We start from the raw sequence: 115,041 nt of genomic DNA, 5'->3' as shown, positions 1-115,041 counted from the left end.
TACCGTCCCCGAGACCACCGGGATCAGGCTCTGGCTTTCATCAAGCTGACCGCCCGTAATCAGGTGATAGATATCCCGCATCAACCGCTGACACATCAGCAGGAAGGCAAACAGCCCCAGCGTCATCACTGTCGGGAAGATCATCGCCTCGGCTATGTTGAAATACCCGATGGCCGACAGGATCGGTCCCACGACCCCAACCAGCATCGCCGCCTGACCGGCCATCCGCGCCAGCCGTGAAGGGAAGCTCAGATAGGCGCTCTCTTCCTGTGGCGCGTCCTCGGGCAGGTCGTGCGGCCCGGCGTGCCGCAGGATCTGACCAAGGCGGAACAGAACAAGCCCACAGAGCAGATGAATGACAAACCCCAGAACGGCCTGCGTCTCGACGGCCCATTCCCCGATCTCGACCAGATACGAGAACAGCTGGTTCAGCGCCAGCAACCAGGACAGGGAATTGACGTAGTAGCGCGCCTCGGTCCGCCGCTGCTGAGACAGCGCAATCGTGTTGATCTCATCATCCGTTGAAAAGGTCTCTGCCGCCAGCCAACGCGCGACCAGGACCACGAACAGGATCAGCGGCAGGACAAAGATGATCTCTGACCCGCGTGCGCCCAGCAGGCCGCCAAGATTGATGGCAACGACCAGAAGAATAAGACCGCCAACCGGGAGCATGAGGCGCAGAAGCGACAACAGCGTGCGCCAGACCCCGGTGCCGCGCCGTGTCTTGTTCCGCAACCACGCACCAAGACGGTCGATCAGCTTCGGCGCACGGAACAGAAGAAGAAATGCGAATCCAAACAGAAGCAGGATCAGCGGCAGCTGATCGGTCAGCGCCTTTCGCCGGACATCGCTGTTCCAGTTGGCAAGCGCTTCCGATGCAATCTCGGTGAACGGCTGCACGAGGCTGGTCAGCGCGGGCGCCCAGTGCTGCGGATTGAACGGCCCCGGTCCGCGCTGCAACAGCCGCTCGGTCTGGCGCGACCGAATGATCTCGTCGATCTCCGCAATCAGGCCGTCGGCCCGGTTATACGCCTCTTCAGCCCGCAGCAGAGGGGCCTGCAGTTCGTTGATCTGTCGTTGCAGTTCCGCACGGCGCGCGGTGATCTCGGGCGGCTCTGATCCGTCTTCCGGTGCCTGCCCCAAAGCCGCCAGTTGCGACTGCAACGTGGTCAGCCGCGGATCTCCCGCGTTCTGCTGTGTCAGCAGCCTGTCTCGGAAGATCGAGACCTCGGACCGCAACGCTTCCAGCGCCTCGGTCGAGGCGTCGGCATCGGCAACCGCCTCTTCGGCGCGCGTGGCAACCTCCTCCCAAACATCATAGCTGATCTGTTCGGGTTGGGCCCAGACCGCCGGAACGGCGAGAAGAAATAAAAGCGTTGCTGCGCGGAGTGCTGCGAACAGCCGTGTCATGCGTCCTCGAAGACCGTTGGAATATCCTGCGGTGCGCGATCAAGCCACTCTGGAACCGGGAGACCCTTTTCCCGCAGGAAGGTTGGATTGAACAGTTTCGACTGGTACCGCGTGCCGTAGTCGCACAGGATGGTCACAATGGTGTGTCCCGGCCCCAGTTCGCGGGCCAGACGGATCGCACCGGCAACATTGATGCCGGACGAGCCCCCAAGACACAAACCTTCTTCGGCAAGAAGATCGAATACAATCGGCAGCGCCTCCGCGTCCGGGATCTGGTAGGCATAGTCGGGTTTGAACCCTTCAAGGTTTGCCGTCACACGCCCCTGCCCGATGCCCTCGGTGATGGACCCGCCTTCGGATTTGAACTCACCGGTGGTGTAGTAGGAATAAAGCGCGGCCCCCATCGGATCGGCCAGACCGATCCTGACGCCTTTCGGCTGCAATGCTTCCGCGACACCCGCCAGAGTGCCGCCAGAGCCAACCGCGCAGATGAAGCCATCGACTTTGCCTCCGGTCTGCTCCCAGATCTCAGGGCCGGTGGTTTCGATATGAGCCTGGCGGTTGGCCACGTTGTCGAACTGGTTGGCCCAGATCACACCCTCATTGCTGCGCCGCGCCATTTCCTCGGCCAGACGACCGGAATAGCGCACGTAGTTGTTGGGGTTCTTGTAGGGTGCCGCCGGCACCTCGACCAATTCCGCTCCGGCAAGCCGCAGCATGTCTTTCTTTTCCTGGCTCTGCGTTTCCGGGATGACGATGATCGTCTTGAACCCCATCGAAGCGCCGACCAGCGCCAGCCCGATCCCCGTATTGCCAGCGGTGCCTTCGACAATCGTCCCACCCGGACGCAGCGTGCCTTTGGCGATGGCATCCTTGATGATGTAAAGCGCCGCACGGTCTTTGACCGACTGACCGGGGTTCAGAAACTCGGCCTTTCCCAGAATGGTACAGCCGGTTTCTTCGCTCGCTTTGCGCAGCTTGATCAAAGGAGTGTTGCCGACTGCCTCGGCCAGTTCGCCTGCAAAACGCATGGTGCCCCCGCTAGATGTCTTCAGACCGGGTGTAGGCGGGCTGCACCCGGAACTCAAGAAGCGGCGCGCAATCGGCCGCGTTCCGCCGCCAGCCAATACAGCATCATGATCAGTGGACCCGCATTGATCTCACCGGACTTCACCAGCGCCATTGCATCGTCAAATGACATCACGTGACTCCGGATATCCTCATGCTCAGAGTCCAGTCCACTTGCTGATGCAGTGAACTCAGAAAGGTCAGCAAGACCAAGAAAACAGTGAAAAAACTCTGTTGAATACCCCGGGGACGCATAGACGCGAACCATCGGCTCCAGCGGTCCGAGAATCAGACCGGCCTCCTCTTCGGCCTCGCGGCGCGCGGTATCTGCCGGGTCTTCGCCAGCATCGACAAGACCGGCAATCGGCTCGAACACCCAAGGGCAAGGATCGTCCCGCCACATCGGCCCAAAGCGCAGTTGCTCGATCAGCAAGATGTGATCGGTTTTCGGATCATATGGCAACACCAGAGCGGCATCGAACGCCAGAAACGCCTCACGCGTCACTCGCGGACTGCGGCCTCCGTCGAAGCGACGGTGGTCGAAATTGAACTCGGACAGTTCAAAAAAACCGCGATAGCCATCAAACCTGTCGTGAATCGTGACATCCCCGGCCCCGGGCGCATAGCGACGTGTGGCCGGTCCCGCATTCTGGCGCGCCATGATCCGCGCCCAATGCCGTGCCATCATGAAGGGCCGAAGCGCCGTTGCGGTCTCGGCGTCATACCGCGCCCGTCGCGCCATCACATCACGGGCCGCACCGACGGCCATTTCGCCCCAGACACGCTCCCAATCCCCAAGCACCCAATCGGCGCCAGCCTCCTGATCCGCCGACATCGGGTAGAAACAGAGCGCCGTTTCGCGTCCGTTGCCGGTATCGACCAGAACTTCACTCAGATGATAAGAAAACGCGCCTTCGTAATAATTTAGAAAGTCTTCTTCATCTTCCGTCACAGTATCAAGAAGGAGTCCTCGCGTATCATGCCCCTCCTCCTGCGCAATCATCGGGTACGCTTCGTTCCGAACCCAAGACACCCGATGACCCCGCAAAACCGCTGGCCGCAAACGTGCGTCCAAACCACCCGGCTCTGCATCGAGCACGGCCTCCAGAAGCGGCACATGGCACAGCGTTCCGTAAAAAAACAGAGAGCTCAAACCGGGTTATTTCCAGCTTCGCGCGGCATATTCCGAAAAATAGCCGGTCAACAAAGCACCAATCAGGAAGGTTGCGATCATCATCGGGTTGATCAGAATGGCCCCATACTCGATCCCGATCTCGAAAATCGCTGAAAACGCCTCGACCGGACCGTCAAAGCGGCGTTTCATCGACTGGTCGAACATTTCAAGACAGGCGTGAAAGAACACTGCCCAGAAGATCAGCGCCGCAACGCCTGTCAGCCCATTTGCGATGGCGTCCTTGGTCCCGCGACCCGCGCGCGTCCCGACGACAATCCAACCGACAACCGCTCCGACTGCTGCATTGAATTCAGAAAAACGGCCCCATTCCGAAATTCCGGGAAGCAGCGTTTTCACCAGTTCAGACGCCAAAAAGCCAAGCGCGGCCAGACACAAGGCAGCGACGGCTTTGGCGGCGGTGGGCATTTCAGGTTGGTCTCGTGATCGTAATCTGCGTTACGTCGCAGTTTCCGCTATGGAAGGTCGCCGCGCAAGAGGTCAGGTAAAAATTCCACATCCGGCGGAATCTTTCGTCGAAACCGAGCCTGGCCACCTGATCCCATTTTTCGTTGAACGTCTCGTGCCAGCGCCGCAGCGTCTGGCTGTAGCTCTCCCCGAATTCGATCGAGCGCGCCACATCAAGACCGGCCGCCTCGATCTCCTGCCGCAATACACCGGGGCTGGGAAGCATCCCCCCGGGAAAGATATATTTCTGAATAAAATCAACGCCCCGATTATAAATCTCCCAGCGCGATTCCTCGACGGTGATGATCTGCAGCGTCGCGTTCTTGCCCGGCTTCAGGCAATTCTTCACCGATTTGAAATAGGTCGGCCAATATTTCTGCCCCACCGCTTCGAACATCTCGATCGACGCGATGCCGTCATATTGGCCTTTTTCATCCCGGTAATCCTGCAACTTGAAAGTCACACGATCCGACAAACCGGCCTTCGCAATCCGGTCCACCGCGTATTTATACTGCTCTTCACTGATGGTGAGGCCCGTGACCTTGAGCCCCCGTTCCTTCGCCGCGTATTCGGCAAAACCGCCCCACCCACAGCCAATCTCCAGCACATGATCGCCAGGTTGCGCGCCCATCTGATCGACCATGCTTTTGTACTTGGCTGTCTGCGCCTTTTCCGTGCTCTCCTGCCCGGTCTCGAACAGGGCCGAAGAATAGGTCATCGTCTCGTCCAGCCACAGAGAATAGAAATCGTTGCCCAGATCGTAATGGTAGCTGATGTTCTTCTTCGCCTGACGCTTTGAGTTGGACTGCATCCAGAAGCGCAACTGTTCGTACCAGCGGACAAATTTCATGCCCGGAAAGCTGTCATAGACATCGTTGTTGTCGCCATGCACGAAATCCATGAACGCCTGCAGATCCGGTGAGCTCCACCACCCCTCGAGATAGGCGTCGCTGAAGCCCAGATCGCCGTCGCGGATCAATCGCGCGAACAGATCGGTGTTGTGCACATGCACCTCGGCCACCGGACCCGGCTCCTTGCCCTCGGCCCGAAAATGGCGACCGTCCGGCAGGATGAAATCAATCCGTCCCTTTTGCAGCCTGTCCGCTATCGCAAAAACCTGAGCGAAATAGCGCGGCAGATTGGATTGAGTTTCGGTCGATGTCAGGATCATGCAAGTCTTCCGCTGTCTAAGTCACGTGACACTAGCCATAGCCGGCCAAGGCAGGCAAGTGTTAACCCTAGGTAGTCCACCCCCGGCAAAGACAAGATATAACGGACGTTAAGTCACGGAATTTGTTCATCTTGCGATAATTTCCGCGCTGCGGTTCAAAGCGCCTCAGAAATCCCGGTTCTCGTAGGCAGCCAGCGCACGCTTCCGACCTTCCTCCGGTGAGACGATCGGGCTGGGATAGACGTCATCGGGCGTCATCTTCCAACGACGGGGAATGGCCTCGAAATACTTCAGCGCATCGTCATGCGGCCGCCTGTAGCCCTCGGCGATCCAGCGGCTCACATAACCCCGATCCTTGTCGAACTTGTCAAGCTGCGTCACCGGGTTGAACACCCGGAAATAGGGCGTGGCATCGGGGCCGGAACCCGCCGACCACTGCCATCCCATCGCGTTCGACGCCGGGTCCCAGTCGATCAGGCAATCCTCGAACCACCGAAGGCCGATCTTCCAGTGGCACATCAGGTGCTTGGTCAGGTAGCTGGCCACGATCATCCGCCCGCGATTGTGCATCCGCCCGGTGACATACATCTCGCGCATCGCCGCATCGACGAAACGGATGCCCGTGCGCCCCTGTTTCCACGCCTTGACCTCGGCTTTCCGCTCGTCCTCGTTCCACAGGAATGCCGCCCATTCCTCGCGCCAGTTGTCGGTCAGGATGCGCGGTGTGTGCCACATCAGGTGATAGGCAAACTCGCGCCAGACCAGCTCTTTCAGAAAGGTCTCCGCCCCGGCCTTACCCTCTTCCATGGCCCGCTGCCCGGCATGCCAGCACTGCGCCGGGCTGATTTCGCCCAGCGCGAGGTTTTCTGACAGGTTCGATGTCCCGTCAACCGCAGGCAAATCACGCGTCACGTCGTAGCGTGCGACCTTCGACGCCATGAACGCCCCCAGCCGCGCCTGCGCCGCCTGCTCGCCCAGTTGCACAAACGGGCGCACCACGTCCGCCCCCCGGTTCATCGCCGCGCCAAGCGCCCAATCCTCCAGCACCTCGCTGTCGGGCCAGGTGTCCGGCGCAGGCAAAGCCGACGGCGCCGCGATGGGTGCCTCAACCGACCGGTCGCGCACCGATTTCCAGAACGGCGTATAAACCTTGTAAAAGGTCCCCTGCCCGGTTTCCACAGTCCACGGCTCGAACATGAGATGCCCGGCAAAGCTCTTGGCCTCGATTCCCAAATCCTTGAGCGCCGCCTTCACATCCGTATCCCGCTCGACCGAAGCCGGGTCATAGGCCCGCTGCCAATAAACCGCCCCCGCTCCAAGCTCCTGCGCCAGCGCCGGGATCACCGCGCGCGCGTCGCCTGACCGCAGGATCAACCGGCTGCCTTTGCCCTCCAGCACCTCGGCAAAATGCCCAAGCCCAAGGCCGAGCCGCCATTTCGGCGCAGCGCCCAGCCCATCGACCAGGGCGTCGCGCAGAAACACCGGGATCACCGGACCGCCGCGCGCCACCGCCGCCGTCAGTGCCGCGTGATCGCTCAGCCGCAGGTCGCGCCGGATCCAGACCAGTGTCGGAGATGTCATCTGCTGCCCCTCGGAAATGCGTTTTCCGGCCACGTAGCCGCGCCGCGTCAAAGGTCAAACGCCTTTCAGGTCTTCTCTGTTTCCCAAATACCTCGGGGGAGTCCGCCGCAGGCGGACGGGGGCAGAGCCCCCTACAGCACCGCGTCCAGTGCCTCGATGGCCTTCGTCACCTCGGCCTCCGACGTGTAATGCACGAAACTGAGGCGCAGCACGCCCTTGTTCATATCCACACCCATCGCTTCGAGCGCACGCACCGCATAGAAATCGCCGCCCCCGCACATGACGCCGTGCTGCGCCAGCTCAGCCGCCACATCTTCGCCCGGGCGGTTCAGCGCCAGTGCCACTGTGGGCGCGCGCACAGAGGCATCCGACGGCCCGATCAGCCGCACGGAATTGCGGTCCTTCACAGCATCCAGCAACGGCTGCAAGAGAGCCACCTCATGCGCCCGCATGACATCATGCACCCCATGCGCGGACACCCCATGATGCGCCGCCAGCGCATCCATGTAATCCGCCATCCCCGCACAGGCCGCCACCTGCGCATGATCCGGACCCGCAGGCGTAAACCGTTTGTAAAGCGTGCCCGCGTTGAAATAGTGACCCTGGTTCGGCAGGAGCTGCCCCAACCCGCGCCGCATCACCATGATGCCCTGATGCGGGCCATAGGTCTTGTAGCTCGAGAACAGATAGATATCCGGGCCTAGATCCCCCACATTCACAAAGCCATGCGGCGCATAGCTCACCCCGTCCACACAGACGAATGCGCCCGCCGCGTGGCACATCGCAGTGATGTCCAGAACCGGGTTGATCTCACCCACGACGTTCGAGCAATGCGGAAAACAGACCAGCCGGACGTTCTCATCCAGCATGTTCTCCAGTTCATCCGTGTCCAGATGCCCGGTGTCCGGATCCACTTTCCATTCCCGAACCTCGATCCCCTCATCCGCCAGCCTCCGCCACGGCCCGGTATTGGCCTCGTGATCCTGATTGGTGACGATGATCGCCTCACCGGGTTTCAGGAACTGCCGGAACGCCTGCGCCAACACGTAGGTGTTCTGCGTGGTCGACGGACCAAAGCTCACCTCATCCGTTTCGACCCCGAGAAGCGTCGCCAGCCGTGACCGCGCCTCGTCCATCTCTTCCCCACCCAGACGCGATGCCTCGTACGGCGCATAGGGCTGCACCTTGCGCTCATGGTAGAACCGGGTCAGCCGGTCAATCACCTGACCACAGGTGTAAGAGCCGCCCGCGTTCTCGAAAAACGCCTGCCCCTGAAGCGAAGGCTCGGAAAAGGCCGGAAACTGTGCCCGGACGAAGTCGATATCAAGCATATGGATCTCCCTTGCGGGCAAGTGACCCCGCCGCGCGCGCAGGGTCAAGAGACCGAACACAGAAAACCCCGCCCCGGCACACGCCGGGACGGGGCGCGATGATCCGATACGATCAGCTCAGAGCGCGCGTCGCTCCGCAAGCAGACCTTTCCAGATCGCCCAGCACATGATGAGCAGCACGACCGTGAACGGCAGACCGGTGGAAATCACCATGGATTGCAGCGACTGCAAACCGCCCGCCGACAGCAGCAGAACGATGGCCACGGCGCCTTCGAAGATGCACCAGAACACCCGCTGCGGCACCGGCGCATCGACCTTGCCCCCTGCCGTGATCGTGTCGATCACCAGCGACCCCGAATCCGAGGAGGTCACAAAGAACACGATCACCAGAATGATGCCGATAAAGCTGGTGATCCCGGCCAATGGCAGTGCATCCAGCATCTTGAACAGCTTCAATTCAAGCGGAGCTTCCTGCGCCGCCGTGTATCCGTCCTGCACAACCTGCTGGATCGCCACGCCGCCAAAGACAGACATCCACAGCACGCAGACCAGCGACGGGATGAGCAGCACGCAGATGACAAACTCGCGCACCGTCCGGCCCCGGCTGACACGGGCGATGAACATGCCCACAAACGGCGACCAGCTGATCCACCAGGCCCAGTAGAACGAGGTCCAGCCCTGGCTGAAGTTGACATCCTCCCGACCCACCGGGTTCGACAGTGCCGGCAGGTATTGCAGATAGGCGGCAAGATAATCGACAAATCCGGTCAGGATGGCCAGCGTCGGCCCGGCAAACAGCACAAACAGCAGCAGAAGTGCTGCCAGCCCCATATTGATCTCCGACAGAACTTTCACCCCGCCATCCAGACCGCGCACAACCGAGATCAGCGCGACGGCCGTAATGGCCGAGATCAGGATCACCTCCGTGCTCGGACCAACCGGCACACCAAAAAGCTCGTTCAGACCGGCATTGGCCTGCGTGGCCCCGAACCCAAGCGATGTCGCCAGACCGAACAGCGTGGCAAAGACCGCCAGAATGTCGATCACGTGGCCCGGCCAGCCCCAGACCCGGTCCCCCAGCAGCGGATAGAACGCCGACCGGATCGTCAGCGGCAGACCCTTGTTGTAGGAAAACAGCGCCAGTGCCAGAGCCACAACCGCATAGATGGCCCATGGGTGCAGCCCCCAGTGGAAGATTGTCGCTGCAAAGGCCAGACGGATGGCAGCCTGCTCATCCCCGGCTGCCGCCCCCAAAGGCGCCCAGTCCGTGCGCACGCCTCCTTCCGCGGCCGTGCCCCCCATCGATGAGCCGAAGTGGCTCATCGGTTCGGACACACCGTAGAACATGAGCCCGATGCCCATACCCGCGGCAAACAGCATCGCGAACCAGCCCACATAGGTGTAATCCGGCGTCGCCTCCGCACCGCCAAGCCGCACCGATCCGACCGGCAACACGATCAGCAGCAGGCAGAACAGCACAAATATGTTCGCCGACCCGAGGAAGAACCAGTCAAATCCCTTGGTGACCGCGCTGAACATCCAGCTGAACGCGGCCCCGGCCTGTTCCGGAAGCGCCAGCGTATAAAAGACAAAGGCAATGATGCTGATCCCGGACACCAGAAAGACCGGGTTATGAATATCGAGCCCGAACGGCCCGATCTGCGTTTCGATATTGTCCTGACCGATCTCGTAGTCGGTCTCGATGATCTGGGACGTCCCCTCCGGTTCGGGTATCCCCTGACTTGCTGAAGTGTCGGCCATGAACAGGCCCCCCTGATTGAATTTTTCTCCGATTATGTCTCGTGACCTACGCCTGAAACCAGCTTCGGTTCCCCTCTGGCGCTAGCGCACCACCATGACGGACACCTTTGCCCGCCGCGCCACCGTCCCGCCGTTCGATGGCCAGACATAGTCCGACAGGTTTGGTATGTGGCTTGCCATGACCACCAGATCGGCTCCGGTATCCTCGATCGCCCTGAGCAGAGTCGGATCAAGGTCCACCGCAGGGTCATGGCTCGTCAGCGCCAGCCCTTCCGAGGGCACCCCGGTGGTCTCGGCCTGAGAAGCGGCAAAGCTCTCCATTTTTCGGGCGAATTCCTGCGGCGTGTGCGCCACCGATCCCGGCGTCGCCGCCGACACCCCGACATAGACAAGGCTCGCACCGTAACGCTGCGCCAGATCGGCGGCACAACGCAGCGCGCGGTCAAGCTTGTCTGCATGCGCCAGGTCGACGGGCACCATGATTTTCGTGAACACTCTCGTCCCTCCTGCGTGTCTTGCCAGCATGCCTGGCACACTGGACTTCGGGCTCAGAGGATGACGGGCGGCCCCCGTCTTTTCGGTGTGCCTGCTGGCCCCCGGTTGCGGTGCCGATGGGCTCCGCAATGGTCCAACCCTAAACGGAACCGCCGCCCCGATGCAAATCGGAGCGGCGATCCATGTCGTTTTTGCGACATTCGGCTCTCGCGAAATCCCCTTAATTCAAAGGGTGATTTCGGCGTATCTGTCTCGAAATGGTCGTTTTCAGACCACGCCTTGCGAAGACCTCCCGTCAGCCCGCAGCCACGTCGACCACAACGCGACCCTTGACCTGGCCCTTCAGAATATCCGCCCCGAGCTGCGGCAGATCGGCCAGTGTCGCCGGTGTCACCATCGCGTCCAGCTTGTCCATCGGCAGGTCCTTTGCGATCCGCTGCCACGCCCGCACGCGGTTGTCATAAGGCTGCATCACGCTGTCGATGCCCAAGAGGTTCACACCCCGCAGCAGGAACGGAATTACGGTCGCCGGAAGGTTCGCGCCACCCGCCAGACCGACAGCGGCCACGGACGCGCCGTATTCCATCTGACCCAGCACACGGGCCAGCATCGCGCCGCCCACGGCATCGACACAGCCACCCCAGGTCTCGGACTCCAGCGGCCGCTTCACCGTCTCATTGATCTCTTCCCGCGCCACGATCTGCGTCGCGCCCAGCGATTCCAGATAGGCCGCCTGCTCAGGCCGCCCGGTGACCGCCGCCACCTTGTGACCCAGATTGGCCAGGATCGCCGTCGCCACCGACCCGACACCGCCCGCAGCACCTGTCACCAGAACCGGACCCGGCTTGATGCCGTGATCCTCAAGCGCCATCACAGCCAGCATCGCCGTAAAGCCCGCCGTGCCCACCGCCATCGCCTGACGCGTGTCCAGACCTTCGGGCAGCGGCACCAGCCAATCGGCCTTCACACGCGCCTTCTGGGAATAACCGCCATAATGCGCCTCACCGACACGCCAGCCGGTCAGAACCACCTTGTCGCCCGGCTTGTAGCGATCATCGTCCGACGCCTCGACGGTCCCGGCAAAGTCGATCCCCGGCACATGCGGATACTTGCGCACAAGCCCGCCCCCCGGCCCGATGCAGAGCCCGTCCTTGTAGTTCACCGTCGAATACTCGACCGACACCGTCACCTCGGCCTGCGGCAGATCCTCGAGACCGATCTCTTCCACCGCCGCAGATGTCTTGCCGGTCTCTTCGTCCTTGCGAACCATCAATGCCTTGAACATGCCTTGCTCCTTTTCATCTTGCCAATAAACTCCGGGGAGCGTGAGGGGCTGGCCCCTCACTCCCACGATCTCCGCTCACTCAGACCCAGAAGGTCTCCCAGACCTGCGCCGCCCGCACGTCATCCGGAAGCACCACGTCCAGATCGGTGCCCTCATCCCAATGGGTCATCCGCACCATGCCGATGGCCACGTTGGTTCCAAAATCCGGCGACCACGCCGCGCTTGTCACCTGACCCACCTGTTTGTCACCCGCCATCAAGGGCCATGGCCTGTCGCACAGCGGCACCCGATCCCCGTGGATCTCGATCGCCCGGATCTGCCGGATCGGCCCCTCCTGCGCCACCCGCAGCAGCGCGTCGCGCCCCACACAGCCGATCGCGGTCTGCGTGTTGCAGAATTTGCCCAGCCCACATTCATGCGGCGTGTTGTTGTCGGTCATATCATTGCCATAGCTCAGCAGACCACCCTCGATCCGCTCGATCAGGTTGGGGCAGCCCGCATGGACATCCAGATCCTTGCCCGCCTCCATCAGCGCATTCCAGAGCGGCATCCCGATATCGCCGCCCTCGACATAGATCTCGAACCCGCCCTGACGCGAATAGCCAGACCGCGCGACCGCCAGCGACCGGCCCTGAAAATCGAGCATCTTGTAGCGGAAAAACCGGATGTCGCGCACCTGATCGCCAAACACCCGTGCCATCAGGTCGTCGGCTTTCGGCCCCTGCACCGCCAGTGGCGACACATCCGGTTCATCCACAAGCACGTCCAGCCGGAACCCATAGGCCAGCCCCTTCACCCAGTAAAGCAGATCGCTGTCGGCAATCGAGATCCACCACCGGTCCTCGGCCAGCTTCACCGCCACAGGGTCGTTCAGCATCCCGCCCGTCTCGTCGACGATGGGAACGTAATAGCACTGCCCCGGCAGCATCGACCGCAGATCGCGCGGGGTGAGCATCTGCATCAGCCGCCCGGCATCCGGACCGCGCAGCTCGACCTGCCGCTCGCAGGCCACGTCCCAGACCTGCACCGCTTCCTTCAGGTGGCGGTAATCCTCCTCAACAGACCGGAACACAGTCGGCAGAAGCATCCGGTTATAGACGGTATACGCCTTGACCCCGGCAGCCTCATTGCCATCCGAAAAAGGGGTCCGGCGCACCCGCCGGGACGGAGAAATCATAGCCATGCGCACACCTCATGCACAGAACTCGGGATGGTGGGTGGGGCGATGCGCCATGCGCGAGCGCCATCCAGCAGACCGAAAGGTTACAACCAGGGCCCGTCCTCGGGCATGAACAGGATATCGGTGACGGGCGCCTTGGCCCCCGCCGCCGTCAGCATCGCGTGGATCTGCCCGCGATGATGGGTCTGATGATTGAACAGATGCATGACGCACAGATCGAACGGATGCGAGAAATCCCGCTCCGCCATCACCGAACGCCAGTTCACATCTCCCTTGAGATCGACGGCATCGAGATGGTCTGCCCAATGCAGCAGCCGCGCGTCGGTCTTGTAGCGTTCCCCCGCCCAGACCGCCGGGGTTGGCGTCAGTGAAAGATGATCTCCCTCCGGAGCCTCTCCCAACCCGAGACGCGCCATCCACATGCGGTCGGCCCAAAGAATGTGGTTCGCCGTTTTGAAGATCGACCCGAAAAACGCTTTCCGCTCCTTGCGCAGCTCCGCATCGGACAGCGTCTCGAACGCTGCCCGCAACTGCGCGTTCTGCCACGCATTGTACCGCGCCATGGTCACGCAATACTCCGGGAAGATCCGCATCTTACTTGGGACCGTGCCAGTCGATCTGGCAAATCTCGGCGCTGCGTCCGTCGAAATCCCAGACCCGCCCATAGGCGCGCACCTTGCCCTTGGTCGCCGTGGCCACGGTGATATCCGGCCCCATCCAGTATTGGGTGTTGGTGATCACCAGATCCTTGTCCGGATCGGCCCCGCCCACCGGATGCACGATCCCCTGGATCTTGCGCCCCACGGTGATGTGCCGCGTGTTGCCTTCGGTCTCGTAGGTCACCGGCTGACGCTCGGCCCCAAGGAACTCACCCACCAGCACCTGGAACAGGCCCGTCGTACCCTTGGCCGCACCGCTGAACACCTTGACCAGTGCATCGAAGGTCGCATCGTCCGCACGCTCGTCGACGAACAGCGCGACTTTCCAGTTGCCGCGGCTCATCATGCCGGGGATCTCGATCAGCAGGCCGATATTCAGACCCGAGAAGTCGATATCCCCGTAATGACCGGAATCGATCCGCACCCCGCCCCAGGTCTGGCAATGCCCTTCGGTGGGCGGGTGCTTGCCCAGGCTCACAACGCAGGGACAGAACACCGTGCAGTTGCAGTTGAGGATCAGCTCCCCTTTGATGGCCCAGGGCTGAATCTCCGGCCCACGCCGTTCTGCCGCCGGGTGGCGGTTGTCCAGCTTTTGCGCCACATCGATACGATCACTCATCGCGTTTCTCCCTCAAGATCCAAAGAGCGCCACAGCAAGGCCCGACCCGATCAGGACCAGCCCCAGAGGCCGGGTGATCCAGGCCCCGGCGCGCAGTTTTTCCAAAGTCATGACCAGCGTGGCCAGACCCATAAAGCCCAGCGACATCACACCGCCGACAAAACCCAGCAGCATCAGCGCCCAGCAGCAGCCAAGGCACACCGCGCCCAACCGCAGCCCGTTGCGCAAGGCCCCCTCGTCCCAATGCGCCATGAAAAAGGTCAGTGGCATCCGGCACTTGGCCAGACACGCCTCCTTCAGCGCACTGAACTGATACGCTCCGGCCAGCACCAGCAATCCGCCCGACAGCACCGCCGACCGGCTGTCTCCGAACGCGCTCACCCAGCCTTGGCTGAACAGCGCAATCTGCAACCCGGCCGCACCTGCCGAGAATCCGAGCCAAACAGCGAGATATCCCACGAGAAGCGCGCCGAGATCGGTCTCGGTCGACTTCCCCAAATCGTCATAGGTGGCCAGCGCCGGCAGCGCCGTCGGCGCCATCATCGCGCCAGACATCAGACCCCACATGACCCAAAGCCGCAGGAACCCTGCCGCGTCGGGTGTTGTGGTGCAGAACGCCTCCCAGAAATCGCCACCGAAAACACGGGCCACGTCACGCAGATCGGCAGGCACCGCCATCAGGGCCAGCAGAAGCCAGCACAGCAGCACCCCTCCGTAAAGAGCCAGCCAGTGAGGCGCGCTCATCTGTCTGATCCGCTCGGCCAACATGCAAATTCCTCCCGCACCCTGCGACTCAGGGCTTGCCAAAATAATTGTCAGACAATTAAATGCCTGACAAATGAAAAATGCAGAACCCGAGAAAAGCCTGTCCGCCCAGATCGCGGACGCCATCCGCACCGCAATCGTCGATGGGCGGCTGCTGGTCGGAGACCGTCTGCCCTCCGAGGCGGAACTTGCGGAACAGCACGGCGTGTCCCGTGCGACGGTGCGTGAAGCGCTGAAACGGCTGGCCGCGCAATCGCTGATCCGCACCGAACGCGGCGCGTTTGGCGGGGCGTTTGTCAATCACCTGTCCTATGACGAGGCCCGCGCGCAGCAGGTCACGACCTCGACCCTTCTGCTCGGCATGAACGCGATCAGCTTTCAGGTCGCCTGCGAGGCCCGCTATGCGCTCGAACGCAGTTGCACGTCGCTGGCCGCCGAACGGCGCACGGACAGCCTGCTAGCCACGATGCGGAACGAGATCGAAACGCAGTCGGCACCCGATCTGTCGGACGAGGCGTTCTGCGCCTCCGACGTGGCCTTCCACCGCGCGCTGGTCGATTGTGCGGGCAACGAGGTGCTCAGCTATCACCTTGCCGGAAGTGTCGAGGCGATGCAGCCGCTGATGAACATGATCACCTTCACTGCGCGCAGCCGGGCCGAAATCATCGACCTGCACCGCGCGATTGTCAGCGGTCTGGAAGCGCGCGATGTGGCGTCGGTGGATCGCGCGCTCGCGGCTCTCGAGGCCTACACGATTACGCTCGGTCAATCGGTGCTCAGGGCCCGCGCCACCCGCTGAGCGGGTTACCCCAGAAGCGCCAGCCCCGGGAAGGTCTCCAACAGCCAGAAGGCAAACGAGGTGAACGCGCCCGTCACCAGCGCGATCCCGACGATTACCAGAAGCGCGCCCATCGCCAGTTCGATCTTGCGCATGTGCTTCTTGATGCGGTTCATCACGCCCATCGCACGGGTCAGGAACATCGCTGCCAACAGAAACGGTATCCCGAGACCCGCCGCATAGACGGCCAGCAAAAGCGTGCCGCGCGTCACCGACGCCTCGCTTGCGGCCATCGACAGGATCGCCCCCAGCTGCGGACCGATGCAGGGCGTCCATCCAAAGGCGAAAGCCAGCCCCAGAACATAGGCGCCAAAGGCCGAACCGCCCTGCTGACCCGCCTCAAGCCGGGCTTCCTGATCCAGAAACGGGATGCGGAAAACGCCCAGGAAATGCAGCCCGAACAGGATCACCACAACGCCCGACGCCTGCGCCAGCTGTGTCTGGTATTCCAGAAAAAACGCCCCGAATGCCGAGGCCGTGAACCCCAGCAGGATAAAGATCGTCGACAGTCCCAGCACAAAGAACAGCGCTGCGATCACTCCGCGCTTGCGCCCTTCGCCACCAGCCTCGATATCGGCCACGCTCACGCCCGACATGTAAGCCAGGTACGGCGGCACGATGGGCAGCACGCAGGGGCTCAGAAACGACAGCGCCCCGGCCAGCAGCGCGACGCTCATGGCCGGCAGAAGCGCTGCATCGATGATCTGAAATTCCAACATAGCTCCGACATATGCCAAGCCGTGCGCCCTGTCACGCGACGCGCGGTCACATGATTGTGCCACGACAGTGGACAGCGCCGCCTGCGCCGCCTAAATCCGGCGATATGAGCGAAGAACTTGATGCCACCGGGCTGCTGTGCCCCCTGCCCGTTCTCAAGGCGCGAAAGCGCCTGATGGGCCTTTCCTCAGGTGCGGAGCTGCATGTGCGCACCGACGATCCCGCCGCCATTGTCGACATGCCGCATTTCTGCAACGAGGCCGGGCACACCCTTGTCAGCAGCATCGCAGACGGCGATGCCATGCTCTGGGTGATCCGCAAAGCCTGAGCCGCAAAAGAAAACGCCCCCGAGGCAAACACGGGGGCGTTGTTCCTTAGGCATCGCTCGGGTCAGCGACCGAGCGACCACCAGCCTTTGCGCTTCTTCTTCGGTTCCTCATCAGCCGACACGTCCGCATCTGCCCCCACCGGCTCCGGTTCGGGCTGCGGCGCAGGGGCCGCCTGTTCCGGCTCGGGCGCGGGCGTCGGGGCTTCGGCAACAGGCTCGGGCTCCGGTGTGACAACTTCAGGAACCGGTGCGATCTCTTCCGTCGGAACCGGCGCGGCTTCGGGGGCGTCCTCTGCCTTGGCCGGCTTTTTCGCCCGGCTGCGCTTTGCCGGTTTCTTCGGCTCCTCGGCCACCTCGGCGCCGTCTTCGGCCGGCTCGGCCTTCTTGCGGGAGCGGGTACGCTTCTTCTTCGGCGCTTCTTCGGCTTCGGCCTCGGGCTGTGCCTCGGCGGTCTCGGCCACCTCTGCCTCTGCCGGAGCCGCGTCTGCTGCCTTGCTGCGCGAAGACGTCCGGCTGCGGGACTTCTTCGGTGCCGGTGCTGCCTCTTCCGCGTCTGCCTCTGCAGGGGTTTCTTCTGCAGGGGCGTCCGCATCCGCTACAGCCGCAACAGTCTCGTCCTTGTCCTTGGCCTTCCTCGACCGGGACCGGGTGCGCTTGGGTTTTGCCGGTGCCGCTTCTTCGACCGGCGCCTCGGTCACCTCTGCGGCGGCCTCCTGCGCCTCAGCCTCTACCGGCTCGGCCTCTGCAGGCGCATCCTGCTGTTCGTCTGCGTCGCCTGCGGCCTCCTGCGGGGTCTCGCCTTCGTCCTGACGATCCCGGTTGCGGTTGCGGCCACGCCCCCCCCGGCGCGACCGGCGGCGGCGTTTCTTGGGCTTGTTGGCGTCATCCTCTGCCGCATCGGTAGCGGCCTCGACCTGATCTTCCTCTTCCGCCGCGTCCTCATCGACCTGATCCATGATCGAGGTATCGACCGACACCACAGGCGCTGTCGCTTCGGGCACCGAACGCGTCGCGGTCTTGAACTTCTCCATGGTGAAGTCCGGGCTGACCATGTGGACGTCGCCCTCAATCCGCACGGACATGCCGTAGCGCGCTTCGATCTGGGCCACATGTTCGCGCTTCTGGTTCATAAGGAAGTTGGCGATGGACACCGGACAGCGGACCAGCACCTCGCGCGACCGACGCCGCACGCCCTCTTCCTCGATCTGTCGCAGCACCTGCAGCGCCATGTTGTCATCCGAACGGATCAAACCCGTGCCATGACAGGACGGGCACGGCTGTGTCGTCGCCTCGATCATGCCCGGGCGCAGGCGTTGACGGCTCATTTCCATCAGGCCAAAGCCCGAAATCCGACCCACCTGAATCCGGGCACGGTCGTTCTTGAGCTTGTCCTTGATGCGCTTCTCGACGGCGTTGTTGTTCTTGCGCTCGTCCATGTCGATGAAGTCGATCACGATCAGGCCCGCAAGGTCCCGCAGACGCAGCTGACGCGCCACCTCTTCGGCGGCCTCAAGGTTGGTCTTGAGCGCGGTTTCCTCGATCGAGCCTTCCTTGGTGGCCCGGCCCGAGTTCACGTCGATCGCCACAAGCGCTTCGGTCACGCCGATCACGATATAGCCGCCGGACTTGAGCTGCACCGTCGGGTTGAACATGCCCGACAGGTAGGATTCCACCTGATGCCGCGCGAACAGCGGCATCTGGTCAACGTAATGCTTCACGTTCTTGGCGTGGGACGGCATGATCATCTTCATGAAGTCCTTGGCGATGCGGTAGCCGCGTTCGCCCTCGACCAGAACCTCGTCGATATCCCGGTTGTAAAGATCGCGGATCGACCGTTTGATCAGGTCGCCCTCTTCGTAGATCTTCGCCGGCGCAATGGATTTCAGCGTCAGTTCGCGGATCTGCTCCCACAGGCGCTGGAGGTACTCGTAGTCGCGCTTGATCTCGGTCTTGGTGCGTTTCGCACCAGCGGTCCGGATGATCAGGCCCGCCCCTTTCGGAACGTCGATGGAATTGGCGATTTCCTTGAGCTTCTTGCGATCCGGTGCATTGGTGATCTTGCGGCTGATGCCACCACCGCGCGCGGTGTTCGGCATGAGCACACAGTACCGGCCCGCCAGCGACAGATAGGTGGTCAGCGCCGCACCCTTATTGCCGCGCTCTTCCTTGACGACCTGCACCAGAAGGATCTGGCGCACCTTGATCACTTCCTGGATCTTGTATCGCTTCGGGCGCGGCTTGCGCGCCGGGCGGATGTCTTCCTGCGTATCGTCATCGGCAACCGCTTCGATGGTCTCGTCGCGGTCCGCCGGCTGCGCCTTGTCGTCTTCGTCACCGTCTTCGGCGTCGTCGTCCTCTGCGACAGAGTCCTCAACCTCGAACCCGTCTGCATCTTCGGGTTCCTCAACCGGGGTCTCCGCCACGGTTTCCATGGGCGACAGACCTTCATCCTCGTCCCCGTCTTCGGACAGGTCGATGGTCTCCATCCCCGAGATTTCCTCGGAAATGTCCTTGGTCGCTACGGCATCGTCACTCTCGGACTTAGCCGCCCGCGAACGGTTGCGCCCGCGCCCGCGGCGCGATTTGGGCTTTTCGTCTTCATCGTCGCGGCGCGCCTGCGACTCGGCATAAGCCCGCTCTTCCTCAAGCAGCGCCTCGCGGTCCGCCACCGGGATCTGATAATAATCCGGGTGGATTTCGGAGAAGGCCAGGAACCCATGACGGTTGCCGCCATAATCCACGAACGCCGCCTGAAGCGACGGCTCGACCCGTGTTACTTTTGCGAGATAGATGTTGCCAGCGAGCTGGCGCTTGTTTTCGGACTCAAAGTCAAACTCCTCGACCTTGTTTCCATCGACCACCACAACGCGTGTCTCTTCCGCGTGGGTGGCATCGATAAGCATTTTCTTGGGCATAAATTCCGTGCGCACAACCGTCGCGGCCCGCCTCTGTATAAAGGTGGACCGGATCGGGTGTGTCTTGTCGTGGCGAGAGAGGGCGCAGCGGCTGGCCGGGGTGAAATGCCCCGTCGCTCAAGCCTCATGTTCTGCGCGCGTTTCATCGCGTTTCTTCTCCGACACATGCCGCGAAGCGACTGCGTCCGTTGCGAACCTGATGTTCGAAAAACCTCAGGTGTTTGTAGAAGGCCTTTCGGCCGTAACAGCGTGTCGGAAGCTCAGGACACTGTGCCGATGCTCACGACAGCGAAACTCTTGGCCCACGAGTCCGCAAAACGGATTGGGCTGTCGTCTACAATAAGGGCAGACAGGTCCATTGCACAATGGGCAATCTCACCTTTTCTGCAGCCGAACTACGGCATATGACACCGTGAACGTCAGGAAAGAGCGAAAGGCACCCCATGAGCAAGAGCCTCAAACGCGTCCGCGCCGCCCTCGAAGCTGCAGGTCTGCCTGCGGATATTCGCGACGTGGGTCAGGCCCGCACCGCGCAGGAGGCGGCCGACAGCGTGGGGTGTCACATCGACCAGATCGTGAAATCCATCATCTTCCGCGCCGAACGGAACGGCGATGCGGTTCTGTTCCTGACAGCCGGTGGCAACCGGGTCGATGGCGACAAGGCGTCCGCATGCGCGGGGGAACCGCTGGGCAAGGCGGATGCCGGACTGATCCGCACTCAGACAGGCTTTGCCATTGGCGGGGTCGCCCCCGTGGGACACCTGTCCCCGATCCGCGCATGGCTCGATCCCCGCCTGCTGGATTTCGACACGGTTTGGGCCGCCGCAGGCACCCCACGCCATGTTTTTCCACTGAATCCGGCGCTGCTTCCGGAAATTTTGTCCGCACAACTATCTGATTTTACTTCATAAAATAAGTGAATGTAAAAAACATTCACATCTTCCCTTGCAAACACCAACCTCAACCCCGATCTATTCAATGTGAAAGACATTCACATTACGCAAACAACGGAGTTGAAAATGAGTACGATCGCCGCCCCCGCTTCTCTTCCCGCCCGTTCGGGCTGGTTCTCCCGCGCCGAGGCGTGGCTGGACAACAAAGGTAAAGGCGCCTGGATCGCCGCAATGGTCCTTGGCTTTATCTTCTTCTGGCCGGTCGGCCTCGCCCTTCTCGCCTATATGATCTGGAGCAAACGCATGTTCAACAAATCCTGCAGCAGCCGCCGCATGTCCCCGAAATTCACCGCGATGCGTTCGTCCGGGAACACTGCCTTCGACGCTTACAAGAACGAAACCCTGCGTCGCCTCGAAGAAGAGCAGGAAAATTTCGAAGCCTTCCTCAAGCGTCTGCGCGATGCCAAGGACAAGGCCGAGTTCGACCAGTTCATGGACGAACGCGCCAAGGCCGCGAAGGAAAGCCGCGAAACCGAAGACGCCTGATCCTTGTACGCTCCTCCCGTGGCCCCATATCGGGGCCACACCCCTCTCTCAGTGAAAGAACGGTTTTCGACAATGTACGCCACCGACACCTATCCCAACCTGCCTGACCCGATGGTTCAGCCCGAGTTCTATGACAGCGTGACCATCAAGCGCGGTCTGGCCTGGCTGGTCGACGCGGTCCTGATCGCGGCCCTGCTGGTGCCCGTGGTGGTGATGACGGCGTTCATCGGGATCTTCTTCCTGCCGTTCCTGTTCTTCGTCACCGGCTTCATCTACCGCGTGGCGACGATCACCGGACGCTCCGCCACCTGGGGGATGCGCCTGATGTCGATCGAATTCCGCGACAGCCGGGGCGAGCATTTCGACTTCAGCCAGGCCTTCATGCACACGCTGGGCTACACCGTGTCGATGGCAGTCTTCCCGCTGCAACTGATCTCCATCGCGATGATGTTCCTCACCGAACGCGGCCAGGGTCTGACCGACATGCTGCTTGGCACTGTCGCCATCAACCGTCGTCTTTGATCCCTGCGGAGTGCCGCTTGAAGAGTCGGCACTCCAGTCAAGATGACCTCCCGCCGTCGCGCAGCGGCGGAGACGCGTCCGCCCGCCCCAAGGCGGGCGCTGGCTTTGCGTTCAGACGGCATGACATACCTTCAGGTACATGAAGGCACGCCCACCCCACCAAACCGATTGACAGACTCACTACCTTTCGCCATCCAACTCCCAGATGTGCCGACGATGGCGTCGTCGGAACAAGACCCACATCAAGCTTTCAATAGAAAGCGTATCGTCCTGAACGCCCGGATGTGATGCCGGGCGTTTTGCATGAGTCCCGGCGGATGCACGGAGACTTGACCATGTTCGATACCCCAAACCGTCCTCAGACCTTCACCTGCCAAAATGGCGACAAGGCCCCCCTTCCCTTTGCGCAGGCCGAGTACGATCAGCGCATCGCGGGCCTGCGCGCGATCATGGCCAGCCATGATCTGGACGCCGTTCTGCTCACCTCGATGCAGAACATCGCCTATTACTCGGGCTTTCTCTACTGCAGCTTCGGCCGCCCCTACGGCCTTGTCGTGACCCATGACAGCTGCACCACCGTCAGCGCCAATATCGACGGCGGCCAGCCGTGGCGACGCGCGCATTGCGACAACGTCATCTACACCGATTGGGAGCGCAACAACTACTGGCGTGCTGTTGCTGGACTGGTCGGCACAGGCCGCCGCATCGGTGTCGAGGGCGATCACCTGACCCTCGCCGCCCGCGCCACGCTCGATGCGTTCCTGAACAGCCCCGAGGTAATCGACATCGCCCCCGACACGATGCGCTCGCGCATGGTCAAGTCCCCCGCCGAAATCGCCCTCATCACCGAAGGCGCGCGCGTCGCGGATGTGGGCGGCTATGCCATCCGCGAGGCGATCAAGGCGGGTGCCCGCGAGATCGACATCGCCATGGCAGGCCGCGACGCGATGGAACTGGAAATCGCCCGCAGTTTCCCCGACAGCGAGATGCGCGACAGCTGGGTCTGGTTCCAGTCCGGCCTCAACACCGACGGCGCGCACAACCCGGTGACGATGCGGCAGCTTCAATACGGCGACATTCTCAGCCTCAATACCTTCCCGATGATCTCGGCCTATTACACGGCGCTGGAACGCACGCTGTTCCTTGGGGAACCCGATGCCGAGTCCCTGCGGATCTGGAAGGCCAACGTCGCCGCGCATGAACTGGGCCTGAGCCTGATCAGTCCGGGTATCTCCTGCGCCCAGATCTGCGACGAGATCAACCGTCTGTTTGCGCAGGAAAACCTGCTGCAATACCGCTCCTTCGGCTACGGTCACTCCTTCGGCATCCTCAGCCACTACTATGGCCGCGAAGCCGGTCTGGAACTGCGCGAGGATATCGACACGGTGCTGGAGCCGGGCATGGTGGTCTCCATCGAACCGATGCTCTGGATCCCCGAAGGCACAGCGGGTGCCGGTGGCTACCGCGAACACGACATTCTGGTCGTGACCGAGGATGGGGCGACCAACATCACCGGTTTTCCCTATGGGCCGGAGCACAATGTGATCGGCTAAGATTGCCAGTCATGAGACCCGCCGTCGCGCCAGCGGCGGCGGCGCGTCCGCCCGCCCCATGGCGGGCGGACGCTTGCACTAACGACTTTCCGCGCCCGACGATTGTGTTGGCACCTCTCCATCCCGATACCACGCCAGCACATAGACCCGGATCGCCGAAGCCAATCCGACCTCGATCTCCCGCTCTTCATCGATCTCTGCTGCCAGCGCATTGATCGGCATGTCCCGCGCCTCGGCAATGTCCCGGAATGCGCGCCAGAACGCATCTTCCAGCGACACGCTGGTGCGATGTCCCCGCAAAGTCAGCGACCGTTTCACGGGCCGTCCGCTCATGTGGTGGATTTGCCGTCCAGATCGCGCTTCGCCTTCTCGGCCTGCGCTTTCTCCAACGCCTTCTGCGCCTTGGTCCGACCGAACTTCACCGCATTCTCATCCGCCTTGGCGCGCTTCTCGGCCCGCGCCTTGGTCTTGCGGAACTGGTTGAGGTTGGTGACGTTGCTCATGCTCTCAGGATAAGCCCCCCGCAGAGCGAAGCAAGGCCCTTGAAAGGGCCTTGCCCACGCGATTTCAAAATCGCGTCCCAAGCCGTTTTGAAACGGCTTACCCCTTCGGACCGATCATGTCCTCTGGGCGGACCACGCGATCAAAGGTCTCTTCATCCACAAAGCCCAGCGCAATCGCCTCTTCCTTGAGGGTCGTGCCGTTCTTGTGCGCGGTTTTGGCAACCTTGGTGGCGTTGTCATAGCCGATGGTCGGCGCCAGCGCCGTCACCAGCATCAGGCTTTCCTTCATCAGCTTGTCGATGCGCGGCTCATTGGCCTCGATGCCCAAGAGCATCCGCTCGGTAAAGCTGTCCGCCGCGTCGCCCAGCAACTGCATGGACTGCAACAGGTTGTAGGCCATCATCGGGTTGTAGACGTTCAGCTCGAAATGCCCCTGAGAGCCGGCAAACTTGATCGCCGCGTCGTTGCCCATCACATGCGCCGCCACCTGCGTCAGCGCCTCGGCCTGCGTCGGGTTGACCTTGCCCGGCATGATCGACGAGCCCGGCTCGTTTTCCGGCAGGATCAATTCACCCAGACCCGAACGCGGGCCAGAGCCAAGAAGACGAATATCGTTGGCGATCTTGTAGCAGGACCCAGCAACAGTCGCCAAAGCGCCCGACATGAACACCATCGCGTCATGCGCGGCCAGTGCTTCAAACTTGTTCGGCGCGGTCACGAACGGCAGACCGGTGATCTCGGCCATGTTCGCCGCCACGGTCTCGCCCCAGCCCTTCTTGGTGTTAAGACCGGTGCCGACAGCCGTGCCGCCCTGCGCCAGCTCGTAGATGCCCGGCAGGCAGGCGTTAACCCGCGCGATGCCCTGGCGGATCTGATGCGCATAGCCCGAGAACTCCTGCCCCAATGTCAGCGGCGTGGCGTCCTGCGTATGGGTCCGGCCGATCTTGATGATGTCCTTGAATTCCTCGGACTTCTGCTCAAGCCCGGCCAGCAGCTTTTCCAGCCCCGGCAGCAGCACGTCGCGCACCGTCATCGCCGCGGCGATGTGCATCGCAGTCGGGAAGGTGTCGTTCGACGACTGGCCCATGTTGCAGTGATCGTTCGGGTGCACCGGGTCTTTCGATCCGATCACGCCACCGAGAATTTCAATTGCGCGGTTCGCAATGACCTCGTTGGCGTTCATATTCGACTGGGTGCCCGACCCGGTCTGCCAGACCACCAGCGGGAAGTTGTCGTCGAACTTGCCGTCGATGACCTCGCCCGCCGCCTGGATGATCGCATCGGCCAGCTTGGCATCCAGATCGCCGGACGCCTTGTTGGCCTGCGCACAGGCTTTCTTGATCACACCCAGAGCGCGGACAATCGCGACGGGCTGCTTTTCCCAGCCGATGGGAAAGTTCATGATCGACCGCTGCGTCTGCGCGCCCCAATACTTTTCGGACGGCACCTCAAGCGGGCCAAAACTGTCGGATTCGGTGCGGGTCTGAGCCATCTGGGCCTCCTCGGTATGCAGTTGCATGCCGTTTAGCCGCAAGCGCCCCGCAGAGCAATTGTCAAACTGGCGCAGGGGCTACTTGCGGAACGTGTCGAGACTGACGACCTCGGCATCCTTGCGCTCGGTCTTCGGGCTGTCCGCTTCAGGCGCTTTGCTGCGGGTCTTCGGCTCGGCCACCGGACGCGGAGCCGGAACCAGAGCACCGTCCTCAATCCCTTCACCCTCGGTACCTTCGAACCGCAGTCCGAATTCCACCGACGGGTCGACAAAGGTAAGAATCGCATCGAACGGGATATACAGCCGCTCCGGTGCGTCACCGAAGTTCAGCGTCACGGCAAAACCGTCCTCGGCCACCTCAAGATTGTCGAACCAGTGCTGCATGACCACGGTCATTTCACCGGGGTAGCGGTCCGACAGCCAATCCGCAATTTCAACGTCCGGGTGTCCCGTATCGAAGGTGATGAAAAAGTGGTGATCCCCCGGCAATCCATCCTTCTGGACGCCTTCGAGAACGGTGCGGATCAATCCGCGCATCGCCTGATGCATCAGGCTTCCATAATTGATGCCAGTCGTCATGCCGGAGGTCTCCCGAGTCTGTCTCGATCATATTGCATAAAATCCAAAACGAAAGGCCGCGCTTGCCGTAAAGTCATCAAACGCGCGGAATTCCGTCAGCCAAAGACCGAACTGATTTCACGTAGGATTTTGCGGCGGATCGCGCGGGCATAATCGCGGTGACCGCGCGCCGTTTCAACGAATCCATCCGCAGTGATGACATTGCGCAGATAGAAGTTGGTGATCGCCCGGCCCAGCCCCTCGATCGCCAGCCCATTCACCGTCACGCCCGAGCGTTCTGCATTCCGGCGCAGGCGACTCACCTCGCCCCCTGCGTTCGGAGTACCGTCACCCGACATATCGATAACCCGCCGCGCGCAGTCCGGTCCACGCTCAAAATGCTTGAGAGCGTGGCTCATCGCCTCGGCCGGGGCGGTGTTTGACATGACGAACGCGCGCGGCAGGCGCTGAACGGCATTCGCAAAAAGCTGCACATGACTGGGGCTGAGCATCTGGGTCCAATCAAGGCTGACTTCCTGCGCATCGACCCCCGACCACTGGATCACACTCAGCGCCACCTGATCGCGCACAAGGATTTCTGCAATCTCGGGATCGCGCAGAGCGGCAGCCAGCCCGTCGATCTGCAAACGGTACTCGCCCGGATCAACGGATTGCGACACGTCCATCGCCAGAATCAGCGCCGTCCGGCAGGCTTGGGCAGGCTGCGCAAGGCACAGACAAACAAGAAGACTTCGCCACATCATCGGCTCAAGTGACCCCGCCAAACCCCGCGAGGTCAAGGAAAAGACGCGTGATCGCCGGATCTTCCCGCGGGATTTTTTCTTTGATCTTCACGCGATGCCGAATTCATATGCGTCCCAAAGAGGGAGGAGACCACCATGCGCGCAGCCGTGATCCGGGCGTTCAACGAAGATCTGTCCATCGAAACCGTGGCCGATCCGGCCTGCCCCGAGAACGGCGTCGTTCTGGAAGTGGCGGCCTGCGGCGTCTGCCGCTCAGACTTCCACGGTTGGACGGGCGAACACCCCAAGGTGAAACCGGGCGACATTCTGGGCCATGAGTATTGCGGCACTGTGGTCGAGGCCGGACCTCTGGCGAAACACAAGGTGGGCGAGCGCGTCATCGCGCCCTTCATCCTGTCCTGCGGGTCCTGCCCGGCTTGCCACACCGGCGTGTCGAACACCTGCGCAAGCCAGATCGTGCCCGGCTTCGGCATACCGGGCGCCTATGCCGAACTGGTGGCCGTGCCGTTCGATCACAACCTCGTCCCCCTGCCCGAAAGCATGTCCCCCGCGCTGGCCGCCGGTCTGGGCTGCCGCGTCACAACCGCCTGGCACGCCCTGACCGACCGCGCCAATGTCCGCGCCGGGGAGTGGGTCGCGGTGCATGGCACCGGCGGCATCGGTCTTTCGGCAATGCTCTTGGCCAAGATGCTGGGCGCGCAGGTCGTGGTGGTCGACGTGGTGGATGAAAAGCTCGAACACGCGAAAAGCCTCGGCGCCGATGCGGCGGTGAACGCAACCAAGGAAGACGTCGCCAGCGCAATCCATGACATCACCGGCGGCGGTGCCCATGTGTCGATTGAAGCCCTCGGAATCGAGGTCACCACAAACGCCTCCATCGATTGCCTGCGCATCCTCGGGCGGCATGTTCAGGTCGGCATGCCCGCAGGCGAAACCGGCATGATGACCGTCAACATGCGCGGCATCTACGGCAAACAGCTGTCCTTTTTCGGGACGCGCGGGATGCCTGCCTGGAAATACCCGACGCTGTTCGACATGATCGAACGCGGACAGGTGGACATCCGCCCGATGGTGTCACGCGAAGTCACTCTGTCGGGGGCCAGCGCCGAACTCGCAGCGATGCGCGGACCGACTCCACCGGGAACCGCCGTCATCACGGACTTCACACGCTAAATGAAGATCGGATCATAATGAATTGAAAATGCAGGCTTCTGTTGCCAGGTGCCTGCGAACCCCGCCTGACGCGGCTAGGCGTCAGGGCTTAAAGATCGGTAGATCCGACTGCTTACGCAGCCATTGCCACCGGAGCATGGTTGTCATTTGCAACTATACTGTTTGAACCGATAACGGTGGTATCTAACCGGGACAAAGCTAACGTGTTTAGACGTTCGTCGATCCTGTTTCGGCCCCATGATCCTGCAAATGACAGGTTTTTGGTGGAGCCGCCGGGTACCGCCCCCGGGTCCGAGCCGCTTATTGAACGCGCGTTTATGTCCATAGTCCCCGAAGGAACATCCCGAATATCGGGGTTTCGCGGCGCGAATTCAAGGGGCATCTGGCGCAATCGCGCAAGCTGACGCATGATGCGATCAGCAGAAGGATCAAGCCGATGACCGACACACAGACCGTGTCCTTCACCCAGATGAAGGACGGCACCAAGGAAGACTACGAGCTTCTGGAAAAGCTGGAAAAACCCTATCTGGCCCTGACCCCCGATCGCGTCCTTGACGAACTTCGTCGGCAGGGCGAAACCACCCTCGAAGGCTACCGCATCACCCGTCTGCAACACGGCCTGCAATCCGCCACCCGCGCGGAAAACGACGGCGCGGATCTCGACTGGATCGTGGGTGCCCTGCTGCACGATGTGGGCGACGGGCTGGCCCCGCAGAACCACGACCGGTTCTCTGCCGAAGTCATCCGCCCCTTCGTCCGCTGGGAGGTCGCGTGGGTCGTCGAACATCACGGCATCTTCCAGATGCTGTATTATGGCCACCACTATGGCTGGGATCGCAACGCGCGGGACCGGTTCAAGGATCACCCCTGCTTCCAGTCCTGCGCCGATTTCTGCGAACGCTGGGACCAGTCGTCGTTTGACCCCGACTACCCGATGAAACCGCTCGAACACTTTGAACCGATGGTGCGCGAGGTCTTTGCCCGCAAGGCCTACGACCCCGCCGTGATCCGCGAAGGCGAGGTTGTCGGCCTGCCCTGACCCGGCTTAGCTCCGGACCGCCGTCACCAACATGGACACCAGCCGACCATCTGCGACGGCTGAAGTCGTGTTCCTCTGCCTCTCATCCATCCGGCTGCCCATGGCCGGAGTATCCTTTGGCGGTGGACCACTTGGCGGCGGCAGAGGCGGCACACTTTTGCTGTGGTCGGCGACATCCGAAAACCCGGCCTCGACCAGCGCACGCAGGAATGCATCGGGCGACAGGGCAAAGCTGGTCTCGGCCGTCATCGCCCAGGGCAACGGATAGTCGATCGGCGCGGTTCCGCTTTCGCCAAGATGGGTCACGACAATAACACCGCCCGGGCGCAGCACACGGAACGCCTCGGCGAACATGGCGGCTTTATCCGGCACATTCATCGTGACGTTCTGGCTCCAGACCAGATCGAAAACCCCGTCGTCATAAGGCAGGCTCGTGACTGATCCGACGCGATGTGAAATCCGGTCAGCCAACCCGACGAGAACATCGAGATCGGAGGCGGATTTTACGAACTCCTCACTTAAATCAATGGCTTCCACACCACACCTGAAGTGATGCGCGAGCCAGCGGGACGACCCGCCGATGCCGCTGCCTGCGTCCAGAACCGAAGCCCCCGGCTGCACCCTGGCAACCGCTGCCATGTTCTCGGTCAGCCGCACACCCCCGTGATGCAGCTGGTCTACCGGGAAAAGCGCCTCGACCGGAACCGTGCCCGGCGCGGCATCCGAAAGCCCGAGCTTATCAAGAAGACGGTTCGTCAGGTCCGAGGGGCCATAATGCGCCGCAACCTTGCTCTCGATTTCCTCGTGATCCATGGTGCTCTCCTTCGCAGCCAGAATTCCTGTCGCCATGTCCAGCCTGCGCTGCGACAGGCCGCAGATTCGGTTCGCGGCAACTGCACCCTAGCACAGAGCAGATGACACGGGCCGTCGCAAAACAGCATGTGAACACATGCTTAAAGCCGCACCGCCTCTTGCATCCGGGGCGCGGCTGGTGTGAGCTTTGCCGGTCGCAAAAAGAGGATTCCCGTGCCTCAGACCCGTCCCTTCTCGGCCAAACAGGGCCAGACCCTTTTCCAACCCGGGCAGGACTGCCCCGGCTTTCTTGACCTGACCAAAGGTTCGATCCGCGTCACGCTCACCGGCGCGTCGGGTCGCGAAGTGGTTCTCTACCGGGTGCGGCCCGGAGAGGTTTGCCTGCAGACGTTCTCCTGCCTTGTGGACGGGCACACCTATGGGGCCGAGGGCACGGTCGAGGCGGATATCGAAGGCACGCTGATCCCGGCCTCGCAGTTCCGACACCAGCTCGAGGTGGATCCGGATTTCCGGCAGAAAGTGCTGAGTTCGGTCGCCCTGCGCTTTTCCGAATACCAGCAACTGGTCGAAGACGTCGCTCTCACGGCATTTGATGCCCGGCTGGCCAAAGCTCTTCTGCGGCTCGCCGATCCGGATGGCACCGTCCATGCCACCCACTCTGCGCTGGCGGCCGAAACAGCCTCGGGCCGCGCCTATGTCACCCGGCGTCTGGCGGTGTTTGCGCAGAACGGCGTGGTCGAACAACTGCCCGACGGCATTGCAATCAAGGACAAACGCGCCTTGGAACAGATTGCCGCAGATACCCGGTGACTCTGTCACCGCGTCCGGGCACGACTCTTTGGTAATCTCCTCTCAATGGACATGAAAAGGAGACCCACCATGACCAAGAACGAAGGAACCATCGACCGAGTGCTGCGTGTGATTGTCGGTCTTGTCCTGCTCTCACTCGTCTTCATCGGACCGCAGACCATGTGGGGCCTGATCGGCATCGTTCCGCTGGCCACCGGCGTGATCGGCATCTGCCCGCTGTATTCAATCCTCGGGATCAGCACCTGCCCGATGAAGAGCTGACAGTTTTCTCAGAGCCGGTCTGAACGGCTCTGACCCTCACTGAAATCAGAACACAGAAAAGGCCCCGAAGCGTGCTCCGGGGCCGTTTCTTGTGCTGTCGAAGATCAAACGGCAATCACGCCGCCGTCTGCCTTCGTGACCACCACAACGGACGGGCGTGGCGGCATCGCGGGATCGAAATCAGGCCAGCGGGTCGCCGGGTCTTCAAAGGTCGAATTGCGTTCGAAGCCTTTGAAATCCTTGGTTCCATCCGTACCCGGATGCTGAACCGCCAGAAACAGCGTGCGGCTGTCATCGGCGAAATACGGTCCACAGAGTTCACCACCGACAGGGCAGCGGAAGAACAGCTTGGAATGACCACGCAGATCGCCCTCGGTCTCAAGCGCATACAGGCCGTCGGACTTGCCCGTCCGGCCCCAGCCGCCACCCTGATCGGTTGAGATCCACAGACGCCCCTCATTGTCGAAAGCACAATTGTCAGGGCTGCCGAACCAGCCGTTTTCACTGGTTTTCGGGTTCCACATCGCGCCGACCTCTTCGATCGCCGGATCGCCGCAGAGCACCACAATCGACCACGTTCCCTTGGTGGCCGAGTGGTTCTCACCGTCCTCCCGGATCTCGATGATGTGGCCGAAATTCGATTCGGGGCGCGGATTGGCGGCGTCCACCTGATCCGCCTTTCTGCGCGAATTGTTGGTGAGCATCATATACGCGGTGCCATTCGGACCGGGCTGCGCATCTTCCGGGCGGTCCATCGGCGTGGCGCCCAGCGCGTCGGCGGCCAGACGGGTGTCGATGGCGATATCTGCCTGGCTTTCAAATCCGTTTTCCGCCGTCAGCGGGCCTTCACCATGCACCAGCGGCAGCCAGTCAACGGTGCCGTCCTCGTTGAACCGCGCCACGTAGAGCGTGCCTTCGGACAGCAGAGGCGATCCGAAATAGCTGTTCTCTTCGGTGACGGGGTCTGCGGACACCCATTTGTATTGATAGTCGAAGCGGTTGTCGTCGCCGGAATAGATGACTAAACGACCATCGGACGCGATGGTTGTCTCGACCCCTTCGTGGCGGAACCGGCCCAGCGCGGTATGCTTGATCGGTGTCGCGTTCGGGTTCATCGGATCGACTTCGACGATATAGCCGAAGCGGTTCGGCTCATTCGGCTCTTTGTCGATGTTGAAGCGGTCGTAATATTTGCCCCACGCGTACCAGCGCCCCGGCACACCGTAGCGCTTCATCTGCGCAGCCTCGGCCTGCGCGGACAGGTCCGGATTGCCGTCGCCGTCCAGCGCATCGGTCCAGAAATAACCGTGGAAGTTTTCCTCGGCCATCAGGTAGGTGCCCCAGGGCGTCATGCCCCCGGCACAGTTGTTGATGGTCCCCAGAATGGTCATGCCGTTCGGGTCCGCATTGGTGCGCAGGCGCGGATGACCGGCGGCGGGGCCATCAAAGGTCATCGGGGTGTCTGCCGTGATACGGCGGTTGGCCGGGTTGTTGCGGTTCACCGACCATTTGCCGTTGTCGCCCTTCACGATCTCGAAAACGGACCCGCCATGCGCGGCCATCTCGATATCGACCAGATCTTTCGTCATGCCCGCGAAGTCCTGATTGTCCTGACGGCCCAGGCCGGGGAACATCACCTCTTCGTTGGTGTATTCGTGGTTCACGCAGAGCATGCCCCGCCCCGGTTCGATCTCGGCAAAGCCGACATAGTCGTTGTTGTAGCCGAACTGCTTGGCCTGCGCGGCGGCGGTCTGGTTCATCACGTCGAATTCGGGTGCGTCGGCAGTGATCGGATCCCCCAGCGCACCAGAATGTCGGCGTCGTATCCCTCTGCGATGTGGTGGCGTTCGTCGTTGCCCCATTGCAGTTCATCGAACCTGTAACGGCTGTCGGCAGCGGTCGCAGCCATCGCGGATTTCGGCGCGGTCAGCGCGCTGGAGCCGAACAGCGCGGTGGTGGCGGTCACCGCAAGCGAACCGCGCAGGAAATCGCGACGGCCATAGCGGCGGTTGATCACGTCACCGATGGTGTTGCCCAGATTGGGGTTGGTCGGAATGTCGTCAAAAGCCTCGAACGCCTCGGCGCGGTTGCCGTAGTCGGGGCTGGTGATGATGTCTTTACGCGACATGCGTATTCTCCTTGTGGCATAGACGAGCGGCTGAACTCAGAGCAGCAGCGTGTCCGGATACGGCTTGGGCACCGGATCACAGCCCGGGGGTTAGGCGGCGCGCATTACCGAAGTGTGAAGGATTTTCTGAACTTTTGTGACAACAGCCCAACCGTCGGTCAAAAACCGCACCTCGCGGCTGGCCTGCCGCGAATCCTGTCACCTGCATGGCCTCAAAACTTGTGATTGGACGCAGCGGCAAGGCTTGGGCATCCTCGCTTCATGAAACCGCTCTTTGCCCTTCTGGCCCTGCTGTGTCTCCTCTTGCCCCGCCCTGCCCAGACGCAGGCGGTCGAGGTGGAAGTCGATCTCGAACTGGTACTGATGGTGGACGTGTCCCGCTCCATGACCGAGCGCGAACTGGAAATCCAGAGACGCGGCTACGCCGAAGCGCTGCGCTCGGACGCGGTGTTCGCCGCGCTGCAATCGGGCCTGCTGCAAACCGTGGCGATGAGCTATGTCGAATGGGCCGGCACGCAGGAGGTGGTGATCGACTGGCGCGTGCTTCACTCTCGCGCCGACCTCGATGCGTTCGCCGAAATCCTGACCTCGCGCTTCGATCCGGCCCTTCGGCGCACCTCGATTTCCGAAGCCCTGATCTTTGGCGCGCGGATGATCGAAACCAACGCATTCCGCGGGCTGCGCCGCGTGATCGACATCTCGGGCGACGGTCCCAACAATCAGGGCCGCGCCGTCACCGTGGCCCGCGATGCCGTGTTGGCCAAAGGCATCACGATCAACGGCCTGCCGCTGCTGACGCAGGAGGGCATGGGCAGCGCGTGGCATCTGGACGGGCTCGACATCTACTACGAGACCTGCGTGATCGGCGGCCCCGGTGCCTTTGTCATTCCGGTTTTCGACTGGGATGATTTCGCCGAAGCCGTCCAGCGCAAACTGGTGCTCGAGATGGTGTCGCGCCCCGTGCCGCCCAGGATCATCCCCGCACAGGCGACACCGCGCGACCCGACCGATTGCCTGATTGGTGAGAAAATCTGGCAGGAGCGGCGCCGTTACTGGGACATGCCCTGAAGGCCGGCCTCTAAAGATTGGCGAGGATCAGCCACGCCGCCAGAGCCGCCTCGATTCCGAAATAAATCAATGCCTTGGGCATGGGCGGCCCATCAAGGACAAGCGACAGCCCCCGACCCGCAGCAGCGCCTGCATAGGCGATCCCCATCATGGCATAGGCCATCGGCGCACCGATCCAGAGGCACGTAAGCCCCAGCATCACGAACAGCCCGCCCACCGAAGCGCGCATTTCCGACAGACCCATCGTCGATCCCCTGGGCTCAAGGTCCAGCGCATCTGCCGTGAAACGGGGCGCCAGAAACCCAAAAGCTCCGAACGCGATGGTCAGCAGAGCGGCGAGGATGTTCAGAATGTCGATCATGGGGTCTCCATCGGGTGGTTCAGGCGAAAGCCCGTTCCTTTGGGACATAGCCCACCCAAGGACAAAACCACCAAACAATTGGCGCAACAGAGCTGTCTTGCTACAGTCCCGCAAAACCAGAGCAGTCCGCCATGTCCGCCCCGTCCAATCCAGTGCGTCGCCGCAAGGTGTTCTATATCCCCGGATACGACCCTTTCCCGGCGCGCCGGTACCGCGAACTGTACCGCACCGAGGGCGCGAGACAGGCTGGGATTTCCGACTATGCGCTGCATGTCGAAGCCGCCGACAGCGATGGCCCCTATGGCTGGCATGCCTCATCGCTCATCGACGACACGCGCGTGCAGGTCGATTTCGAGGTGCTTCTGTGGTCCGACATCGTGCGCGACAGCATGTCCGGCAGCATCCCGTCCACCTACTGGCAGCTCCTGCGCACGAGCTGGACCTATGTCGCATCCGGAACACTGCGGCGCCTTGCGGTTCTGCCGAAGGGACCGCTGATTGCGGCGCTTTATCCGATAGGGGTGCTGATCCTGCAACTGATCGCCGCGCTGCTTGTCGCGCATCTGACGGGGTGGGCACTCAGCACGCTCTTCTCGGCCGCAGCGCTCTGGGCATTCGGCGGCGGCGCAATTCTGACATGGGGGGCGTCGCTGCTTTATTGGACGCCGTTCTTTGCCATCGTCGTCCTGATCCTGCGCTGGTTCAAATCGCGGGACCGCAGAATCTATGCCTATTACCTGATGAACGACTATGCGTTTTCGGCCAGCCACAGGGGCGCAACGCCGTCTGCGCTGCAAACCCGGCTTGACGAATTCCGGGGCATCATCGCCACCGCCTTGCTGCAGGACTATGACGAGGTTCTGGTCGTCGGCCATTCCTCGGGCGCGCATCTGGCGGTCTCCATCCTCGCGGACATCCTGCGCGCGAACCCCCACCGTCCGGCCAGACCGGCCCTGTCCTTCCTGAGCCTCGGTCAGGTCATTCCGATGGTGTCCTTCCTGCCTGACGCGCACCAGCTTCGCGCAGATCTGCAATTCCTGTCCCAACGCGACGAGATCGTCTGGGTGGATGTGACCGCCCCCGGCGACAGCTGTTCCTTTGCCCTGTGCGACCCTGTGGGCGTGTCCGGTGTCGCCACACGCGACAAGCAGTGGCCACTGGTGTTCTCGGCACAGTTCTCGCGCTCGCTTTCACCCGAGCTGTGGCAGAGCCTGCGCAGGAAGTTCTTCCGCCTGCATTTCCAGTATCTCTGCGCCTTCGATCAGCCGCTCGACTACGACTATTTCCAGATCACCGCCGGGCCTTTGACACTGGGCCAGCGCTACGCCAACCGCCCCCCGTCGAAAAGCCGGATCGACGTGCCGGTGTCAAAATACACCTCTGTCACGCCGTGATCCCGCCCAAACCCAAATCCCGGCCCGATCGCGTCTCACTCTGGCGCTATATGAGGCTCTTCCGGCGGGACATCCTGTCGGCGCAGCCGGATCGGCTTTATGGCGCGTGGATGGCCGAGTTCCGCACGCCGTTCTTCCGCTCCTACCTCACCAATGAGCCCGAGCTGGTGCAGACGATCCTGAACGACCGCCCCCGCGATTTCCCGAAATCCGACCGCATTGGCGAAGGGCTGCAACCGCTTCTGGGGCAGTCGGTGTTTCTGACCAACGGTCCCGTCTGGGACCACCAGCGCCGCATCATCGACCCCGCCTTCGAGCGCGGCCGCCTTGCGCAGAGCCTGCCTGCCATGTGGGAGGCCGGTCATGCCATGGTGGCCCGCGTGCTCGACCGGATCGGGGACGGCGCAGACATCGAGATCGAGGAAGTCACCAGCCACGCGGCCGCCGATGTGATTTTCCGCACGCTGTTTTCAATCCCCATCGAAGACGCCATCGCATCGCAGGTGTTCCACGAATTCCGCGCCTACCAGCGCAGTCAGCCGATCCTGAACCTCGCAGCCTTCGTGCCCCTGCCCCGCTGGATGCCGCGCTTTCACCGCGCCGAGACCAAACGCGCCGCAAAACGCATCCGCGGCCTGATCACCCAACTCGTCGATCAGCGCAGGGCCGCCATCGAACGTGGCACCGCGCCCGACGATCTGGCGACACGGATCATGACCACCCCGGACCCGGAAACCGGGACGTGCTTTTCCCCCGAAGAGATGGTCGATCAGGTTGCCATCTTTTTCCTCGCCGGGCACGAAACCAGCGCCAGCGCGCTGGCCTGGGCGCTTTATCTGTGCGCCGCCGCGCCCGACTGGCAGAGTCGCGTGGCTGACGAGGCGACCGGTCTGGACAGCGCCAACGGCATCAAACACCTGACCACCAGCCGCGACGTGTTCCGCGAAACGCTGCGCCTCTACCCGCCTGTGCCGATGATGGTGCGGGAAACCACGAAGGCTGAAACCTTTCGCAAGCGCGCCATCCCCAAAGCGGCGCAACTGGTGCTCAGTCTGTGGCACCTGCACCGGCACACAAAACTCTGGCGCGATCCGGATGTGTTCGACCCGTCCCGCTGGCAGGCCGAGGACACCCGAACGTCATCGCGCGATGCCTATCTGCCGTTCAGCTCCGGACCCCGCGTCTGCCCCGGCGCAGGGTTTGCCATGGCCGAAGGACCGCTTCTGCTGTCGATGATGCTGCGCTCTGTCGAATTGATGCCTGTCGACGGGAAACCACCGCACCCGGTCGCCCACCTGACGGTGCGGGCGAAGGACGGGATATGGCTCAGGGCGCACCCCCGGCGCAGACTTGGGGAAAATAGCGCGACATAGCCGCATGGTTAGCGCTAACCTACTGGTAAGCCTCTATCTTTTTGACGACACCTGATCTAGGACGACCTCAACCGTTCCATTCCAGCTTGGGGATTCCACATGACCGACACCGCAATGGCAGACCGTATCGAAAACGGCGCAGGCTTCATTGCCGCGCTTGACCAGAGCGGCGGGTCCACCCCGAAAGCGCTGCGCCTCTACGGCATCGAGGAAGACGCCTATGACGGCGATGCCGAGATGTTCGCCCTGATCCACGACATGCGCTGCCGGATCATGACGGCGCCTGATTTCACCTCGGACAAGGTGCTGGGTGCGATCCTCTTTGAGCGCACCATGCGCGACACCGTCGAAGGGGTGCCAGTGCCCACGTACCTTTGGAAGAACCGTGGCGTGGTCCCGTTCCTCAAGATCGACAAGGGACTTGAGGACAAGGAAAACGGCGCGCAGGTGATGAAGCCGATGCCGGGCCTTGAGGCTCTGCTCGCCGATGCCAAGGCGATGGGTGTCTTCGGCACCAAGGAACGCTCGGTCATTCACGAAGCCAATGCCGCCGGCATCAAGGCTGTGGTCGATCAGCAGTTCGAGGTCGCAAAGACCGTCTGCGGTGCAGGCATGGTCCCGATCATCGAACCGGAAGTTGACATCAACAGTCCCACCAAGGCCGAAGCGGAAGCGATCCTGAAGCAGGAAATCCTGACCCATCTCAACGCGCTGGCTGAGGATGAGAAGGTCATGCTCAAACTGACGATCCCGACCGAGGACGGGCTTTATGTCGACCTGGCGGATCATCCCAACGTGCTGCGCGTCGTGGCGCTTTCGGGCGGCTACACCACCGACGATGCCTGTGAACGGCTCGCCCGGAACCCCAAGATGATCGCCAGCTTCTCCCGCGCCTTGGCCGAAGGGCTGTCGAAGCAGCAATCGGATGACGAATTCAACGCCGCCCTTGGCAGCAATATCGACAAGATTTTCGAAGCGTCGAAATAACCGGCCCCATCACGCGGGCGCGCCTAGTCGAAGCGCGCCCGTGTCCGGTTCGCGAAGGCCACCAGCGACAGCATCACCGGCACTTCGACCAGAACCCCGACAACCGTCGCCAGGGCTGCGCCCGAGTTCAGTCCGAACAGGCTGATGGCCACAGCGACCGCCAGTTCAAAGAAATTCGATGTGCCGATCAACGCGCACGGGGCCGCGATCCGGTGCGGAACGCGCAACACAAACGCCGCCGCATAGGCCAGCGCGAAGATGCCGTAGGACTGGATCAGGATGGGCACCGCGATCAGCGCGATGACCAGGGGCCGATCCAGAATGACCTGCCCCTGCAGGCCGAACAGGATCACCACCGTCGCAATCAACCCGAGGATCGACCACGGTTTCACCCTGTCCCGAAACGCATCAATCCTGTCATCGCTGCCCAGCCGCGCGCGCGTCCACAACCCGGCAGCCAATGGCAGAGCGACAAACAGGATCACCGACAAAACCAGCGTCTCCCAGGGCACCGCAATATCCGTCACACCCAGCAGGAAAGCGACGATGGGCGCAAAGGCAAACACCATCACCACGTCGTTCACCGAGACCTGCAAGAGGGTGTAACTCTCATCTCCGCGCGTGAGATGCGACCAGACAAATACCATAGCCGTACAGGGTGCAGCCCCAAGCAGGATCAAACCCGCAATGTATTGCTGCGCATCTTCGGGCGCGATCAGGTCCGCGAAGACGACCTCGAAGAACAGAACCCCAAGGGCTGCCATCGAAAACGGCTTGATCAGCCAATTGACCGCCAGGGTAATCATCAGGCCTTTGGGCTGTTTCGCCACGTCTTTCAGACTGCCCGGATCGACGCCGATCATCATCGGGTACACCATCGCCCAGATCAGAACCGCAACGACAAGGTTCACCCGCGCCACTTCTGCCGACGCCACGAGATTGACCAGCGCCGGAAAGGCCGAGCCGATGGCAATGCCCGCGACCATGGCCAGAGCCACCCAAAGCGACAGATATCGTTCGAACGTGGTCATGGTCCGGTTTTCTTGCAGAATATCTCGGATGGAGCCAAAGCTCTCAGCCGCGGCCCGGCAGCGCCTAGCCCGCTTTCTTCAACTCTTCCACAGTCGAGCCGTATCCGCCACCACTGACGTAATCCAGTTCATTCGCCGTGGAATGACGGCCCAGCGCGGTGTTGCGATACGGAAAACGGCCGAACTTGCGGATCACTTCGCGATGCGCCCGGGCATGCAGAAGATTGCTGGCTCCTTCCTGCGGCATCCGCTCCAGCATCAGGCGCACGCAGCGGTCCTGATCGCAGAGATTTTCGGAATGCATCAGCGGCAGATAGAAGAACTGCCGGGCAGGTTCGTCGATCTTCATGTCCCAGTTCTTGCCGATCGCCTGTTTCGCGGCCGCAAGTGCGAACCGGTCCGAGGCAAACGCCCTGCCCGTCCCACGGAACATGTTGCGCGGAAACTGGTCCATCAGGGTGATGTAGGCCAGGGTGCCGCTGGGATAGGTCAGCCACAGGGCGTGGCGGCCTTCCATCGCACCGTTCCATGCGTCTTCAAAGCGGTCGCGGATCTCCTGATCCAGCGCGTCCTCGGCCTTGTACCATCCACTCGGCCCGATCTCATCGAGCCAGAAACGCAAAACTTCTTCAGGCGTGACCATGACGTTCTCCCGATCTTAGGCGTGGCCTTCCAACAACTTACGGAGCGTAACCAAGAAACGATTCGGGAAACAGTCACTTTTCATGTCACTCCCGACACATGATGCACCGCGTCCACAATCGTTCCGGTCACGCGGCATTGGGTCCGCTCCCCGTGCGCTCGTCGGCCTGCGCTTCGGCCTCGGCCTCTGCCGCCTCTGCTGTCTCGACGGCCCATTCCGACGCATATTCGACCGTCACCGGTGAGGCGGTGGGCATCATGCCCTGATAGGCGCTGGTGTCCTCGGACGAGGGCGCGGGGCGCTGTGTCATCCGGTAAACCGCGTACCCGGTGAGCGCCAGCAGCACGACGGCAAGCAACACGAAATATCCCGGCGGCCCCATGACCTGCATCGCGTAACCGATGATCAGCGGCCCGGTGATCGCCCCTACCCCGTTCACGAACAGCAATCCGGCCGACGCGGCGGCCATGTCCTCGTGCTCGAGGAAGTCATTGGTATAGGCGATAAGCAGCGAATAGAGCGGGTTCGACAGCCCTCCGATCAGGAAGGCGGCCGCCACCAGAACGGAGAAATAGCTCCCGAGGATCATTCCCATCAGGGATGCCAGACCCGCGATCAGCGCCGAGAGTGCGATCAGCACGCGGCGGTCAAAGCGGTCCGACAGCCACCCCACCGGATACTGGAACAGCAGCGCCCCCACATAGAACGCCGCGGTGAAGATCGGGATCTGCCCGATGCTCAGCCCGGCTTCGGTCGCATAGACCGCCGCCATACCGAACTGCGCGGCAAAGACGCTGCCCATGAGGAACATGCCCACACAGCCCAGCGGCGATACGTTGAACAGTTCGACCAGCGTCATCCGCTTGGTGCTTTCGAACGCAGGTGTGGGCGAGATGGACAGCAGGATCGGGGCAAAGGCGATGGAGACCAGCACCGACGGGATCACAAACAGCAGGTATCCCGACGGATCCGGCACCACGAGCAAGCCCTGCGCAATGATGATCCCCAGCATCTGCACGATCATGTAGGCCGACAGCGCCTGCCCGCGCGTTTCATTGGTGGCCGAGTTGTTGAGCCAGCTTTCCGCAGTCACGTAGACCCCGCAGAAACAGAACCCGATCACCACACGTCCGATGATCCATGCAATCGGGTCCTGAATGGTCGGGAACAAAAGCAGCGCAGCCGAAACGAAAGACCCCAGCGCCGCAAAGACCCGCACATGGCCGACCCGCCGGATCATGTTCGGCGTCACCCGCGAGGCAAACAGGAAACCCGCGAAATAGGCCGACATGACGAGCGACATTTCGACGGACGAAAACCCGATCATCGAACCGCGCACACCGAGAAGCGAGCCCTGCAAGCCGTTGCCCAGCATCAGCAGCAGCATCCCCAGCAGCAGCGGCCAGGAGGTTCGGATCACAGTCAGCATGTCATATCCTCTGGCTCATGACAGTCCGGCCCGTGTGCCACGGGTTTCTCCCCCGCTAGATCAGCGCAGCGACACCCGCAACCACATGCGCGACTTTTTTCCCGCTTCGCATGGGGCCGGATCGGTGCGGGCGCGGAGAAATCGGCTGCGTCGGCGGGATATCGCCCGAATTCCAAAGCCATATTAACGACATATTGATATTCCATTTTTAGAATGTTTAATCCACGACACACCTACACGAGCAGTAGACTCCGATGAAATACGCTTTCTTGATTGCAGCCGCCGTCAGCTTTGTCAGTGCGTCCGCGATGGCCGACCACGCAAACCCGTGGGCCACCGAAGACGACACCGTTCTCAGCCAGTATCACGACGAAAACCAAAGCCGCAGCGCCGATACGCCGGGCGAGGACGAAATGCGCGGCGCCATGGTACGGAACGCACGCGGCAAGCTTGACGAGGGCGCAGGCTCCGGTCAGGCGGGCAAGGGTCGTGGCGGCAAATCCTCGGGTAAGCGCTGACGACACCTCAAAGGCGACAGGCGGGTTGGTCTCAGGGGATCAACAGTGAACTGTCGCCATAGGAAAAGAACCGGTAGCGGTGCTCGATGGCATGGGCGTAGATCTCCTTGATCCGCGTCTGCCCCATGAGCGCCGAGACCAGCATCATAAGGGTCGATTTCGGCAGGTGGAAATTGGTCATCAGACCGTCGGCCACCCGGAATTCAAACCCCGGATAGATGAAGATGTCCGTGTCGCCCTCCCAAGGACGTATCGACCCGCCGCGCGCTGCGCTTTCGATCAGCCGCAGCGCGGTGGTCCCCACCGGGATCACGCGCCCGCCGGACGCCTTGGTTGCAGCAATCTCGGCAGCTGCGGCTTCGGACACGTGCCCCCATTCCGCATGCATCCTATGGGTTGTCACGTCCTCGACCTTCACCGGCAGGAAGGTGCCCGCTCCGACATGCAGCGTGACAAAACTCATTCCGACACCGCGCGCGCGTAAAGCGGCCACCAGCGGTTCATCGAAATGCAGCGACGCGGTGGGGGCCGCTACCGCTCCGGCATTGCGCGCCCAGATCGTCTGGTAGTCCTCCTTGTCCTTCTCGTCCGCAGGCCGCTTGGCGGCGATATAGGGCGGCAGAGGCATTGCCCCGGCCTGCGCCAGCGCTTCGTCGAAATCCTGCCCTGCCAGGTTGAACCGCAGAAGCGCCTGCCCCTCGCTGCGCCCTTCGAGGGTCGCTGAAAGGTCCCGAGAAAACACAACCTCTTCGCCGTCTCTCAGCTTCTTCAACGGCTTGACCAGCGCGGCCCAAAGACCGCTCGCCTGCGGTTCGAGCAAGGTGACCTCGATCTTCGCTTCGGTGGCCCCTGCCGCGCCGTGCCGGTGCCGAACACCGAACAGCCGCGCCGGGATCACCTTGGTGTCATTCAGCACGAGCCGATCGGTCGGGCGCAGAATATCGGGCAACTGATTCACGATCCTGTCGGCAATCCCACCTGCTTCTGCATGCAGCAGCCGGGCAGACGAGCGTGGCGACGCCGGACGCGTGGCGATCAGGTCTTCGGGCAGGTCAAAATCGAAATCGCTGAGTTTCATGGGGTCGATCCGCTGATCCTGTTTGAATATAGCCCATACCGGACTCTGACACGCAACAAAAGCGGGAGGACGTGCCAACGGCCCGTGCGCGACCCGTATCAGAAGACTGCGTCAAGCATCCCACAGCCCTCCACCTACTCCCCCTGCACCGGCGCGGGCCTACGGAAAATCTCGCGGAACATCCCCGGTGTCAGTGCCGACAGCGGGTTCACACTGACATTGGGCTGGCTGGCCGGACCCGTCAGATTGAAATTGAACCCGATCAGCCCTTCGCCCTTGCGGGTGAAGATACTGCCGATCCCGTTGAGGAAGAAAATCGGTGACAGCACGCCCTGCAAATCCAGCGTAGCGGAGCCAAGATCATAGGTTCCATCCATCGAAATACCCATAGACGGACCCGTGGCGCTCGACCGGGTCAGGTACAGCCGGTCGGGGGTCAGCCGGAACCGCGCCTCGACCTCGGAGAACAGAATCCCCGGCCCTTCCAGCTGATCCAGAAGGCCGACGATACTGATTGCATCCAGCAAAGACGCGATTCCGGGCGCTTCGCGCAGCCGCGTGTTCGCGACATCGAGCGCACCGTCATAGCTGCCTGGCTGACCTGGCACCGGGGCCAGTGCCAATGTCATGTCACCACCCGCCACGGTCTTGAGGATACCGGCCTCGCGGATCACCTTGCCCGCATCGTTCGAACGGATCCGGAAGGCCGTCCCGCCACCCTGCGCCAGCGCCTCACCCGAGATCGGGGCGGCCCCGTTGACGCTTGCGGTGAAGCTGCCTGTCAGGCCGCCGCCTGACTGCAAATCGCCCCGAAACCCGGTGAGGCGGATGCTGTTCGACACCTGCAGACTGTCCAGCGCCAGCGTCAATGGCACCGGGGCGCCGCCCGCACCGCCGCCGCGCCCGCGTTCGAACGGCGCGTTCCGCAGATCGACAGAGCCACCGTTGATCCGCACCGCAGGAGGTACGCCTGCGCCGCGCCCGGTCAGCGTGACCGGCGCATCCAGCCACCCGCCCACGCGGACACGGTCCAGTTCGATGGCAGCAAGCGTGCCGTTGTCGTTAAGCCGCACGTCGCCGCGCGCCTCCAGCCCCGGCCCTTCCAGAACCAGCCGGTCGATGCGGGCCGGACGGTCCAGAATACCGGCGACCTCGAGTGTGCCTTCCGTCCCGCGCGGCAGGCTCCACCCCACCGGGGGAAGCGACAGACCGATCCCGCCAAGGCGCGAGGTCAGTTCGAATTCCGGAGGCGCCCCGCGGCGCAGATCGACCTTCAGACGGGCCGGGCCCGCACCGCTGATCGTCCCGTCGGGCAGCGCCACGCCAAAGGCTCGCGCTGCGGCTTCCGACAGGATAACCGTTCCATCGACCGTGCTGCCGGTGGCGGGCGTGCCCGGCTCGGGGATGGGCAGCGTCCACGATCCCTCGAACGGAACGCCGGACAGCTCTGCCTGTCCGGAGACACGCAGCTGCTCGTTTGTCACCGAGACATCCAGCGCCCGTGCCGTCAGCGCGCGATTGGGCACGATCTGATCGCTGGCGACCTGTGTTGCGCGACCCCGCAGACTCAGCGCCATGTCCGGCAGGCGCAGCCCCCGGCGCAGCGGCAGGTTCAGAGTGCCATCGAACCGCACACGCCCCTCCAACAGGTCCACCGGACGACGGGCTTTCTGCATGATTTCGATCCGGGGGCTGTCTAGGAATGACAGAACCGCCTCGATACGACCCTCCCCGGCAAGCGTGATCTGCCCGTCCGCAGGTCGTTGCCGCGTGTCGGGAATCACAAATGTGCTGCCGGCGATATCGATCGCGCCGCCCTGAGGCGGCGTGATCCGACCCTCGGTCACACGCACGGCAAACCGGTTGGCATTGAGCGTCAGCGTCCCCCGACCGTCCTGCACAACCGGCAGGGTGCGGGCATAGCGCAGCCGCGCCTGTTCGAAGGCCGCGTTCAGATAAACGATGGGGCGTGGCCCGTCCTGCGAGCGCAGCGCGAACTGACCACCGGTGAGAACGCCGTCCTGTATGTTCTCGACAACCCATTTACGGGTACGCTGGGCCATACGCTCGGGCCAGATATGGAGCAGCGCCTCGGGCGTCAGCGCGCCGAAACTGCCGTCAAGCGCATAGGTCCATGCATCATCTTCGGTTCCCAACCGGCCCGTCATGCGCAAAGGCACTTGCGGGTCGTCGATCCAGACGCGGCCCAGATCGACCTCGAACGGATCGAGCCGCAGCCGGAAATCCGCTTCGGCGCGGTCGAGCGACAGCGGTCCGTCGAACAAGGTGTCCGGCGCAGCCTCGAGCCGCGAGAACCGCACCTGCCCCAGCATCTGAGAGGGGATGCCGTCGCGCAGGTCGGTCAGGGTCGCGCGACCCTCGGCCACCGCCCGGACGAGATCGCTGTCTACCGACAATTCGCTGAAGCTGATCTGCGAGCGGTCCGGATCATAGGTAAAATAGCTCCGCGCCGCGTTGAACGGGACCGGCGGCGTGTCGGGCGTGGGCTGCAGAACGCCTTCGTCGATCTGCAGCGTCGCGTTGAGCTGACCCAGCGTGCCGTCGGCCCGCAGGTTCGCACGCAGCGCGCCCGAAATCGGCGCCCGCAAAGCCCCCAACCAGGCCAGAGCCGGACCCTGCGTGGCGATGTCCTGTGATGGCATGTCATCGAGCGACACCCCGAAGGCAACGTCGGTTTCTCCGATCTGCGACGACGCATTGAGCTGCAGCCGCGTGGCCGTAGCCCCGCCCCCCAAAAGGGCGAAATCCCCCGAGAGCCGCAGCAGATCGTTTTCCCGCTCGAGCAGCAGACGCCCGCCATCCACGGTCCAGCCGCGCCGCGCGCGGGCGTCTTCGAACCGGAGGGTCAGGGCGTTGGCCTCGACGCTCTGAAGCCGCGACAGACGGTCATCCATCAGCAGCGCATCGACCTGCGCCACTAGCGTCGGCACGTCGGGTGCGGCACCATCCATCGCAAAAGCATCGCCCAGTGCCAGTCCCAGCTGGCCCGCCCTGTTTCGGGTCAGGGTGACGAAGGCTCCGCTGACACTCAGATCGCGCAGAACGACGTTGCGGCGGATCAGATCATGCAGAGCGAGGCCGATCTCGATATCCGACAGCACCGCCACCGGCGCACCGGCCGACGTCTGCACATCGACATCCAGCAGGATGATCCGAGTCGCCCCGTCCGGATCAAGCCGAAGCTGCACGTCACCGAACAACACCTGAAACCCGGGCAGCGCCGCGGCCAGCCGGTCCTCGACCGTGTCGCGCACCCAGAGCGGGGCCGACACGCTGCGCCCGACCATCGCCCAGCCCGCCGCGGCCAGCGCCGCGCACAGCACCAGCAGAACAACCAGCACCCTGCCCCCGCGCCGCCGCCGGGGCGGCGGGGCCGGCTGTCCGGTGTCCTGTGTCGAGAGTTCCGGCTCCGTCACTGGAAGCGGCATCCTTTTGCGTTATTCTCTGCGAAACCGGGGAACAGCCCCCGATCCGTTTTCTTACTCTTAAAGGATAGCGCCATGAGCGACACACTGGAATTGGCTCCGGACTTCACCCTTCCCGTACAGGGCGGCGAACACAGCGAAATCTCGCTGTCGGGCCTGCGCGGCACGCCGGTTGTGTTGTTTTTCTACCCCCGTGATGAAACGTCGGGCTGCACCAAGGAAAACGAGGCCTTCACCGCTCTGGACAGCGAATTTGCGCAGATCGGCGTCAAGGTGTTCGGCATTTCCAAAGACAGCCTCGAGAGCCACGAGAAGTTCATGGTCAAGAAAAAGCTGACCGTGCCGCTGATCTCGGACGAACACGGCACCGCGTCCGAGGATTTCGGCGTGTGGAAGGAAAAATCCATGTACGGCAAAAAGTTCATGGGGATCGAACGCTCGACCTTCCTGATCGACGCCGAGGGCCGGATCGCGAAAGCCTGGCGCAAGGTCAAAGTACCTGGCCATGCCGAAGAGGTGCTTGAAGCGGCAAAGGCGCTTTGATCATCTTTGTCTCGGATCGGGCCATGCCCGATCCGACCGGGGCGCGCCTGCGGCGCGCATGAGGGCTCCGCCCTCATACTCCCGAGGTATTTATTAAACAGAGAAGCACAGGTCATCGGCTTGAACTTCAACGCCCAGCGCGCAATGAGGGGCTATGATGACCTTATGTGACATGGCGGTGGATGTTCTGACCACTGCGGACGGGCGGGACAAAACCGCCAAGTCGCGGGACTATGCCGCGCAATGGTTCGCCGCGCGCGAGGCAGGCGCGCCGCTTGAGATCGGAACCGCCACGCCGCCGCTGCGCCCATCCCGGCCGGATGCGCCGGAACTGCTCGACCCGCGCGATGTGCCCAAGCGCAAGCCCGGCAGTCCGCAGGGGCGCATCGCGCTTCTGCATGCGGTGGCGCATATCGAACTGAACGCGGTGGACCTGCACTGGGACATCATCCCGCGCTTTACCCATGTCCGGATGCCGATGGGGTTCTATGATGACTGGGTCAAGGCGGCGGACGAGGAATCCAAGCATTTCAACCTGATGTGCGACTGTGTTGAAGAGATGGGTAGCTTTTACGGCGCCCTGCCCGCCCACGCCGGCATGTGGCGCGCCGCCGAAGACACGGTGGACGATTTCATGGGCCGTTTGGCGGTGGTGCCGATGGTGCTCGAAGCACGGGGCCTGGATGTGACCCCCGGCATGATCGAGATCTTCCGCAAGGCCGATGCCACCAGCGCCGTGGCCGCACTTGAGACAATCTATGCCGAGGAAGTGGGGCATGTGGCCTATGGCTCGAAATGGTTTCACTTTCTGTGTGGGCGCCACGAGGAAGACCCGAAAGACGCCTTTCACACACTGGTGCGGCGCTATTTCAAAGGCGCACTGAAACCACCTTTCAACGAGGAAAAGCGCGCCGAGGCGGGGCTTCCGCCGGATTTCTACTGGCCGCTGACGGAAACCGGCTGACCGCGCCACGTTCCGTGGCAGATGCGCAACCTTCGATAAGCCCCGAAAAGATCGGCGAAATCTTGCCAATTCGGCAAGGGATCGCGCGCGCGCGGGAATCACTGGTCCAAAAACGTTGCCAATTTCGGAATGTATCGATAGAGCCGTAACGGATACGCGCCCGGAGTTGGGGCTTTAGAGGCGCGACCTAAGGGACGGGAAAGAGGAACATACAGGTGCGCACACGACTTGCGATCAAACTGCATGCCATACTTGAACGCTTTTTTCCGGAACGCCGACTGTTCCTGAGATCCGATACAGACACCCGCTTCATCCGGCTGAAATCCAGCACACAGGCCATTGCCTTCGGGGGCGCATCCCTCGTCCTAGCCTGGAGCATCATCGCCACCGCCGTCCTGCTGATGGACTCCATCGGATCCGGCAACTTCCGCGAACAGGCCCGCCGCGATCTCGAAACCTACCAGCTTCGCCTCAACATCCTCTCCGAAGAACGCAATGCCCGTGCCGCCGAAGCGGTCGCCGCGCAGGAGCGGTTCAACACCGCTCTGGAACAGGTCTCGGTCATGCAGTCCAGGCTGCTCGATGCCGAAACCCGCACGGCAGAGCTGGAAACCGGACTGGAGGCTGTTCAGCTGAAACTGCGCGATGCGATCCGTGACCGCGAAGACGTACGGACCGAACTGGCCGCACTGCGGAACGAGATCAACGAAGGCGGTACTGCCCTTGCCTCGGGTGGCGAGATCGACAGCACGACGCTGGATTTCCTGTCAGCCGCCCTGGCCCGCACCGCAGAAGAGCGCGATCAGGTTGTGGCCGACGCGCAGGATGCCCTGATCCGCGCCGACGAGATGGCGACCGAAATCAAGCTGATGGAAGAAAAGAACGACACAATCTTCCGCCAGCTCGAAGAGGCGATGACCGTCTCCGTCAAACCGCTCGACAAGATGTTCGAAGCGGCGGGCATGAACCCCGACACCATCCTCAATCAGGTGCGCCGTGGCTATTCCGGCCAGGGTGGCCCGCTGATGCCGCTGAGCTTCTCGACCCGTGGCGAGGAACCGTCTGAGGACGTGCTGCGCGCCAACCGCATCCTGAACCAGATGGACCGCCTCAACCTGTACCGGATCGCGGCGGAAAAAGCGCCCTTCGCCATGCCGATCAAGGATTCGTTCCGCTTTACCAGCGGATTCGGATATCGCTGGGGTCGCCTGCATGCGGGCACCGATTTCGCCGGCGCACACGGCACGCCGATCTACGCCACGGCGGACGGTGTTGTGACCTATGCGGGCTGGCAGTCAGGATATGGTAGACTCGTCAAGATCCAGCATGAGTTCGGCATCGAAACCCGCTACGCGCATAACTCGAAACTCTACGTGAAGAAGGGTCAAAGGGTCTCGCGCGGGGATAGAATTGCTGCTATGGGGAACACTGGTCGTTCCACCGGCACCCATTTACACTACGAGGTTCGAGTCGGCGGCAAACCCGTTAACCCCATGATCTACATCAAGGCTGCAAACGATGTTTTCTAAAAGTAAAATCAATGAGCCCGGCCCCAAGGCCGATGAGGGCAGCGCGCCGAAACCGGCGACTCCCGAAACCTCGCGCCCGTCTGCGGCAACCGAGTTCAAGGCATCCGCGCCCAAGGCCAAGCCGGCGGCCTCGATCCTGTCGAGCGATCTGCACATCACGGGCAATCTGAAGACCACCGGCGACATCAATGTCGAAGGCACCGTCGAGGGCGACATCCGTGCGCACCTGCTGACCGTGGGCGAGAGCGCCACGATCAAGGGCGAAGTGGTGGCTGACGATGTCGTGGTGAACGGCCGCGTCGTGGGCCGTGTGCGTGGCCTGAAGGTGCGTCTGACCGCAACCGCACGTGTCGAGGGTGATATCATCCACAAGACCATCGCGATCGAATCTGGCGCCCATTTCGAAGGCTCGGTGCAGCGTCAGGACGACCCGCTCAACGGTGGCAAGGCCAAGCCGGCCCCTGCCCCGGCACCGGCGGCATCGAACGGCTGATATCGTTCAGCCCGGACAGAAGTCAGGCCGCCCCTTGGGCGGCCTTTTTCGTGGGCGCAAGGCAGACGGGCTCAGAGCCCGGGTCCCTTCGGACGCCGCAACCCGCGTTCCCTGAACACGATCATCAGCCCACCGATCACGATCAGAAGCGCACCGGGCCAGAGATCGTCCACTGGCGCTTCGGCAAAGAACACCCATCCCAGAAAGAATGCGATGGGAATGCCGAAATAGCTGAACGGGGCAAGGTTGCTTGGCTCGGTCATACGGTAGGCCACCACAAGGCACAGCACCGCTGATCCGCCGAACATTCCCATCAGGACGATGAACGCCAGATCGCTGGTGCTGGCCACCGGGGTGAAACCGCCGATGGATATGGCCAGCGTGAACGACCCCGCCGCCGCAATGACCGAAGAATAGAGGTTGAAGAGCGGCGTAGGCACCTCCGGGTCGATCAGCCGTGCGGTCACGCCGCTGAAGGCATAAAGCGCAGACGCCCCGACCGGCAGCAGCAGCGCCCACGAAAACGCATCGCTGCCCGGTCTGAGAATCATCACTACCCCCACAAACCCGACCGCGACCGCGGACCAGCGCACCCAGCCCACCCGCTCCCGCAGGATCGGAACGGCGAGTGCCGTGGTGAACAGCGCGGTTGTGTAGGAAATCGTCGTCGCCGTGGCAAAGGCCATGATCCCGAGCGACAGGTAGAACATGAACTGGGCAAAGGTGACCGCAACGCCCCGCAGCGCCGCCAGCCGCCACTGGCGGATCCGCATCGGACGCCCGGCCTCGCGCCAGCTTGCCGTCATCCAGAGTGCAATCAGGCTGGGCACAAGACCGAAGAGGTTACGATAGGCCGAAAGCTCCGCCGCGCTGTAGCGAGGAGAAAGATGCTTGATGATCAACCCCATCAGATCGAAGAGGACGAGCGCGAGGACGCTGATCAGGATCGCGAGAACCGCATTGTCCGACCTCTCGCGCATGACGCCCTTTCCCACTGACCCGGCCAGACCAAGGAGCATGTTTCCGCGCATTTGTCGATATTGGTGAACGGGTTGGCGTACGACGGACCGGCAGGCTCAATCCTGGGCGGCGGTTCCGGTCGTGAGCAACGCTCCGATGCTCTGGTAATCCGTTGCGGAGAAAATCTCGTCCGGGGTCAGCGGACGAGCCAGCGTCTCTTCGATTGCGGCAACGATCCGGAAATGGGCCAGACTGTCCCACGCCGCACTGGTTTCAAGCGCGGTCTCGGGACCGATGGTCGAAGGGTCCAAGCCCAGTGCTTCGGCGAGAAGCGCCTCAGGTGTCGGGCTGGGTATGGATAACCTTCCGATAAATAAGCGCGTGCAGCTCCTATGTGTTTTGCTTCCGTGGCGGAGGTAAGCTGTCTGCCGGTTAGTGGGCACCGGATCGAACCGCTCTGTCATCATCGGTGCCTGCAGGAACGGGTTGGCAGCAGTTATATTTTTTAAAGTCCTCGAGTTCACCCAACTGATATTGCAAACCAAATTTTTTCTTCGGCAAGCGTCTACTACCCAACTGCGCGGGCAAAGGAGCCGTTTGTGCGATCCTTGCCGTATACGTCGGAATGCGGTTGCCATCACACCGCAAATGCCAATGCGATGCGCCAGCGCAGATATAGGAGAATTCTCCGAACAAGTGAAAAAGCAATGCAGTTTCTGGCTGAAATCCGCGGATCTGGGTGCCAAATCGCCACTTTCAGCTGCGTCTGGCTTTCCATCCCCCGCGGCGTTTTGGGGTTTTGGCAGCGGTCAGGCCTTCAGTGAGCACCTGGGTCATCGGGTGCCCTTCTTCGCCATGGCGCGACAGCAGCTCTGAAATCAAGGTCTGGCTGTCGGCGTCCACCGGGACCGCCAGCGCCCAGTCCAGAAAGATCGAGCGGCATTCCTCATAGCTAATGCCGTCGATGCGGTAGGATTCCGCGATCAGGCCCTTGGGGTCGGTGGCGTCGCCCTTGCGCATGGTTCAGTCCTCTTCGCTGACATCCGGCAACACGGCGTTGATGATCTGCGCCGCCTCGGTCGATGCCGTATCGAGTGTCTTTTTCAGCTCCGAAATGCTGTCGGTTCCGGTGATCCTGCACAAAAAGCCCGAGGCCGCGCTGTTGTCGCTGTCCGGCGCGATTGTGGATTCCGAAATCAGCCGCGACGCGATCTGGAGCGCCCAGCACAGGCGGTACGTGTCTGCCAGACGGTCGGCCTGTTCGCCACTGAGCCAGCCGCAGGACACCCCGCTTTGCAGCGCGTCGGGCACAGAGCCAAGCGGCTGCCCGCCCAGCACGGCTGCGGCTTGCGCGACCAGTTCGATATCCTGAAGCCGCCCCTGCCCCAGCTTGGGGTCCCACGGATCCCCGCCCCCTTTGGCCGCGGCGATGCGGTTGCGCATGGTCGCGACCTCGCGCAGCACGGTGTCGCGGTCCTGCTCAGCGCCGAGCACCTCGGCCTGCACCTGAGCCACATCCCGGGCCAGCGTGTCCGGTCCGGCCACGGCGCGGGCACGGGTCAGTGCGAGATGTTCCCACACCCAGGCGTCGTTCAACTGATAGGTGCGGAACGAGGTCAGGCTGGTTGCCACCGGCCCCTGATTTCCGGACGGGCGCAGGCGCATGTCGATCTCGTACATACGGCCTTCGGCCATCGGCGCCGTTACCGCCGTGATCAGTGCCTGTGTCAGACGTGCGTAATAGGGGCGCGGGGCAAGCGGCCTGCGGCCCTCGGACATCTCCACCTCACCGGGATCGTAGATCACGATCAGGTCGAGATCGGATTTCGCATGAAGACGCCGCGACCCGAGGCTGCCCATGCCCAGCACGACCGCCCCCCGGCCCGGACAGGGGCCATGCTTGCGGGCGAAATCCGCCTCGACCTCGGGGGCCAGCGCGCCCAGCGTGGCATCGGCAAGGTCTGCATATTGCGCACCCGCCTCTTCGGCCCCGATCAGGCCACGCAGCAGATGCACGCCGATGCGGAAATGCCATTCCTTGGCCCAGCGGCGGGCGGTGTTGAGTTTGTTCTCGTAGTCACTTTCGCGGGCCAGTTCCTCGGTCAGCGCGTTTCGCAGCGCCGCCTGCCCCGGCCAGTCGGCAAAGAAATCCCCGCCGATGACCGCATCGAACACGGAGGCATTGCGCGACAGGTAGCGTGCGAGATCCGGCGACACCCCGACAATGTCGATCAGAAGATCGATCAGATGCGGATTGGCTTCGAACAGCGAAAACACCTGCACGCCGGCGGGCAACCCGCTGAGGAAGCCGTCAAAAGCCGCAAGCGCGTCCTGCGGATGTGATGTTTTCGCCAGACGGCCCAGAATGTCCGGCTGCAGCCGTTCGAAAATCCCGCTGCCCCGCGCCGAGCGCAGCGCCGGATAGGTGCGCCAGCGACTGACGATCTCGGACCGGGCAAGATCTTCGGGAACGTCCATGTCGTGCGCGGGCGTGGCCTCTCCGCCGAAGAAGCCTTCGGTCAGCGCGTGCACCTCTTCGAGGCGGTCTCGCAGGTCGCGCTGGAGGCTAGCCCGGTCGGTGCCCATGAAGGCCGCCAGCCGGTCGAACCCGCTTTCGGATTGCGGCAGGTCATGGGTCTGGGCATCGCGGATCATCTGAACGCGGTGCTCCACCTCGCGATGCGCGCGGTAATGCGCGGTCAGCGTCTGGGCCACGTCGGACGGCACCCAGCCCTTGTCGGCCAGCACTGCCAGCCCCGGCACCGTGCCCCGCACCCGCAGATCGGGGTCGCGGCCGCCAGCGATGATCTGGCGCGTCTGGGTGAAGAACTCGATTTCGCGGATGCCGCCGCGCCCCAGTTTCATGTTGTGCCCCGGCAGGGTGATCGGCCCGCCCAGCCCTTTGTGGTCGCGGATCTTGCGCACCATGTCATGCGCATCTTCGATGGCGGCGAAATCCAGATGCCTGCGCCAGACAAAGGGCGTCAGTGTCTTGAGGAACCCCTCACCCGCCGCAATGTCCCCCGCACAGGCGCGCGCCTTGATATAGGCGGCGCGTTCCCATGTCCGGCCAAGGCTTTCGTAATACCTCTCTGCCGTTTCCATCGCGATGCAGACCGGCGTGACGGAAGGGTCCGGCCGCAGGCGCAGATCGGTGCGGAACACATAGCCCTCGCCCGTTATGTCGCTGAGAAGGGCGCAGGCCTTGCGGGTCGCACGCACGAAGCCCGAGCGGGCCTCATGGTAATCGTTCGGATCAAAGCGCGTTTCGTCGAAGAGGCAGATCAGGTCCACGTCCGAGCTGTAGTTCAACTCGCCGGCGCCCATCTTGCCCATGGCCAGCGCCACCATGCCACCGGCCTGTTCGACATCGTCCTCGGTCTGCCCCGGCAGCTTGCCGCGCTTGATCTCGTGCGCGATGGTGGCGCGCAGAGCGAGGTGGACCGAAAGGTCGGCAAAGTCCGTCAGGGCCTGCGTGACGGTTTCGAGCGGCCAGACCGCCGCCAAATCGGCCAGACCGGTCAGGAGCGCCACACGCCGCTTGGCCTGCCGCAGCCGTGTCGGAAGGGCATCCGGCGCGGTGGCGCGCAGGGCGTCATGCTCGTGCAGAAGCGCCGCCTCGGGGTCGTCGAACGCGGTTTCGAGCCAGCCGCTTTCCTTGTCGATCAGCGATTTGAGATAGGGGCTGCACCCGCCTGCCCCGTCGATCAGCCGCGCCAGATCATCCGTCGCCCAAGGAGCCACCTTGAGCGCATCGCCCCCCTGTTCGGGTTCATATGCGTGGGGAAGTCGGGTGATGCGGCTGGCAAAATTCATGGCCGCAGATGGCCACGGGTTTCACGAAAGTGCAATGGGGCGCGATGGCAGGCGCGCGCCAGTGTCATCCTCGGGCGTGACCCGAGGATGTTTGAGGATTGAGGCCCTCGGGGCTTCGCCCGAGGATGACGGTATGCGGAGAAGAAGCGGCGCCGCCCTTTGGGCCTGACGGTTCTCTCATCTGTCGGGGTCTCCCCCCGCGACCTGTGCCCCGCTGGGGCCTTCGTGAAACCGGTTTCTCATGGTCGCCCCGTTTGGGGATCAAGAGAGTGTCAGTTCATGGTGTCGCGGCATGGGAGTGATCCTTCCCGCTCGATGCGCATCGTGGGCGAGGGTATGCGGTGTCAGGCGTTAAGGATTTGGAAAGCCTGCGTACGTTGGACACGGCTTACGCCGAATAACACACAGCAGCGCTATCAAGAACCGTGACAGCCCAAAGAGAGTCATGCAGGGTTTGACCTAAGCACATAATCATTTGGAGCGGTGCAAACATGGCTTTGGACATAATCGGCGCAGGTTTTGGGCGGACCGGCACGGAGTCGATGAAACGCGCACTTGAAATCTTGGGCTACGGCCCGTGCTACCACATGTACGAGGTCATCCCGAACAAAGACCGGTTCGAGATGTGGCAAGGCATCTATGACGGGACCGTCACGCCGGATTGGGACGCGGTGTTCGACGGATTCAGGGCCACTGTGGATTGGCCGGCGGCCCGCTACTGGCGCGAATTGGCAGCCCATTTTCCCGACACAAAGATCCTGTTGACCTATCGCGATGCGGAAAGCTGGTACGCCAGTATGGAAAAGACCATTCTTACCTTTCTTCGCGATCCGGAAAAAACCGAAGGCATGGCGCCTCGGCTCCGGAACACTGTTTTTGAAGGAGATGTCTCCGACAAGGACCACGTGATCGCAGTTTACAATCGGAATGTTGCTGACGTGCAAAGCGCGTTTGGACCGGAGCGTTTGCTGACCTATCAGCTTGGATCGGGTTGGGAACCACTTTGCCGATTTCTCGACGTGGACATTCCCGAGGTGCCGTATCCCAGCGGCAATGAAAGTGCCAGCTTCCACCAAAAGGACCAAGAGTTGTCAAAAGCGCGGAAGGCGTGATCGCGCCTGCCGCCCTACACCCCTCGCAGGGCAAGCACGGAATTCAGCCCACCGAAGGCAAAGGCATTGGATAGCGCGACATCGACCTTCGCCTCGCGGGCCTCGTTCGGCACGACATCCAGCGCACATTCGGGGTCCGGTTCCTCGTAGCCGATGGTGGGCGCGATCACCCCGTCGCGCAGGGCCATAATGCAGGCCAGAAGCTCGATCGCGCCGGTGCCACCGATGCAATGGCCGTGCATCGACTTGGTGGACGAAATCATCAGCCGGTCGGCATGTGCCCCGAACACATCCGCCACCGCCGCACATTCGGTCTTGTCGTTCGCCGCAGTGCCGGTGCCGTGGGCGTTGATGTAGCCCACATCCTGCGGGTTGAGCTTGGCATCATGCAGCGCCCCGGCGATGGCGCGCGCGGCGCCGTTCTTGGATGGCATCACGATGTCGGAGGCATCCGAGGTCATTGCAAAGCCCACGACCTCAGCCAGAATCTCGGCTCCGCGTTTGCGGGCGTGGTCGTAGTCTTCGAACACGAAGACGCCTGCCCCTTCGCCCTGCACCATGCCGTTGCGGTTGGCGCTGAAGGGACGGCAGGCGTCTTTGGACATGACGCGCAGCCCTTCCCACGCCTTCACGCCGCCGAAGCACAGCATCGATTCCGACCCGCCGGTGATCATCACCGGGGCGAGACCGCCATGCACCATCTGGAACGCCTGGCTCATGGCGTGGTTGGACGAGGCGCAAGCGGTAGAGACGGTGAAGGACGGGCCTTTGAGGTTGAACTCCATCGACACATGGGAGGCAGCGGCGTTGTTCATCAGCTTGGGCACGACAAACGGATGGACCCGGTTCTTTCCCTCTTCGTAAACGCTTCGGTAATTCTCATCGAGCGTGGTCATGCCGCCGCCGGAATTGCCGAGGACCACACCGGACTTGGCGGCCAGTTCACCCGAGAATTCCAGCCCCGCCTGTGCCAGTGCCTCGCGGGCGGCGATGAGGGTGAACTGGGTGAAGCGGTCGTAGAGCGACAATTGCTGACGGTTGAAATGGGCGGTCTCGTCGAACTCGTGGACCTGCGCGCCGATCTGGATCGACAGGCGCTCCACGTCCTGAAACGCCAGTTGGCCAATTCCGCAGCGCCCTTCGCGCATCGCCTCCAGCGTGTCGGGTACGGTCAGCCCCAGCGCGTTGACGGTGCCCGCCCCGGTGATGACCACGCGCTTCATGGCTGCTTACGCCTTTTGCCGGGCGATCAGCCCCTCGACCCCGGCGACAACGGTCTGCACCGACGAGATGTCGAAATCGCTCTTTTCCGGCTCGTTGGCGTTGAACGGAACCTCAATCTCGAATTCTTCCTCAAGCGCGAAGATGCATTCCACGAGGCCCATGCTGTCGATCCCCAGATCCTGCATCGTATCGGTCAGCGCCACGTCCGACGGTTCAATCATCGCCTGTTCCGCAATGATCCGGATCACCCGGTCTTCCACGGTCATATGCGCACCCCAGAGGTCGTTACGTCTGCGGGTGATTTAGTCGCTCGGGTCGGGCTTTGAAACCGATTTTTTGAGGTTTGCCACATCCGCCATCAGGCGCGGCAGGCGGCGGAGCTGGCGGTAAAGGTCAAGTTGCGTGTCCATCTTCATCGCCGGATAGCCCAGCATCACCCGACCGGCGGGAACGTTGGAAAGCACCTTGGTTGCGCCGCCGGTGATGGCGTTGTCGCCGATGAACAGGTTGTCGCTGACCCCGGTCTGACCGCCCAGCACCACGTTGTTGCCGATGCGGCACGAGCCGGCGATACCGACCTGCGCGCAGATCAGGCAGTCATTGCCGATCACCACGTTGTGGCCCACCTGTGCGAGGTTGTCGAACTTGCAGCCATTGCCGATCCGCGTGTCGCGAACAGTGCCACGGTCGATACAGCTGTTGGCCCCAAGCTCGACATCGTCGCCGACAGTGACGCTGCCCAGAGAATGGATGCGGGCATAGCTTTGCGCTGTGGCCCCGCCCTGATCCCCCAGCGTTTCACGGACCTTCTCGGCGGCCGAAGGTTCCGGTGTGACGAATGAGAACCCGTCCGCACCGATGCTGGCCCCGAAATGGGCGATAAATCGATCACCAATGGTGACGGAATGGCCGATCTTCACGCCGGGATGCAGCAGAGCGCCCTGCCCGATTGTCGTGTTCTGCCCGATGAAGACCTGCGCGCCGATCACCGATCCCGCGCCGATGGTCACGCCCGGCCCGATCACCGCGAAGGGACCGACAGAGACATCGTCGGCCAGGTTGGCGGTGGGGTCGATCGCTGCGCTGGGGTGGCGTTCGGGCGCATAACCTGCGCCGGGGTCCATCATCGCGGACAGACCGGACATTGCGTAGCGGGGGCGTGGCGCCAGCAGGGCTGCGCGCAGGCCCAGCGCCTTCCAGTCCGCCCCGTCCCAGAGCATCGCCGCGCGCGCCTGCCCCTCGGGCAGCTGCTCTGCGAATTCGGGCTTCATGGCCAATGCAAGATCGTCCGGCCCGGCATCTGCGGGTTCTGCCACCGCTGATACTGTCAACGCGGTCTCGCCTTCGGCGCGCACGCCAAGGGCATCCGCGATCTGCGCAATGGTAAAGGACATGGGAAGCCTCCGGCCTGATTGGCCAGAGGTTTAGCTGCGAATTCCGCCGATCTCCACCCCTGCCGCGCTAAGCGCATTCCAAAGGGCCGCATCGCGCCCATAGACGTCGCGGCGGAACTGGGTATGCCCTTTGGCGTGGGTAAAGGCGGTACGGTAAATCAGGTGAACCGGAACCGGTTCGTCGAGATTGACCCGCGTCTCGCTGCCCGACCGCAGGCGCGACTGGAAGAACCCGACCGGATCATCGGTCTGCCGCGCCAGAAGCGCATAGGCAAAGTCATGCGGATCGTTCAGGCGTACACAGCCGTGGCTGTAGGTGCGGACCTCGCGCGAAAACAGGGATTTCGCAGGTGTATCATGCAGATAGATGTTGTATTTGTTGGGGAACATGAACTTCACGGTGCCCAGCGCATTGCGCGGACCCGGCGGCTGGCGCATGGCGAATGGGAAGCTGTTTCCCGAATACCGTGCGAAGCTCTGATTGCGGCTGACGACACGGCCCCGACTGTCGGTGATCTGGAGATGCGAGACCGCTCCGGGATTGCTGCGCAGCTTTGGCAGGTATTCCTTCACGATGATCGAGCGCGGCACGTACCAGCTCGGATTGATCACCATATGGTCCATCTCGTCGGAAAACTCTGGCGTCTGGCGGTCGCTGTCCTGATGCCCCACGACCGAGCGCGTCTCAAAAGTCAGCTTTCCGTGATCGAAGATGCGCGCGTTGAAATCGGTCAGGTTGACGAGGATATGCCGCTCGCCCAGCCCGTCAGGCAGGTTCAGCCAGCGCTCCCGCTCCATCGCGACCATCACCGATTTCAGCCGGTCCTGCGGTGTCGCGTTGATCTGTGTGAGTGTTTCGCCCCCAGTCACACCATCGACCGTAAGACCGTGGTCCTCCTGAAACTGGCGGACGGCGTCGATCATCGCGCTGTCGTACCGGGCGGTCACGGTGCGGTCGAGATAGCCCATCGCGATCAGTCGGTTGCGCAGGGCAACGACCCCTGCCCCGGTATCGCCGGGTTCGAACTTGCCCGACGGCACGGGCGCACCCCACCCGCCATGAGCGATGGTGTGCTCAAGCCGCATCTTCGCTTTCATGAGGCGGGCGTATTCGTGCGACTGCGGGGCCAGCGTGGCGAGAAAGGCCCGTGGTGAGTCAGACAGCAGCCCGTCGAGGTAGTACGACGCGTCACGACGCGGGATTTCCCGCACGATCGAGCTGACGACGCTGCGCGGTTTTTCGATCACACCGGTCTGAAGGTCCCGTGCAAAGTCGAGATAAAGCTCGGTCAGCGCAACTTCGAGTGCGCCCCGTTCAAAACCGCTGCGGACCGATGCCATCTGCGACAGCAGCGCGTCCGAGTTGTATTTCGCGGTTGGAAGCCCGTGATGACGTGCCATGCCAAGAGCTTCGAGAAGCGCCGTGCGCCGTTCGAGATCGGCCTCTGTCCCACCCGTCCAGATCGGTTCGAACCCACGCGCCCGGTAGAATGCGGCGACCTGATCATCCCCCGACACGTTCTCGGCCACGGCCTGCTGAAACGCAGTCACCTGCACGGCGGTCGCGGGCTTTGAAGCCACGAAACTGGCCGCTGCAATCGCAAGCAGGGCAACGCTGCGAAGAAGCGTCGGTCGGGTCATCAAACAGTCTCCTTGAAACACCACAGGATCAACGCGTGGGAGGCGCATTTTGTTCACATCGTCAAGAACGCCAAATTGGGTGTCCATTCACAAAAAGGTTTAATTTGAATTTTCCAAATCCGATGCGGCTTCGCTGCACCGCAACTTGGAGGTGTAGCGTAAGTTTAACACAATTTTTCAGATTAAGCAGGAATCTGCCGAAAATACTTGAACTGAAAGTTTTTTCGGAACTTTAGGTTTTTTTGAGATTCGTCTTGTGTCATAGTCCCCGACATCAGGCATTCGGCAGACCACGTAACAGCGTGGACTCAAGGCAAAGTGAAAAACGGGACAGGCACTTCACAATGACTGACATGGTATCTGGCGGCTTCACGCGTCGCGGACTGTTGGTTGCGTTTGCAGCAACTGCGGTCGCGGCAGCGCCCACCTACTCCAATGCGGCAGGGTTCCTGCGTGGAGGTGGCGATATCCGGCGGATCAGGATGTACTCGGGCCGGACCGGTGAACGGATCGACATGATCTACTGGATCGAAGGCGATTACATCAAAGACGCCGTGAAAGAGATTCACCACTTCATGCGCGACTGGCGCACCAATGACGTGAAATCCATCGACCTGCGCACCATCGATATCATGGCAGCAGCGCATAACATGATGGATGTTTCCGAACCCTACATGCTTCTGAGCGGCTATCGCAGCCCGAAAACCAATGCCATGCTGCGCTCGCGCAGTTCTGGCGTTGCAAAGAATTCCCTGCACCTCAAGGGTCAGGCGGCCGACCTCCGGCTCAGCTCCCGGTCCGTAAACCAGATGGCGCGCGCCGCCGCTGCCTGCAAGGCGGGCGGCGTTGGCCGCTACTCCGGGTCGAACTTCGTTCACATGGATTGCGGCCCGGTCCGCAGCTGGGGCCGGTAACCGGTTCATTGTACAAACAAAAAGGCCGCCCTTGCAGGCGGCCTTTCTTTTTGCGCAACGGCCCGCGGCCAGATGCGGATCTGATCAGAAGGTCATCTTGTACGTGACGGCCCCGGTGTAGCCGCGCGACCCGTCCAGACCGATCGAGCTTGTCCCGGTGACACTCAGGAACGCGCCCGAGCCGAATTCCTTGACCACCGACCCCGAGATGTAGCCCCAGGTCTGGTCCGGCCGCGGCGCGGAGACCGTACCAAGCGTGTCGGAATCCGGACCAAGCGACACTTCAAGCGGATCGTCGTTGAAATCATGCTCGACCGAGCCGCGCATATTGAAGATCCAGCCATCCATGTTGGACGGAGCAAAGATCGCTGAAAGGCCGGCGGTGATGCGGCTCGATTCATATTCGGTGTCACCGAAAGACAGGCTCGCCGCGCCGTCCGATTCCGTGAACCCGTCGATCGAGACCTTCTCCCATGTGTAATGGGCGAAGGGGTTCAGGCGCACCTGATCATTCAGCGAATAGAGCGCGCCGCCGCCAACGCGGGCGAAGCGGTAGCTGCCTTCGGTGTCGGCCGTGTAACGTTCCGTCGCCGGCCCGAGCGCAAAGCTGCGGGTGATGTCATCGACGTTGATGGTCCCCGCCCCGAAGGCCGCGTTCACGTAGTATTTCTGAGACAGAGCCACCTGGCCGAAAACAACGCCGACCATAAGGTTGCTGTCGAACCCGCCCACGTCATTGTCGAAATCCACATCGCCCTGATCAAGGCTGAGACCGGCGCCGATGGTGGCGTTGGGCGCAATAGCAATGTCCGCACCAAGCTTCAGCACCTTGGTCCGGCCTTCCAGACCCGGTGTCACCTGTTGCGCATCGCCTTCGTAACTGCCGAAATCGAGGCTGGCATAGACATCGACCTCGCCCACCTCGCGCCGCCGCGCGTTGCCGTTTTCATCGGTGACGCGCAGAACGGTCGGGTTCATCCGGTTTTCGATGGACAGGCCATGCTGACGCAGCGCGGTCATGGTGGCGACGGAGATCGCGCCCGTCTGGGTCGCCGCCTGAAGCCCGGCAAAAGCGGCCTGACCGAACAGCTCGTGCGCCGAGGTTGTCGGGTGTACGCCATCGGCGAAGACGCGGGCTTCGCTGTCGGCGCTGGCGTTCAATCCCTGCAGACAGCCGAGCGAGGAATCCGGGCACGCTGGGACCACCGCCGCGTTTGGCGCGGTGAAGCCGTATTTGGCTGGATCCGCCTGAATCGTACCCAGGAGTTTCTGACTGTCCACGATCACCGCGCGGTCTCCAATCGAGGCCAGAAGCGTCTGGTTGAACGCATCGGTCAGCGCGGTCTGCAATCCGGCACCCTGCGGGCCGGACGATATGCCAAAGGGCGTCGCGCCGATATCCGGCACGGTGACAACGATCACCGACTCGGCGCCAGCGACGCGCACCCGATCGACCAACCCGACCAGCTCGATCGCGGCCTGAGACATGTTCGCCGCCGCATCCTGCGGGCTGATCGCCGCCGCGCCCACACCGGCGGCCTGGGCGAAGACGTCATTCGCTCCGCCCCAGAGGATCACCAGATCGTTTTCGCCCAGTTCAGGACGGTCGGCCAGCATCCGGTCCACCTGTTCCGTGAGCGACCGCGTGGTGATGCCGGTGGCCGGGCTGAAACCGATCCCTGCCGGATCGGTCACGCGCGAGCCACCTTCGGCATAGATCGTGCCTCCAAGGCCCACCTCGTCCTGCCCGGCAATCGGCACCGCAGAATAGACGTTCGGCCCGAGGCTCAGCCCCAGCTGCTGCCCGAGGAATTCGCCGTAGGTCAGCGACGACCCGTCCGGCACATTCGTCAGGAACTTGTAATTGATGACCGGAAGCTGCCCCTGCCCCGAAGCAATGATCGACTGCGAATAGGTTCCTGCGTCACTCAGCGAGTCGCCGATGATGAACAGGTCGTCAAAGCGCAGCTCCTCGGCTGCCGCGACGGTGGCAAGGCCCGTCAGGACCGTACTCGCCCAAGCGATTTTCTTGATGTTCACGTACAAACCTCCCAAATGGCCGTTGGCGGCCCGAACTGATTGCGGGCATGGAATGGAATTGACCCAAGGTCAGTCAATGTCAAATTGCGCCCGTTCTGCGGGTTTTGCGCCGTTAGAGCCCATTCTGCCGCAACGTCGTTTGATCTGATGTGGCTGTTTCGTGTGCTTGCGGGACATCGGTTCGAACCTTTCCCAAACCATGTGCGCATGAAACCAGCGGTTTCCCGACTCCCGGCGTGCCGTGTCCGCCAGCGTCTCGGATACTTGCGGAAAGATGACCAGGCTGGCGCAAACATCCCCGTCGCAATGCCATGATCACGCGGCCCCGGCCGGTACGCGATGCGCGAATTTGAGTGCCGCTGGCCACCGTGCGTTGCCCTCAACCCCGATCATTCCCGCTCGGCGCGGGTTGGATCGCCGGTTTGTGTTGGATCTAACCTGTTGAGACATGGCGCACCCGAGAGGATTCGAACCTCTGGCCTCTGCCTTCGGAGGGCAGCGCTCTATCCAGCTGAGCTACGGGTGCCTGACGCCTCTATACGCAGAAGGGTTTGGGGGCGCAAATGCAAATGTGGCCCGGGAAAGCGGTTTTCGCCGGGCCACGATGCGTTGACGCATCGTGCGTTTCGGTTGACCGAAACGCGCCGTCTCAGCTGGCGGCTTTCAGTTCCAGACGGCGTTGGTGCAGGACCGGCTCGGTATAGCCCGAGGGTTGCACACGGCCGTCAAAGACCAGATCGCAGGCGGCCTTGAACGCGATTGTACTGAAGCCCGGCGCCATCGGCGTATAGGCCGGATCGCCTGCGTTCTGTTCGTCCACAACTACCGCCATGCGCTGCAGAATCTCCATTACCTCGTCCTTCGACACCACGTCATGGTGCAGCCAGTTGGCGATGTGCTGGGCGCTGATGCGGCAGGTGGCGCGGTCTTCCATGAGGCCCACGTTGTTGATGTCCGGCACCTTGGAGCAGCCGACACCCTGATCGACCCAGCGCACCACGTAGCCAAGGATGCCCTGTGCGTTGTTCTCGACCTCGCGTGTGATCTGGTCTTTCGACCATTTCTGGAATGCCGCCAGCGGAATATCGAGGATCGTGTCCACATGCGCGCGGCGGCCGCCCTTGCGCAGTTTGTCCTGCACCGCAAACACATCGACCTTGTGATAGTGCAGCGCGTGCAGCGTGGCAGCGGTCGGCGACGGCACCCAGGCGCAGTTGGCGCCGGATTTCGGGTGCTCGATCTTCTGCTCGAGCATCGCCGCCATCATGTCGGGCATGGCCCACATGCCTTTGCCGATCTGCGCCTTGCCACTGAGACCACATTCAAGGCCGATATCCACGTTGCGGTTTTCGTAGCCGCCGATCCAGGCCTTGCGCTTGATGAAGTCCTTGCGGCTGAACGGACCCGCTTCCATCGAAGTGTGGATCTCATCGCCGGTGCGGTCGAGGAAGCCGGTGTTGATGAAGGCAACCCGGTGCTTGGCGGCGCGGATGCACTGCTTGAGGTTCACCGACGTGCGGCGCTCCTCGTCCATGATGCCCAGTTTGACGGTGTATTGCGGCAGGCCCAGCGCCTTTTCGACAAAGGTGAAGACCTCGTCGGCAAACGCCACTTCGTCCGGCCCGTGCATCTTGGGTTTCACCACGTAGACCGACCCATTGACCGAGTTGCGCGCGCCGCTCGTCTTGGACAGGTCATGTTTCGCGATGAGCGTGGTGATCATCGCGTCCATCAGGCCTTCGTAAATTTCGGACCCGTCCTTGAGCAGGATCGCCGGGTTCGTCATCAGGTGGCCCACATTGCGCACCAGCATCAGCGCGCGGCCCTTGATCGTCACCTCGCCCTTTCCGTCCGGCGATGTGTAGCTCAGATCGGGGTTGAGCGCGCGGGTGACGGTCTTGCCGCCCTTTTCAAACGTGTCGGCCAGATCGCCCTTCATCAGGCCAAGCCAGTTGGCATAAGCCAGCGCCTTGTCCTCGGCATCGACGCAGGCGACCGAATCTTCGCAATCCATGATCGCGGACACGGCGCTTTCGAGGCGCACATCGGCCAGACCCGCCTGATCTCGGCTGCCGATGAAATGGGTGCGATCAAACACCAGTTCGACATGCAGCCCGTTGTTGCGCAGCAGCACCGCGTCGGGCGCTTTCGGGTGGCCTTTGTAGCCGATGAACTTTTCGGGCTGCGCGAGCGGCATGTCATCGATCAGCAGCGCGCCGTTATGGACGTAATACCGCCGCACGTCGGCATGGCTGCCCCCGTCGATCGGGAATGCCTCGTCCAGGAACACGCGGGCACGCGCAACAACGCGGGCGCCTCGGCCCTTGTCGTATCCGCCCTTGGGTGCGGGTGTGCCCATCGCGTCGGTGCCGTAGAACCCGTCATACAGGCTGCCCCAGCGGGCATTTGCGGCGTTCAGGGCATACCGGGCATTGGTGATCGGCACCACAAGCTGCGGGCCGGGCACGGATGCGATCTCGGGGTCGGTGTTGGCGGTTTCGATCTCGAAATCATCGCCTTCATCCAACAGGTAGCCGATTTCCGACAGGAATGCCTTGTAGGCTTCGTGGTCGTGCGGATGGTTGCGGTGGCGGATGTGCCATTCGTCGATCTTGGTCTGAAGGTCGTCGCGGATCTTGAGCAGGTCTGTGTTTCTGGGGCCGAACTCATGCGCGAGCGTCGAGAGCGCCTCCCAGAAGGCATCGGCCTCAACACCGGTGCCGGGCAGCGCCTGCCCTTCGATGAAGTCAAAAAGCGTTTGATCGATCTGCAATCCGTGGCGGTCGATGCGCGTGCCCATGTCCGTCTTCCCTCACTGTATACGGTGGTACTCAATTAGAAAGAAAGTTTCCGATCCGCAACAGGGCTGGTCAGATTATCTGACCAAAAAGGGTGCGTTTGGGAAATTTTGATAATCGGCGCGCACCGTTCGGCACCTCTTGAAACTCATGCTTTGCTTTTGGACCTGCGGCATCGGTCCGAGCAGTATTTCACCTCGTCCCAGACTTTTTCCCACTTCTTGCGCCATGTGAACGGCAGGCCACAGGTGGCGCAGGTCTTGGTCGGCAGATCGGATTTCTTGCGCTGTTTGGGCACTACAGGTCCAGTTTCAGTTGTGCATGATCGGGTGTCTTGCGGCGCGGTTTGCGCGGGGTACGGTCATTGACGAAATGCCCGGCACCGTCTTTGCGGCTGGCATGTTTGTGGATCACGCGCTGCGTTTCAGACCGGTCGACACTGCGGCGCATGGAGAAGATGCGGTCACGCGCGGCGCGGGCGGCTTCGGCGACGTCGATGATCGGCATCGGGTAGGTCTTGCCCAGCACCTGCCCTGCCCCGTCCCATGTCCAGGGCGTTTGCAGATGCCTGTCCGGCACATCTGCCAGTTCCGGCAGCCAGCGGCGGGTAAACACGCCCGTCGGATCCTGATCGGCGCCCTGCTTGATCGGGTTGTAGATGCGCGGTGTGTTGATGCCCGTGGTGCCCGATTGCATCTGCATCTGGGACCAATGGATGCCCGGTTCGTAATCGGTGAACATCCGCGCCAGGTACGGCCCGGTACTGCGCCAGTCGAGCCAGAGGTGATAGCTCGCCACGCTCGCCACCATCGCCCGCATCCGGAAATTGAGCCACCCGGTGGCACGCAGCGACCGCATGCAGGCGTCAAGGAAGGGCAGCCCGGTTTCGCCGTTTTGCCATGCCGTCAGACGGCTGTGGTCCGGCTCCAGTGGGCGCATCCCTTCATAGGCGCGGTGCAGGCAGCGGTGTTCCAAAGCGGGTTCATCCTCCAGCTTCTGCATGAAGTGATCGCGCCATGCGAGGCGGGACTGGAACGACTTGAGGCTCCCGGCCCAACCATTCCGCGGCCCGCCTTTGACCTCGCGCTGTCGGGCAGCGGTGGCCTGCACCACCTCGCGGATCGTGAGAGTGCCCAGCGCCAGATGCGGGCTGAGGCGGGAACAGGCGGCAGCACCTTCCAGCGGTGAGGACATGTCTTTGCGATAGGTCCGGCCGCGCTCGGTCAGGAACCCGCCCAGCAGCGACAGAGCCTGGTCCCGGCCACCCGGTTGCCTGTCCGGACAGCGGTCAGGTGCGCAAAGCGTCGGGATCGGGTCTGACGGCAGGTCGCAGGGCGGCAACGCCTTTGGAGCCTGGGTCTGAGCCTGCGCCATAAAGGCGTTGCGCTGTCCGGCCCAACCGTCACGCCCGCGCAGGCGGCGCACGACACCCGATTGCGGCAGTTCCGTCCATCGAACGCCCTGCCCACGCGCCCAGGCGGCAACCCGCTTGTCGCGGGTAAAGGTCCAGGCGTTGCCGGTTTCCTCGTGACTGACCAGATGGTCGAATTTTACCGTTTGGTATAAGTCCTGAAACACCTGCACCGCGTCCCCCACGCGGATCACCAGATCGCTGCCCAAACCCCGCAACGCGGTTTGCAGATCGGCCAGACTTTCCTGCAAAAAAGCAAACTGCCGACCAGAGGTGTCCTGCAGCGTCCAATAGTCCGGCTCCACGATGTAGAGCGGCACAACATGGTCATCCCTCGCGGCAAGGGCCAGCGCCGGGTGGTCGTGGATGCGCAGGTCGCGTTTGAACCAGAGGATTGTCGTCATGCCTGCACATCTAGGCAGCGCACCGAGCGCGACCAGTGGCGCGAACCCGTTTCCCTTCTTCCAAAACGCGGCGTAGGTATTACCTCAACCCGCAATGACACAGTTCCGGAGCACCCGATGAAAGATGCAGCGCCCAAGACGATCTACCTCAAGGACTACACGCCGTTCGGCTATGTGGTGGAGAGTGTTCACCTGACCTTTCGTCTGGCGCCGACCGCCACGAGGGTGATCAGCCGAATTGCGTTTGCGCCGAACCCGGATGCATCGGATAGGACGTTTTTCCTGCATGGCGAAGAGCTTTCCCTGATCTGGGCGAAGATCGATGGGCAAGACGTGACGCCTGACCTGACCGACGAGGGGCTGCGCTGCACCGTGCCGGACACGCCTTTCGTGTGGGAGGCCGAGGTCGAGATCAGCCCGCAGACCAACACCGCGCTGGAGGGGCTTTACATTTCGAACGGCATGTATTGCACCCAGTGCGAGGCGGAAGGGTTCCGCAAAATCACCTACTATCCCGACCGCCCAGACGTGATGAGCACCTTCATCGTACGGATCGAGGGTGAAGAAAAGGTGAAGCTGTCCAATGGCAATCCGGCGGGCAGCGGCGAGGGCTGGGCCGAATGGCACGACCCGTGGCCGAAACCGGCCTATCTCTTTGCGCTGGTGGCCGGCGATCTGGTGAACCATCCCGACAGCTTCACCACCATGTCCGGCAAGCAGGTCGAACTGAACATCTGGGTCCGCCCGGGGGATGTGGACAAGTGCGCCTTCGGGATGGAAGCTCTCAAGAAATCAATGACTTGGGATGAAGAGGTTTACGGGCGCGAATACGATCTCGACATCTTCAACATCGTGGCTGTCGACGATTTCAACATGGGCGCGATGGAGAACAAGGGGCTCAACGTCTTCAACTCCTCCTGCGTTCTGGCCTCGCCCGAAACCTCGACCGATATGAATTTCGAAAGAATTGAAGCGATTATTGCGCATGAGTATTTCCACAACTGGACGGGCAACCGGATCACGTGCCGCGACTGGTTCCAGCTTTGCCTGAAGGAAGGCCTGACGGTGTTCCGCGATGCGCAGTTCACCGCCGATATGCGATCGGAACCGGTGAAACGGATCAGCGACGTGATCGATCTGCGCGCGCGGCAGTTCCCTGAGGATCAGGGCCCGCTGAGCCATCCGGTGCGGCCGGAGAGTTTTCAGGAAATTAACAATTTCTACACCGCCACGGTCTACGAAAAGGGTGCCGAGGTGATCGGCATGCTCAAAACGCTGGTCGGTGACGATGCTTATATACGTGCTCTTGATCTCTATTTCGACCGCCATGATGGTCAGGCCTGCACCATCGAGGACTGGCTGCGCGTTTTCGAGGATGCTACGGGCCGCGACCTTGCCCAGTTCAAGCTGTGGTATTCGCAATCCGGCACCCCGCGTGTGGCCGTGTCGGAGGATTGGGCGGACGGGGTCTATACCCTGACATTCAAACAGCACACACCACCGACCCCCGGTCAGGATGTGAAAGGCCCCAAAGTCATTCCGATTGCCGTGGGCCTTCTCAACCCGAATGGCGACGAGGTGGTGCCGACGCAGGTTCTGGAGATGACGCAGGCCGAACAGAGCTTCCGCTTTGACGGGCTTGCCAGCAGACCGGTGCCGTCGATCCTGCGCGGTTTCTCTGCACCTGTCGTGCTCGAGCGGGAAGTCAGCCGCGAGGAACGCGCGTTTCTGCTGGCGCATGACACGGATGAATTCAACCGCTGGGAGGCGAGCCGAAATCTCGCGCGCGACTGCCTCGTGACAATGATCCGCGATGGCGCGGGTCCGGACACCGCGTGGCTCGACGGGCTGGAGCGGGTGGTGCGGGACGACACACTTGATCCGGCCTTCCGGGCGCTGATGCTGTCTCTGCCGACACAATCGGAAATGGCGCAGGTGCTGTTCGAAATGGGTTCGACGCCCGACCCCGATGCGATCTGGCAGGCCGCCGAAGACCTGCGCGGGCACATGGCCGAGGCCTGGCGCGGCTTCCTGCCCGAGTTACGGGCATCCGTCGCGGTGGATGCGCCCTATCTGCCCGACGCCGACCAGTCGGGCAAGCGGTCGCTGGGGTCGGCCCTGCTGGCCCTGCAGACGCGACTGGACGATGGCGCGGCGGCACAGGCGCAGTATGATGCGGCGGACAACATGACGCTACAGCTGTCGGCGTTGTCGCACCTCATTTCGGCGGGCAAGGGCGACGCGGCGATCAAGGCGTTCGAGACCCAATGGCACCATGATCGGCTGGTCATGGACAAATGGTTCGGGCTTCAGGTCGGGATGGCAAAACCGGATGTTGCGGTCGATGTGGCCGAAGGTCTGGTGGAGCATCCGGCCTTCGACATGGGCAACCCCAACCGCTTCCGCGCGGTGATGGGCGGGTTCGCGATGAACCATGCCGGGTTCCACCGCAAGGACGGCGCGGGCTACGCGTTCCTTGCCGACTGGCTGATCCGGCTCGACGACAAGAACCCGCAGACCACGGCCCGCATGTGTTCGGTGTTCCAGACGTGGAAACGCTACGACGCAGATCGTCAGGCGCTGATCCGCACACAGTTGGAACGGATCAAGGCCAAGCCGAAGCTGAGCCGCGACACCGACGAGATGGTCAGCCGCATCCTTGGCTGAGCCGTGGTCCGCGACCGCGCGCCCTATCTCGACCACCGGATCAGCGCCCGTCGACCGCGGGCCCTGATCGCGATCGGTCTTTTCTGGCTGGGCGCGGCGCTGTTCCGGGCAGCGGACGCGATGTGGTGGGTTCCGGTTGCCCTGATCGGCGTGTCTCTGCCCGCCTGCCTAGAAGCGCTGCGCAACGACACCACCCGCCTGACGCTTGGGCCGGACGATCTGACCTGGCACAGCAGGCGGCACTCAGGGCAGCTTGCCCTGTCGGATATCGATTATGTGCGGTTCGATACGCGTATGGACCTGGCGGTGAATGCGCGGCTGCATCTGCGGGATGGCTCTGTGATGCGTCTGCCGATCGAGGTCGTCCCACCCTACAAGGTGTTTTGCGCCGCGCTTGATGACGCGGGACTGCGCCACGAGCGGCACCATTTTGGATTTCTCTGATCCTGCGGTAGACTGGGAACCGGCGCGTGTTTGCCTGCGTTATGCCGAAACTGGCATGACATTGCGCAAAACAACCCGCGCCGGACATCCGACTTGCCTCCCTGCGCGGGATGCTTTGCGCTTGTCATGCCATTGTCACGCTGCTCTGTCAGGAGAAGCCGCATGAGAGACCGGATAGACCCGCTGATCGAGGACCGCGCGCCCTGGCTGTTTCGCCCGACGCTGGCCGCAGGCATGGCGCGCCCGGTGCTGAATGCGGTGCTGGGATATGACCGGACCGTTGCGCTGGCCGAAGATATCGGCAACCTGCCCGCGCTCGACATCATGGATGTCATGGCCGACCGGCTGGCCCGGCGGGTGTCGGTTTCTGGCGCCGGACATATTCCAGGCCATGGCGCGGCGCTGATCGTCGCGAACCATCCCACAGGAATCGCGGACGGGATCATCCTGCACGAAGTGCTGCGGCGGGTGCGGCGGGACGCCTATTACTTTGCGAACCACGACATCCTGAAGGTGATCCCACAGTTGTCTGACATCATCGCTCCGGTCGAGTGGCGCAAGGACCGACGCAGCCATGCCAAGACCCGCGAGACCATGGTGTTTGCGCGGCAGGCCGTGAAGGCGGGGCGGATTGGCGTGATCTTTCCCTCGGGACGTCTGGCCAAACGGCGTGGGACGCGGTTGCATGAACGGCCCTGGATGGCCTCGGCGGCGATGCTGGCGCGCAAGTTCGATCTGCCGGTGATTCCGATTCATCTGCAGGCCCGCAACTCCGCGCTGTTCTACCTGTTCGATGCGGTCCATCCGACGCTGCGGGACATCACCCTGTTCCACGAAACCCTGAACAAACACCGCCAACCCTACGAGATCCGCGTCGGTGAACCGATTTCTCCGAAGGCCCTGCCGGAAAACTCGGAGGACGGGATCGCGCTGCTGCGCAGAGCCACGCTGGCTCTGGGTGAGGCGCGGACAGAAGGCGTGTCTCTTTGGGATGCATCGCGGCGCCGCCCGCGTGGCGCCTGACGGCGACGCGCAATCGTCCGGCTGAAATCCAAGACTGCTTGCTGTCACTCGCCCCGGGTGGAGACCACACCTTCCCACGGGCTGCGTTCAGGCTCGGGGCGCGCCACCGGACGCAGGGATCGAGCCAGCCCCGCGCAATAGGGCTGCGCGCGTGTCCACTTCATCATGTCCGTCCGCTTGGTCCGGCTGTGGAACGGGCCCCAATCCGCAGCGACGCCGCGCATTCCGGCAGACACGACACCATCACGCGGCACCGTCACGGCCATGATCCGCAGCGCGCATTGCAGGTTGGCCGCGCCGTTCTTGAGCGCATCGCGCGACTGCGCGTTGCACCGGTAACCGCGGGCCGTCGCAGGCAGGATCTGAAGCAGACTGTACCATTTGCCTCCGCCACCCACCGCCGTTGGGCGATAGGTGCTTTCGTGTTTCGCCAGTGTCGAGAGAAGACCGATCCAGAACGCCTCGCGACCGGACGTGTCATTGGTGACATAGGCCGGACACCAGTCGGTGATGTCCTTTGGCACCATGCGGGGCAGCACGCTTGCGTGGCTGCGCAATGCGGTCAACGCCGCGCGCGACCAGCGGTCCGCCTCGCTCCGGTGGCTCCAGCGCATCTCGGGAAGAGGTGTGTAGGTGCGCGCCACGGGTCTCAGCGACTCCGACAGCGCGGCGGTTGATTGACCGTCAACCATTGTGGCAGGCGTTGCGGAAACGGCTCCTGCGAGACCCATTACAAACACCGCCACGCCTATGATCCCCCAGCGTGACACCGGGCGTGTATTTCCGAAAAATTCTAGAAAATCAAGAAAAAGCGGGAGGGCGCGACCGGCCATCGGCGGAGAGTCGCGCGAATCCGCCTATTGCCCAGATTGCCCGGCGGCGCATTGCCAACGCCCACAGATTACCCCTCTGAAATCGTTTTGACGCCCGAATTGCGACACGTTTTTCCACGATACCCAAAGCATCACATTCGCGACGACCGGTGACCGCACCGATTCAACTGAAGGCTTTTCCGATGCCCGTTCTGGACAACCTGACAACCCTGATCAGAAAGGCCCGCGCGCTTCACGATGCGCCGCATCCGAATGGCCCGGTTCTCAACATCGAGGCCCTGAAGGCGACACCGAAACTGACCTTGCCTGTCAAACCGTCAAGCGAGGAGGAAGACCTGCATCACGCCCTGTTCGAATCCGGGCTCTACCTTGCCCGTCAGGATGCCTGGGCAACCCTGGGCGAACGGATCCGGGCAGCCGACGCGGCCCGCGCGATGACACCTGGCGGCGTTCCCGAGGCGGAAATCCTTGCCGAGGGGGCGCGCGCCGATGCGATCACGGCGGCCACACGCGCTGTCAACGCCGGCGATGAACTGGGCGCGGTGTCGATCATGAACGACATGCATCTGGTGCTGGATGAAACCCCCGGCGATCATGGCGTGGCCTATGTAGTGGCGATGGCGCATATCGATATTGGCTGGGCGTGGCGCGGCGAAGGCTGGCGCCAGGACATTCCCGCCGCCCACCGCGCGGCCTTCTTCCGTCACTTCAAGAGCGCCAGCGACCTGATTGACCGGTTCGATGCGTTTGAACTGGATTCCCCCATGCTGGCCGCTGCCCGCTGTGCGCTGCTGGCCGCCGAGACCCGCCCCCGCACCCGGGCCAGCGACGATTACGAAGACCTCATCGATCTTGCTCCCTGCATGGCCAAATACATGCGCGCTCTGGGAAATCACATGCTGCCGCGGTGGTTCGGAAGCTATGAGCGGCTTGATCACGAAGCGCGCCGGACGATGGAGCGGACGGCCGATGTCTGGGGTCGCGGTGGATATTCCTGGACCTATCTCGATGCGCTGCTTGTGGATGACGAAGCGTTTGCACTGCTCGACGCGGATCTGTTCTGCGCCGGACTGCGCGATATTCTGAGCCGTCAGACCGATCAGCACACGGCAAATGTCTTGGCGGCCTATACAGGCACCGCTCTGGAACCCGAGGGGGTGAATGTCGAAGCACGGGCGCGGATTGCCGATTGTTTCGACTGGATCGTGACCGATCATCTGCGCGAAGTGCATCCGCGCGTCTGGTATGCCGCCAAGGGGGTCTGGGCGACCCGGCTTGACGATCAGGATCGCCTGACCAAGGGTCGCCAGCGGGCGTCAACGGCGCTGGACCGACATGCACGCGGGCTGCCCCCGGTCACCGCCCCAGCTGCGCGGGACACGTCCGGCAGCTAAACCGGCCTCCAACCCCTTGCCCCCTGCCCCCCTCTGGCGTATTCCACCGGGCGTTCACGCCAAGAGGAATTGCCATGCTGGACCTGACCTTCGAAGCCCCGAAACCCAAGGTAATTGCCGGGGCCAAGCATGACTGGGAACTGGTCATCGGGATGGAGGTGCACGCACAGATCGCCTCCAAGGCCAAACTGTTCTCGGGAGCATCGACCCAATTCGGGGCCGAGCCGAACTCGAACGTGGCCTTCGTGGACGCGGCCATGCCGGGCATGCTGCCGGTCATCAACGAATTCTGCGTCGAACAGGCGGTGCGCACCGGTCTGGGCCTGAAAGCCGAGATCAATCTCGTCAGCGCGTTTGACCGCAAGAACTATTTCTATCCGGACCTGCCGCAGGGCTACCAGATCAGCCAGCTCTATCACCCGATCGTGGGCGAAGGCGAAGTGATCGTCGATATGGAGCCGGGCATCGCCCGCCGGGTGCGGATCGAGCGCATCCACATCGAACAGGACGCGGGCAAGTCGATCCACGACATGGATCCGGCAATGAGCTTTGTTGACTTGAACCGCACCGGTGTGGCGCTGATGGAGATTGTCAGCCGTCCCGACATTCGCGGCCCCGAGGAAGCAGCGGCCTATGTCGCCAAGCTGCGCCAGATCCTGCGCTATCTGGGCACCTGCGACGGCAACATGCAGAACGGCAACCTGCGCGCCGACGTAAACGTGTCGGTCTGCCGCCCCGGCCAGTACGAGAAGTATCAGGAAACGCAGGATTTCTCGCATCTCGGCACGCGCTGCGAGATCAAGAACATGAACTCCATACGGTTCATCCAGATGGCGATTGATTATGAGGCGCGCCGCCAGATCGGCATCCTCGAAGCCGGTGGCAAGATCGATCAGGAAACCCGGCTCTACGATCCGGACAAGAACGAGACCCGCTCGATGCGGTCCAAGGAAGAGGCGCATGATTACCGCTACTTCCCCTGCCCCGACCTGCTTCCGCTGGAGATCGAACAGGCGTGGGTGGACGACATCGCGGCCAACCTGCCGGAACTCCCGGATGAGAAGAAAGCACGGTTTGTCAACGATTTCGGCCTGTCCGAATACGACGCGGGCGTGCTGACGGCGGATACGGCGAATGCCGGGTACTTCGAAGAGGTGGTCGCAGGCTGCGATGACGGCAAGCTGGCGGCGAACTGGGTGATCAACGAACTCTTCGGGCGGCTGAAGAAAGAAGACCACGACATCACCGAGAGCCCGGTCTCTCCGGCGCAACTGGCAGGGATCATCGCACTGATCAAGAAAGGCGACATCTCGGGCAAGATCGCAAAGGACCTCTTTGAGATCGTCTACACCGAAGGGGGCGACCCGGCGGAGATCGTTGACGCGCGCGGCATGAAGCAGGTCACGGATACCGGCGCAATCGAGAAAGCCGTGGACGAGATCATTGCAGCGAACCCGGCGCAGGTGGAAAAAGCCCAGCAGAACCCGAAGCTTGCAGGCTGGTTTGTGGGTCAGGTGATGAAAGCCACGGGCGGCAAGGCAAACCCGGCGGCGGTCAACCAGATTGTGACGGCGAAGCTGGGGCTGTAGTACGCAGTTCCGGGTGAAGGCCCGGTACAGATTTGGTCCCAACAGGTAAGGCGGTGCGCATGTTCGAATACAAGGTGGTTCCGGCCCCGGTGAAGGGGATCAAGGCCAAGGGGGTCAAGACGCCCGAGGCGCGGTTTGCGCTGGGGGTCGAGCAGGCGATCAACGAGCTGGCGGCAGAGGGCTGGGAGTATCAGCGCTCGGACGTGCTGCCCTCGACCGAGCGGGTGGGGCTGACCGGGTCGGAGACCAACTGGCGCACATTGCTGGTGTTTCGCCGGGCTGTTGCGGTCGAGGCCGCGCCCGAGACGGGACCCGCACGGGTCGAGCCGGTTCTGACGGCCACCCCTGCGGTTACGTCCGCTGTGCCAGAGGGCGATGGGGTGGCAGAGTCCGAACCTGAGATCACGACCGAAGCAGAGCCGGATTTCGAGGAAGGCAACGAAGAGACGCGCCCCGCTTAAGGCGCTCCTGTTCCTTACGTGTCGAGATCCATCGACAGGGCGTGAATCGCCTTTACCAGTTCCGGGCCAAGCGCGCTGTGCACCATGCGGTGGCGGGCGATGCGGGACTGACCTTCAAACGCAGCCGACCGGATGATCACGTGAAAATGGCTCTCGCCGCCTTCCTGATAACCCGAATGACCGCGATGGCGTTCGCTGTCATCGCGCACGGTGAGTTCGCGGGGGTCCAGCGCCTCGCGCAGTCGTGTTTCAATCTGTTCCGTTCGGGTCATTTTTTCGCCTCCAAGGGCTTACCTCTGCGCGCGATTGGTCTACACTCACGCCTCCGAGTCGAAAAGGGCAGGTTATGAGCAAATCAGATCCATTCGGTTTCGATATGTCGATCAAGTCGGCGAAGAAGAAAAACCCTCGCGGGCGGCGGGGCATGTCGGGCGCGTCCGAGACCTCGACACGGGTGTGCGATCACGACGGATGCGAAGAGGCCGGCAAATTCCGTGCCCCGAAGGCACCGGATGTTCTGGATGACTTCTACTGGTTCTGCCAGGAACACGTGCGCGAATACAACACCAAGTGGAACTTCTTCGACGGCAAGACCGAGGCCGAAATGAACGCGCAGGCGACGTCGGACAAGGTGTGGGAGCGCCAGACGAAGGATTGGCGCGACCCGGAGGCCAAGGCCTGGGCACGGTTGGGCATCGAAGACCCACACCAGGTGCTCGGCGATAATGCCACGCGCAACCCCGGGCGCAACGCGTCCTCGGCGGGCCACACCAAGCGCCTGCCGCCGACCGAACGGCGGGCCATCGAAATCCTCGAAGCCAAGGACACATGGTCCAAGGCGGAGGTGCGCAAGGCCTACAAGGCGCTGATCAAGGTGCTGCACCCGGACATGAACGGCGGTGACCGCTCGCAGGAAGAGCAGTTGCAGGAGGTGGTCTGGGCCTGGGATCAGATCAAGGACAGCCGCAACTTCAAGTGAGCTTTGCACAACTTGTGTCGACAGAGGCCGCCAGACGGGCGGCCTTTTTCATGGGCGGTCTGATGCCGTATGACGCAGGAGCATATTTGAAAAAAGAAGAAGCAGGAGACAGCGCGCGTCCCCTGCTTCTTCTTTTCCAAATATGCATCCGGTCCCGACAGGTTAGAGGACCTCGTCCAGAACCTTTTTCAAACGGGCCAGGGTGCCCTCGACATCGTAAAGCTTGTCGAGGCCGAAAAGACCGAGGCGGAAGGTCGAGAACTCTGGCGGTTCATCGCATTGCAGCGGGACGCCGGCTGCGATCTGCATACCTTTGGCGGCAAAAGCGCGCCCGGACTGGATTTCCGGGTCGGCGGTATAGCTGACCACAACTCCTGGCGCGCCATAGCCCTCGGCGGCCACAGAGCGGATACCCTTGACCGTGAGATGCGCACGCACGGCATTGCCCAGCGCCCATTGAGCCTCTTTGAGCTTTTCAAAGCCGTACGCGCGGGTTTCCAGCATCGTATCGCGGAACGCCTTGAGCCCATCTGTCGGCATGGTGGCGTGATAGGCGTGGCCGCCGTTTTCATAGGCCTGCATGATCTGGTGCCATTTCTTGAGATCGGCGGCAAAGCTGTTCGATGTGGTGTCCTGCATGCGGGCCACGGCGCGGTCGGACATCATGACGAGCCCGGCACACGGGGTGGCGGACCAGCCCTTTTGCGGGGCCGAGATCAGCACGTCGACGCCAGTGGCCTTCATGTCGACCCAGGCACAGCCCGAAGCGATGCAATCGAGCACCATAAGCGCGCCGACCTCATGAGCAGCTGTTGCCAAAGCAGTCACGTAGTCATCCGGCAGGATGATGCCCGCGCTGGTTTCCACATGCGGTGCGAACACGATATCCGGCTTCTCTTCGCGGATGCGGGCGGTCACGTCTTCGATTGGCGCAGGCGCGAAGGGCGCGGTGGGCTCGTTGCCGGTCTGACGGGCCTTCATCACAATTGTTTCGCCGCCGAACTGGCCTGCGTCGAAGATCTGCGTCCAGCGGTAAGAGAACCAGCCGTTTCGGACGATGAGCGTCCTGGCCCCCTGCCCGAACTGGCGCGCGACCGCTTCCATCCCGTAGCTGCCACCACCGGGCACAAGGGCCACGGCATCGGCGTTGTAGACCTCTTTCAGCATCGACGAGATGTCGGTCATCACCGTCTGGAACGCCTTGGACATGTGGTTGAGCGAACGGTCAGTAAACACGACCGAGAATTCTTCGAGCCCGGTGGGATCGACTGTGTCGAGCAGCGCCATGGCAAACCTCCCTGAGTTGCGACTTGGGTATCGCGACCGCGCGCGTTTGGCAAAGCCTGTTTGGACCTGACCGGTCGCGGCGGATTGTCCCCGCCCCGGGCCGGAGACGCGCGCGATGCCGTTGGGTCACAGGGGAGCCTTCATATTGTTTCCCGAACATGAACATTTGACCGGGAGTCCGCGAGCACGTTAGGGTTGCATTAACCTTGAAACAGGGGCGACAGACCCCGAGAGGCAGAGCAGACATGGCAACAACAACGTTGTTGTTAAACGGTTTCAGTGTAGTCGGTGATCCGCAAACCACGAACTCGAACGCCTCGAATGGCGGCGAGTACATGCTGCACAGCGCGACGGCGCTGTTTGAGGACAACGACATTGTTGTCTTCGTGGCCGAGAACGTCACAGTGGATGGCGTTCTGACCGATGACACGGTGATCACGTCGATCATCGTGTATGACAACGCCTCGGATTACTACAATGACGTTGCCAAATATACCTATACCGGCAGTGCCGATGTGGATGTCGGGCGCCGGACGATGGGCGACCGGTATCTTGAAATCGATGCAAGCGGACTGACCTCGTCGGACCCGGGCGCACCGACGTTGAACACGGTCGCCGCCATCGCCGGGGTGAATATCCTTGAAACGCTGGCCTCGCAGAACGGGCCGCTGGAGATCCCAACCAACGAGGATATCGATCTTGATGGTGACGGGATCATCAGTGGCGACGAAATCGGCGACGGGGCATTCTCGTCCAGCATCACGGACGGGCTGATTGTCATCTGCTTTGCTTCGGGGACACTGATTGAAACTCCTGACGGGCCACGCTTCATCGAGACACTGAAATCGGGCGACCTGGTGACAACGCTCGATGCCGGGCCGCAGGAAATCCGCTGGATCGGACATGTCCGCGTGCCCGGCGACGGCGTGAACACGCCCATCCGGATCCGTCGCGGCGCGCTCGACAACATCCGCGATCTGTGGGTATCGCCGAACCACCGGATGCTCGTGCGGGGATCCGCCGCCGAACTCATGTTCGGTGAACCCGAGGTTCTGGTGGCGGCCAAGCATCTGGTCAATGGTAGCACAATCGTGCTGGAGCCACGCCCGATGATCGACTACTGGCATTTCCTGTGCGACGCACATCACGTCGTGTTTGCCGAAGGCTGCGCGTCAGAGACGCTCTATCCAGGCAACATGGCCCGTCAGAGCCTAGAAGACGCCGCGCGGGACGAAATTCTGGATCTGCTGCCGGACACGGCGGATCTTGCGATCGACGGCCCGATGGCACGGTACACTCTGAAAAAACACGAGGCTCTGGCGCTCATGACGGAAGCCGCCTGAGCGCGCAGGATTTCGCGTCAACGCGAAACGGCGATGCGTCGACGCATCGCCTCAGCCGATGGGACCGGGCAGACGTTCTTCGGACAGAAGCACATTGGCGTCGATATTCCCCACACCCGGCAGGGTCATGATCCGGCGGCGCAGCACGCGTTCGAAATCGGCAATGTCGCGGGCGACAACGCGCAGGCGGTAATCGTAGAGGCCCAACACGTGCTCCACCGTCTGCACCTCAGGGATCGCCGTCACGGCGCGTTCGAAGTCCTCAAGGCTCACACGCCCCTTGGTGGCCAGTTTCACGCCTAGAAACACCGTCACGCTGAAGCCAAGCGCCTGTGCATCGAGATCAAGGCGCGGGCCACGGAACACACCCGCATCGCGCAGCCGTTTCAGGCGACGCCACGCGGCTGGCTGGCTCAGGCCCAACTGGCGCCCCAGTGCCCCGGCACTGATCAGGGCATCAGCAGCCACGGCGCGGATCATGGCCCGGTCGGTGTCGTCGAGGTCGATCACAGCGGCAGGGTCTCGTCGAATTTGACGCGGGCGACGTGCATCAATGCTTCGATATCCGCGATGTGCGGCAGGGTCAGGAGCTTGTCGCGGTAGACCTGCTGGTAATGCGGCATGTCGCGGGCGATGACCGACAGGCGCGCATCCACCTGCCCCAGAAAGGTCTGCGCTTCAATCACCTCAGGCACTTTGCGCGCCTCAGAAAGAAATTCGTCAAAGGCGCGTGGCTGGGTCTTGTCGAGGGTGACGCGCAGCGAAACCTCGACCGTGTAGCCCAGCGCGGGCCAGTTGATGACGGTACGCACGGCGCGGATCACCCCTGCGTCGCGCATCTTGTCGAGGCGGCGGGCCAGCGTGGTTGGGGTAACCCCTGCCCTGTCGGCCAGATCGGCCATGGGCAGATCGGGGGCCGCCTGAAACTGGCGCAGGATTCGGTGATCGGTCGCGTCAAGCATGAATTCTGCGTATCATGTCGTTTCTACGAATGAAATCCCCGCAATTCCGAAAAGAAACGCTCAGTTCGCCGCCAACCTGCATGGGAATTCCCTATTGTGCCGATCAATCGAAACGCAGACGAGGGGAAAACCATGCGCGTTTATTACGATCGCGATTGCGACATCAACCTGATCAAAGACATGAAAGTGGCCATTCTCGGCTACGGCTCTCAGGGCCACGCCCACGCGCTGAACCTGCGCGACTCCGGCGCGAAGAACGTTGTCGTCGCCCTGCGCGAAGGCTCGGCGTCGGCCAAGAAAGCCGAAGGTGAAGGCCTTCAGGTCATGGGCATCGCCGAAGCGGCGGCCTGGTGCGACCTGATCATGTTCACCATGCCCGATGAACTTCAGGCAGAAACCTACAAGAAATACGTGCACGACAACCTGAAAGAAGGCGCAGCCATCGCGTTCGCCCACGGTCTCAATGTGCATTTCGGTCTGATCGAGCCGAAGCCGGGTGTTGACGTCATCATGATGGCGCCCAAGGGTCCGGGCCACACCGTGCGCGGCGAATACACCAAGGGCGGCGGCGTGCCCTGCCTCGTGGCCGTTCACAACGATGCCTCCGGCCGCGCGCTGGAAATCGGTCTGTCCTACTGCTCCGCCATCGGTGGCGGCCGCTCGGGCATCATCGAGACCAACTTCCGCGAAGAGTGCGAAACCGACCTCTTCGGTGAGCAGGCTGTTCTCTGCGGTGGCCTCGTTGAGCTGATCCGCATGGGCTTCGAGACCCTCGTGGAAGCCGGTTACGAGCCGGAAATGGCCTATTTCGAGTGTCTGCACGAAGTGAAGCTGATCGTCGACCTGATCTACGAAGGCGGCATCGCGAACATGAACTACTCGATCTCGAACACCGCCGAATACGGCGAGTACGTGTCGGGCCCGCGCATCCTGCCCTACGACGAGACCAAGGCACGCATGAAGGCGGTTCTCAGCGACATCCAGACCGGCAAGTTCGTGCGTGACTTCATGCAGGAAAATGCTGTGGGTCAGCCGTTCTTCAAAGGCACCCGTCGCATCAACGACGAGCACCAGATCGAGAAGGTCGGCGAGACCCTACGCGGCATGATGCCGTGGATCTCGGCCGGCAAGATGGTCGACAAGTCGAAGAACTGATCGTCGCGATCAGACAGCACAGATGGGGGCGGCCTGTTGGCCGCCCTTTTTTGTACGGGCGGCAGGGGGCGATGCGTCGACGCATCGCGGCTTTCCGTTGACGGAAAGCGCGCGCAGATCCCGATCAGAGGCCGTCTTTCAATTGCACAAGGCACCATGCCAGCAACACGAGCAGGATGATGATCGGCAGAATGAAAAACACGTCCATGTGGTCCTCCTGAAAAGAATGGCGATCGCGTATCGAGGGGCGTTGCCGCGCCCGGGGCAGCGGTCTACAGAGCAGCGTGAACCGGATGCGGTTGCAACCACCTGCGCCGCATCCGGGCGACCTTCCGCTCAGGATGCCCATTTTTTATGCACTCACAACCCGAAATCACCCCGGCCAACTGGGCTATGGTTGCAACGCTGGGCCTTGTCTGGGGCGCGACGTTTCTCTTTATCGAACTGGCGCTTCGGGGGATAACGCCGTTCTGGCTGGCCGCAGGGCGGATCGGGTTTGCCGCCCTGCTGGCGGTCGCCGTCTGGCAGTTGCGTGGCGGGAAGCTGTTTCTGACAGAGGACACGGCCTGGGGCGCGCTGGCGCTTTCGGGTCTGTTCAATTCGGCGGTGCCCTTCATGCTGCTCAGCTGGGGGCAGCAATCCGTGACCTCAGGCTTTGCCGGGGTGTCGATGGCGTCGGGCGCGCTCATCATGCTGCCGCTTGCGCATGTCTTCGTTCCGGGAGAGCGGATCACGCCGCGCCGGCTGATCGGAATGGTGGTCGGCTTTGTCGGGGTGACGGTGCTGCTGGGGGGACAGGCGTTCGCGTCCAGTGGCGATCCGTTGGAACCGTTCGGACGACTGGCCTGCATCGGGGCGGCAACCTGTTATGCCATCAGTTCGGTGCTGATGCGCCGCCTGCCACCGATTGACCCGTTCGGCCTCGCCGCTCTGGCGCTCGTGTTCGGATCGCTGCTGGTCATTCCCGCGGCGGTCGTCGTTGAAGGGCTGCCGCCTCTTCCGGACGCCGAGACTCTGTTCATCGTTGCGCTTCTGGGGCTGATCCCGACCGCCGGAGCCAATATGCTGCGCATCCTCGTGATACGCAGCGCGGGGCCGGTGTTCATGTCACTGGTCAGCTACCAGGTGCCAATGTGGTCGGTGCTCCTTGGCATCCTTGTTCTGGGCGAGCCGTTCCGCGTCACGCTTCTGCTTGCGATGGGCCTCATCCTGCTGGGCGTTCTGATCAGCCAATGGGGCGCGCTGCAACGGCTGTTCCGACGCGGCACTACTCCCAGCAGCTGACCAGGACCGTCATCGCCGTAGCTTGCGCCGTGAGATCGACCGGATCGAGCCGTGGCAGGTTCGGGGTCGATTGCGCCGAAATGCCCGCACGCGACAGGGCCTCGCGCAGCGCTGTGCTCTTGGTGGCGAAGTTCACCTCGTCCGGCAATTGCCGCCCACCCGCATCGTGCGGGATCAACATGCCCAGCACAGCGCCGCCGTCATCCACAACCGGTCCGCCGGCATCGCCGTCCAGCGTGCTGATCGCAAGGCGGCTCAGGGTTTCTTCGCCGTTCAGACCACGCAGGTCGGCCAGCCGGCCGAAGGTCATTGTCGCTGCCGGAAGGACACCGCCAAAGGAATACCCCGCGACCGCGATTTCGGATTGCAGGCGCGGCGTGGTTTCGCGGAACTGAGCGATGGCCGTCGGCGCAAGAGGCTGTGTCGCCTGCAGCACGGCCAGACCCAGTCCAATATCCTTTGCCAGGATTTCAGCGTCGTGATCGCTGTTGAGGGTGATGCGGCTGCAGTTTTCCACGGCGCTTGCGGTGGTCAGCACCCTGCCCTGACGGTCGACGAAAAAGCCCGACGCCGTGAGCTTGGGCTGGCGGATGGCAAGCCCGGCCACGAGATCGACGCTCTGGCTGTCCTCGGCAATCACCGCCGGGTCGAGCACACCGTCGATCGGCGCAAAGCTGGACTGCATCGCCGCAAGGATCCGCCGACGGCGTTCTTCATCGCCAGCGGGCCAGACGAGGGTAAAGCCCTTGATCGCATCGCCGTCCAGTCGGGCCTCTGTGTGGGACACGATGCGGCTGTCCTGACCCGTCAGCGTAAAGCTGTCGCGGTTGCGCTCCCGTGGTCCGTCCAGAGGCACGATGTCGAGCGTCTGCATGATCTCGTAGAGCCCGGCAAGACGGTCACGGTCACCCGGCTGACTGATCAGCAGGACGCGGGCGCCATCGACGGTGCCTGTCGGATCGAAATGGGCAAATGGGCTGTCATAGCGGTCAAAGGCCACCGCACCCAGCGGCAGATCAATGGAAATCCCGGCGCGGGTGTCGCGCACGGTCTGAATGTCCATCCCTTCGAGAACCGCGTTATATTGGCGGAACAGTTCGGCCCGCTGGGCCGTGGTCAGAACGCCTGTCGGTTCAAATCCGTTTGCGGTTTGCCATTCGGCCATCGAAGACCGGGTCCCACGGCCGAACGCGCCGTCAATGGCGGCGTTGTAATACCCGGCCCAGCGCAGGGCGATCTGCAGCGCTTCGCGTTCTTCGCGTGAAAGCAGAGCTTCGGATGCCCGGGCCTCACGCGGGGTTTCGTCAACCTCCTGTGGTTCAGGCTGGGCCGTGATCTCGGGGGCCGTCACCGCAGGCACCGTGGCCGGCCCGGCCCCTATGGGCCAGATGCGCTGGCCGTAGCGGTCCGGACCTTCCAGATAGCTGTCGCTCGGGATAAGGCGCTGTGCGCGCAGGGTGCGCAGTACGCGGTTTGCCTCGTCACGGGGATACGGACCCAGCGCGATGCCGTACCATCCCCGTCCGAGGTCAAAGCCGTTCACATCGGGAAGACGCGAGGCATAGCCGCGCAGGCTGTCTTCGGCAGCCGAAAGGCTGGGCTGCGATTCAATCTGGACGTAGACACTCTCCTGCGCAGACACCGATTGAACCAGAAACACCCATGTTGCCAGCACGGAAAACAAAAAATTGCGCATCATTCGACTGCCACCTGCCCGAAAAACCTCTTTCGGCGTCAAGCTCTAGCAAGATTGCGCCGGTACTGGAACGCGAAAATTAGGCGCTCGCGTGCAATTGACCCCCGTGCCCCGTGCGCCTAATCAGGCGCCAACACGAAACCGGGGTGGATGCACCATGGATCAGACCATCACGAAGCCGCGCAGTTTTCAGGAGATCATCCTGCGTCTGCAAACCTATTGGGCCGAAAAGGGCTGCGCGGTGATGCAGCCTTATGACATGGAAGTGGGTGCGGGCACGTTCCACCCGGCAACGACGCTGCGGTCGCTTGGGTCGCGTCCGTGGGCCGCCGCCTATGTGCAGCCGTCGCGCCGTCCGACCGATGGGCGTTACGGCGAGAACCCGAACCGTTTGCAGCACTACTATCAGTACCAGGTGCTGATCAAACCGTCGCCGCCTGATCTTCAGGAGCTCTATCTCGGATCGCTGCGGGCCATCGGAATCGACATGTCGCTGCATGACATCCGCTTTGTGGAAGACGACTGGGAAAGCCCGACGCTGGGCGCGTGGGGTCTGGGTTGGGAAGTGTGGTGCGATGGCATGGAAGTGTCGCAATTCACATATTTTCAACAGGTTGGCGGACATGACTGTCATCCGGTCTCGGGCGAACTGACCTACGGGCTGGAGCGTCTGGCGATGTATGTGCTGGGCGTCGATCACGTTATGGACATGCCTTACAACGATCCGGACGCGCCGATTGCACTGTCCTATGGCGACGTGTTCCGCCAGACGGAACAGGAATATTCGCGCTGGAACTTTGACGTGGCAGATACGGACGTTCTGCTGCGCCACTTCGAAGAAGCCGAGGCCGAGTGTGCGCGGATTCTGAATCACGCCGAGGATGATCCGAAGACCGGCAAGCGGATCGTCATGGCGCATCCCGCTTATGACCAGTGCATCAAGGCCAGCCATATCTTCAACCTGCTGGACGCGCGCGGCGTGATCTCGGTCACCGAACGGCAAAGCTATATCGGGCGGGTGCGCGCGCTTGCGAAACGCTGTGCGGATGCCTTTGTGCTGACCGAAGCCGGGGGGTATGCCGCCTGATGGCATCCGCCCACCGAAATACGCCACTGCGGCGGGCCAAATACGGCCTGTTGCAGCACCTGCCGGGAGAGCTTGGGCTGAAATACCGCCGCAAGCTGCGCAAGCTTTTTGCGCCGGCGGCAGAGGCAGAGTTTCGGAATGCCTTGGCTGGGGCCAGTGGGAAGATCTGCATCGACCTCGGGGCCAATCTGGGCCAGCACACGCGGACGATGGCGGCCCATGCGGCCAAGGTCTATGCGTTCGAACCGGACCCGTGGACGGCGGCTGAGCTGCGCACAAGATTGGCCGACGTGCCGAATGTGGAGGTGATCGAGGCGGCGGCCGGGACCGAGGACGGGACGTTTCCGCTTTACCGGACAGCCGCGTTCGACGCCGATCCGGTCGAGCAATCGCAGTCGTCCTCGCTCATGGCGCAGAAGCGCAATATCGACACCGACAGCGCCGTGGATGTCAAAGTGATCGACTTTCCCGCCTTTCTGGACGGCCTCGGCGGCGAGATCGCGGTGATCAAGATGGACATCGAAGGGGCCGAAGTGCCGCTGCTGGAGGCGCTTTTTGACCATCCGGTAAAAAATCGGATCGGGCATCTGTTCGTCGAAACCCACGAAAGCCGCATACCTGACCTTCTTTCGCGTACCGATGCGCTGCGGGCGCAGGCCGCGGAAATGACCCGCCCGCGTGTGAACATGGATTGGAAGTAGACGATGACCGGTAAAATCCTTGGGATCGTCATTCTTGTCTGCGCGCTCGTCGCCGGGGTGGCGATGTATTACCTGCAGGTTTACGCCTATTACGAAACGGTGACGCCGACCGGCACCGATGACGTCCAGCTCACCACGCTGAACGGAGAGCTGGAAACGATCCTTTACGAGGATTTTCAGGCGATTGACTCGGAAAGCTCGCCCATCAGGTTCAGAGCGTGTTTTACCACGCAAACACCGCTATCGACCCTGACCTCGACCTATGAACAGTATCTGGGCGCAGCGCCGCGCAATGCGCCGGGATGGTTTGACTGTTTTGACGCCGAAACCATCGGCGACGACATCCGCAATGGCCGCGCGCAGGTGTTCACCAGCCAGCGCAACCTCGAGTTCGGGATCGACCGCGTGGTCGCCGTTACCGAGGACGGGCGCGGCTATATCTGGCACGAAATCAACGATTGCGGGGACAAGGCCTACGATGGCAGCCCCATGGGCGAAGACTGCCCGGAACGTGAAACTGGAGGCAATTGATGCCCGACCTTCTGATCGAGCTTTTTTCCGAGGAAATCCCGGCACGGATGCAGGCGAAGGCCGCTGACGACCTCAAGTCGCGCGTGACCAATGGATTGGTCGAGGCGGGTCTGACCTATGCGGGCGCCGCCGCCTATTCCACGCCGCGCCGCCTTGCGCTGCGTGTGGACGGGCTGACCGAGCGGTCGCCGGACATCAAGGAAGAGCGCAAAGGCCCACGCGTCGATGCTCCGGAAAAGGCCGTCGAGGGGTTCCTGCGGGGCGCGGGTGTCAGCCGCGACGACCTGATCGAGCGCGACGAAAAGAAAGGCCGCGTGTTCTTTGCGGTGATCGAAAAGCCGGGCCGACCCGCCGCCGAGATCGTGGCTGAGGTGCTCGAGGACACGATCCTCAACTTCCCGTGGCCCAAGTCGATGCGCTGGGGGGCTGGCTCGTTGCGCTGGGTACGCCCGCTGCACAGAATTATCTGCCTGCTGTCGCGCGAGGACGGGTCCGAGGTGGTGCCTTTGGACGTGGACGGCATTGCGTCGGGCCGCACCACCGAAGGCCACCGCTTCATGGCGCCGGGCGCGTTCGATGTCACCGGATTCGACGATTACGAGGCAAAGCTCAAGCGCGCCCATGTCGTTCTGGATGCGCAAGAACGGGCCGAGGCAATTTGGCAGGATGCGACCAATCAGGCTTTCGCAAGTGGGCTTGAAGTGGTTGAGGACAAGGGCCTTCTGGCCGAAGTCGCGGGTCTGGTGGAATGGCCCGTTGTGCTGATGGGCGAGATCGGGGCTGAGTTCCTGGATCTGCCCCCGGAAGTGCTTCAGACCTCTATGAAAGAGCATCAGAAGTTCTTTTCGGTGAAGAACCCCAAGACCGGGCGCATCGAACGTTTTGTCACTGTGGCGAACCGCGAGACCGCTGATCACGGTGCGACCATCCTTGCGGGCAACCAGAAGGTGCTGTCGGCGCGTCTGGCCGATGCGAAATTCTTCTGGGAGAACGACCTGCGCGTGGCCAAGAAGGAAAAAATGGCGCCGTGGCTCGACTCGCTTGGGTCGGTGACCTTCCACAACAAGCTGGGCTCGCAGCGCGACCGGATCGACAGGATTGCCGCGCTGGCGCGCGAATTGGCCCCCGTCGTGGGAGCGGATGCCAATCTTGCGGAACAGGCAGCGCAGGTCGCGAAAGCGGATCTGGCTTCGGAAATGGTGTACGAATTCCCGGAACTTCAGGGACTTATGGGCCGCTACTACAGTGCGGCAGCAGGATTGCCCGCCGAAGTCGCTGCCGCCTGTGAAGAGCATTATTCGCCGCTTGGGCCGTCGGATGACGTGCCCTCTGCATCGGTGTCTGTGGTGGTCGCGTTGGCCGACAAGATCGACACCCTGACCGGGTTCTGGGCGATCGACGAAAAGCCCACGGGATCGAAAGACCCGTTTGCGCTGCGTCGGGCTGCACTCGGGGTGATCCGGTTGGTGCTTGAGAACTCTCTCGCGATTTCGCTTGACCGTTTTATGGACGCGCAGCTGGTGCGACACAAGGCGCGGATGATCGACGAAGTCACCGACAGCGATGTCGAAGACCTGATCGACGCGATTGCGGAATACGGCGTCTTTGGCGCAGCCTATCGGACGCTTAAAGAAAAGCGCGGCGGTGACGCGACTGCCGGATTGGATGCGATGAAAGAGGCCCTGCCCGACAAGTCCGTCGATCTTCTCGCGTTCTTCCACGACCGGCTGAAGAATTACCTGCGGGATGAGGGTGTCCGGCATGACGTGATCGACGCCTGCCTTGGAATGCCGGGCAATGACGATCTGGCGCTGTTGGTGGCACGGGCCCGCGCGCTTCAGGACGTCCTGTCGACCGAAGACGGCGAGAACCTTGTTCAGGGCTTCAAGCGGGCCAACAACATCCTGACGCAGGCCGAGGACAAGGACGGGGTGGAGTATTCGTTCGGGGCCGACCCGAAATTTGCCGAAGACCCGACCGAAACCGCGCTGTTCGATGCTTTGGCGCAGGCAGAGGCGAAGATCGCGCCCGCAATGAAGGCGCAGGATTTCAGCGCGGCAATGGCGGCGATGGCCGATCTTCGTGGGCCGGTGGATGCGTTTTTCGAAGCGGTGCAGGTCAATGCCGAAAGCGAAGTGCTGCGGCGCAACCGTCTGAACCTGTTGAACACGATCCGTCAGACCTGTTTGCAGGTTGCGGATCTTACGCGGATCGAAGGATGACACCTGCGCTGTAAACGCCACTTGTCAGGGCGTGGCGCAGTCGTATGCTGCGTGCACATTCAAGAGGTGCTGCGGTGCAGAAACCAAGTCCCGACAATCCGGATGTGACGCTGATCACACCAAGCTCGCCCATGTCCACGCCCACCCATGGCGGGCGTGCGAAGTGCCTGCAGCGTCTGGTGCGGCTTGACCTGCCGGTGCCGCGCACCGTGGCCCTGTCCTTTGACACCGTTCATCAACTGGCGGGCGGATACCGGCCCGACGTGTCGGAGCTGCTGACAGAGTTCGATCCGGACACCCTGCTGTGCGTACGGCCGTCATCCGAAGATCCCGACTGGGGCGGTCCGGGTGCGTTCCTCAACATCGGAATGAACGATGCCCGGCACAAGGCTCTGTGTGCCCGGATCGGTGATGTGGCGGCGACCGAGATCTATCTGCGGTTCATCATGAATTACGCCGTGGACGTGGCGCGTCTGGATGCCGAGGTCTTTGACGAGATCGACGGCGCCAGCCCGGCGGCGCTCGCCAAGGCGCTGGTCTTGTACGAGGAAGAGGCCGAAGAGCCGTTTCCGCAGGATCCCGCCGTGCAACTGGCGGAAATCCTGCGATCCATGGCGCGGGCGTGGGAAGGCACAACGGCGCGGCTGTTGCGGCAGGCCAAGGGTGCGCCCGTGGATGCGGGGCTTGGCCTTGTTGTGCAGGAAATGGCCCTTGGGCTGGGCAGCGGTGAATGTGGATCGGGTGTGCTGCAACTGGTCAACCCGTCCACGGGTCTGCCACAGGTCACGGGCCGCTACCTCAGTCAGAGCCAGGGCCGCGAGGCGCTGGATGGCGGGGCAGCGTCGATCTTCCTCGAGAAAGACCCGCGCGGGCCGTCGCTCGAGGAGTTGGCCCCGGAGGCATTCGCCGCGCTCAAGGAGCATGCGGCGCTGATGCGCGCCCGGCTGCGCGAGGAAATGCAGATCGAATTTACCATCGAGAATGGCAAACTGCACATTCTCGATGGTGTGCGCGTGGAGCGCAGCGCCCGGGCGGCGCTGCGGATCGTCGTGCGGTTGGCTGAGGACGGCATCATCACACGGCAGGAAGCGGTGATGCGGATCGAGCCGCGCGCCCTGTCCGAGCTTCTGCACCGACAGGTGGCGGCGAAAGCCAGGCGCGATGTTCTGGGCAGCGGCATTGCGGCGAGCCCGGGCGCGGCCACGGGCAGGATCGTTTTTTCGTCGGAAGCCGCTCAGGCCAGCGCGGCCCGCGGCGACCCCTGCGTACTAGTGCGCCGGGAAACCAGCCCGGAGGATATTCGCGGGATGCATGCTGCCTCGGCCGTGCTGACCGAAAGGGGCGGCATGACGAGCCACGCGGCGGTGATCGGGCGCGGGCTTGGCCTTCCTTGCGTGGTCGGGGCCGCAAACATGCGGTTTCAGGTCAAGCGCCGCTCATTGGTGGCGACGGATGGGCGGGTCCTCAAGGAGGGCGACGAGATCACCATCGACGGCACCAACGGTCAGGTTCTGGCCGGATCGGTCGAGATGATCGAGGCGACGCTGGACGATACGTTCCGGACATTCATGAGCTGGGCCGATGCGGAACGCGATATCGGGGTGCGCGCCAATGCCGACACGCCTGCGGACGCCAAGACCGCGCTGCACTTTCGGGCGCAGGGGATCGGCCTTTGCCGCACCGAGCACATGTTCTTTGAAGCCGAGCGTCTGACGCCGATGCGCGAGATGATCTTTGCGCATGACCCCAAGGATCGGCAGGCGGCGCTGGAACTGGTGCTTCCGATGCAGCGGGCGGATTTTCTTGAGTTGTTCCAGATCATGCAGGGACAACCGGTTTGCATCCGGCTGTTCGACCCGCCGTTGCACGAGTTCCTGCCGACCAGCCGCGCGGGACAGCGCGAGCTGGCCGAAGCCCTCGACATCCCGGTGAGCGATGTGACACGGCGGATCGAAAGCCTGTCGGAATACAACCCGATGCTGGGCATGCGGGGCGTGCGGCTGGGGATCTCGGTGCCCGAGATTTACGACATGCAGGCCCGCGCGATTTTCGAGGCGACGGTCGAGGCGGCGAAGGAAGGCATCACCGTCGTGCCCGAGATCATGGTGCCACTGGTGTCAGCCAAACGGGAAGTCGAACTCGTTCGGACGCGGGTCGAGGCGGTCGCGTCGGCGGTGCGCACGGAAAACGACGTTGATTTCAGCTACCGGCTTGGGGTCATGGTAGAGACCCCCCGCGCCTGCCTGCGCGCCGGTGATATTGCCGAGCATACGCATTTCCTGAGCTTTGGGACAAACGACCTGACCCAGATGACCTACGGCCTTTCACGCGACGACGCGGGGCGGTTCATGTCGGAATATGTGCGGCAAGGAGTGTTCTCGGAAGACCCGTTTCACATCCTCGACACCGAAGGGGTCGGAGAATTGTTGCGCCTTGGCGTGGTTCGGGGTCGCGCCACCCGTCCAAACGTGGTTCTGTCCATCTGCGGGGAACATGCCGCCCATACCGAATCAATTGCCTTCTGTCGGGAAGCGGGATTCGACTATGTCAGCTGCTCTCCGTTCCGGGTTCCGGTCGCCAGACTGGCAGCAGCACAACTTGCGTTGGCCGACAAGATCAAGTAGCCGTCGGTGAAGAGTGGCCCATATTTCGCCCTATTTCGGGGTGGTTACCGGCTTTGCACGAGGCGCATGGCCGCTTAACTTGTGAAAATCCTAAAATTTCTATAACAGCCCGTCGATCGCGCGGCGTTGCCTTATTTCTGTGCATTTCGCTGCCACCCACAATGTTGCGAGATAAACACTCGGTATGACGAGATTGTTTGCAATGATCCTGGCGGCGGCTGTTCTTGCGTCGCCCGCGCTCGCGGATCGGTCGAAGGCCGCCGCGCAAGCCCTTCTGGAACAGGAACAAACCGGATTGACCGCTGCCGGTCAGTCGCACCTGACATCGCTGGTCACCCCCGTGTCCCGCAACTCGGCAATCTACAACACGTCCTGGCTCAATGCACAGGACAAGCCCACAGGCGGAGCCCAGTGGGAATGTCTGGCCGAAGCGCTCTATTTCGAAGCGCGCGGAGAGACAGTCAAAGGCCAGTTTGCCGTGGCCGAAGTGATCATGAACCGCGTCAAGAGCGGCCGCTTCCCGAACAGTGTCTGCGGTGTGATCAACCAGGGCACCGGAAAGAAATACCAGTGCCAGTTCACCTACACATGCGATGGCATCCCCGAGCGCATCCACGAGCCGCGCGCATGGGAACGGGTCGGCAAGGTTGCGCGCGCCATTCTGGACGGTCGCGCCCCGATGAACCTGACCGACGGTGCCACGCATTACCACACCACGGCCGTCCGCCCGCGCTGGTCGCGCACCTATACCAAGACCACTGCGATCGGCGTGCATGTTTTCTATCGCCACACCTGGCGCGTCAGCAGCAACGGTTGATCTGACCCAAAAGGCTCTTTGAATGTCGCGGACGGGGTGAAATATGCCCTTTCGCGGCATTCTCGTTTCTGCCGACCTCTGATAGCCCGGAGAAACCGACAAGGGAGCCGCGCCATGAGTTCTGAAATCCGACTTGCTTTTGCACACCCGTCCGAGCGGGCCATTGCCACGGCGGATGATGGCCCGGTGGACCGCATTTCGCTGCGGGATCACATTGTCGAGGTCGAGATCGGGGCGTTTCAGGCTGAACGTGGCACGCGGCAGCGGGTCTGCTTCAACGTGGTGGTCGAGGTGGAGCCGATTGTTGGACATATCGACGACGATGTGGATCGCATCCTGTCCTATGACCGGGTGACCGAGGCGATCGCCACGGAACTTGCCGCCGAACGTCTCAACCTTCTGGAAACGCTGGCCGAGCGGATTGCAGAGCGCATTCTGCTGGAACCGCAGGCGCTGCGCGCCTTCGTGCGGATCGAAAAGCTGGACCGAGGTCCCGGCGCGCTGGGGGTCGAGATCGTGCGGTCGCGCAGCGATCTGGGCGATGCTGCTCAGGACGCCAGCCAGGAACGGCCGCATCCCCGCGTGGTCTATCTCTCCAACGCCGCCATGGCATCGGAGCATCTTGGAGCATGGATCGACCAGCTGTCGGCGGAACGCGCGCCACTGATCCTTTGCGTTGGTCTGCCGGACGGGCCACGTCCGGAGGCGGGACAGGCGCTGCCGCAACGGCGGGTCGATCTTCTGGCCATTGAGCAGAACGGCTGGTGCCTCGCCGCGCGCGACGCCCGCTGCAAGGTGGTTGCCACACGGACTGAACTGGACTGGGCGATGAAGAACGGTCAGGTCTGCATCTGGGCACCGTCGAAGATTGTGTTGGATGCGGTCGAGGGCCCCGAAACCAGCGTCACGGACACGGTCGCACTGACCGGCTGGTTCGCACAGGAAATGGAGGCCAGCGAGTTGCTGGTTGTGGATGCAGAGACGCCCGCACTGGAGAATGTTTCAGTTCGCAACAGTGCCATCGGCGAAAGCGTGCTCTAGCCGCTTGTCAAAGGGCGTTTTGCGTTTCAAAGACGCGCCATGACGCGCTATTTCCGCCCCCTTCCCCGTTCGGGCCTCGCCCGCCCCAAGGATGCCCTGCCCCTTGCCGGTGGCCCTTTGAGGTTTACCGAAGCCGTTGCGCTGGGACGGGGCCGGAAGCCCGAGGTGATTCCTGCGAAAGCAGTCCCGGAGGCGGTTCTGGAACGCCTGACCGGGGCACGCGCCCCGATTGCCGGGATGGCGATGGACCGCGTGACCCTTATGGGTATTCTCAATGTGACACCGGACAGTTTTTCGGATGGGGGCCGTTTCCTCGATCCGGAGGCCGCAGTGGCGCAGGCCCGGCACATGGCGGCTGAAGGGGCCGGACTCATCGATGTGGGCGGAGAAAGCACGCGTCCGGGCGCAGAGACCGTTCCGGTCGACGATGAGATTGCCCGAGTCGCGGGGCCAATCGCGGCAATGGCCAGGGACCTGGACGTGCCGATCTCCATCGACACGCGTAAGGCGCCTGTGGCTCAGGCCGCACTGGACGCCGGTGCCGCGCTCGTCAATGACGTGGCCGGGTTCACATTTGACCCTGATCTCGCGCCGCTCTGCGCTGCGCGGCAGGTCCCGGTCTGCGTGATGCATGCACAGGGCGATCCGCAGACCATGCAGACCGCGCCGCGCTATGGCGATGTCCTGCTTGATGTCTATGACTTCCTGTCAGACCGGGTTGAGGCTTTGGTTGGGACCGGGATTGCCCGGGATCAGATCCTCGTCGATCCGGGCATCGGATTCGGCAAGACGCTGGAACACAATCTGACGCTTTTGCGCGGCATTTCCCTTTTTCACGGTTTGGGATGCCCGATATTGCTTGGCGCGTCGCGCAAGCGGTTTATCGGGACGATTTCCGGGGCTGGCACAGCCGACACACGGATGGCGGGATCGGTTTCGGTGGCCTTGCACGGCGCGGCACAGGGCGTACAGGTTTTACGTGTGCATGACGTAACAGAAACACGTCAGGCCTTGGCGCTCTGGGGTGCAATCGAGTGGGGGTTCGGTGATGGTTCGTAAGCTTTTCGGAACCGACGGTGTACGCGGTACGGCAAATGCGTATCCCATGACGGCGGATATGGCGCTGCGGATCGGTGCTGCGGTAGGTCGGCACTTCCGGCAGGACTCGAAGGGGGTTCATCGGGTCGTGATCGGCAAGGACACGCGCCAGTCGGGCTATATGTTCGAAAACGCGCTGACGGCCGGGCTGACATCGACAGGTATGAACGTGCTGCTGCTCGGGCCGGTTCCGACACCGGCGGTCGGGCTGCTGACACCATCGATGCGGGCCGATCTGGGTATCATGATCTCGGCCAGCCACAACCCGGCGCGAGACAATGGGATCAAGTTCTTTGGCCCGGACGGGTTCAAGCTGTCGGATGCCGACGAGGCAGAGATCGAGGCCCTGATCGAAACGGGCGTGGAGCCGGCGCAGGCGGAAAACATCGGGCGCGCCAAGCGGATCGACGACGGACGGTTCCGCTATCAGGAGCGGGTCAAGTCGACCTTCCCGGCGGACCTGCGCCTTGACGGGCTGAAGGTGGTGATCGACTGCGCCAACGGGGCCGCCTACAAGGCCGCCCCCGAGGTACTGTGGGAGCTGGGCGCGGATGTGATCCCGCTGGGCGTGACCCCGAACGGCAGCAACATCAATGAAGGCTGCGGGTCCACCCATCCGCAACTCGCGGCTGCCGCGGTGGTCGCACATGGGGCCGATATCGGCATCTGTTTGGACGGCGATGCCGACCGGGTGATCCTGATCGATGAGACCGGACAGGTGGCCGATGGCGATCAGATCATGGCGCTGATGGCGGCCCGCTGGGCCGAAGAGCAGCGCCTGCGCGACGGCGTTTTGGTGGCCACGGTGATGTCCAACCTCGGGTTGGAGCGGTTCCTCGACGGGCGCGGATTGCGGCTTGAACGCACCGGCGTCGGCGACCGCTATGTGGTGGAAGCGATGCGGCGCGGGGGATGGAACCTCGGTGGCGAGCAGTCGGGCCATATCGTGATGACCGATTACGCAACGACCGGTGACGGACTGATGGCCGGGTTGCAGTTCCTTGGCGAGATGTGCCGCACCGGCAAACCGGCGAGCGCGCTGGCGCGCAGTTTCGACCCGGTGCCGCAATTGCTCAAGAACGTGCGCTATGATCCGTCCGTTGCGCCGCTTGAGACCGCGTCGGTCAAGGCAGCCATTGCGGATGCCGAAGCGCGGCTCAACGGCAGCGGGCGGCTGTTGATCCGCAAATCGGGAACCGAACCGCTGATCCGGGTTATGGCGGAATGCGAGGACGAGGCGCTTCTGGTCGAGGTGGTGGACGGCATCGTGGCCGAGGTCGCGGCGTCTGTGTGAGGGGTGCGCGGATGGGTCGACCCATCCACCGTTTGCGTTGACGCAAACGGAGCGGAGCGTCAGCGATCGCGCAGAAGCGGTTCCAAACCATCCGACAGGGCGTGAAACTGCGCTGGCTTGGCCACGGGCACATCATACCCCATCGCCGCCACCGCACCGGATGGGTAGATCACGGCGAAGGCACCCGTTTTTGGCCCGAACGGGATCGAAATTGCTCCGGCGTGGGACATCCGGAACCCGGTCTCCTCAGCTTCGTAATTCATGCCCAGCCCGTAAAAGCTGCCTTCGGCGCGCTTGATATGCGGCAGCGCCAGCGGATCGCGCCCGACCCGGCCTTCCGGCCCGAACCAGTGCCAGAGCAGCGCCGCGTGATCCGCCATTGTCATCCGCCACCCGCCCCAAGCGGCAAAGCCTCCGAAACGCGGTGACAGATCTCCAGACACCCCGGCGGGGTCGAAGACGCGGGTGCGGCACGCGTCGGCGTAGGTTTTTCCCGTCACCAATTCGATGATCCGGCCCAAGAGCGCGTAGTTTTCATTGTTATAGGCAAACTCACCACGCGTGCCGTGCTGGCGGCCGCGGTTCAGGACGATCTCGGTCACGTGGGCGTGGCGGGGTTCGTCCTCGTTCAGCCAGAACCCCATGCGAAGCTGAGTCGAGTCCCGTCCGATCCCGGCGCTGTGAGTGACAAGTTCCGCCACAGTCGCAGGAGGCGCATCCTGCCCCAGCGCATCCGTGAGCGTCGTATCCCACGCCAGTATGCCGTCATCCACCAAAGACAACACACAGAGCGCGGTGATTGCCTTTGAGTTGGAGGCCAGGTCATGCGGCGTATCGGGGTTCAAAGCCTCAGCGGGCACCCCATTTCGTATCACCTGCATCAGTGCCGTGTCCGCACCCGCCTCGCGTGCCCAGGATTGGAACAGCGATACCGGATCGGACGCGACAGCCGGGGTTGCCGCTGCGACGCCGAACAAAAAAGCCAGAAGGCGTGTCATGCCTTCTGGCTAACAAATGCCCTCCGCCCCGTTCAAGGTGCGGATCTGCGTCAGGCGGTCGCTTTGCCGTAGATGGCGGCAATCCGGGCGATGGCCTGTTCGGGCGGCAGTTCTTCGCTTTCGCCGGTGCGGCGCGAGGTCAGTTCGACAACACCGTTCTTGAGCCCACGCGGGCCAACAGTGATCCGCCACGGCAAGCCAATCAGGTCCATTGTCGCAAACTTTGCCCCGGCCCGTTCGCTGCGGTCGTCGTAGAGCGGCTCCAGACCAATCGCAGTCAGGCTGTTGTAAAGCGCGTCACACGCGGCATCCGCCTCGTCGTCACCCTGCTTGAGGTTGACGATCCCGCAATGGAACGGCGTCACGCCTTCGGGCCAAATGATGCCGTTGTCGTCATGGCTGGCTTCGATGATCGCACCCAGAAGGCGGCTCACACCGATCCCGTGCGACCCCATATGCACCGGAACCTTGTTGCCCTCGGCGTCGGCCACGGTTGCGCCCATCGCGTCGGAATACTTGGTGCCGAAATAGAAGATCTGGCCCACTTCGATGCCCCGCGCGGTGCGGCGGCGCTCTTCGGGGACTTTGGCGAACTCGGCCTCGTCATGGGTTTCATCGGTGCGGGCATAGCGCGAGGTGAATTCTTCCAGAACCGCCTGACACTGTTCAACACTGTCATAGTCGATGGCGCGGTCGCCGAATTTCAGATCGGTGATCTGGCTGTCATAGAACACCTCGGATTCACCGGTTTCTGCCAGCACGAGGAATTCATGCGTGTCGTCGCCGCCGATGGGGCCGGAATCGGCGCGCATCGGGATCGCTTGCAGGCCCATCCGTTCATAAGTGCGCAGGTAGCTGACCAGGTGACGGTTGTAGGCGTGCAGCGCGTCTTCCTTGGTCAGGTCGAAATTGTAGCCGTCCTTCATCAGGAATTCGCGGCCCCGCATCACGCCGAAGCGCGGGCGGATCTCGTCGCGGAACTTCCACTGGATGTGGTAGAGCGTCAGCGGCAGGTCCTTGTAGCTGCCGACATGGCTGCGGAAAATGTCGGTAATCAGCTCTTCGTTCGTGGGACCGTAGAGCATGTCGCGGCCGTGCCGGTCGGTGATGCGCAGCATTTCCTGACCGTAATCGTCGTAGCGCCCGGATTCGCGCCAGAGGTCTGCCGATTGCAACGTCGGCATCAGCATCGGGATATGGCCCGCGCGGATCTGTTCCTCGTGCACGATCTGTTCGATGTTGCGCAGCACCTTGTAGCCCAGCGGAAGCCAGGAATAGATGCCCGCAGACGCCTGCTTGATCATGCCGGCACGCAGCATCAGCCGGTGGCTGACGATCTGGGCCTCGGCGGGGGTTTCCTTGAGAACGGGCAGAAAATAGCGGGACAGACGCATCTGGGACCTCTGATCGGTGGTTTGGCCCGTCCTAGCGGGTTGCATCGGCACCGACAAGAGCGGTGCGGCCGCCCATGCACAAGATCCTGCGGTCAAGCAAGATCAGGAATCGGCGGTGGGGTGCCATCAGGTCAACCAAACCCACGCGGTGCGCAATTTTCTGGACGCATGCGGATTTCCGTATCTACCCTGGGTCCATAACCAAGGGAGGACCAATATGACTTTATCACGCCGCGCGGTGCTTACCGGGATTGCCGGGACCGCGCTTCTCACCTCGCCCGTTTTTGCCGGGCAAGCCGGTGACGGGACCAAACGGCTCGCTATTCAGATCAGCGACAATGACCCCGCCACGTTCAACAAGGCATTGAATGTCGCCACGAATTTTGCCCGTGGCATGAGTGAATCCGGTGATTTCTACGAGGTCGAGATCGTGACGTTCAACGCCGGTCTTCACATGCTGCGCACCGACACCTCGCCGGTGATGGACCGGATCCAGAGCATCTCGAGCAGTATTCCCGAGATCAAGTTCAGCGCCTGCGGTAACACCATCAAGGGCATGACGAAGAATGAAGGCAAGGCGCCGCCGATTACGGAACATGCGGGCGTCGTTACAGCCGGTGTCGTGCGTCTTATGGAACTGGACGATTCCGGGTACTACGTCATTCGCCCCTGAGCGTCCCAGAGACATTCCCAAAATGCGACAGGCCGGGCGTTTGCCCGGCCTGTCTGCGTTGTGTCAGTCTGCACCGCGCACCGGAATGGGCGCGTTCGGATCCGGGTGGAACAGCTTTTGCACCAGCCATGCCGCTCCGGTTACGCCGATCCCGATCAGGTCGGTGACCAGACCGCCTTCGATCATGAACAGTGCGGCCCCGATCAGCGCAAGCCGGATGAACCATGCCGAACGCTGACCCAGGAACCATCCCTGCACACCGCCCGAGAGGAGGAACACCCCGAACACCGCCGTCACACCGGCGCGGATGACCTCGAACCATGTGCCGTCCATGAGCAGGGCGCTGTTGTAGAAGAACATGAACGGAACGATGAAGGCCGCAATGCCGACCTTGAAGCTGACCACGCTGGTTTCCATCGGGTTCGCGCCCGAGATCCCCGCTGCCGCGTAGCTGGCCAGCGCCACCGGGGGTGTGATGGCTGACAGCACCGCAAAATAGAACACGAAGAAATGCGCGGTCAGTTGCGGGATTCCCAGCTGCACAAGCCCCGGTGCGACGACGGACGCGGCCACCGCATAAGCGGCCGTGGTCGGCATCCCCATCCCCAGCAGGATCGCAATGCACATGGCAAAGAACAGCGCCAGCAGTTGCGATGTTGCCGCAAGATCGAGCAGGACCGCCGAGAAGCGTGCGCCCACGCCTGTCAGTGAAATCACGCCAACGATGATACCGGCGCAGGCACAGACCGCGATGATCTGGATTGACATGATGCCAGCCAGTTCGAACGCCTTGGCAATGCCGCGCAGGGTCATCGGGAACGGGGTCAGCCAACTGACCATGGCGGCTGCGATTGTCGCCAGCGTACCGGCCCGGATCACCGAATATCCCATGAAGAGCGCCGCGATCAGGATGATGATCGGGATGAAAAGATAAAGCTGCCGAACCATCTTGGCGAGTTTCGGCAATTCGTCCTCGCGCATGCCGCGCATGCCAAGTTTGGCCGCTTCGAAATCAACCATGAAGTAGACCGACACGAAGTAGAGCACCGCCGGGATGATGGCCGCGATGGCAATATCCTGATACGGGATGCCGGTGATCTCGGCCATGATGAAGGCCCCTGCCCCCATGATCGGCGGCATGATCTGACCACCGGTCGAGGCAGCCGCCTCAACGGCGCCAGCCACCTTGGGGCGGTAGCCCACTTTCTTCATCAACGGGATCGTCAGAGAGCCCGTCGCCACCACGTTGCCCGCAGACGTGCCGTTGATCATGCCCATGAGACCGGAGGCGAAGATCGCCACTTTCGCCGGGCCGCCCCGCGCGCGACCTGCGGCGGCAAAGGCGAAGTTGACGAAGTAGTCGCCCACCTTGGACGCCTGCAGGAAGGCCGCGAAGATGATGAACAGGATGATGTAGGTCGATGACACCGCCGTGGTCGGGCCAAGGATACCGGCGTCGGAATAGACATGGCCGAAGAACCGCTGCCAGCTGTAGGCGCTTTGCACGGCAAGGATGCCGGGCAGCAGGTGGGCGGTAAAGGTGTAAACCAGGAACACACCGGTGATGATCACAAGGGCCAGACCGGCCACACGGCGGGTCAGTTCGAGGATCATCACGGTTCCCGCAGTCGCGGCGAAGGCCACACCAATGGGAACGAACGGCGTCCCGACCGAATTTCGGGCGGCGGTGCCGTAAATGGCGATCAGGTAGGCGGCAACCGCAACACCACAGATGGCCAGCAGAATGTCCGAGGCGCGGAACTGATCGCGCGGTGCCTTTTCGAGCCAGCCAAGAACGACGCCGCCGATGCTGGCTGCCAGAAGCGGCACGCCAAAGTACCAGACCTCCTGCCCATAGATCGGCGTTCCGGCGAAAGCGGGCCATGTGGTCAGGCCGCCCATCTCGGGGAGTTCACCCGACGCAATGGTGCGGGCGAACCAGAGGCTGGTGCCCAGTGCGAACAGCGCGGGCAGCATCAGGAGGTAGGCGATTTTGTCCCACGGCCCCGATCTGCCGGCCTCATCGTCACTGTCGCCGAACATCATCGCATTGTAGACCAGAAAGCCCAGCGCCAGCGCGCCCGCGATGTGGACGATGCGGAAGTTCCAGGTTTCCATCGGAAACTGCGGAAGGAAGGGAATGGTGATGCCGGTATAGGCCGAAATCGACACCCCGTTCAGCGCCGCCATGTGAAAGAGCGCATAGAGCGCGGCAAACCCGGCGACAGCCTGCAGGCGCCATCCGGTGAACAGCCGCCGGTTGCCTTCGATCGGCTCTTCATCGACGCCTTCAGCGATCAGGCCCTCATCGGCCTGTGTAGACTCCTGTACCATTGCCACCTCCCTGGCAAAGCCGCCATGCGTCCCGCTTTGGCGCTTGATGTCTTGAGAATTCCTTGGGGCAGACCGGAGAGGCAGTCAGGTGACGCCTGTGCGGAGTCTGCTGGAAATGGAGCGGCGCAACCCTGTGTCGCGCCGCTCCTGAACGGCTTACATGCCGTGGATCATGCTGTCCGGGATATCCGCGCCTGCGTTATCCTTGAACCACTGGGCCGCGCCCGGGTGCCACTTGAGCACGCCATTCTTGTCCCAGTTCTCAGGCAGGGTCGAGCGCGCCGCGCGGTGGATGTTCACCATGCGCTCGTTGTCGGACATGACCACGTCCACAACCGCGTTCACAAAGCTTGCCGGAAGTTCGCAGTTGGCAATTGCGAAGTTCCACATCGACACCGAGCGCGCCGGAGCTTCGAGTGTTGTGTAGGTATCCGCAGCAATCTCAAACGCCGATACCGGGAACGCTTCCATGATCTGCGCCTGCTCTTCTTCGGTGAATTCGATGATGTTCACATCGGTCTGCACCTCAAGCTGCGACACGGCCGGAACCGGAACACCCGCAGCGAACGCGATAACGTCGAGCAGGCCGTCCTGAAGCTGACCGCCGAGGTCGGACCAGCCGCCGTTGCGGCGTTCGAAGTTCACGCCCAGCTCTTCCATCATGCGCGGGAAATAGGTGTCAGAGGTCGATCCCGCCGGTCCGAAACCGATGCGCGCGCCTTCCGGAATATCCGAGATCGAGCTAATGCCGGACGACGACAGGGCCGTCACCGAGAACGGCGTCTGGTACATCGGGAACATCGCGCAGGCATTGGTCATCTGAAGACCCGGCGCGATCGGGTTTGTGCCGCCCAGTGATTCCGCTGCCGGACCCATGGTCGTCATGCCGAACTGTGCGTCGCCGGTATGCACCAGCGCCATGTTCTGCATCGGGCCACCTGTGACTTCGCCACCGCCGGACACGCCCAGTTCTTCCGCGACAAGGTTTGCCCAGCCAGAGCCGTAGGCAAAGTAGGTGCCGCCCTGTGACGCGGTACCGACGGTAAAGCTTTCCGGCCAGCCTTCACGGTCGACGTGACTGCCCGCATTGGCCTGACCCGTGACCGCAACGGCCACGGCAAAGGTGATAGCTGTGATTTTCTGCATTGGTTCCTCCCAAACGCATTTTCAGAGTTTTCCGCCCGGTCCGTGTCTCCCGCCGGGTCGCGCAGTAGGAACCATGTCCATGCGGGCAACGCCTAGCGCCGTTAACGCCAACATCTCCGGCAAAATGCGTTTTTTTCGGCACCATGGGTGGAAATGGGAACAAAGCGCCCAATCCGTGGGTCGCAGGTGACACATTCAAGCGCGTGACGCCTGTGTTCAACCCGTCAGGTGTCCGGTTCGACGAAGGAGTCGCGGTCCAGACCGTAGCGCTGCATTTTCTCGTAGAGCGCCTTTCGCGAGATGCCCAGCGCCTCATACGTGTCCTTCAGCCGGCCACCATTGGCCGCAAGGCTGGCCGCGATCAAGGCGCGCTCATGCGCGGCAACGCGCTCGGCCAGGGATGCCATTTCCTGGGAAGGATGCTCTTCGCCTTCGTGCAATCCAAGGACGTAGCGCTCTGCCGCATTGCGCAATTCCCGCGCGTTCCCCAGCCAATCGCGCGAGGCGATGGCATCCAGAACCGCGCCGGGAACCTGCGGCACCGGCTGTCCATAGCGGTCGGCCATTTGCCGCACGAAGGTGAGAAAGAGCATCGGAATGTCTTCCCGCCGGGCCGCGAGTGAGGGCATTCGCACGGTCACGACATTCAGGCGATACAGCAGATCGCTGCGGAAGGTTCCCTTGGCAGCAGCGGCTTCGAGATCGGATTTCGAGGCGGCCACGAACCGCACATCGAGGTCGATGGGATCGTGCGACCCGAGACGGTTGATCGAGCGGGTTTCCACCGCGTGCAGCAGCTTGGCCTGAAGTGCCAGAGGCAGGCTGTCGATTTCATCAAGAAACACAGCGCCGCGCCGCGCATGTTCGAACTTGCCCGCCCGCGCGCGTGTTGCTCCGACAAACGCCCCCGGCTCGTGACCGAACAGTTCGCTCTCGATCATATCGGCAGGCAGGGCGGCGCAGTTGATGGCAACGAACGGTTTGTCCGACCGGGCGCTGGCCGCGTGCAACGCCTGCGCGGCAAGCCCTTTGCCGGTGCCGGTCTCTCCAACGATCAGGACATCCGCATCGCTTGCGGCAACGGCGTTGATCTGTTTTCGCACCCGCTCCATTTCGGGACTGAAGCCGCGCAATCCCTCGCGCGCGCCGATGAACGGGGCAACCTGACTGCGCAGCTGACGGTTTTCGATGGTCAGCCTGCGCATAGTAAGGGCGCGGCGCACGGCATCGACAAGGCGTTCGGGCGCATAGGGCTTTTCGATGAAGTCGTAGGCCCCTTCCCGCATCATTGCGACCGCAAGCTCAAGATCGCCATGTCCGGTGACAAGGATCACTGGAAACTCCGGGTCCTTGCGGAGAGCCGCGCGCAACAACTCTGTCCCGTCCATGCCGGGCATCCGGATGTCACTGACGAGGATCCCCGGAAAGTCGGGGCCGATTTCGGTCAGCGCCGCCGCAGCGCGGTCGAAACAGAGGCAGTCGAGATCCGCAAGCTCCAGCGTCTGCTGGGCCGCAATCCGCAGCGGCTCTTCGTCATCGACGAACAGTACGGGTCCCGTCGCGCTCATTCGGCCGCCGCCATCGATGGTGCCTCGGCCAGCGTCAGTGACACGGTGAAGACCGCTCCGCCATCAGGATGATTGCGGCCTTCGAGTGTGCCGCCGAAGTCCCGAACGATGTTGTACGAGATCGACAGCCCAAGCCCCATGCCTTTGCCCGGCTCTTTGGTGGTAAAGAAGGGATCGAACAGCTGCGCGATCTCGGCATCCGTCATGCCGGTCCCACGGTCGCGCACGCTGACATGCACCCGGTTGTTCTCAAGATCGATGGACAGGTCGATCAAAGGGTCGGTCTGGTCGCTCATTGCGTCGACCGCATTGCTGAGCAGGTTTACGAAAACCTGTTGCAGTCGCACCTGCCCGCCCAGCACCCAGATCTCACCGTCGATAGTTCCGCGATCCACGCGGCAGCCCGAAGCCCGCATCTTCGGTTCCAGAATGATCAACGCGCTGTCCAGCGCCCGGTTGAGAAGAATCGGTTCGGTCTTTTCGCCGGGACGGCGGGCGAAGTTGCGCAGATGGGTCGAAATCGCAGCCAGCCGGTCGGCCATATCGTCGATCATGCCAACGTTCTGGCGCACCTTGTCCGGCTGGCCGCGATCAAGATAGGCGGCGGCATTCCGGGCAAAGGACTTTACGGCTGCAAGCGGCTGGTTGAATTCGTGACTAAGAGCGGCGGCCATCTGGCCCAGCGCAGCCAGCTTGCCCGCCTGGATCAGCTCTGTCTGGGTCTGGCGCAACAGGGTTTCGGCGGCCCGGCGTTCTTCGACCTCCTGCGTGATGAGCCGGTTGGCCTCCTTGAGTTCCGCTGTCCGCCGCGTCACCCGATGTTCCAGTTCTTCCTGCATCGACAGCGCGGCACGGATACGCTCCTGCAGCTGCATCCGGCGCTGGATCACCACGGTCGCGATCAGTCCGACAAGGAGCAGCAGCAGCGCAGTCAGAGCCACGGTGCCCATGGCCCGTGTCCAAGCCTGTTCTGTCGGGGTAAGCAGCGAGACCTGCCATCCGGCCTCGGGGATCATCTGGCTTTGCACGATGAAACGCTCGGTCTGGCCGTCGTCGCCGGTGATCGACAGATGGCGGAACCTTTCGTCAAAAGGCTGCTGTGTGATCTGCAACGGCAGCAGCTGATCCATCGGGTATTTCTTCGTGGCCTCGATGGCATCGCGCGCCGCGTCGCTGAGAGGACCAAGCGAGCGGAAATGCCAATCCGGACGGCTGGCCATGAAGATCACACCGGCATCGTCCTGAACGATGATGTCATTGGTCCCGTCGCGCCACGCGGCCTCAAACGCATCGACGGTGAACTTGACCGCCAGAACGCCGACGATCCCGGTCGTGTCACGCACCGCTTCGGCGAAGAAATACCCGCGTTCACCGGACGTGGTGCCGAGCGCAAAGAACCGCCCCTGCTGCCCGGCGAGAGCCAGAGTAAAATAGGGACGATAGGCAAAATTCTGACCGACGAAGGACAGCTCCTTCCAATGGTTGCTTGCCGCGATGGTCAGACCGTCCGGATCGATCAGAAAGATGTCCGACAGCCCAACCTCCTCGGCAGTGCGCCGAAGATCTGCATTGACCCGGTCGATCAGAGCGGTGTCCGAGGGATCTCGCAGCGCCCGCGCCAGATCGGGACGTTCGGCAATAAGACCGGGAAGCGCCTCGAAGCGGCGCAGAGAGCCATTGAGACCTTCGACCGCCAGACCGAGCGTCGAGGCTTCACGGCTGCCCAACTGGTTCAGATAGACCCGCTCCAGCGCCGGAAACAGCAGCAACAGCAGCGCCAGAACCATCGCTGCCGCTCCCGCGATCAGGGCAACGGCCCAGGTCAGGGCTTTGCGATGCAGACGTGTCTTGAGCGTATCCGACATGGCAGGAAGATGCGGCGAATTTCCGGGCGACACAAGCCGCAGGCCAACCATGCGCCCCCCTGAAACGAGAGCGCCCAGCCAATGCGGCTGCCTTGCTCTTGAAACCCCGGCTCCGACAGGCGATGTAGGGACAGGATCACAAAGGCGGTTGCGGAATGGCACTTCCCGCGCGGGAGCAGGTGAAATACTGGGGCTTGGCAGCCGCCGTTTTCGTAACGGTGCTGTGGTTCCTTGGCGACGTGCTCTTGCCCTTCGTACTGGGCGGCGCGATTGCGTACTTCCTTGACCCCGTCGCAGACCGTCTTGAGCGCATGGGCTTCAGCCGGGTGATGGCGACAGGCATCATTACCGTGATCGGAATACTGGCCTTCGTGCTTTTGCTTCTGTGGGTGATCCCGTCGCTGGTCAATCAGGCGGTCGACCTGTTCAATATGGCGCCCACCCTGTTTGCAAACCTGCGCGATTTTCTGGTCGAGCGGTTCCCGGACGTGATGGACGCGGAAAGCCCGCTGCGGCGGTCCCTGATTTCCGTCGGTGAAACCATCCAGTCGCGCGGGGGCGAATTGCTCAACACCGTCCTGAGTTCGGCGGCAGGAATCATCAACATCGTGATGCTCTTCGTCATCGTGCCCGTGGTGGCGGTGTATCTGCTGCTTGACTGGGACAACATGGTGGCCCGGATCGACGACCTTCTCCCACGTGATCACGCGCCAACGATCCGCAGGCTGGCCAGTGACATCGACAGGACACTGGCAAGCTTCATCCGAGGCATGGGCACGGTCTGCATCATTCTGGGCACCTATTACGCCGTCGCACTGATGATCATCGGTCTCCAGTTCGGGCTTGTGGTCGGGTTCGTGGCCGGGCTGGTGACTTTTATCCCCTACCTTGGGGCGCTCATCGGCGGTGCACTGGCCATCGGCCTTGCGCTCTTCCAGTTCTGGGGGGATTGGCTATCGATCGCATTGGTGGCCGGTGTGTTCGTTCTGGGACAGGTGATCGAGGGCAATGTGCTGACACCCAAGCTGGTGGGGTCTTCCGTCGGCCTGCATCCGGTGTGGCTTATCCTCGCCCTGTCCATATTCGGCACGCTGTTTGGCTTTGTCGGGATGCTGGTTGCCGTGCCGGTAGCCGCCTCCATAGGAGTCATCGCCCGTTTTGCCGCCCAGCAATACATGCAGAGCCGCCTCTATCGCGGTCTGAGTGACCAGGACCCGGAATAATGCCCGTACAGATGAAATTTGATCTGCCGGTGCGCCCCGCACTGGGCCGGGGGGATTTTTACGTCACCGAAAGCAATGCGGTTGCATTGGGTCTGGTGGACACGTGGCCCAATTGGCCCAACGGCAAGTTGGTTCTGGTCGGCCCTCGCGGATCCGGCAAGACCCACCTCGCCCATGTGTGGTGCGCCGAAAGCGGCGGGCGCATGGTCGCCGCGCGCAACCTGACGGACGCAGATGTGCCGTCGCTTGCCGAGGCGCCGATCTGTGTCGAGGACGTGGAACGGATCGCAGGCGATACATTGGCGGAAGAGGCGCTGTTCCACCTGCACAACCTCGTTCTGGCCAACGGACATTCGATGCTCCTGACCGCCACGCGCGCGCCCACGTCGTGGGGCCTGCAGCTGCCGGATCTGGCCAGCCGCATGGCTGGCACGACGGTGGCCAAGATGTCTCTTCCGGATGACCTCCTGCTGTCGGCGGTCCTCGCAAAGCTGTTTGCCGACCGGCAGATCGTGCCGATGGCCGATGTGATCCCCTACCTTGTCCGTTGGATGCCCCGTTCGTTCGAGGCCGCCGGGCGCGTGGTGACGCATTTGGACACCGAGGCCTTGGGGACCCCGAAGGGCGTGACCCGCACTCTGGCACGGACGGCGCTGGCTGATCTTGAATTCCCCGAAGAAAGCGCGTCAGACTAGGGGCAGATGACCGGCGCGACGCTCTGCCTGTCACAGACATTTCACGCAGCGCCATTAAAGGAGCCCCATGAACAGCGCCGATTTCCTGCACGCCCCCCGTCCCGACCCGGCCACCCTTTCCGATCTGGACCTGACCGGCCCGGACCGTTTCGTGAACCGGGAACTGTCGTGGCTGGGTTTCAACTGGCGCGTTCTGGAGGAAGCGGAGAACCCGCGCGTACCGCTGCTGGAGCGTCTCCGGTTCCTGTCGATCTCGGCCACCAATCTGGATGAATTCTACACAGTGCGCGTGGCAGGACTGCGTGAGTTGGCGCAGGCGGGCAACATCACACCTGCGGCTGACGGATTGACCCCGGCGGAACAGCTTGTCCTGATCAACGAGGATGCGCGCAAACTGATGGCGTCCCAGCAGCGGGTGCTGGCCGATCTTCAGGGCCAGATGGAGGCCGAGGGGATTTCGGTGCTGGGCCGGGACGGGCTGAGCGACGCCGATCTGGCCTTCCTGGAAGATACGTTCATCCACAAGGTCTTTCCGGTTCTGTCGCCCCTTGCGATCGATCCCGCACACCCATTCCCCTTTATCGCCAATAACGGCTATTGCCTTGCGCTTCAGCTTGAGCGGCGAAAGGACCGGTCGCCGCTGCAGGCGCTTCTGCCGATCCCGGCGCAGGTGGACCGCTTCATTGCACTGCCCTCCGACACCGGCACACATCGGTTCATCCTGCTGGAAGACGTGCTTCTGCTGCATTTCGACCGACTGTTTCCGGGCTACAAGCTGCGCAACCATTTCGGTTTCCGAGTGCTGAGGGACAGCGATATCGAGGTCGAAGAAGAGGCCGAAGACCTTGTTCGGGAATTCGAGGTGGCGCTGAAACGGCGGCGTCGCGGCGAAGTGGTCCGACTGACGATCTCGGTCGGCGCGCCCAAGGGTCTGCTCGACACGGTGATGCGCGAACTACGGGTGAGCGAGGACGAGGTCATCGAACTGGCCGGCATGGTTGGTCTGGCCGATCTCAAGGAGCTGGTGCTCGACAGCCGCCCCGACCTGCTCTGGCCGAGCTTCTCGCCGCGTGTCCCGGAACGGGTGCAGGACCACGACGGTGACATGTTCGCCGCGATCCGGCAGAAGGATATGCTGCTCCACCACCCCTACGAGACGTTCGACATGGTGGTTCGGTTCCTCGCGCAGGCGGCGCGGGATCCGGACGTGGTGGCGATCAAGCAGACGCTCTACCGCACCTCGCGCCAGTCGCCCATCGTTGCGGCGCTCTGTGAGGCCGCAGAGGACGGCAAGTCCGTGACCGCGCTGGTCGAGCTTAAGGCGCGCTTCGATGAGGCCGCAAACATCCGTCAGTCACGGCGTCTGGAACGTGCAGGCGCGCATGTGGTGTACGGGTTTCTGGAATGGAAGACCCATGCCAAGATCTCGATCGTGGTGCGCCGCGAGGGCGACAGGCTGGTGACCTACACCCATTACGGAACCGGTAACTATCACCCCATCACAGCCACGATTTACACCGATCTGAGCTTCTTCACCTGTGACGCCGCGCTGGGACGGGACGCCACCAAGGTGTTCAACTACCTGTCGGGCTATGCCCAGCCGGACGGTCTTGAAAACCTGTCGATCTCGCCCCACTCGCTCAAACCCAAGATGCTCGAAATGATCGAGGCCGAGGCGGCACATGCGCGCGCCGGCAAACCGGCGCAGATCTGGTTGAAGATGAATTCTCTGATCGAGCCCGACATGATCGACGCGCTTTACGCGGCAAGCCAGGACGGCGTGCAGATCGACTGCGTGATCCGCGGCATCTGCGGCCTGCGGCCCGGCGTCAGCGGCCTGAGTGAGAACATCCGCGTGAAATCCATCGTGGGACGGTTCCTCGAACATTCCCGGATCATCTGTTTCGGGAATGGGTACGGCCTGCCCCACAAGAAATCGCGCGTGTTCATGTCCTCGGCCGACTGGATGGGCCGCAACCTCAACCGCCGTGTGGAAACCCTCGTCGAGATCGAGAACCCGACCGTGAAGGCGCAGATCGTCAGCCAGATCATGGCGGCCAACCTTGCCGACGTGGCACAAAGCTGGATCATGCAGCCGGATGGCACATTCGTCCGCACCACCTGGGACGAAGGCGATTTCGCGTTCAACTGCCACCGCTTCTTCATGGAGAACCCGTCCCTGTCCGGGCGCGGATCGGCGGGCGCGTCGGACGTGCCGAAACTCACCCACACCGAGGAATAGCGCAGGGCAATGATGAGAAAAGTCGCTGAGACGCCTTTCGAAAAGCCGTCTCAGCGCCCGTTCTTATGGGGCAGAAGAACCGCATAGAGCGCCGCGTTGACCGGCGCATCGATCCCCGCCTTTTTCGCCAGCCGCGAGGCCGCCCCGGACACCCAGTCGATTTCCAGCGGGCGGCCATGTTCAAGGTCGATCGCCGTTGAAGCCCGCCCATGCGGAGGAAACGTCTCCATGCTGGCCCAGACCTTTTCCTCGATATCCGCATCGAGGGCGACGCCAAGCGCCCGACCGATGCTTGTGGTTTCGGCAACCGCACGCCGGAACAACGCTTCCAGTTCAGGGATGGTGCGGATGTCGCCAATCGTGCAGCGGGCCGCGGCGGTAACCCCGGACAGTCCCGAAAACAGAACGAATTTCGACCACAGATCCCTGACGATGTCCTGCGTCTCCGGCGCGGATGATCCGGCCTCGTTGATGGCGGTGCGCAGCGCATCGATCCTGGCCGAGGGTTTGCTGTCACGCTCTGCGAAGATGAAGGAATTGAACGTGCCGGTCTGGGTGATGACACCCGGTTCGGAAATGGTTGTCGACACCCGCGCGACACCGTTCGCGACATTGCGCTCGGGCAGGATTTCCGTGAGGCGATCCGACGCCTCCACCCCATTCAGGAAGGGCACAACCACCGTCTCGGGGCCGATCATCGGCAGGCAGGCCCGCGCGGCGTTTTCCAATCCATCCCCCTTGACGCCAAACAGGATGACATCGACCTCCCCCACCTCGTCCGTGCGGTCGGTTGCCAGAAAGGGATGCACCACCTCGGTGCCATCTGTGCTGCGAAGGGTCAGCCCGTTCGTCCGGATCGCCTCAAGATGGGCCCCACGGGCAATGGTGACGACCTCGTGTCCGGCCTTCGAGAGTTTGACGGCAAGAAAGCCACCGATCCCGCCGGTGGCCATGGTGGCAATACGCATACTCGATCCCCCTGTGATGTGAGCGCTGGATCTCAACCTGGCTCGGGCTTCTCGGCAGCCCGGAGCGACACAACAACACCAGTGATCCTGTGTCTAACCCGATAACACGCGGCTTTGAAGCGTTTGGCTGGTCTTGTCGGCCTCGGCTTTCAACCATGCCGCAAATCGTTGCACCTGAGGGCGACGTGCGGCGTCCGCGCGCAGCGTCAGCCTGTAAGGGTGTGGCGCACGAAGATGCTGTGCCAGCGGAAATGGCGTCACGATGGAGCCGGCGTCCAGATCGGACAGAACCAACGACAAACCACATACGAGGAACCCAACGTTCTGCCGCACCGCTTCAAGGGCGATCCGCGCATGTTTGTAATGCACCCCCCGGTCCGGCCCGCTCTCGCGATGCCCGAATGCCTTGAACCATTCAACCCAACCGGGATGATCCGGGCTCTCTCGCTGGACGTCGAGATGCAGAAGCGGCATGCCCTCCATTTGTAGGACGGGGTCCCAGTCCGCGATGCGGCGCGTGTTATCAAGGCCGGTCACCGGAACAAGAATGTCGGAAAACAGCGGCTCGCCTCGCCCGTCTCCATAATCGACGCGCACATCCGGTGCCCCCAGACGCAGCGGCACATCCCCCGCCCCGTTGATGCAGAACAGAATATTGGGATGCTCTTCTCGGAACGCAGGCAGACGCGGCGCGAGCCACAGCTCTGCCCAGTCCGGATCTGCGACCACCTGGATTTCGCTGATGCGCTGGAAATCGAGCGTTTCCGTCACCCGCTCCAGCGCGGAAAAAGCTTGACGCAGATCGCTCATCGCGCGCTCCAGCTCCGGCGTCGGTTGCAGACCGGAGCGACCACGCAGAAGCAGGTCCGTTCCCAGATAGTCCTCAAGGGCACGAATCCGCTGCCCAACCGCAGCCGGGGTGATCCCAAGTGCGTCAGCCGCGGCTTTCAGCGATCCGGTCCGGATCGCCATTTCGACGGCTTGAAGGGATTTCAAATGCGATACATGCGGCATTTACTAAAGATATTCTTTATCAAGAAAGCAGAACAGCATTTTTTCTAAAGTTTTCCTTTATCTGAGTAAAGAAAATTGGGTTTTGGATTCCAGGTCCACAGCGTCATGCTGATCTCACCCCGCCACACTGGCGAGACTTGAGAGGAGACCCCCTATGAAACGTTATATGATTGAACGGGATATTCCGGGTGTTGGTGAGTTTTCGCTGACCGAACTCTGCGGCGCAGCGCGGGCATCGAACCAAGCACTTACATCCCTCGGACCGGACATCCAGTGGCAACATTCCTATGTGGCCGGCGACAAGACCTTCTGCGTGTACCTAGCCGAAAGTGAGGAAGAGATCAGAAAGCACGCCGATCTGAGCGGAATTCCTGTGTCGAAAATCACCGAAGTGCCACAGATCATTGATCCGCTGACCGCGAACAACTGAACCTGTCATTTCGGAAAAGGATTGCCGGCGCGCTGCTCCCGCGCTAGCGGTAATCCGAAAGGTCACTGGTGTCCGCCATGCGCATGTGGCGAGATACACAGCAGACCGGGTGCCAGTATTCTTGACCTTCCGTCCCCGCTTTGACACGGTGCGCGCAACCTGACCGGGAGGCCCTATGGACGGAACCAGCGACTCCGATCACGACCCGATGGGCCTTTTCGGCCGCCCCCTGTTCAATGATCCCAAGGCAAGGGCCCTGTCACGCGTGGGGGTCGTGGACATCGGATCGAACTCGGTCCGGCTTGTCGTCTTCGACGGCGCCGCACGATCTCCGGCGTATTTCTACAACGAGAAACTCATGTGCGCTCTGGGCGCGGGCATGTCGGACACCGGGCGCCTCAACCCCGAAGGTCGGGAACGGGCCTTGCAGGCGCTCAAACGGTTCCAGGCACTGGCAGAGGGTATGAACCTGCCCCCACTTACCGTCGTGGCCACCGCTGCCGTACGCGAAGCCGAGGATGGCCCCGATTTCCGAGAGGACGTATTGCGCGAAACCGGACTGCGGATCTGGGTGATCGGCGGCGAGGAAGAAGCGCGGCTGTCGGCACAGGGGGTTCTGCTGGGCTGGCCCGGAAGCTACGGGTTGGTCTGCGACATCGGCGGCTCCTCCATGGAGCTGGCCGAGATCGCCGGCGGGCGCGTCGGGCGTCGGATCAGTTCGAACCTCGGCCCCTTGAAGCTGCGCGACCTCAAGGGCGGCCAGAAAGGCCGCGAGCAGCATATCAAAGAGGTGATGGACAAGCTCGCTGAGCATATGGGGGCCCAGCGGGACAGGCTGTTCCTTGTGGGTGGCTCGTGGCGCGCGATTGCGCGGATCGACATGTATCGGCGGGGCTACCCGCTGCACGTGCTGCACGAATACCGGATGGACAAGAAATCGGTCAGCCAGACCGTCAAATTCATCAAATCGAGCGATCTGGAAGAACTGCGCACGGCCTGTGGTGTGTCCAGCGCCCGGATGGACCTTGTGCCCTACGCCGTGGATGTTCTCAAACGGCTTGTGCAGACGTTCAAACCCAAGGACATCGCAATTTCGAGCTATGGCATCCGCGAAGGGCTGCTCTACGAACAGATGCCTCAGGAGTTGCGCGACCGCGATCCTCTGATCGAAGCCTGCCGCTTTGCCGAGGCCAAGGACGCGCGCCTTCCGGGGTTCGGCAAAAAGCTGTTCCGGTTCGTGTCGCCGCTGTTTTCAAAGGGCGACAAGGCGCGCATGAGATTGATCAAGGCCGCCTGTCTGCTGCATGACGTGAGCTGGCGGGCGCATCCGGACTACCGCGCCGAAACCTGTTTCGACAATGCAACCCGCGCCAATCTGGGTGGGCTGAAGCACTCTGAACGCGTGTTCCTCGGGTTGGCGCTGCTGCACCGCTACAAGAACAAACGCGAAGGCACGCGTTTCGAAGATCTTGAGGGTTTGCTCTCAGAGAAACTGACACTGGAGGCCGAGGTGCTGGGCAAGGCGCTGCGCTTCGGCGCAATGCTTTGGATGTCGGACGCGAGTGCGGACGGAACGGCGCTGGACTGGAAACCACGCAAGAAGCTGCTGCGCCTCAAGCTCACCAAGGCGTCGGTGCCGCTCTATGGCGAAGTTGCAGAGGCGCGGTTCCTGTCGCTGGCGGCCTCATTGGGGGCCGAGACAGAGGTTGTGATCAAGAGGTAGCGGCCGCATCGACGCGGCCGCGCGTTTCCGTCGACGGAAACGCGCCAGACCCAGATTTTACCGTTTGGTAAAATTCACAGATCAGGTCCACCCTGCTCTACCAATCGCCGGATGCGCCGGATCGCCAACCAGACAAGCAGGACAACCGGGATTGTTGCCGCCGCCGTGACGGCACCCTTGGAAAAGCCCAGCAGGTCCGCCACCGGATACAGGAGGTACCCGGCCAGCGACACCGCGTAGTAACTGATCGCGACCACCGACAGGCCTTCCACCGTCTTTTGCAGACGCAGTTGCATGTCGGCGCGCTGGTTCATGCTTTCCAGCAGTTGCTGGTTCTGCGCCGAACGTGCGACCTCGACCCTTGTGCGCAGCAGGTCACCTGCGCGCACCGCCCGTTCCGCCATCGCCGAAAGGCGCCGTTCGGCAGATTTGACCGTGCGCATCGCCGGGTCATAGCGGCGGGTCATGAATTCCGCAAAGGTCTGGCGCCCCTGAAACCGCTCTTCCCGCAGGACCGAAATCCGCTGTTCGACAATGGCCTCGTATGCGCCGGTTGCGCCAAATCGGAACGAGGTCTGGGCCGACAGGCTTTCAAGTTCGGCGGACACGGCAAGCAGCGCCTTGAGCCGGTCTTCTTCCTGGCCGTCGCCCTGGGTCATGGCGGCCATGAGCCGGGTCAGTTCGTTGTCGATCTCTCCCATACGGGGACCGAGTTCGCGGACGCGGGTGAAGCCCAGCATCGACATGGTCTTGTAGGTCTCGATCTCGCACAGTCGCTGGACGATGCGCCCGACGCGGCGGTGTCCGATGCCCGGACTGACAAACACTCCGAAGCGCAGTTGGCCAGC

General features: G+C 62.4%; 102 protein-coding genes, 1 tRNA gene, 1 other RNA gene and 1 pseudogene (2 of these 105 cut by a window edge). 46 read left to right on the top strand and 59 right to left on the bottom strand.

Features of this window, described 5'->3' with window-relative positions; all coding sequences use genetic code 11:
• From MGEO_RS09410 to MGEO_RS09345, 14 genes are all read right to left on the bottom strand, one after another.
• Positions 1-1,410: the 5' portion of a DUF3772 domain-containing protein gene (locus MGEO_RS09410; protein WP_085636459.1), read on the bottom strand. The gene continues 966 nt to the left of window position 1, outside the view; the window shows 1,410 of its 2,376 coding nt (coding positions 1-1,410); its start codon is at positions 1,408-1,410; its stop codon lies beyond the left edge, outside the window.
• On the bottom strand, positions 1,407-2,441 hold the full coding sequence (locus MGEO_RS09405) for a cysteine synthase A (protein WP_085636458.1): 1,035 nt from the start codon (positions 2,439-2,441) through the stop codon (positions 1,407-1,409). The genes MGEO_RS09410 and MGEO_RS09405 overlap by 4 nt, the downstream gene beginning before the upstream one ends.
• A 53-nt stretch (positions 2,442-2,494) precedes the next feature.
• Positions 2,495-3,631, bottom strand: a complete 1,137-nt coding sequence (locus MGEO_RS09400; RefSeq protein ID WP_085636457.1) for an NUDIX domain-containing protein — start codon at positions 3,629-3,631, stop codon at positions 2,495-2,497.
• Positions 3,632-3,637: 6 nt separating this feature from the next.
• Positions 3,638-4,078, bottom strand: a complete 441-nt coding sequence (locus MGEO_RS09395) for a TrgA family protein (protein ID WP_085636456.1) — start codon at positions 4,076-4,078, stop codon at positions 3,638-3,640.
• Between the two features lies 1 nt (position 4,079).
• Positions 4,080-5,288 carry an SAM-dependent methyltransferase gene (locus tag MGEO_RS09390; RefSeq protein ID WP_085636455.1) on the bottom strand — a complete coding sequence of 403 codons (1,209 nt, stop codon included), beginning with the start codon at positions 5,286-5,288 and terminating at the stop codon, positions 4,080-4,082.
• Positions 5,289-5,453: 165 nt separating this feature from the next.
• Positions 5,454-6,869: a cryptochrome/photolyase family protein gene (locus MGEO_RS09385; protein ID WP_085636487.1), complete on the bottom strand. Its 1,416-nt coding sequence runs from the start codon at positions 6,867-6,869 to the stop codon at positions 5,454-5,456.
• 131 nt (positions 6,870-7,000) lie between these two features.
• Entirely contained in the window at positions 7,001-8,200 is a 1,200-nt protein-coding gene (locus tag MGEO_RS09380; RefSeq protein WP_085636454.1) for an aminotransferase class V-fold PLP-dependent enzyme, read from the bottom strand.
• Positions 8,201-8,317: 117 nt separating this feature from the next.
• Positions 8,318-9,961, bottom strand: coding sequence for a BCCT family transporter (locus MGEO_RS09375; protein WP_085636453.1), 1,644 nt, complete (start codon positions 9,959-9,961; stop codon positions 8,318-8,320).
• An 81-nt stretch (positions 9,962-10,042) separates the two neighbouring features.
• Complete coding sequence (locus tag MGEO_RS09370; RefSeq protein ID WP_085636452.1) at positions 10,043-10,456, bottom strand: universal stress protein; 414 nt, start codon at positions 10,454-10,456, stop codon at positions 10,043-10,045.
• Positions 10,457-10,751: 295 nt separating this feature from the next.
• On the bottom strand, positions 10,752-11,741 hold the full coding sequence (gene acuI / locus MGEO_RS09365) for an acryloyl-CoA reductase (protein WP_085636451.1): 990 nt from the start codon (positions 11,739-11,741) through the stop codon (positions 10,752-10,754).
• 79 nt (positions 11,742-11,820) lie between these two features.
• Positions 11,821-12,924 carry a dimethylsulfoniopropionate demethylase gene (locus MGEO_RS09360; RefSeq protein WP_085636450.1) on the bottom strand — a complete coding sequence of 368 codons (1,104 nt, stop codon included), beginning with the start codon at positions 12,922-12,924 and terminating at the stop codon, positions 11,821-11,823.
• A gap of 80 nt (positions 12,925-13,004) precedes the next feature.
• On the bottom strand, positions 13,005-13,514 hold the full coding sequence (locus tag MGEO_RS09355; RefSeq protein ID WP_085636449.1) for a DinB family protein: 510 nt from the start codon (positions 13,512-13,514) through the stop codon (positions 13,005-13,007).
• 1 nt (position 13,515) lies between these two features.
• On the bottom strand, positions 13,516-14,199 hold the full coding sequence (locus MGEO_RS09350; protein WP_085636448.1) for a DUF1326 domain-containing protein: 684 nt from the start codon (positions 14,197-14,199) through the stop codon (positions 13,516-13,518).
• A gap of 12 nt (positions 14,200-14,211) precedes the next feature.
• Complete coding sequence (locus MGEO_RS09345) at positions 14,212-14,943, bottom strand: DUF2182 domain-containing protein (RefSeq protein ID WP_085636486.1); 732 nt, start codon at positions 14,941-14,943, stop codon at positions 14,212-14,214.
• Positions 14,944-15,037: 94 nt separating this feature from the next.
• On the opposite strand from MGEO_RS09345, the gene MGEO_RS09340 reads away from it, so the two are divergent.
• Positions 15,038-15,763: a FadR/GntR family transcriptional regulator gene (locus MGEO_RS09340; protein WP_085636447.1), complete on the top strand. Its 726-nt coding sequence runs from the start codon at positions 15,038-15,040 to the stop codon at positions 15,761-15,763.
• Positions 15,764-15,768: 5 nt separating this feature from the next.
• On the opposite strand, the gene MGEO_RS09335 is transcribed toward MGEO_RS09340, so the two are convergent.
• Positions 15,769-16,521, bottom strand: coding sequence for a cytochrome c biogenesis CcdA family protein (locus MGEO_RS09335; RefSeq protein ID WP_085636446.1), 753 nt, complete (start codon positions 16,519-16,521; stop codon positions 15,769-15,771).
• 104 nt (positions 16,522-16,625) lie between these two features.
• On the opposite strand from MGEO_RS09335, the gene MGEO_RS09330 reads away from it, so the two are divergent.
• Positions 16,626-16,847: a sulfurtransferase TusA family protein gene (locus MGEO_RS09330; RefSeq protein ID WP_085636445.1), complete on the top strand. Its 222-nt coding sequence runs from the start codon at positions 16,626-16,628 to the stop codon at positions 16,845-16,847.
• Between the two features lie 62 nt (positions 16,848-16,909).
• Here the strand turns inward: MGEO_RS09330 and MGEO_RS09325 are convergent, their stop codons facing one another.
• Positions 16,910-19,762, bottom strand: coding sequence for an Rne/Rng family ribonuclease (locus MGEO_RS09325; RefSeq protein WP_085636444.1), 2,853 nt, complete (start codon positions 19,760-19,762; stop codon positions 16,910-16,912).
• A gap of 443 nt (positions 19,763-20,205) precedes the next feature.
• On the opposite strand from MGEO_RS09325, the gene MGEO_RS09320 reads away from it, so the two are divergent.
• The 4 genes from MGEO_RS09320 (at position 20,206) to MGEO_RS09305 (ending at position 23,276) form a co-directional block, all read left to right on the top strand.
• Entirely contained in the window at positions 20,206-20,673 is a 468-nt protein-coding gene (locus MGEO_RS09320) for a YbaK/EbsC family protein (protein ID WP_085636443.1), read from the top strand.
• A 108-nt stretch (positions 20,674-20,781) separates the two neighbouring features.
• A complete protein-coding gene (locus tag MGEO_RS09315; RefSeq protein WP_085636442.1) occupies positions 20,782-21,201 on the top strand; it encodes a DUF2852 domain-containing protein in 420 nt (139 codons plus the stop codon).
• A 72-nt stretch (positions 21,202-21,273) separates the two neighbouring features.
• The gene (locus tag MGEO_RS09310) at positions 21,274-21,723 is read left to right on the top strand and encodes an RDD family protein (RefSeq protein WP_085636441.1); all 450 of its coding nucleotides are present in this window, start codon (positions 21,274-21,276) and stop codon (positions 21,721-21,723) included.
• A gap of 335 nt (positions 21,724-22,058) precedes the next feature.
• Positions 22,059-23,276: an aminopeptidase P family protein gene (locus tag MGEO_RS09305; RefSeq protein ID WP_085636485.1), complete on the top strand. Its 1,218-nt coding sequence runs from the start codon at positions 22,059-22,061 to the stop codon at positions 23,274-23,276.
• 78 nt (positions 23,277-23,354) lie between these two features.
• Here the strand turns inward: MGEO_RS09305 and MGEO_RS09300 are convergent, their stop codons facing one another.
• From MGEO_RS09300 to MGEO_RS09280, 5 genes are all read right to left on the bottom strand, one after another.
• Positions 23,355-23,609 (bottom strand): ribbon-helix-helix domain-containing protein, encoded by a 255-nt coding sequence (locus MGEO_RS09300; RefSeq protein ID WP_085636440.1) that lies wholly within the window; start codon positions 23,607-23,609, stop codon positions 23,355-23,357.
• Complete coding sequence (locus MGEO_RS09295; protein ID WP_085636439.1) at positions 23,606-23,779, bottom strand: DUF4169 family protein; 174 nt, start codon at positions 23,777-23,779, stop codon at positions 23,606-23,608. Before MGEO_RS09295 ends, MGEO_RS09300 begins: the two co-directional genes overlap by 4 nt.
• A gap of 97 nt (positions 23,780-23,876) precedes the next feature.
• Positions 23,877-25,271 carry a class II fumarate hydratase gene (fumC, locus tag MGEO_RS09290; protein ID WP_085636438.1) on the bottom strand — a complete coding sequence of 465 codons (1,395 nt, stop codon included), beginning with the start codon at positions 25,269-25,271 and terminating at the stop codon, positions 23,877-23,879.
• A 78-nt stretch (positions 25,272-25,349) separates the two neighbouring features.
• Complete coding sequence (locus MGEO_RS09285) at positions 25,350-25,850, bottom strand: SspB family protein (RefSeq protein WP_085636437.1); 501 nt, start codon at positions 25,848-25,850, stop codon at positions 25,350-25,352.
• A gap of 95 nt (positions 25,851-25,945) precedes the next feature.
• On the bottom strand, positions 25,946-26,590 hold the full coding sequence (locus MGEO_RS09280; RefSeq protein WP_085636484.1) for a DUF1194 domain-containing protein: 645 nt from the start codon (positions 26,588-26,590) through the stop codon (positions 25,946-25,948).
• A gap of 138 nt (positions 26,591-26,728) precedes the next feature.
• On the opposite strand from MGEO_RS09280, the gene MGEO_RS09275 reads away from it, so the two are divergent.
• A complete protein-coding gene (locus MGEO_RS09275) occupies positions 26,729-27,766 on the top strand; it encodes a zinc-dependent alcohol dehydrogenase family protein (protein WP_085636436.1) in 1,038 nt (345 codons plus the stop codon).
• A 27-nt stretch (positions 27,767-27,793) separates the two neighbouring features.
• Here MGEO_RS09275 and ssrA read toward each other — a convergent pair.
• Positions 27,794-28,145, bottom strand: a transfer-messenger RNA (tmRNA) gene (ssrA, locus tag MGEO_RS09270).
• A 57-nt stretch (positions 28,146-28,202) separates the two neighbouring features.
• On the opposite strand from ssrA, the gene MGEO_RS09265 reads away from it, so the two are divergent.
• Positions 28,203-28,805: an HD domain-containing protein gene (locus MGEO_RS09265; RefSeq protein ID WP_233139789.1), complete on the top strand. Its 603-nt coding sequence runs from the start codon at positions 28,203-28,205 to the stop codon at positions 28,803-28,805.
• A 6-nt stretch (positions 28,806-28,811) separates the two neighbouring features.
• Here the strand turns inward: MGEO_RS09265 and MGEO_RS09260 are convergent, their stop codons facing one another.
• Entirely contained in the window at positions 28,812-29,654 is an 843-nt protein-coding gene (locus MGEO_RS09260) for a class I SAM-dependent methyltransferase (protein WP_085636435.1), read from the bottom strand.
• Between the two features lie 177 nt (positions 29,655-29,831).
• Here MGEO_RS09260 and MGEO_RS09255 point away from each other — a divergent pair, with 177 nt between their 5' ends.
• Together MGEO_RS09255 and MGEO_RS09250 are read left to right on the top strand one after the other, a co-directional pair.
• A complete protein-coding gene (locus tag MGEO_RS09255) occupies positions 29,832-30,428 on the top strand; it encodes a Crp/Fnr family transcriptional regulator (RefSeq protein ID WP_085636434.1) in 597 nt (198 codons plus the stop codon).
• Positions 30,429-30,497: 69 nt separating this feature from the next.
• Entirely contained in the window at positions 30,498-30,689 is a 192-nt protein-coding gene (locus MGEO_RS09250) for a YgaP family membrane protein (RefSeq protein ID WP_085636433.1), read from the top strand.
• 104 nt (positions 30,690-30,793) lie between these two features.
• On the opposite strand, the pseudogene MGEO_RS09245 reads toward MGEO_RS09250, so the two are convergent.
• Positions 30,794-32,817, bottom strand: a pseudogene (locus MGEO_RS09245) (PhoX family protein).
• Between the two features lie 261 nt (positions 32,818-33,078).
• Here MGEO_RS09245 and MGEO_RS09240 point away from each other — a divergent pair.
• A complete protein-coding gene (locus MGEO_RS09240) occupies positions 33,079-33,885 on the top strand; it encodes a DUF1194 domain-containing protein (protein ID WP_085636432.1) in 807 nt (268 codons plus the stop codon).
• Between the two features lie 10 nt (positions 33,886-33,895).
• Here MGEO_RS09240 and MGEO_RS09235 read toward each other — a convergent pair whose 3' ends face one another.
• Entirely contained in the window at positions 33,896-34,246 is a 351-nt protein-coding gene (locus MGEO_RS09235) for a DUF4345 family protein (protein ID WP_085636431.1), read from the bottom strand.
• 131 nt (positions 34,247-34,377) lie between these two features.
• On the opposite strand from MGEO_RS09235, the gene MGEO_RS09230 reads away from it, so the two are divergent.
• The 3 genes from MGEO_RS09230 to MGEO_RS09220 all read left to right on the top strand — a co-directional run bounded on the left by MGEO_RS09230 (position 34,378) and on the right by MGEO_RS09220 (position 38,000).
• Positions 34,378-35,640, top strand: a complete 1,263-nt coding sequence (locus MGEO_RS09230; RefSeq protein ID WP_085636430.1) for a hypothetical protein — start codon at positions 34,378-34,380, stop codon at positions 35,638-35,640.
• Positions 35,637-37,013 (top strand): cytochrome P450, encoded by a 1,377-nt coding sequence (locus MGEO_RS09225; protein WP_085636429.1) that lies wholly within the window; start codon positions 35,637-35,639, stop codon positions 37,011-37,013. Before MGEO_RS09230 ends, MGEO_RS09225 begins: the two co-directional genes overlap by 4 nt.
• Before the next feature lie 99 nt (positions 37,014-37,112).
• A complete protein-coding gene (locus MGEO_RS09220; protein WP_085636428.1) occupies positions 37,113-38,000 on the top strand; it encodes a fructose bisphosphate aldolase in 888 nt (295 codons plus the stop codon).
• A 23-nt stretch (positions 38,001-38,023) separates the two neighbouring features.
• Here MGEO_RS09220 and arsB read toward each other — a convergent pair whose 3' ends face one another.
• The 3 genes from arsB to MGEO_RS09205 form a co-directional block, all read right to left on the bottom strand.
• Positions 38,024-39,031 carry an ACR3 family arsenite efflux transporter gene (gene arsB / locus MGEO_RS09215; protein WP_085636427.1) on the bottom strand — a complete coding sequence of 336 codons (1,008 nt, stop codon included), beginning with the start codon at positions 39,029-39,031 and terminating at the stop codon, positions 38,024-38,026.
• A 64-nt stretch (positions 39,032-39,095) separates the two neighbouring features.
• On the bottom strand, positions 39,096-39,674 hold the full coding sequence (locus MGEO_RS09210) for a DUF924 family protein (protein ID WP_085636426.1): 579 nt from the start codon (positions 39,672-39,674) through the stop codon (positions 39,096-39,098).
• 127 nt (positions 39,675-39,801) lie between these two features.
• Positions 39,802-41,103, bottom strand: a complete 1,302-nt coding sequence (locus MGEO_RS09205) for an MFS transporter (protein ID WP_085636425.1) — start codon at positions 41,101-41,103, stop codon at positions 39,802-39,804.
• A 254-nt stretch (positions 41,104-41,357) separates the two neighbouring features.
• Here MGEO_RS09205 and MGEO_RS09200 point away from each other — a divergent pair, with 254 nt between their 5' ends.
• The gene (locus MGEO_RS09200; RefSeq protein WP_085636424.1) at positions 41,358-41,621 is read left to right on the top strand and encodes a hypothetical protein; all 264 of its coding nucleotides are present in this window, start codon (positions 41,358-41,360) and stop codon (positions 41,619-41,621) included.
• Between the two features lie 31 nt (positions 41,622-41,652).
• Here MGEO_RS09200 and queA read toward each other — a convergent pair whose 3' ends face one another.
• Together queA and MGEO_RS09190 are read right to left on the bottom strand one after the other, a co-directional pair.
• Complete coding sequence (gene queA / locus MGEO_RS09195; RefSeq protein WP_085636423.1) at positions 41,653-42,699, bottom strand: tRNA preQ1(34) S-adenosylmethionine ribosyltransferase-isomerase QueA; 1,047 nt, start codon at positions 42,697-42,699, stop codon at positions 41,653-41,655.
• A gap of 134 nt (positions 42,700-42,833) precedes the next feature.
• Complete coding sequence (locus tag MGEO_RS09190) at positions 42,834-46,148, bottom strand: YhdP family protein (protein ID WP_085636422.1); 3,315 nt, start codon at positions 46,146-46,148, stop codon at positions 42,834-42,836.
• A 72-nt stretch (positions 46,149-46,220) separates the two neighbouring features.
• On the opposite strand from MGEO_RS09190, the gene MGEO_RS09185 reads away from it, so the two are divergent.
• The 4 genes from MGEO_RS09185 to MGEO_RS09170 all read left to right on the top strand — a co-directional run bounded on the left by MGEO_RS09185 (position 46,221) and on the right by MGEO_RS09170 (position 49,674).
• Entirely contained in the window at positions 46,221-46,688 is a 468-nt protein-coding gene (locus tag MGEO_RS09185; RefSeq protein WP_085636421.1) for a peroxiredoxin, read from the top strand.
• Positions 46,689-46,842: 154 nt separating this feature from the next.
• The gene (locus tag MGEO_RS09180; protein ID WP_085636420.1) at positions 46,843-47,652 is read left to right on the top strand and encodes a ferritin-like domain-containing protein; all 810 of its coding nucleotides are present in this window, start codon (positions 46,843-46,845) and stop codon (positions 47,650-47,652) included.
• A 215-nt stretch (positions 47,653-47,867) separates the two neighbouring features.
• Positions 47,868-49,181, top strand: coding sequence for a M23 family metallopeptidase (locus MGEO_RS09175; protein ID WP_085636419.1), 1,314 nt, complete (start codon positions 47,868-47,870; stop codon positions 49,179-49,181).
• On the top strand, positions 49,171-49,674 hold the full coding sequence (locus tag MGEO_RS09170) for a bactofilin family protein (protein ID WP_085636418.1): 504 nt from the start codon (positions 49,171-49,173) through the stop codon (positions 49,672-49,674). The genes MGEO_RS09175 and MGEO_RS09170 overlap by 11 nt, the downstream gene beginning before the upstream one ends.
• Positions 49,675-49,745: 71 nt before the next feature.
• Here the strand turns inward: MGEO_RS09170 and MGEO_RS09165 are convergent, their stop codons facing one another.
• The 4 genes from MGEO_RS09165 to MGEO_RS09150 all read right to left on the bottom strand — a co-directional run bounded on the left by MGEO_RS09165 (position 49,746) and on the right by MGEO_RS09150 (position 54,450).
• The gene (locus MGEO_RS09165; RefSeq protein WP_233139787.1) at positions 49,746-50,705 is read right to left on the bottom strand and encodes a DMT family transporter; all 960 of its coding nucleotides are present in this window, start codon (positions 50,703-50,705) and stop codon (positions 49,746-49,748) included.
• A gap of 45 nt (positions 50,706-50,750) precedes the next feature.
• Positions 50,751-51,098, bottom strand: coding sequence for an acyl carrier protein (locus MGEO_RS21845; RefSeq protein ID WP_269845886.1), 348 nt, complete (start codon positions 51,096-51,098; stop codon positions 50,751-50,753).
• Between the two features lie 292 nt (positions 51,099-51,390).
• On the bottom strand, positions 51,391-51,654 hold the full coding sequence (locus MGEO_RS09155) for a hypothetical protein (protein WP_085636416.1): 264 nt from the start codon (positions 51,652-51,654) through the stop codon (positions 51,391-51,393).
• Between the two features lie 3 nt (positions 51,655-51,657).
• A complete protein-coding gene (locus MGEO_RS09150; RefSeq protein WP_085636415.1) occupies positions 51,658-54,450 on the bottom strand; it encodes a [protein-PII] uridylyltransferase family protein in 2,793 nt (930 codons plus the stop codon).
• Positions 54,451-54,941: 491 nt separating this feature from the next.
• Between MGEO_RS09150 and MGEO_RS09145 the strand changes: the two genes are divergently transcribed.
• Entirely contained in the window at positions 54,942-55,562 is a 621-nt protein-coding gene (locus tag MGEO_RS09145) for a sulfotransferase family protein (RefSeq protein ID WP_198948097.1), read from the top strand.
• Between the two features lie 14 nt (positions 55,563-55,576).
• On the opposite strand, the gene MGEO_RS09140 is transcribed toward MGEO_RS09145, so the two are convergent.
• From MGEO_RS09140 to MGEO_RS09125, 4 genes are read right to left on the bottom strand one after another with little or no spacing between them, the layout of a single operon-like run.
• Positions 55,577-56,785, bottom strand: coding sequence for a beta-ketoacyl-[acyl-carrier-protein] synthase family protein (locus tag MGEO_RS09140; RefSeq protein ID WP_085636414.1), 1,209 nt, complete (start codon positions 56,783-56,785; stop codon positions 55,577-55,579).
• Between the two features lie 6 nt (positions 56,786-56,791).
• The gene (locus MGEO_RS09135) at positions 56,792-57,052 is read right to left on the bottom strand and encodes an acyl carrier protein (RefSeq protein WP_085636413.1); all 261 of its coding nucleotides are present in this window, start codon (positions 57,050-57,052) and stop codon (positions 56,792-56,794) included.
• Positions 57,053-57,088: 36 nt separating this feature from the next.
• The gene (gene lpxD, locus MGEO_RS09130) at positions 57,089-58,180 is read right to left on the bottom strand and encodes a UDP-3-O-(3-hydroxymyristoyl)glucosamine N-acyltransferase (RefSeq protein ID WP_085636412.1); all 1,092 of its coding nucleotides are present in this window, start codon (positions 58,178-58,180) and stop codon (positions 57,089-57,091) included.
• Between the two features lie 30 nt (positions 58,181-58,210).
• Positions 58,211-59,821 carry a L,D-transpeptidase family protein gene (locus MGEO_RS09125; RefSeq protein ID WP_085636480.1) on the bottom strand — a complete coding sequence of 537 codons (1,611 nt, stop codon included), beginning with the start codon at positions 59,819-59,821 and terminating at the stop codon, positions 58,211-58,213.
• A 344-nt stretch (positions 59,822-60,165) separates the two neighbouring features.
• On the opposite strand from MGEO_RS09125, the gene MGEO_RS09120 reads away from it, so the two are divergent.
• On the top strand, positions 60,166-60,735 hold the full coding sequence (locus MGEO_RS09120; protein ID WP_085636411.1) for a YcbK family protein: 570 nt from the start codon (positions 60,166-60,168) through the stop codon (positions 60,733-60,735).
• An 84-nt stretch (positions 60,736-60,819) separates the two neighbouring features.
• Here MGEO_RS09120 and MGEO_RS09115 read toward each other — a convergent pair whose 3' ends face one another.
• The 5 genes from MGEO_RS09115 to MGEO_RS09095 form a co-directional block, all read right to left on the bottom strand.
• The gene (locus MGEO_RS09115; protein ID WP_143746258.1) at positions 60,820-62,775 is read right to left on the bottom strand and encodes an autotransporter domain-containing protein; all 1,956 of its coding nucleotides are present in this window, start codon (positions 62,773-62,775) and stop codon (positions 60,820-60,822) included.
• A 449-nt stretch (positions 62,776-63,224) separates the two neighbouring features.
• Positions 63,225-63,301 (bottom strand) — tRNA-Arg (locus tag MGEO_RS09110).
• Between the two features lie 123 nt (positions 63,302-63,424).
• Positions 63,425-65,575, bottom strand: coding sequence for a malate synthase G (locus tag MGEO_RS09105; RefSeq protein ID WP_085636409.1), 2,151 nt, complete (start codon positions 65,573-65,575; stop codon positions 63,425-63,427).
• A 146-nt stretch (positions 65,576-65,721) separates the two neighbouring features.
• Complete coding sequence (locus MGEO_RS09100; protein ID WP_085636408.1) at positions 65,722-65,871, bottom strand: DUF2256 domain-containing protein; 150 nt, start codon at positions 65,869-65,871, stop codon at positions 65,722-65,724.
• Positions 65,871-67,388, bottom strand: coding sequence for an FAD-binding domain-containing protein (locus tag MGEO_RS09095; RefSeq protein WP_085636407.1), 1,518 nt, complete (start codon positions 67,386-67,388; stop codon positions 65,871-65,873). The genes MGEO_RS09100 and MGEO_RS09095 overlap by 1 nt, the downstream gene beginning before the upstream one ends.
• A gap of 117 nt (positions 67,389-67,505) precedes the next feature.
• Here MGEO_RS09095 and pepN point away from each other — a divergent pair, with 117 nt between their 5' ends.
• From pepN to MGEO_RS09080, 3 genes are all read left to right on the top strand, one after another.
• Positions 67,506-70,055 carry an aminopeptidase N gene (gene pepN, locus MGEO_RS09090; protein ID WP_085636406.1) on the top strand — a complete coding sequence of 850 codons (2,550 nt, stop codon included), beginning with the start codon at positions 67,506-67,508 and terminating at the stop codon, positions 70,053-70,055.
• A 3-nt stretch (positions 70,056-70,058) separates the two neighbouring features.
• Positions 70,059-70,499, top strand: coding sequence for a cytochrome P450 family protein (locus MGEO_RS09085; RefSeq protein ID WP_085636405.1), 441 nt, complete (start codon positions 70,059-70,061; stop codon positions 70,497-70,499).
• A gap of 162 nt (positions 70,500-70,661) precedes the next feature.
• Positions 70,662-71,522, top strand: coding sequence for a 1-acyl-sn-glycerol-3-phosphate acyltransferase (locus MGEO_RS09080; protein ID WP_085636404.1), 861 nt, complete (start codon positions 70,662-70,664; stop codon positions 71,520-71,522).
• 44 nt (positions 71,523-71,566) lie between these two features.
• On the opposite strand, the gene MGEO_RS09075 is transcribed toward MGEO_RS09080, so the two are convergent.
• A complete protein-coding gene (locus MGEO_RS09075; RefSeq protein ID WP_233139785.1) occupies positions 71,567-72,214 on the bottom strand; it encodes a lytic transglycosylase domain-containing protein in 648 nt (215 codons plus the stop codon).
• Positions 72,215-72,504: 290 nt separating this feature from the next.
• Here MGEO_RS09075 and MGEO_RS09070 point away from each other — a divergent pair, with 290 nt between their 5' ends.
• The 3 genes from MGEO_RS09070 to MGEO_RS09060 all read left to right on the top strand — a co-directional run bounded on the left by MGEO_RS09070 (position 72,505) and on the right by MGEO_RS09060 (position 75,799).
• Positions 72,505-73,749, top strand: a complete 1,245-nt coding sequence (locus MGEO_RS09070) for a hypothetical protein (RefSeq protein ID WP_085636403.1) — start codon at positions 72,505-72,507, stop codon at positions 73,747-73,749.
• Between the two features lie 74 nt (positions 73,750-73,823).
• A complete protein-coding gene (gene gatB / locus MGEO_RS09065) occupies positions 73,824-75,338 on the top strand; it encodes an Asp-tRNA(Asn)/Glu-tRNA(Gln) amidotransferase subunit GatB (RefSeq protein WP_085636402.1) in 1,515 nt (504 codons plus the stop codon).
• Positions 75,339-75,397: 59 nt separating this feature from the next.
• Positions 75,398-75,799 carry a DUF4177 domain-containing protein gene (locus MGEO_RS09060; RefSeq protein WP_085636401.1) on the top strand — a complete coding sequence of 134 codons (402 nt, stop codon included), beginning with the start codon at positions 75,398-75,400 and terminating at the stop codon, positions 75,797-75,799.
• A 14-nt stretch (positions 75,800-75,813) separates the two neighbouring features.
• On the opposite strand, the gene MGEO_RS09055 is transcribed toward MGEO_RS09060, so the two are convergent.
• Positions 75,814-76,071, bottom strand: coding sequence for a BolA family protein (locus MGEO_RS09055; protein WP_085636400.1), 258 nt, complete (start codon positions 76,069-76,071; stop codon positions 75,814-75,816).
• Between the two features lie 74 nt (positions 76,072-76,145).
• Here MGEO_RS09055 and MGEO_RS09050 point away from each other — a divergent pair, with 74 nt between their 5' ends.
• A complete protein-coding gene (locus tag MGEO_RS09050) occupies positions 76,146-76,778 on the top strand; it encodes a J domain-containing protein (protein ID WP_085636399.1) in 633 nt (210 codons plus the stop codon).
• A 162-nt stretch (positions 76,779-76,940) separates the two neighbouring features.
• Here MGEO_RS09050 and MGEO_RS09045 read toward each other — a convergent pair whose 3' ends face one another.
• Positions 76,941-78,065, bottom strand: a complete 1,125-nt coding sequence (locus MGEO_RS09045) for an aminotransferase class V-fold PLP-dependent enzyme (RefSeq protein WP_085636398.1) — start codon at positions 78,063-78,065, stop codon at positions 76,941-76,943.
• 245 nt (positions 78,066-78,310) lie between these two features.
• Between MGEO_RS09045 and MGEO_RS09040 the strand changes: the two genes are divergently transcribed.
• Positions 78,311-79,408 (top strand): Hint domain-containing protein, encoded by a 1,098-nt coding sequence (locus tag MGEO_RS09040; RefSeq protein WP_085636397.1) that lies wholly within the window; start codon positions 78,311-78,313, stop codon positions 79,406-79,408.
• A gap of 51 nt (positions 79,409-79,459) precedes the next feature.
• Here the strand turns inward: MGEO_RS09040 and MGEO_RS09035 are convergent, their stop codons facing one another.
• Together MGEO_RS09035 and MGEO_RS09030 are read right to left on the bottom strand one after the other, a co-directional pair.
• Entirely contained in the window at positions 79,460-79,918 is a 459-nt protein-coding gene (locus tag MGEO_RS09035) for an Lrp/AsnC family transcriptional regulator (protein WP_085636396.1), read from the bottom strand.
• Positions 79,915-80,370 (bottom strand): Lrp/AsnC family transcriptional regulator, encoded by a 456-nt coding sequence (locus MGEO_RS09030; protein ID WP_085636395.1) that lies wholly within the window; start codon positions 80,368-80,370, stop codon positions 79,915-79,917. Before MGEO_RS09030 ends, MGEO_RS09035 begins: the two co-directional genes overlap by 4 nt.
• Positions 80,371-80,502: 132 nt before the next feature.
• Between MGEO_RS09030 and ilvC the strand changes: the two genes are divergently transcribed.
• Complete coding sequence (ilvC, locus tag MGEO_RS09025; protein WP_085636394.1) at positions 80,503-81,525, top strand: ketol-acid reductoisomerase; 1,023 nt, start codon at positions 80,503-80,505, stop codon at positions 81,523-81,525.
• A gap of 124 nt (positions 81,526-81,649) precedes the next feature.
• Here the strand turns inward: ilvC and MGEO_RS21155 are convergent, their stop codons facing one another.
• Positions 81,650-81,874 (bottom strand): hypothetical protein, encoded by a 225-nt coding sequence (locus MGEO_RS21155; RefSeq protein WP_143746256.1) that lies wholly within the window; start codon positions 81,872-81,874, stop codon positions 81,650-81,652.
• Between the two features lie 5 nt (positions 81,875-81,879).
• Here MGEO_RS21155 and MGEO_RS09020 point away from each other — a divergent pair, with 5 nt between their 5' ends.
• Positions 81,880-82,809 (top strand): DMT family transporter, encoded by a 930-nt coding sequence (locus MGEO_RS09020; RefSeq protein ID WP_170102900.1) that lies wholly within the window; start codon positions 81,880-81,882, stop codon positions 82,807-82,809.
• Here MGEO_RS09020 and MGEO_RS09015 read toward each other — a convergent pair.
• Entirely contained in the window at positions 82,793-84,508 is a 1,716-nt protein-coding gene (locus tag MGEO_RS09015; RefSeq protein ID WP_085636393.1) for a trypsin-like peptidase domain-containing protein, read from the bottom strand. The genes MGEO_RS09020 and MGEO_RS09015 overlap by 17 nt on opposite strands.
• Positions 84,509-84,662: 154 nt before the next feature.
• On the opposite strand from MGEO_RS09015, the gene MGEO_RS09010 reads away from it, so the two are divergent.
• The 9 genes from MGEO_RS09010 to glmM all read left to right on the top strand — a co-directional run bounded on the left by MGEO_RS09010 (position 84,663) and on the right by glmM (position 95,920).
• Entirely contained in the window at positions 84,663-85,592 is a 930-nt protein-coding gene (locus MGEO_RS09010; protein WP_085636392.1) for a glycine--tRNA ligase subunit alpha, read from the top strand.
• Positions 85,592-86,293, top strand: a complete 702-nt coding sequence (locus tag MGEO_RS09005; RefSeq protein ID WP_085636391.1) for an FkbM family methyltransferase — start codon at positions 85,592-85,594, stop codon at positions 86,291-86,293. Before MGEO_RS09010 ends, MGEO_RS09005 begins: the two co-directional genes overlap by 1 nt.
• Positions 86,294-86,296: 3 nt before the next feature.
• On the top strand, positions 86,297-86,824 hold the full coding sequence (locus MGEO_RS09000) for a DUF6446 family protein (RefSeq protein ID WP_085636390.1): 528 nt from the start codon (positions 86,297-86,299) through the stop codon (positions 86,822-86,824).
• The gene (glyS, locus tag MGEO_RS08995; protein ID WP_085636389.1) at positions 86,824-89,046 is read left to right on the top strand and encodes a glycine--tRNA ligase subunit beta; all 2,223 of its coding nucleotides are present in this window, start codon (positions 86,824-86,826) and stop codon (positions 89,044-89,046) included. Before MGEO_RS09000 ends, glyS begins: the two co-directional genes overlap by 1 nt.
• A gap of 44 nt (positions 89,047-89,090) precedes the next feature.
• Complete coding sequence (locus tag MGEO_RS08990; RefSeq protein WP_085636388.1) at positions 89,091-91,670, top strand: putative PEP-binding protein; 2,580 nt, start codon at positions 89,091-89,093, stop codon at positions 91,668-91,670.
• Positions 91,671-91,854: 184 nt separating this feature from the next.
• Positions 91,855-92,487 carry a cell wall hydrolase gene (locus MGEO_RS08985; RefSeq protein ID WP_085636387.1) on the top strand — a complete coding sequence of 211 codons (633 nt, stop codon included), beginning with the start codon at positions 91,855-91,857 and terminating at the stop codon, positions 92,485-92,487.
• 114 nt (positions 92,488-92,601) lie between these two features.
• A complete protein-coding gene (locus MGEO_RS08980) occupies positions 92,602-93,528 on the top strand; it encodes a dihydroneopterin aldolase (RefSeq protein ID WP_085636386.1) in 927 nt (308 codons plus the stop codon).
• A gap of 39 nt (positions 93,529-93,567) precedes the next feature.
• Entirely contained in the window at positions 93,568-94,587 is a 1,020-nt protein-coding gene (folP, locus tag MGEO_RS08975) for a dihydropteroate synthase (RefSeq protein ID WP_085636385.1), read from the top strand.
• On the top strand, positions 94,577-95,920 hold the full coding sequence (gene glmM, locus MGEO_RS08970) for a phosphoglucosamine mutase (RefSeq protein ID WP_085636384.1): 1,344 nt from the start codon (positions 94,577-94,579) through the stop codon (positions 95,918-95,920). Before folP ends, glmM begins: the two co-directional genes overlap by 11 nt.
• 59 nt (positions 95,921-95,979) lie before the next feature.
• Here the strand turns inward: glmM and MGEO_RS08965 are convergent, their stop codons facing one another.
• Together MGEO_RS08965 and proS are read right to left on the bottom strand one after the other, a co-directional pair.
• The gene (locus tag MGEO_RS08965; protein WP_085636383.1) at positions 95,980-96,918 is read right to left on the bottom strand and encodes a serine hydrolase domain-containing protein; all 939 of its coding nucleotides are present in this window, start codon (positions 96,916-96,918) and stop codon (positions 95,980-95,982) included.
• A gap of 50 nt (positions 96,919-96,968) precedes the next feature.
• Positions 96,969-98,312: a proline--tRNA ligase gene (gene proS / locus MGEO_RS08960; protein ID WP_085636382.1), complete on the bottom strand. Its 1,344-nt coding sequence runs from the start codon at positions 98,310-98,312 to the stop codon at positions 96,969-96,971.
• A gap of 217 nt (positions 98,313-98,529) precedes the next feature.
• Between proS and MGEO_RS08955 the strand changes: the two genes are divergently transcribed.
• The gene (locus MGEO_RS08955) at positions 98,530-98,985 is read left to right on the top strand and encodes a DsrE family protein (RefSeq protein WP_085636381.1); all 456 of its coding nucleotides are present in this window, start codon (positions 98,530-98,532) and stop codon (positions 98,983-98,985) included.
• 63 nt (positions 98,986-99,048) lie between these two features.
• Here MGEO_RS08955 and MGEO_RS08950 read toward each other — a convergent pair whose 3' ends face one another.
• The 4 genes from MGEO_RS08950 to MGEO_RS08935 form a co-directional block, all read right to left on the bottom strand.
• Positions 99,049-101,319, bottom strand: a complete 2,271-nt coding sequence (locus MGEO_RS08950) for a TRAP transporter permease (protein WP_085636380.1) — start codon at positions 101,317-101,319, stop codon at positions 99,049-99,051.
• 156 nt (positions 101,320-101,475) lie between these two features.
• Complete coding sequence (locus tag MGEO_RS08945; RefSeq protein WP_085636379.1) at positions 101,476-102,465, bottom strand: TAXI family TRAP transporter solute-binding subunit; 990 nt, start codon at positions 102,463-102,465, stop codon at positions 101,476-101,478.
• 224 nt (positions 102,466-102,689) lie between these two features.
• A complete protein-coding gene (locus MGEO_RS08940) occupies positions 102,690-104,033 on the bottom strand; it encodes a sigma-54-dependent transcriptional regulator (RefSeq protein WP_085636378.1) in 1,344 nt (447 codons plus the stop codon).
• Positions 104,030-105,949 (bottom strand): sensor histidine kinase, encoded by a 1,920-nt coding sequence (locus MGEO_RS08935; protein ID WP_211297941.1) that lies wholly within the window; start codon positions 105,947-105,949, stop codon positions 104,030-104,032. The genes MGEO_RS08940 and MGEO_RS08935 overlap by 4 nt, the downstream gene beginning before the upstream one ends.
• 104 nt (positions 105,950-106,053) lie before the next feature.
• Here MGEO_RS08935 and MGEO_RS08930 point away from each other — a divergent pair, with 104 nt between their 5' ends.
• From MGEO_RS08930 to MGEO_RS08920, 3 genes are all read left to right on the top strand, one after another.
• A complete protein-coding gene (locus MGEO_RS08930) occupies positions 106,054-107,121 on the top strand; it encodes an AI-2E family transporter (RefSeq protein ID WP_085636377.1) in 1,068 nt (355 codons plus the stop codon).
• A gap of 11 nt (positions 107,122-107,132) precedes the next feature.
• Entirely contained in the window at positions 107,133-107,816 is a 684-nt protein-coding gene (locus MGEO_RS08925; RefSeq protein WP_233139782.1) for a P-loop NTPase family protein, read from the top strand.
• Between the two features lie 67 nt (positions 107,817-107,883).
• The gene (locus MGEO_RS08920) at positions 107,884-110,058 is read left to right on the top strand and encodes an RNA degradosome polyphosphate kinase (RefSeq protein WP_085636375.1); all 2,175 of its coding nucleotides are present in this window, start codon (positions 107,884-107,886) and stop codon (positions 110,056-110,058) included.
• A gap of 50 nt (positions 110,059-110,108) precedes the next feature.
• On the opposite strand, the gene MGEO_RS08915 is transcribed toward MGEO_RS08920, so the two are convergent.
• Entirely contained in the window at positions 110,109-111,026 is a 918-nt protein-coding gene (locus MGEO_RS08915) for a ketopantoate reductase family protein (protein WP_085636374.1), read from the bottom strand.
• 93 nt (positions 111,027-111,119) lie between these two features.
• On the bottom strand, positions 111,120-112,022 hold the full coding sequence (locus tag MGEO_RS08910) for a LysR family transcriptional regulator (RefSeq protein ID WP_233139777.1): 903 nt from the start codon (positions 112,020-112,022) through the stop codon (positions 111,120-111,122).
• A gap of 172 nt (positions 112,023-112,194) precedes the next feature.
• Between MGEO_RS08910 and MGEO_RS08905 the strand changes: the two genes are divergently transcribed.
• Together MGEO_RS08905 and MGEO_RS08900 are read left to right on the top strand one after the other, a co-directional pair.
• The gene (locus MGEO_RS08905; RefSeq protein ID WP_085636372.1) at positions 112,195-112,470 is read left to right on the top strand and encodes a DUF4242 domain-containing protein; all 276 of its coding nucleotides are present in this window, start codon (positions 112,195-112,197) and stop codon (positions 112,468-112,470) included.
• A gap of 175 nt (positions 112,471-112,645) precedes the next feature.
• Positions 112,646-114,193 carry a Ppx/GppA family phosphatase gene (locus tag MGEO_RS08900; RefSeq protein WP_085636371.1) on the top strand — a complete coding sequence of 516 codons (1,548 nt, stop codon included), beginning with the start codon at positions 112,646-112,648 and terminating at the stop codon, positions 114,191-114,193.
• A 74-nt stretch (positions 114,194-114,267) separates the two neighbouring features.
• Here the strand turns inward: MGEO_RS08900 and MGEO_RS08895 are convergent, their stop codons facing one another.
• Positions 114,268-115,041, bottom strand: the 3' portion of a protein-coding gene (locus MGEO_RS08895; RefSeq protein ID WP_085636370.1) for a DUF3422 family protein. The gene runs 525 nt beyond the window's last position; only the last 774 of its 1,299 coding nucleotides appear in the window; the start codon falls outside the window, past its right edge; its stop codon occupies positions 114,268-114,270.

The sequence above is a fragment of the Marivita geojedonensis genome, from assembly GCF_002115805.1.
GTDB classification, from domain to species: Bacteria; Pseudomonadota; Alphaproteobacteria; order Rhodobacterales; family Rhodobacteraceae; genus Marivita; species Marivita geojedonensis.
Note: the sequence above shows the minus strand (reverse complement) of the source record. Positions and strands in the feature narration are given on the sequence as shown.

Excerpts from the sequence above, each read along its gene's own strand:
- MGEO_RS09405 (WP_085636458.1), bottom strand. The coding sequence starts at position 2,441 with ATGCGTTTTGCAGGCGAACTGGCCGAGGCAGTCGGCAACACTCCTTTG.
- MGEO_RS09395 (WP_085636456.1), bottom strand. The coding sequence starts at position 4,078 with ATGCCCACCGCCGCCAAAGCCGTCGCTGCCTTGTGTCTGGCCGCGCTT.
- MGEO_RS09390 (WP_085636455.1), bottom strand. The coding sequence starts at position 5,288 with ATGATCCTGACATCGACCGAAACTCAATCCAATCTGCCGCGCTATTTC.
- MGEO_RS09385 (WP_085636487.1), bottom strand. The coding sequence starts at position 6,869 with ATGACATCTCCGACACTGGTCTGGATCCGGCGCGACCTGCGGCTGAGC.
- MGEO_RS09380 (WP_085636454.1), bottom strand. The coding sequence starts at position 8,200 with ATGCTTGATATCGACTTCGTCCGGGCACAGTTTCCGGCCTTTTCCGAG.
- MGEO_RS09375 (WP_085636453.1), bottom strand. The coding sequence starts at position 9,961 with ATGGCCGACACTTCAGCAAGTCAGGGGATACCCGAACCGGAGGGGACG.
- acuI (WP_085636451.1), bottom strand. The coding sequence starts at position 11,741 with ATGTTCAAGGCATTGATGGTTCGCAAGGACGAAGAGACCGGCAAGACA.
- MGEO_RS09360 (WP_085636450.1), bottom strand. The coding sequence starts at position 12,924 with ATGGCTATGATTTCTCCGTCCCGGCGGGTGCGCCGGACCCCTTTTTCG.
- MGEO_RS09355 (WP_085636449.1), bottom strand. The coding sequence starts at position 13,514 with ATGCGGATCTTCCCGGAGTATTGCGTGACCATGGCGCGGTACAATGCG.
- MGEO_RS09350 (WP_085636448.1), bottom strand. The coding sequence starts at position 14,199 with ATGAGTGATCGTATCGATGTGGCGCAAAAGCTGGACAACCGCCACCCG.
- MGEO_RS09345 (WP_085636486.1), bottom strand. The coding sequence starts at position 14,943 with ATGAGCGCGCCTCACTGGCTGGCTCTTTACGGAGGGGTGCTGCTGTGC.
- MGEO_RS09340 (WP_085636447.1), top strand. The coding sequence starts at position 15,038 with ATGAAAAATGCAGAACCCGAGAAAAGCCTGTCCGCCCAGATCGCGGAC.
- MGEO_RS09335 (WP_085636446.1), bottom strand. The coding sequence starts at position 16,521 with ATGTTGGAATTTCAGATCATCGATGCAGCGCTTCTGCCGGCCATGAGC.
- MGEO_RS09330 (WP_085636445.1), top strand. The coding sequence starts at position 16,626 with ATGAGCGAAGAACTTGATGCCACCGGGCTGCTGTGCCCCCTGCCCGTT.
- MGEO_RS09325 (WP_085636444.1), bottom strand. The coding sequence starts at position 19,762 with ATGCCCAAGAAAATGCTTATCGATGCCACCCACGCGGAAGAGACACGC.
- MGEO_RS09320 (WP_085636443.1), top strand. The coding sequence starts at position 20,206 with ATGAGCAAGAGCCTCAAACGCGTCCGCGCCGCCCTCGAAGCTGCAGGT.
- MGEO_RS09315 (WP_085636442.1), top strand. The coding sequence starts at position 20,782 with ATGAGTACGATCGCCGCCCCCGCTTCTCTTCCCGCCCGTTCGGGCTGG.
- MGEO_RS09310 (WP_085636441.1), top strand. The coding sequence starts at position 21,274 with ATGTACGCCACCGACACCTATCCCAACCTGCCTGACCCGATGGTTCAG.
- MGEO_RS09305 (WP_085636485.1), top strand. The coding sequence starts at position 22,059 with ATGTTCGATACCCCAAACCGTCCTCAGACCTTCACCTGCCAAAATGGC.
- MGEO_RS09300 (WP_085636440.1), bottom strand. The coding sequence starts at position 23,609 with ATGAGCGGACGGCCCGTGAAACGGTCGCTGACTTTGCGGGGACATCGC.
- MGEO_RS09295 (WP_085636439.1), bottom strand. The coding sequence starts at position 23,779 with ATGAGCAACGTCACCAACCTCAACCAGTTCCGCAAGACCAAGGCGCGG.
- fumC (WP_085636438.1), bottom strand. The coding sequence starts at position 25,271 with ATGGCTCAGACCCGCACCGAATCCGACAGTTTTGGCCCGCTTGAGGTG.
- MGEO_RS09285 (WP_085636437.1), bottom strand. The coding sequence starts at position 25,850 with ATGACGACTGGCATCAATTATGGAAGCCTGATGCATCAGGCGATGCGC.
- MGEO_RS09280 (WP_085636484.1), bottom strand. The coding sequence starts at position 26,590 with ATGTGGCGAAGTCTTCTTGTTTGTCTGTGCCTTGCGCAGCCTGCCCAA.
- MGEO_RS09275 (WP_085636436.1), top strand. The coding sequence starts at position 26,729 with ATGCGCGCAGCCGTGATCCGGGCGTTCAACGAAGATCTGTCCATCGAA.
- MGEO_RS09265 (WP_233139789.1), top strand. The coding sequence starts at position 28,203 with ATGACCGACACACAGACCGTGTCCTTCACCCAGATGAAGGACGGCACC.
- MGEO_RS09260 (WP_085636435.1), bottom strand. The coding sequence starts at position 29,654 with ATGGCGACAGGAATTCTGGCTGCGAAGGAGAGCACCATGGATCACGAG.
- MGEO_RS09250 (WP_085636433.1), top strand. The coding sequence starts at position 30,498 with ATGACCAAGAACGAAGGAACCATCGACCGAGTGCTGCGTGTGATTGTC.
- MGEO_RS09240 (WP_085636432.1), top strand. The coding sequence starts at position 33,079 with ATGAAACCGCTCTTTGCCCTTCTGGCCCTGCTGTGTCTCCTCTTGCCC.
- MGEO_RS09235 (WP_085636431.1), bottom strand. The coding sequence starts at position 34,246 with ATGATCGACATTCTGAACATCCTCGCCGCTCTGCTGACCATCGCGTTC.
- MGEO_RS09230 (WP_085636430.1), top strand. The coding sequence starts at position 34,378 with ATGTCCGCCCCGTCCAATCCAGTGCGTCGCCGCAAGGTGTTCTATATC.
- MGEO_RS09220 (WP_085636428.1), top strand. The coding sequence starts at position 37,113 with ATGACCGACACCGCAATGGCAGACCGTATCGAAAACGGCGCAGGCTTC.
- arsB (WP_085636427.1), bottom strand. The coding sequence starts at position 39,031 with ATGACCACGTTCGAACGATATCTGTCGCTTTGGGTGGCTCTGGCCATG.
- MGEO_RS09210 (WP_085636426.1), bottom strand. The coding sequence starts at position 39,674 with ATGGTCACGCCTGAAGAAGTTTTGCGTTTCTGGCTCGATGAGATCGGG.
- MGEO_RS09205 (WP_085636425.1), bottom strand. The coding sequence starts at position 41,103 with ATGCTGACTGTGATCCGAACCTCCTGGCCGCTGCTGCTGGGGATGCTG.
- MGEO_RS09200 (WP_085636424.1), top strand. The coding sequence starts at position 41,358 with ATGAAATACGCTTTCTTGATTGCAGCCGCCGTCAGCTTTGTCAGTGCG.
- queA (WP_085636423.1), bottom strand. The coding sequence starts at position 42,699 with ATGAAACTCAGCGATTTCGATTTTGACCTGCCCGAAGACCTGATCGCC.
- MGEO_RS09190 (WP_085636422.1), bottom strand. The coding sequence starts at position 46,148 with ATGCCGCTTCCAGTGACGGAGCCGGAACTCTCGACACAGGACACCGGA.
- MGEO_RS09185 (WP_085636421.1), top strand. The coding sequence starts at position 46,221 with ATGAGCGACACACTGGAATTGGCTCCGGACTTCACCCTTCCCGTACAG.
- MGEO_RS09180 (WP_085636420.1), top strand. The coding sequence starts at position 46,843 with ATGATGACCTTATGTGACATGGCGGTGGATGTTCTGACCACTGCGGAC.
- MGEO_RS09170 (WP_085636418.1), top strand. The coding sequence starts at position 49,171 with ATGTTTTCTAAAAGTAAAATCAATGAGCCCGGCCCCAAGGCCGATGAG.
- MGEO_RS09165 (WP_233139787.1), bottom strand. The coding sequence starts at position 50,705 with ATGCGCGGAAACATGCTCCTTGGTCTGGCCGGGTCAGTGGGAAAGGGC.
- MGEO_RS21845 (WP_269845886.1), bottom strand. The coding sequence starts at position 51,098 with ATGACAGAGCGGTTCGATCCGGTGCCCACTAACCGGCAGACAGCTTAC.
- MGEO_RS09155 (WP_085636416.1), bottom strand. The coding sequence starts at position 51,654 with ATGCGCAAGGGCGACGCCACCGACCCCAAGGGCCTGATCGCGGAATCC.
- MGEO_RS09150 (WP_085636415.1), bottom strand. The coding sequence starts at position 54,450 with ATGAATTTTGCCAGCCGCATCACCCGACTTCCCCACGCATATGAACCC.
- MGEO_RS09145 (WP_198948097.1), top strand. The coding sequence starts at position 54,942 with ATGGCTTTGGACATAATCGGCGCAGGTTTTGGGCGGACCGGCACGGAG.
- MGEO_RS09140 (WP_085636414.1), bottom strand. The coding sequence starts at position 56,785 with ATGAAGCGCGTGGTCATCACCGGGGCGGGCACCGTCAACGCGCTGGGG.
- MGEO_RS09135 (WP_085636413.1), bottom strand. The coding sequence starts at position 57,052 with ATGACCGTGGAAGACCGGGTGATCCGGATCATTGCGGAACAGGCGATG.
- lpxD (WP_085636412.1), bottom strand. The coding sequence starts at position 58,180 with ATGTCCTTTACCATTGCGCAGATCGCGGATGCCCTTGGCGTGCGCGCC.
- MGEO_RS09125 (WP_085636480.1), bottom strand. The coding sequence starts at position 59,821 with ATGACCCGACCGACGCTTCTTCGCAGCGTTGCCCTGCTTGCGATTGCA.
- MGEO_RS09120 (WP_085636411.1), top strand. The coding sequence starts at position 60,166 with ATGACTGACATGGTATCTGGCGGCTTCACGCGTCGCGGACTGTTGGTT.
- MGEO_RS09105 (WP_085636409.1), bottom strand. The coding sequence starts at position 65,575 with ATGGGCACGCGCATCGACCGCCACGGATTGCAGATCGATCAAACGCTT.
- MGEO_RS09095 (WP_085636407.1), bottom strand. The coding sequence starts at position 67,388 with ATGACGACAATCCTCTGGTTCAAACGCGACCTGCGCATCCACGACCAC.
- pepN (WP_085636406.1), top strand. The coding sequence starts at position 67,506 with ATGAAAGATGCAGCGCCCAAGACGATCTACCTCAAGGACTACACGCCG.
- MGEO_RS09080 (WP_085636404.1), top strand. The coding sequence starts at position 70,662 with ATGAGAGACCGGATAGACCCGCTGATCGAGGACCGCGCGCCCTGGCTG.
- MGEO_RS09075 (WP_233139785.1), bottom strand. The coding sequence starts at position 72,214 with ATGGTTGACGGTCAATCAACCGCCGCGCTGTCGGAGTCGCTGAGACCC.
- gatB (WP_085636402.1), top strand. The coding sequence starts at position 73,824 with ATGCTGGACCTGACCTTCGAAGCCCCGAAACCCAAGGTAATTGCCGGG.
- MGEO_RS09060 (WP_085636401.1), top strand. The coding sequence starts at position 75,398 with ATGTTCGAATACAAGGTGGTTCCGGCCCCGGTGAAGGGGATCAAGGCC.
- MGEO_RS09055 (WP_085636400.1), bottom strand. The coding sequence starts at position 76,071 with ATGACCCGAACGGAACAGATTGAAACACGACTGCGCGAGGCGCTGGAC.
- MGEO_RS09050 (WP_085636399.1), top strand. The coding sequence starts at position 76,146 with ATGAGCAAATCAGATCCATTCGGTTTCGATATGTCGATCAAGTCGGCG.
- MGEO_RS09045 (WP_085636398.1), bottom strand. The coding sequence starts at position 78,065 with ATGGCGCTGCTCGACACAGTCGATCCCACCGGGCTCGAAGAATTCTCG.
- MGEO_RS09040 (WP_085636397.1), top strand. The coding sequence starts at position 78,311 with ATGGCAACAACAACGTTGTTGTTAAACGGTTTCAGTGTAGTCGGTGAT.
- MGEO_RS09030 (WP_085636395.1), bottom strand. The coding sequence starts at position 80,370 with ATGCTTGACGCGACCGATCACCGAATCCTGCGCCAGTTTCAGGCGGCC.
- ilvC (WP_085636394.1), top strand. The coding sequence starts at position 80,503 with ATGCGCGTTTATTACGATCGCGATTGCGACATCAACCTGATCAAAGAC.
- MGEO_RS21155 (WP_143746256.1), bottom strand. The coding sequence starts at position 81,874 with ATGGGCATCCTGAGCGGAAGGTCGCCCGGATGCGGCGCAGGTGGTTGC.
- MGEO_RS09020 (WP_170102900.1), top strand. The coding sequence starts at position 81,880 with ATGCACTCACAACCCGAAATCACCCCGGCCAACTGGGCTATGGTTGCA.
- MGEO_RS09015 (WP_085636393.1), bottom strand. The coding sequence starts at position 84,508 with ATGATGCGCAATTTTTTGTTTTCCGTGCTGGCAACATGGGTGTTTCTG.
- MGEO_RS09010 (WP_085636392.1), top strand. The coding sequence starts at position 84,663 with ATGGATCAGACCATCACGAAGCCGCGCAGTTTTCAGGAGATCATCCTG.
- MGEO_RS09005 (WP_085636391.1), top strand. The coding sequence starts at position 85,592 with ATGGCATCCGCCCACCGAAATACGCCACTGCGGCGGGCCAAATACGGC.
- MGEO_RS09000 (WP_085636390.1), top strand. The coding sequence starts at position 86,297 with ATGACCGGTAAAATCCTTGGGATCGTCATTCTTGTCTGCGCGCTCGTC.
- glyS (WP_085636389.1), top strand. The coding sequence starts at position 86,824 with ATGCCCGACCTTCTGATCGAGCTTTTTTCCGAGGAAATCCCGGCACGG.
- MGEO_RS08990 (WP_085636388.1), top strand. The coding sequence starts at position 89,091 with ATGCTGCGTGCACATTCAAGAGGTGCTGCGGTGCAGAAACCAAGTCCC.
- MGEO_RS08985 (WP_085636387.1), top strand. The coding sequence starts at position 91,855 with ATGACGAGATTGTTTGCAATGATCCTGGCGGCGGCTGTTCTTGCGTCG.
- MGEO_RS08980 (WP_085636386.1), top strand. The coding sequence starts at position 92,602 with ATGAGTTCTGAAATCCGACTTGCTTTTGCACACCCGTCCGAGCGGGCC.
- folP (WP_085636385.1), top strand. The coding sequence starts at position 93,568 with ATGACGCGCTATTTCCGCCCCCTTCCCCGTTCGGGCCTCGCCCGCCCC.
- glmM (WP_085636384.1), top strand. The coding sequence starts at position 94,577 with ATGGTTCGTAAGCTTTTCGGAACCGACGGTGTACGCGGTACGGCAAAT.
- MGEO_RS08965 (WP_085636383.1), bottom strand. The coding sequence starts at position 96,918 with ATGACACGCCTTCTGGCTTTTTTGTTCGGCGTCGCAGCGGCAACCCCG.
- proS (WP_085636382.1), bottom strand. The coding sequence starts at position 98,312 with ATGCGTCTGTCCCGCTATTTTCTGCCCGTTCTCAAGGAAACCCCCGCC.
- MGEO_RS08955 (WP_085636381.1), top strand. The coding sequence starts at position 98,530 with ATGACTTTATCACGCCGCGCGGTGCTTACCGGGATTGCCGGGACCGCG.
- MGEO_RS08950 (WP_085636380.1), bottom strand. The coding sequence starts at position 101,319 with ATGGTACAGGAGTCTACACAGGCCGATGAGGGCCTGATCGCTGAAGGC.
- MGEO_RS08945 (WP_085636379.1), bottom strand. The coding sequence starts at position 102,465 with ATGCAGAAAATCACAGCTATCACCTTTGCCGTGGCCGTTGCGGTCACG.
- MGEO_RS08940 (WP_085636378.1), bottom strand. The coding sequence starts at position 104,033 with ATGAGCGCGACGGGACCCGTACTGTTCGTCGATGACGAAGAGCCGCTG.
- MGEO_RS08935 (WP_211297941.1), bottom strand. The coding sequence starts at position 105,949 with ATGGTTGGCCTGCGGCTTGTGTCGCCCGGAAATTCGCCGCATCTTCCT.
- MGEO_RS08930 (WP_085636377.1), top strand. The coding sequence starts at position 106,054 with ATGGCACTTCCCGCGCGGGAGCAGGTGAAATACTGGGGCTTGGCAGCC.
- MGEO_RS08925 (WP_233139782.1), top strand. The coding sequence starts at position 107,133 with ATGAAATTTGATCTGCCGGTGCGCCCCGCACTGGGCCGGGGGGATTTT.
- MGEO_RS08920 (WP_085636375.1), top strand. The coding sequence starts at position 107,884 with ATGAACAGCGCCGATTTCCTGCACGCCCCCCGTCCCGACCCGGCCACC.
- MGEO_RS08915 (WP_085636374.1), bottom strand. The coding sequence starts at position 111,026 with ATGCGTATTGCCACCATGGCCACCGGCGGGATCGGTGGCTTTCTTGCC.
- MGEO_RS08905 (WP_085636372.1), top strand. The coding sequence starts at position 112,195 with ATGAAACGTTATATGATTGAACGGGATATTCCGGGTGTTGGTGAGTTT.
- MGEO_RS08900 (WP_085636371.1), top strand. The coding sequence starts at position 112,646 with ATGGACGGAACCAGCGACTCCGATCACGACCCGATGGGCCTTTTCGGC.